General features: G+C 57.0%; 92 protein-coding genes and 1 pseudogene (2 of these 93 only partly in view). 47 read left to right on the forward strand and 46 right to left on the reverse strand.

The genetic code is table 11. From position 1 onward, the window contains the following. Positions 1-440, forward strand: partial view of a serine/threonine protein kinase gene (locus J2Y91_RS20670; RefSeq protein WP_048916247.1) — the 3' end only. It extends 985 nt beyond the left edge of the window; 440 of the gene's 1,425 nt are visible here — the last part of the coding sequence; the start codon falls outside the window, past its left edge; it ends in the stop codon at positions 438-440. Between the two features lie 243 nt (positions 441-683). Here the strand turns inward: J2Y91_RS20670 and J2Y91_RS20675 are convergent, their stop codons facing one another. After that, on the reverse strand, positions 684-1,361 hold the full coding sequence (locus J2Y91_RS20675; protein ID WP_048916248.1) for a gamma-glutamylcyclotransferase: 678 nt from the start codon (positions 1,359-1,361) through the stop codon (positions 684-686). Between the two features lie 292 nt (positions 1,362-1,653). Here J2Y91_RS20675 and cscK point away from each other — a divergent pair, with 292 nt between their 5' ends. The 6 genes from cscK to chaA all read left to right on the forward strand — a co-directional run bounded on the left by cscK (position 1,654) and on the right by chaA (position 9,561). Further along, positions 1,654-2,589 (forward strand): fructokinase, encoded by a 936-nt coding sequence (gene cscK / locus J2Y91_RS20680; protein ID WP_133623461.1) that lies wholly within the window; start codon positions 1,654-1,656, stop codon positions 2,587-2,589. A gap of 130 nt (positions 2,590-2,719) precedes the next feature. Beyond that, positions 2,720-4,264: a carbohydrate porin gene (locus tag J2Y91_RS20685; protein ID WP_133623460.1), complete on the forward strand. Its 1,545-nt coding sequence runs from the start codon at positions 2,720-2,722 to the stop codon at positions 4,262-4,264. A 34-nt stretch (positions 4,265-4,298) separates the two neighbouring features. Next, entirely contained in the window at positions 4,299-5,672 is a 1,374-nt protein-coding gene (locus J2Y91_RS20690) for a sucrose-specific PTS transporter subunit IIBC (RefSeq protein ID WP_133623459.1), read from the forward strand. Continuing rightward, positions 5,669-7,078 carry a sucrose-6-phosphate hydrolase gene (locus tag J2Y91_RS20695; RefSeq protein ID WP_133623458.1) on the forward strand — a complete coding sequence of 470 codons (1,410 nt, stop codon included), beginning with the start codon at positions 5,669-5,671 and terminating at the stop codon, positions 7,076-7,078. Before J2Y91_RS20690 ends, J2Y91_RS20695 begins: the two co-directional genes overlap by 4 nt. Before the next feature lie 28 nt (positions 7,079-7,106). Next, entirely contained in the window at positions 7,107-8,123 is a 1,017-nt protein-coding gene (locus tag J2Y91_RS20700) for a LacI family DNA-binding transcriptional regulator (protein ID WP_253539286.1), read from the forward strand. 346 nt (positions 8,124-8,469) lie between these two features. Continuing rightward, positions 8,470-9,561 carry a sodium-potassium/proton antiporter ChaA gene (chaA, locus tag J2Y91_RS20705; RefSeq protein ID WP_048916254.1) on the forward strand — a complete coding sequence of 364 codons (1,092 nt, stop codon included), beginning with the start codon at positions 8,470-8,472 and terminating at the stop codon, positions 9,559-9,561. 185 nt (positions 9,562-9,746) lie between these two features. Here the strand turns inward: chaA and J2Y91_RS20710 are convergent, their stop codons facing one another. The 7 genes from J2Y91_RS20710 to hemA form a co-directional block, all read right to left on the reverse strand. Beyond that, positions 9,747-10,160, reverse strand: a complete 414-nt coding sequence (locus J2Y91_RS20710; protein ID WP_133623456.1) for an META domain-containing protein — start codon at positions 10,158-10,160, stop codon at positions 9,747-9,749. A 112-nt stretch (positions 10,161-10,272) separates the two neighbouring features. Further along, positions 10,273-11,127 (reverse strand): 3-deoxy-8-phosphooctulonate synthase, encoded by an 855-nt coding sequence (kdsA, locus tag J2Y91_RS20715; protein WP_133623455.1) that lies wholly within the window; start codon positions 11,125-11,127, stop codon positions 10,273-10,275. A 28-nt stretch (positions 11,128-11,155) separates the two neighbouring features. Then, a complete protein-coding gene (gene sirB1, locus J2Y91_RS20720; RefSeq protein WP_133623454.1) occupies positions 11,156-11,965 on the reverse strand; it encodes an invasion regulator SirB1 in 810 nt (269 codons plus the stop codon). Then, a complete protein-coding gene (locus J2Y91_RS20725; protein ID WP_133623453.1) occupies positions 11,962-12,360 on the reverse strand; it encodes a SirB2 family protein in 399 nt (132 codons plus the stop codon). Before J2Y91_RS20725 ends, sirB1 begins: the two co-directional genes overlap by 4 nt. 9 nt (positions 12,361-12,369) lie before the next feature. Continuing rightward, entirely contained in the window at positions 12,370-13,206 is an 837-nt protein-coding gene (gene prmC, locus J2Y91_RS20730) for a peptide chain release factor N(5)-glutamine methyltransferase (RefSeq protein ID WP_133623452.1), read from the reverse strand. Then, on the reverse strand, positions 13,206-14,288 hold the full coding sequence (gene prfA / locus J2Y91_RS20735) for a peptide chain release factor 1 (RefSeq protein ID WP_048916260.1): 1,083 nt from the start codon (positions 14,286-14,288) through the stop codon (positions 13,206-13,208). The genes prmC and prfA overlap by 1 nt, the downstream gene beginning before the upstream one ends. A gap of 37 nt (positions 14,289-14,325) precedes the next feature. Then, complete coding sequence (gene hemA / locus J2Y91_RS20740; RefSeq protein ID WP_048916261.1) at positions 14,326-15,582, reverse strand: glutamyl-tRNA reductase; 1,257 nt, start codon at positions 15,580-15,582, stop codon at positions 14,326-14,328. Positions 15,583-15,808: 226 nt separating this feature from the next. Here hemA and lolB point away from each other — a divergent pair, with 226 nt between their 5' ends. From lolB to prs, 3 genes are all read left to right on the forward strand, one after another. Further along, the gene (lolB, locus tag J2Y91_RS20745; RefSeq protein ID WP_048916262.1) at positions 15,809-16,435 is read left to right on the forward strand and encodes a lipoprotein insertase outer membrane protein LolB; all 627 of its coding nucleotides are present in this window, start codon (positions 15,809-15,811) and stop codon (positions 16,433-16,435) included. Next, entirely contained in the window at positions 16,432-17,295 is an 864-nt protein-coding gene (gene ispE / locus J2Y91_RS20750) for a 4-(cytidine 5'-diphospho)-2-C-methyl-D-erythritol kinase (protein ID WP_133623451.1), read from the forward strand. Before lolB ends, ispE begins: the two co-directional genes overlap by 4 nt. Positions 17,296-17,553: 258 nt before the next feature. Continuing rightward, the gene (gene prs, locus J2Y91_RS20755) at positions 17,554-18,501 is read left to right on the forward strand and encodes a ribose-phosphate diphosphokinase (protein WP_013201847.1); all 948 of its coding nucleotides are present in this window, start codon (positions 17,554-17,556) and stop codon (positions 18,499-18,501) included. A 114-nt stretch (positions 18,502-18,615) separates the two neighbouring features. Here prs and J2Y91_RS20760 read toward each other — a convergent pair whose 3' ends face one another. After that, positions 18,616-19,506, reverse strand: coding sequence for a LysR family transcriptional regulator (locus J2Y91_RS20760; RefSeq protein ID WP_133625056.1), 891 nt, complete (start codon positions 19,504-19,506; stop codon positions 18,616-18,618). Positions 19,507-19,616: 110 nt separating this feature from the next. On the opposite strand from J2Y91_RS20760, the gene J2Y91_RS20765 reads away from it, so the two are divergent. Then, on the forward strand, positions 19,617-21,068 hold the full coding sequence (locus J2Y91_RS20765) for an MFS transporter (protein WP_133623450.1): 1,452 nt from the start codon (positions 19,617-19,619) through the stop codon (positions 21,066-21,068). 72 nt (positions 21,069-21,140) lie between these two features. Here J2Y91_RS20765 and ychH read toward each other — a convergent pair whose 3' ends face one another. Beyond that, complete coding sequence (gene ychH / locus J2Y91_RS20770; RefSeq protein ID WP_048916265.1) at positions 21,141-21,428, reverse strand: stress-induced protein YchH; 288 nt, start codon at positions 21,426-21,428, stop codon at positions 21,141-21,143. Between the two features lie 274 nt (positions 21,429-21,702). Here ychH and pth point away from each other — a divergent pair, with 274 nt between their 5' ends. Continuing rightward, the gene (pth, locus tag J2Y91_RS20775; RefSeq protein WP_133623449.1) at positions 21,703-22,290 is read left to right on the forward strand and encodes an aminoacyl-tRNA hydrolase; all 588 of its coding nucleotides are present in this window, start codon (positions 21,703-21,705) and stop codon (positions 22,288-22,290) included. Positions 22,291-22,469: 179 nt separating this feature from the next. On the opposite strand, the gene J2Y91_RS20780 is transcribed toward pth, so the two are convergent. Both J2Y91_RS20780 and J2Y91_RS20785 read right to left on the reverse strand, forming a co-directional pair. Further along, entirely contained in the window at positions 22,470-23,153 is a 684-nt protein-coding gene (locus J2Y91_RS20780; RefSeq protein WP_133623448.1) for an EAL domain-containing protein, read from the reverse strand. A 137-nt stretch (positions 23,154-23,290) separates the two neighbouring features. Then, positions 23,291-24,772: a SulP family inorganic anion transporter gene (locus tag J2Y91_RS20785; protein WP_133623447.1), complete on the reverse strand. Its 1,482-nt coding sequence runs from the start codon at positions 24,770-24,772 to the stop codon at positions 23,291-23,293. Between the two features lie 354 nt (positions 24,773-25,126). Between J2Y91_RS20785 and ychF the strand changes: the two genes are divergently transcribed. From ychF to J2Y91_RS20815, 5 genes and pseudogenes are all read left to right on the forward strand, one after another. Further along, the gene (gene ychF / locus J2Y91_RS20790) at positions 25,127-26,218 is read left to right on the forward strand and encodes a redox-regulated ATPase YchF (protein ID WP_133623446.1); all 1,092 of its coding nucleotides are present in this window, start codon (positions 25,127-25,129) and stop codon (positions 26,216-26,218) included. A gap of 145 nt (positions 26,219-26,363) precedes the next feature. Beyond that, positions 26,364-26,603, forward strand: a pseudogene (locus J2Y91_RS20795) (phage integrase central domain-containing protein); the annotation flags it as partial. A 298-nt stretch (positions 26,604-26,901) separates the two neighbouring features. Continuing rightward, entirely contained in the window at positions 26,902-29,109 is a 2,208-nt protein-coding gene (locus J2Y91_RS20805; RefSeq protein WP_133623445.1) for a DUF4401 domain-containing protein, read from the forward strand. Then, positions 29,102-29,632: a GDYXXLXY domain-containing protein gene (locus J2Y91_RS20810; RefSeq protein ID WP_133623444.1), complete on the forward strand. Its 531-nt coding sequence runs from the start codon at positions 29,102-29,104 to the stop codon at positions 29,630-29,632. The genes J2Y91_RS20805 and J2Y91_RS20810 overlap by 8 nt, the downstream gene beginning before the upstream one ends. Positions 29,633-29,822: 190 nt before the next feature. Next, on the forward strand, positions 29,823-30,236 hold the full coding sequence (locus J2Y91_RS20815; RefSeq protein ID WP_133623443.1) for a hypothetical protein: 414 nt from the start codon (positions 29,823-29,825) through the stop codon (positions 30,234-30,236). A gap of 182 nt (positions 30,237-30,418) precedes the next feature. On the opposite strand, the gene J2Y91_RS20820 is transcribed toward J2Y91_RS20815, so the two are convergent. The 7 genes from J2Y91_RS20820 to J2Y91_RS20850 all read right to left on the reverse strand — a co-directional run bounded on the left by J2Y91_RS20820 (position 30,419) and on the right by J2Y91_RS20850 (position 57,326). After that, positions 30,419-31,615, reverse strand: a complete 1,197-nt coding sequence (locus J2Y91_RS20820) for an HlyD family type I secretion periplasmic adaptor subunit (protein WP_208864880.1) — start codon at positions 31,613-31,615, stop codon at positions 30,419-30,421. Then, positions 31,612-33,849, reverse strand: a complete 2,238-nt coding sequence (locus tag J2Y91_RS20825) for a type I secretion system permease/ATPase (RefSeq protein ID WP_166643174.1) — start codon at positions 33,847-33,849, stop codon at positions 31,612-31,614. Before J2Y91_RS20825 ends, J2Y91_RS20820 begins: the two co-directional genes overlap by 4 nt. A 116-nt stretch (positions 33,850-33,965) precedes the next feature. Next, positions 33,966-51,953, reverse strand: coding sequence for an Ig-like domain-containing protein (locus J2Y91_RS20830; protein ID WP_253539288.1), 17,988 nt, complete (start codon positions 51,951-51,953; stop codon positions 33,966-33,968). A gap of 97 nt (positions 51,954-52,050) precedes the next feature. Next, positions 52,051-53,418, reverse strand: coding sequence for a TolC family outer membrane protein (locus J2Y91_RS20835; protein WP_413449754.1), 1,368 nt, complete (start codon positions 53,416-53,418; stop codon positions 52,051-52,053). Between the two features lie 727 nt (positions 53,419-54,145). After that, on the reverse strand, positions 54,146-54,652 hold the full coding sequence (locus J2Y91_RS20840; protein WP_133625052.1) for a P-loop nucleotide/nucleoside kinase family protein: 507 nt from the start codon (positions 54,650-54,652) through the stop codon (positions 54,146-54,148). 46 nt (positions 54,653-54,698) lie between these two features. Next, positions 54,699-55,892 carry an MFS transporter gene (locus tag J2Y91_RS20845; protein WP_253539290.1) on the reverse strand — a complete coding sequence of 398 codons (1,194 nt, stop codon included), beginning with the start codon at positions 55,890-55,892 and terminating at the stop codon, positions 54,699-54,701. 309 nt (positions 55,893-56,201) lie between these two features. Then, positions 56,202-57,326 (reverse strand): N-acetyltransferase, encoded by a 1,125-nt coding sequence (locus tag J2Y91_RS20850; RefSeq protein ID WP_253539293.1) that lies wholly within the window; start codon positions 57,324-57,326, stop codon positions 56,202-56,204. A 388-nt stretch (positions 57,327-57,714) separates the two neighbouring features. Between J2Y91_RS20850 and J2Y91_RS20855 the strand changes: the two genes are divergently transcribed. Genes J2Y91_RS20855 through spt form a run of 4 tightly spaced genes read left to right on the forward strand, consistent with a single transcriptional unit; the run spans position 57,715 to position 61,823 of the window. Beyond that, entirely contained in the window at positions 57,715-59,454 is a 1,740-nt protein-coding gene (locus tag J2Y91_RS20855; protein WP_253539295.1) for a fatty acyl-AMP ligase, read from the forward strand. Between the two features lie 17 nt (positions 59,455-59,471). Beyond that, entirely contained in the window at positions 59,472-60,374 is a 903-nt protein-coding gene (locus J2Y91_RS20860) for an NAD-dependent epimerase/dehydratase family protein (protein WP_253539296.1), read from the forward strand. A gap of 29 nt (positions 60,375-60,403) precedes the next feature. Next, positions 60,404-60,664 carry an acyl carrier protein gene (locus tag J2Y91_RS20865; protein WP_048918533.1) on the forward strand — a complete coding sequence of 87 codons (261 nt, stop codon included), beginning with the start codon at positions 60,404-60,406 and terminating at the stop codon, positions 60,662-60,664. Next, the gene (spt, locus tag J2Y91_RS20870) at positions 60,651-61,823 is read left to right on the forward strand and encodes a serine palmitoyltransferase (protein ID WP_133623439.1); all 1,173 of its coding nucleotides are present in this window, start codon (positions 60,651-60,653) and stop codon (positions 61,821-61,823) included. The genes J2Y91_RS20865 and spt overlap by 14 nt, the downstream gene beginning before the upstream one ends. Positions 61,824-61,865: 42 nt before the next feature. On the opposite strand, the gene lptG is transcribed toward spt, so the two are convergent. The 7 genes from lptG to J2Y91_RS20905 form a co-directional block, all read right to left on the reverse strand. Beyond that, positions 61,866-62,945, reverse strand: coding sequence for an LPS export ABC transporter permease LptG (gene lptG / locus J2Y91_RS20875; RefSeq protein ID WP_133623438.1), 1,080 nt, complete (start codon positions 62,943-62,945; stop codon positions 61,866-61,868). After that, complete coding sequence (gene lptF / locus J2Y91_RS20880) at positions 62,942-64,012, reverse strand: LPS export ABC transporter permease LptF (protein ID WP_133623437.1); 1,071 nt, start codon at positions 64,010-64,012, stop codon at positions 62,942-62,944. The genes lptG and lptF overlap by 4 nt, the downstream gene beginning before the upstream one ends. Before the next feature lie 12 nt (positions 64,013-64,024). Continuing rightward, entirely contained in the window at positions 64,025-64,618 is a 594-nt protein-coding gene (locus J2Y91_RS20885) for a YtfJ family protein (protein WP_133625049.1), read from the reverse strand. 37 nt (positions 64,619-64,655) lie between these two features. Further along, positions 64,656-65,492, reverse strand: a complete 837-nt coding sequence (locus J2Y91_RS20890) for a hypothetical protein (RefSeq protein WP_133623436.1) — start codon at positions 65,490-65,492, stop codon at positions 64,656-64,658. Beyond that, positions 65,492-66,826: a lipopolysaccharide biosynthesis protein gene (locus J2Y91_RS20895; RefSeq protein WP_133623435.1), complete on the reverse strand. Its 1,335-nt coding sequence runs from the start codon at positions 66,824-66,826 to the stop codon at positions 65,492-65,494. Before J2Y91_RS20895 ends, J2Y91_RS20890 begins: the two co-directional genes overlap by 1 nt. Positions 66,827-66,888: 62 nt before the next feature. Further along, positions 66,889-67,626 (reverse strand): nucleoside/nucleotide kinase family protein, encoded by a 738-nt coding sequence (locus tag J2Y91_RS20900; RefSeq protein WP_133623434.1) that lies wholly within the window; start codon positions 67,624-67,626, stop codon positions 66,889-66,891. Between the two features lie 9 nt (positions 67,627-67,635). After that, the gene (locus J2Y91_RS20905; RefSeq protein ID WP_133625048.1) at positions 67,636-68,379 is read right to left on the reverse strand and encodes a nucleoside/nucleotide kinase family protein; all 744 of its coding nucleotides are present in this window, start codon (positions 68,377-68,379) and stop codon (positions 67,636-67,638) included. A 174-nt stretch (positions 68,380-68,553) separates the two neighbouring features. Between J2Y91_RS20905 and J2Y91_RS20910 the strand changes: the two genes are divergently transcribed. Then, positions 68,554-69,285 (forward strand): dTMP kinase, encoded by a 732-nt coding sequence (locus J2Y91_RS20910; RefSeq protein ID WP_133623433.1) that lies wholly within the window; start codon positions 68,554-68,556, stop codon positions 69,283-69,285. Between the two features lie 130 nt (positions 69,286-69,415). After that, complete coding sequence (locus J2Y91_RS20915) at positions 69,416-70,276, forward strand: 5'-methylthioadenosine/S-adenosylhomocysteine nucleosidase (protein WP_133623432.1); 861 nt, start codon at positions 69,416-69,418, stop codon at positions 70,274-70,276. A 64-nt stretch (positions 70,277-70,340) separates the two neighbouring features. Here J2Y91_RS20915 and aphA read toward each other — a convergent pair whose 3' ends face one another. The 4 genes from aphA to J2Y91_RS20935 all read right to left on the reverse strand — a co-directional run bounded on the left by aphA (position 70,341) and on the right by J2Y91_RS20935 (position 74,457). Further along, the gene (gene aphA / locus J2Y91_RS20920) at positions 70,341-71,060 is read right to left on the reverse strand and encodes an acid phosphatase AphA (protein WP_133623431.1); all 720 of its coding nucleotides are present in this window, start codon (positions 71,058-71,060) and stop codon (positions 70,341-70,343) included. A 20-nt stretch (positions 71,061-71,080) separates the two neighbouring features. Continuing rightward, entirely contained in the window at positions 71,081-72,427 is a 1,347-nt protein-coding gene (locus tag J2Y91_RS20925; RefSeq protein WP_133623430.1) for an OprD family outer membrane porin, read from the reverse strand. 672 nt (positions 72,428-73,099) lie between these two features. Continuing rightward, complete coding sequence (locus J2Y91_RS20930; protein WP_133623429.1) at positions 73,100-73,570, reverse strand: DUF1198 family protein; 471 nt, start codon at positions 73,568-73,570, stop codon at positions 73,100-73,102. Positions 73,571-73,593: 23 nt separating this feature from the next. Beyond that, positions 73,594-74,457, reverse strand: a complete 864-nt coding sequence (locus J2Y91_RS20935; RefSeq protein WP_133623428.1) for a helix-turn-helix domain-containing protein — start codon at positions 74,455-74,457, stop codon at positions 73,594-73,596. 179 nt (positions 74,458-74,636) lie between these two features. Between J2Y91_RS20935 and J2Y91_RS20940 the strand changes: the two genes are divergently transcribed. Together J2Y91_RS20940 and J2Y91_RS20945 are read left to right on the forward strand one after the other, a co-directional pair. After that, entirely contained in the window at positions 74,637-75,539 is a 903-nt protein-coding gene (locus tag J2Y91_RS20940; protein WP_133623427.1) for a DMT family transporter, read from the forward strand. 220 nt (positions 75,540-75,759) lie between these two features. After that, positions 75,760-76,080, forward strand: coding sequence for a hypothetical protein (locus J2Y91_RS20945; protein WP_133623426.1), 321 nt, complete (start codon positions 75,760-75,762; stop codon positions 76,078-76,080). Positions 76,081-76,154: 74 nt separating this feature from the next. Here the strand turns inward: J2Y91_RS20945 and J2Y91_RS20950 are convergent, their stop codons facing one another. After that, the gene (locus J2Y91_RS20950; protein ID WP_133623425.1) at positions 76,155-76,358 is read right to left on the reverse strand and encodes a hypothetical protein; all 204 of its coding nucleotides are present in this window, start codon (positions 76,356-76,358) and stop codon (positions 76,155-76,157) included. Between the two features lie 369 nt (positions 76,359-76,727). Here J2Y91_RS20950 and cspE point away from each other — a divergent pair, with 369 nt between their 5' ends. The 7 genes from cspE (at position 76,728) to dcuR (ending at position 81,542) form a co-directional block, all read left to right on the forward strand. Continuing rightward, the gene (gene cspE, locus J2Y91_RS20955) at positions 76,728-76,940 is read left to right on the forward strand and encodes a transcription antiterminator/RNA stability regulator CspE (RefSeq protein ID WP_048917283.1); all 213 of its coding nucleotides are present in this window, start codon (positions 76,728-76,730) and stop codon (positions 76,938-76,940) included. Positions 76,941-77,574: 634 nt separating this feature from the next. Next, on the forward strand, positions 77,575-77,820 hold the full coding sequence (gene ycgZ, locus J2Y91_RS20960) for a regulatory protein YcgZ (RefSeq protein WP_048916274.1): 246 nt from the start codon (positions 77,575-77,577) through the stop codon (positions 77,818-77,820). Between the two features lie 187 nt (positions 77,821-78,007). Next, on the forward strand, positions 78,008-78,301 hold the full coding sequence (locus J2Y91_RS20965) for a hypothetical protein (protein ID WP_133623424.1): 294 nt from the start codon (positions 78,008-78,010) through the stop codon (positions 78,299-78,301). Positions 78,302-78,423: 122 nt separating this feature from the next. Beyond that, positions 78,424-78,672, forward strand: coding sequence for a biofilm/acid-resistance regulator YmgB/AriR (locus J2Y91_RS20970; protein ID WP_048916275.1), 249 nt, complete (start codon positions 78,424-78,426; stop codon positions 78,670-78,672). A 105-nt stretch (positions 78,673-78,777) separates the two neighbouring features. Next, on the forward strand, positions 78,778-79,011 hold the full coding sequence (locus tag J2Y91_RS20975) for a YgdI/YgdR family lipoprotein (RefSeq protein WP_048916276.1): 234 nt from the start codon (positions 78,778-78,780) through the stop codon (positions 79,009-79,011). A gap of 177 nt (positions 79,012-79,188) precedes the next feature. Further along, positions 79,189-80,826: a sensor histidine kinase gene (locus tag J2Y91_RS20980; protein ID WP_133623423.1), complete on the forward strand. Its 1,638-nt coding sequence runs from the start codon at positions 79,189-79,191 to the stop codon at positions 80,824-80,826. Further along, positions 80,823-81,542 carry a two-component system response regulator DcuR gene (gene dcuR / locus J2Y91_RS20985; protein ID WP_133623422.1) on the forward strand — a complete coding sequence of 240 codons (720 nt, stop codon included), beginning with the start codon at positions 80,823-80,825 and terminating at the stop codon, positions 81,540-81,542. The genes J2Y91_RS20980 and dcuR overlap by 4 nt, the downstream gene beginning before the upstream one ends. Here the strand turns inward: dcuR and J2Y91_RS20990 are convergent. Both J2Y91_RS20990 and J2Y91_RS20995 read right to left on the reverse strand, forming a co-directional pair. After that, a complete protein-coding gene (locus tag J2Y91_RS20990) occupies positions 81,523-82,518 on the reverse strand; it encodes an FAD:protein FMN transferase (protein ID WP_436232199.1) in 996 nt (331 codons plus the stop codon). The two genes, dcuR and J2Y91_RS20990, sit on opposite strands and share 20 nt — an antisense overlap. Positions 82,519-82,679: 161 nt before the next feature. Next, positions 82,680-85,457 (reverse strand): flavocytochrome c, encoded by a 2,778-nt coding sequence (locus tag J2Y91_RS20995; RefSeq protein ID WP_133623421.1) that lies wholly within the window; start codon positions 85,455-85,457, stop codon positions 82,680-82,682. A gap of 598 nt (positions 85,458-86,055) precedes the next feature. On the opposite strand from J2Y91_RS20995, the gene J2Y91_RS21000 reads away from it, so the two are divergent. From J2Y91_RS21000 to J2Y91_RS21015, 4 genes are all read left to right on the forward strand, one after another. Beyond that, on the forward strand, positions 86,056-87,564 hold the full coding sequence (locus tag J2Y91_RS21000) for a DASS family sodium-coupled anion symporter (RefSeq protein ID WP_133623420.1): 1,509 nt from the start codon (positions 86,056-86,058) through the stop codon (positions 87,562-87,564). Positions 87,565-87,734: 170 nt separating this feature from the next. Continuing rightward, positions 87,735-89,381: a class I fumarate hydratase FumA gene (gene fumA / locus J2Y91_RS21005; RefSeq protein WP_048916283.1), complete on the forward strand. Its 1,647-nt coding sequence runs from the start codon at positions 87,735-87,737 to the stop codon at positions 89,379-89,381. 193 nt (positions 89,382-89,574) lie between these two features. Next, positions 89,575-90,504, forward strand: coding sequence for an N-acetyl-gamma-glutamyl-phosphate reductase (argC, locus tag J2Y91_RS21010; RefSeq protein ID WP_133623419.1), 930 nt, complete (start codon positions 89,575-89,577; stop codon positions 90,502-90,504). A gap of 279 nt (positions 90,505-90,783) precedes the next feature. Then, the gene (locus tag J2Y91_RS21015; protein ID WP_133623418.1) at positions 90,784-91,257 is read left to right on the forward strand and encodes a transposase; all 474 of its coding nucleotides are present in this window, start codon (positions 90,784-90,786) and stop codon (positions 91,255-91,257) included. 704 nt (positions 91,258-91,961) lie between these two features. On the opposite strand, the gene J2Y91_RS21020 is transcribed toward J2Y91_RS21015, so the two are convergent. Together J2Y91_RS21020 and J2Y91_RS21025 are read right to left on the reverse strand one after the other, a co-directional pair. After that, positions 91,962-93,284 carry an MFS transporter gene (locus J2Y91_RS21020; protein WP_133623417.1) on the reverse strand — a complete coding sequence of 441 codons (1,323 nt, stop codon included), beginning with the start codon at positions 93,282-93,284 and terminating at the stop codon, positions 91,962-91,964. A 33-nt stretch (positions 93,285-93,317) separates the two neighbouring features. After that, complete coding sequence (locus J2Y91_RS21025; RefSeq protein WP_133623416.1) at positions 93,318-93,992, reverse strand: DUF2848 domain-containing protein; 675 nt, start codon at positions 93,990-93,992, stop codon at positions 93,318-93,320. A 117-nt stretch (positions 93,993-94,109) separates the two neighbouring features. Here J2Y91_RS21025 and J2Y91_RS21030 point away from each other — a divergent pair, with 117 nt between their 5' ends. From J2Y91_RS21030 to J2Y91_RS21040, 3 genes are all read left to right on the forward strand, one after another. After that, positions 94,110-94,784 carry an FCD domain-containing protein gene (locus J2Y91_RS21030; RefSeq protein ID WP_253539300.1) on the forward strand — a complete coding sequence of 225 codons (675 nt, stop codon included), beginning with the start codon at positions 94,110-94,112 and terminating at the stop codon, positions 94,782-94,784. Positions 94,785-94,946: 162 nt separating this feature from the next. Further along, on the forward strand, positions 94,947-96,629 hold the full coding sequence (gene treA, locus J2Y91_RS21035) for an alpha,alpha-trehalase TreA (RefSeq protein WP_133623415.1): 1,683 nt from the start codon (positions 94,947-94,949) through the stop codon (positions 96,627-96,629). Positions 96,630-96,875: 246 nt separating this feature from the next. Next, entirely contained in the window at positions 96,876-98,999 is a 2,124-nt protein-coding gene (locus J2Y91_RS21040; RefSeq protein ID WP_133623414.1) for a TonB-dependent siderophore receptor, read from the forward strand. A 57-nt stretch (positions 99,000-99,056) separates the two neighbouring features. Here the strand turns inward: J2Y91_RS21040 and J2Y91_RS21045 are convergent, their stop codons facing one another. Then, complete coding sequence (locus tag J2Y91_RS21045; protein ID WP_048916290.1) at positions 99,057-99,305, reverse strand: GlsB/YeaQ/YmgE family stress response membrane protein; 249 nt, start codon at positions 99,303-99,305, stop codon at positions 99,057-99,059. A 198-nt stretch (positions 99,306-99,503) separates the two neighbouring features. On the opposite strand from J2Y91_RS21045, the gene J2Y91_RS21050 reads away from it, so the two are divergent. Then, on the forward strand, positions 99,504-100,241 hold the full coding sequence (locus J2Y91_RS21050; protein WP_133623413.1) for a flagellar brake protein: 738 nt from the start codon (positions 99,504-99,506) through the stop codon (positions 100,239-100,241). Between the two features lie 3 nt (positions 100,242-100,244). Here the strand turns inward: J2Y91_RS21050 and emtA are convergent, their stop codons facing one another. Then, entirely contained in the window at positions 100,245-100,880 is a 636-nt protein-coding gene (gene emtA, locus J2Y91_RS21055; protein WP_133625045.1) for a membrane-bound lytic murein transglycosylase EmtA, read from the reverse strand. Positions 100,881-101,097: 217 nt separating this feature from the next. On the opposite strand from emtA, the gene ldcA reads away from it, so the two are divergent. Together ldcA and J2Y91_RS21065 are read left to right on the forward strand one after the other, a co-directional pair. Next, entirely contained in the window at positions 101,098-102,021 is a 924-nt protein-coding gene (gene ldcA / locus J2Y91_RS21060; protein ID WP_133623412.1) for a muramoyltetrapeptide carboxypeptidase, read from the forward strand. Between the two features lie 17 nt (positions 102,022-102,038). Beyond that, on the forward strand, positions 102,039-102,716 hold the full coding sequence (locus tag J2Y91_RS21065) for an MBL fold metallo-hydrolase (RefSeq protein WP_048916293.1): 678 nt from the start codon (positions 102,039-102,041) through the stop codon (positions 102,714-102,716). On the opposite strand, the gene J2Y91_RS21070 is transcribed toward J2Y91_RS21065, so the two are convergent. Then, on the reverse strand, positions 102,717-103,454 hold the full coding sequence (locus J2Y91_RS21070) for a class I SAM-dependent methyltransferase (protein ID WP_048916294.1): 738 nt from the start codon (positions 103,452-103,454) through the stop codon (positions 102,717-102,719). 145 nt (positions 103,455-103,599) lie between these two features. Here J2Y91_RS21070 and J2Y91_RS21075 point away from each other — a divergent pair, with 145 nt between their 5' ends. Further along, positions 103,600-103,845 carry a DinI-like family protein gene (locus tag J2Y91_RS21075; protein ID WP_048916295.1) on the forward strand — a complete coding sequence of 82 codons (246 nt, stop codon included), beginning with the start codon at positions 103,600-103,602 and terminating at the stop codon, positions 103,843-103,845. Positions 103,846-104,075: 230 nt separating this feature from the next. Here J2Y91_RS21075 and J2Y91_RS21080 read toward each other — a convergent pair whose 3' ends face one another. The 4 genes from J2Y91_RS21080 to J2Y91_RS21095 form a co-directional block, all read right to left on the reverse strand. Beyond that, on the reverse strand, positions 104,076-104,276 hold the full coding sequence (locus J2Y91_RS21080; protein WP_099754151.1) for a hypothetical protein: 201 nt from the start codon (positions 104,274-104,276) through the stop codon (positions 104,076-104,078). A gap of 300 nt (positions 104,277-104,576) precedes the next feature. After that, positions 104,577-106,328 (reverse strand): putative phage tail protein, encoded by a 1,752-nt coding sequence (locus J2Y91_RS21085; protein WP_133623411.1) that lies wholly within the window; start codon positions 106,326-106,328, stop codon positions 104,577-104,579. Positions 106,329-106,411: 83 nt separating this feature from the next. After that, positions 106,412-106,702 carry a phage holin family protein gene (locus tag J2Y91_RS21090; RefSeq protein ID WP_048916298.1) on the reverse strand — a complete coding sequence of 97 codons (291 nt, stop codon included), beginning with the start codon at positions 106,700-106,702 and terminating at the stop codon, positions 106,412-106,414. Then, positions 106,689-107,069, reverse strand: a complete 381-nt coding sequence (locus tag J2Y91_RS21095) for a putative holin (RefSeq protein WP_048916299.1) — start codon at positions 107,067-107,069, stop codon at positions 106,689-106,691. Before J2Y91_RS21095 ends, J2Y91_RS21090 begins: the two co-directional genes overlap by 14 nt. Before the next feature lie 303 nt (positions 107,070-107,372). On the opposite strand from J2Y91_RS21095, the gene J2Y91_RS21100 reads away from it, so the two are divergent. Then, the gene (locus J2Y91_RS21100) at positions 107,373-108,779 is read left to right on the forward strand and encodes a M24 family metallopeptidase (protein ID WP_133623410.1); all 1,407 of its coding nucleotides are present in this window, start codon (positions 107,373-107,375) and stop codon (positions 108,777-108,779) included. On the opposite strand, the gene J2Y91_RS21105 is transcribed toward J2Y91_RS21100, so the two are convergent. The 4 genes from J2Y91_RS21105 to J2Y91_RS21120 all read right to left on the reverse strand — a co-directional run bounded on the left by J2Y91_RS21105 (position 108,767) and on the right by J2Y91_RS21120 (position 112,264). After that, positions 108,767-109,396, reverse strand: a complete 630-nt coding sequence (locus tag J2Y91_RS21105) for an alanyl-tRNA editing protein (RefSeq protein ID WP_133623409.1) — start codon at positions 109,394-109,396, stop codon at positions 108,767-108,769. The two genes, J2Y91_RS21100 and J2Y91_RS21105, sit on opposite strands and share 13 nt — an antisense overlap. A gap of 18 nt (positions 109,397-109,414) precedes the next feature. Then, complete coding sequence (locus J2Y91_RS21110) at positions 109,415-110,326, reverse strand: pyridoxal-phosphate dependent enzyme (RefSeq protein WP_133623408.1); 912 nt, start codon at positions 110,324-110,326, stop codon at positions 109,415-109,417. Between the two features lie 32 nt (positions 110,327-110,358). After that, entirely contained in the window at positions 110,359-111,057 is a 699-nt protein-coding gene (locus J2Y91_RS21115; RefSeq protein ID WP_133623407.1) for a helix-turn-helix transcriptional regulator, read from the reverse strand. A 121-nt stretch (positions 111,058-111,178) separates the two neighbouring features. Continuing rightward, positions 111,179-112,264, reverse strand: coding sequence for a mechanosensitive ion channel family protein (locus J2Y91_RS21120; RefSeq protein ID WP_133623406.1), 1,086 nt, complete (start codon positions 112,262-112,264; stop codon positions 111,179-111,181). A gap of 383 nt (positions 112,265-112,647) precedes the next feature. Between J2Y91_RS21120 and J2Y91_RS21125 the strand changes: the two genes are divergently transcribed. From J2Y91_RS21125 to J2Y91_RS21135, 3 genes are all read left to right on the forward strand, one after another. After that, positions 112,648-113,313, forward strand: coding sequence for a hypothetical protein (locus J2Y91_RS21125; protein ID WP_133625044.1), 666 nt, complete (start codon positions 112,648-112,650; stop codon positions 113,311-113,313). Positions 113,314-113,777: 464 nt separating this feature from the next. Further along, positions 113,778-114,248: a GNAT family N-acetyltransferase gene (locus J2Y91_RS21130; RefSeq protein ID WP_133623405.1), complete on the forward strand. Its 471-nt coding sequence runs from the start codon at positions 113,778-113,780 to the stop codon at positions 114,246-114,248. Between the two features lie 1,083 nt (positions 114,249-115,331). Then, positions 115,332-115,343 carry the 5' portion of a hypothetical protein gene (locus tag J2Y91_RS21135; RefSeq protein WP_133623404.1) on the forward strand. The gene runs 432 nt beyond the window's last position, so the window shows 12 of its 444 coding nt (coding positions 1-12); its start codon is at positions 115,332-115,334; the stop codon falls past the right edge of the window.

Here is a 115,343-nt window from a genome sequence, read left to right on the forward strand (position 1 = left end):
TGAACCCCACTGCCGGAGCGGCGGTGCCGGTGATGACGCCACGCGTGGCAAAGCGGCTGTCGCGCCCGCTGATGCTGCTGAGTTTACTGGCCGTGGTGGCCGTGGCGGCGCTGGTCTGGGGCCTCAACGCTAACGATAGCACCCCGCAAAAGCAGCCGGCAGCGGCAGCCAGCAGCAGCCAGCCGCCCGTCAGCACGCCAGCCAACAACGCAGCGGCCAGCGCACCGGCGATGGCAACGGTGTATCTCAAGCTCAACGCCGGGGAGTCGCTACTGCTGAATGGTAATGTGATGGAAGTGAAGCCGAATAACAGCGGCTATGCCTCGCTCAACCTCGCCGCCGGGGATTATCATCTGGAAGTGCGCAGCGCCAGCAGCGTGCACAGCCAGCGGCTGAAGATTGACCGCGCGGGAACCTGGCTGATTAATCCCGGCCAGTAATGTCGTTTGCCGGGCGGACCGAAAAAGAGGGTCCGCCCCTACGCGATCACTCCGGCCTTTGTCGGGGTCGACCCGACATCCAGCCTTTGTAGGGGTCGACCGCGTTTCTGGTCGACCCGTCATGCCAATCCCGACCAGTAATGTCGTTTGCCGGGCGGACCGAAAAAGAGGGTCCGCCCCTACAAGACAGCTCCGGCCTTTAGCGGGGTCGACCGCTTTTCTGGTCGACCCGTCATGCGCTATTTATCCCACCATCCCGTTATGGCACTGCTGCAGCTCGCGCACGCGCTGCACCAGGTCGGTCAGACAATCGTCATACATCCCGCGCCGTTTCAGCTCCTGCTCAAGCGAGAACAGATACTGGGCATTGGTGCCGAGCGGTCCTTTGGCCTGCGCGATCAGCGGCGCGATAGTCTTCGGGCAGGAGTCGGCTTCGTACAGGGCGTGGCGCGGATCCATAACAAACACCAGCGCCGTCACGGTGCGGCCATCGTCCAGCGCCAGGTCACACCAGGTGGGCAGATAGCAGCCGGTGACCATCTCGCGCTTCCACAGCAGCTCGAGTTCCTCGTGCAGTTTGGCTTCGGGCAGGCAGAAAGCCAGCCCGGTGGTCTCGCCGCCCTCTTTCAGCGCCAGCATGCGTCCCGGCTGAACCGCTGTCCCGCGTCCGGCGGTCAGGCGCAGGCAGAACGCCCGGTGCCAGCCCTGCAGCGTGCCCGCAGCTACTTCATCCGCTTCAAACACCGGGTTCCACATGAGCGAGCCGTAGCCAAAAATCCACACCGGGCTGTGATCGGGACGACAGGCCAGCGTTGCCGCAAGGGACGCGGCACGCTGCTCACTGGTCCACAGCAGCGACTCCTCAATATCACCAAAGGCGGTTTTACAGTCTGCTTTTAATAAGAAATCTCTTGTTAACATTGCCACCTCCCACGCCACTGCCCTGAATCCGCGCTGTTATCACTGCTATCCCTGGAAAATGCGCGTTTTCAGCAAAAAAACTGAACGCTTTTAACGACCTTATGCATTTATGCGACTGCAATCAAGTTTGAACCTAATCACAAAAGAAAAAAAGTTTCACTTAAGCGATCGGCAGCAGGCCGGAAATATTTATGGTGAGCGGAAAAAAAGCGGCACGGGAAGTAAAAAGAACTTTTGATTTTTTTGCTAAACCAGTTTAGCTTTCAGTCGAAACCATTTAAGGATAATCAACATGCAAAAAAGAGTCTGGGTTCTGGGTGATGCGGTCATTGACCTGCTGCCGGAAGAGGAAGGACGGCTGCTGCAGTGCCCCGGCGGCGCACCGGCGAATGTTGCCGTCGGTATCGCCCGTCTGGGTGGCAACAGCGCATTCATTGGCTGCGTGGGAGACGACCCATTCGGCACGTTCCTGCAGCAGACGCTGCGCGCGGAGGGGGTGGATGCGCAATATATGTACCCCGCTGCCGGGCAGCGCACATCAACGGTACTGGTTTCACTGGATGCAGAGGGTGAGCGCCACTTCACCTTTATGGTGCGCCCCGCTGCCGATCTGTTCCTGACCCCCGACCGGCTTCCCGTCTTTCAGGCGCATGAAGGTCTTCACCTGTGCTCCATTGCGCTGAGCGCCGAACCGTCGCGCAGTGCCGCTTTACGGGCGATGCAGGCGGTGAAACAGGCCGGAGGCTGGGTCAGTTTTGACCCTAACCTGCGCAGCGATCTCTGGTCAGACGCCAATGAGATGAACGCCCTTCTGGCTCAGGCATTTGCTCTTGCGGATATCATCAAGCTGTCCGAGGATGAGTTATTTACGCTGACCGGCTGCCGCGAGATTGAGCCTGGCATTAAGCAGTTTACTGCCGATTACCAGCCCGCGCTGCTGCTGGTAACGCGCGGTAGCGAGGGAGTCACGGTCTGGCAATCGCAGCGCCAGCAGCACTATCCCGCGCCGCACGTCAGCGTGGTCGATACCACCGGCGCAGGCGATGCCTTTGTCGCCGGACTGCTGGCTGCGCTTGCGCGTGAAGCCAATCCGCTGGCCCCCCAGCAGCTGGAGAAGGCCATTCAGCAGGCCCAGCATAGCGGTGCCGCCGCCACCACGGCTAAAGGTGCCATGACCGCCCTGCCTTACGCAGACGAACTTCTCCGTTTCACCACCTTAGCAGGTTAAATTGCCAACCCGGTCACACTTCCTAAACCGGGTTAGCAAATCTGATTGAACAGCCTGATTCATTTCGCTTACGCTTCGCATCGAACCGGTTTAGCAAAATACAAAATAATCACTCTGGGATATCTTATTCATGATTAAACCTGGCACTCTGGCGATCGCTATTGGCATCGCCCTTTCCACTCCAACACTGGGCTACGCCGCACCGACCCTCGACAGCCTTGAAGCACGTCTGGTGGCCATGGAGCAGCGCCTGCAGCAGGCTGAAAGCCGCGCCGCCGATGCTGAAACACGCGCCACCGCTGCCGAACAGCAGGTTGCACATCTGCAAGCCCGTACTCAGGCACCGCTCGCCACTGCCCGACAGACGGACAGCGCTGCAGCGCCCACCCCGGCTGAACAACCCGCAACGAACGTGGCGGCCAGCGCCGCCGCGCTCAGTGAAGGTTTTGAGTTTCATGGCTACGCCCGCTCCGGCCTGATCATGAATGATTCAGCTGCGGGTACGCAGAGCGGCCCTTACCTGACGCCCGCCGGTGAGACGGGCGGCGCGGTCGGCCGTCTCGGCAACGAAAACAACACCTACGTCGAACTGAATCTTGAGCACAAGCAACAGTTGGCCAACGGCGCTACCACGCGATTTAAAGCGATGCTGGCCGACGGGCAGCGGGATTACAACGACTGGACCGGCAGCACCAGTGAACTGAACATCCGCCAGGCATTTGTTGAGCTGGGCAACCTACCGACCTTCAGCGGGGTGTTTGATAACAGTACCCTGTGGGCGGGAAAACGCTTTGACCGCGACAACTTTGATATCCACTGGCTCGATTCTGACGTGGTGTTCCTCGCGGGGACCGGCGGCGGGATCTATGACGTGCAGTGGAACGAGGGGCTAAAAAGTAACTTTTCACTCTACGGGCGTAACTTTGGTGATATTGAAACCATTGATAACACTATCCAAAACTACATTGTCACCAGCAACCATTTTGCCGGTCCGTTCCAGCTGATGGTCAGCGGCCTGCGCGCCAAAGATAACGACCAGCGGGTTAACCGCAGTCGCGATAACGATCGGGCAGGCGACAGCGGCATCCACGCGATGCTGGCTCTGCACAATGACAGTTTCTGGGGCCTGCGCAGCGGCAGCGCTAAAACTGCGCTGCTGTATGGTCATGGGCTGGGTGCGGAAGTGAAAGGGATTGGCTCCGATGGCAACCTGACGCAGCAGGCAGAAACCTGGCGCCTGGCCAGTTATGGCGTCACCCCGCTGAACAAAACATGGAGCTTTGCTCCGGCACTGCTGGCACAAACCAGCAGCGACCGCTATGCCGCCGGGGACCACTACCGCTGGGCGACGCTCAATGCCCGCCTGATCCAGGCGATAAACCAGAATTTCGCCCTGGCGTATGAGGGAAGTTATCAGTATATGGACCTCGATGCGCAGGGGTACAGAGATCGTCAGGCCGTTTCCGGCAGCTTCTGGAAGCTGACCGTCGCCCCGACCTTTAAAGTGGCGGATATCGGCGATTTCTTCACCCGGCCGGAGATCCGCTTCTTTGCCAGCTGGATGGACTGGAACAGCTCGCTCGATCGCTACGCCAGCGATGACACCTTCGGCAGCAGTGGCTTCAGCGCGGGCGGAGAGTGGAACTTCGGCGTTCAGATGGAAACCTGGTTCTGATACACATAAAAAACGATAAGCAAAAGGTGAAAGAATGGATATTGATAAAACAGCCAGGGCGCTCCTGCCGCTGCTTGGCGGACGGGAAAATATTGCCAGCGCAGCCCACTGCGCGACACGCCTGCGTCTGGTAATGGTCGATGACAATAAGGTACAGAAAGAGGACATTGAAGCCCTGGAAGGTGTCAAAGGCTGCTTCCGCAACGCCGGGCAGATGCAAATTATCTTCGGCAGCGGCCTGGTTAATAAAGTGCATGCCGCCTTCGTCCGTGAAGCAGGAATTAGCGAATCGAGCAAAAGCGAAGCGGCCGATATCGCCGCTAAAAAACTCAATCCGCTGCAGCGCATTGCACGGGTACTGTCGAATATCTTCGTGCCGATCATTCCGGCTATCGTCGCATCCGGCCTGCTGATGGGCCTGCTCGGCATGGTCAAGACCTACGGCTGGGTGAATCCCGACAGCGCGCTATTTATCATGCTGGATATGTGCAGCTCTGCCGCCTTTATTATTCTGCCGATCCTGATCGGCTTTACCGCCGCGCGTGAATTTGGTGGCAATCCTTACCTTGGCGCCACGCTGGGTGGCATTCTCACCCACCCGGCGCTGACCAATGCCTGGGGCGTCGCCAGCGGTTTCCACACCATGAATTTCTTCGGTCTGGAGATTGCGATGATCGGCTATCAGGGAACGGTGTTCCCGGTGCTGCTGGCGGTATGGTTTATGAGCCACTGCGAGAAACGCCTGCGGCGTGCGATCCCGGATGCGTTGGATATTATCCTCACCCCGTTCCTGACGGTGATTATTTCTGGCTTTGTCGCCCTGTTGATTATCGGCCCCGCCGGACGCGCGCTGGGTGATGGTATCTCGCTGGTGCTCAGCACGCTGATTGCCCACGCCGGCTGGCTGGCCGGACTGCTGTTTGGCGGATTGTATTCCGTGATTGTCATCACCGGCATCCATCACAGTTTCCACGCGGTTGAAGCCGGTCTGTTGGGCAACCCCGCAATTGGCGTTAACTTCCTGCTGCCAATCTGGTCGATGGCCAATATTGCTCAGGGCGGTGCCTGCCTGGCTGTCTGGTTTAAAACCCGGGATGTTAAGGTGCGCAGCGTGGTGCTGCCCTCGGCGTTTTCCGCCATGCTGGGGATCACCGAAGCCGCTCTGTTTGGCGTAAATCTGCGCTACATTAAACCCTTTATCGCCGGGCTGGTGGGCGGTGCAATCGGTGGCGCCTGGGTGGTGACGATGCACGTCAATATGACCGCCGTCGGCCTGACGGCCCTGCCAGGCCTGGCGATTGTGCAGGCCAGCTCGATGCTCAATTATCTTATTGGTATGGCTATCGCATTTGGCACTGCGTTTGTGCTCTCACTGCTGTTCAAAATTAAATTCGAGGCAAAAGCATGAGTGAAGCCCAGCGGGTAAAACAGGCCCTGCTGGCTGTCCTGCGCGGACAGCCTGGCGTCGCTGAAGACCCTCACCGCCCTGCCTGGCATCTTGCGCCACCGGTGGGGCTGATGAATGACCCCAACGGGTTTATTCAGTTCAACCAGCGCTATGTGCTCTGCTACCAGTGGAACCCACTCGCCTGCGCGCACGGGGCCAAGTTCTGGGGCCAGTGGAGCTCGGCTGACCTGGTCAACTGGCGCCATGAACCCCTGGCGCTGGCGCCGTCGGAAGAGTATGAAAGTCACGGCTGCTATTCTGGCAGCGCGGTGGACAATCAGGGCGAACTGACCCTGATCTATACCGGCAACGTAAAGTTTGACGACGGTCAACGTACGGCCTGGCAGTGTCTCGCTACCCGTAATGCAGCGGGTGACTATACCAAGCTGGGGCCGGTAGTTGCTTTGCCAGCCGGTTATACCGGCCACGTGCGCGACCCAAAAGTCTGGCAGCATGCTGAGCAGTGGTACATGGTTCTCGGCGCTCAGGACCTCAATCTACAGGGTAAGGTACTGCTGCTGCGCTCGCCGGACCTGCATCAGTGGACGCTGCTGGGTGAAATCGCCGGTAGCCAGCTCAACGGCCTTGGTGATTTTGGCTACATGTGGGAGTGCCCGGACCTGTTCACACTTGGTGAGCACAGCGTACTGCTGGTCTGCCCGCAGGGGCTGCCGGCGGCAGACGGGCGGTATCTGAATACCTTCCAGAGCGGCTATTTCTGCGGCACGCTCGATTATGACCATCATCAGTTCAGCCACGGTGAGTTTCATGAGCTGGACCTGGGCTTTGAGTTTTATGCCCCTCAAACCTGCCTGAGTGACGACGGACGCCGCCTGCTGATCGGCTGGATGGGCATACCCGACGAGGATGAGTTTTACCAGCCGACCAAAGCCTACGGCTGGATGCACACCATGACCTGCCCACGTGAACTGACGCTGCGATCTGAGCGCATTTACCAGCAGCCAGCGCGCGAGCTGCAGCAGCTTCGCCAGCAGCAGGTAACGCTAAACGCCCGCGCTGACGAACTTCCGCTGCTGGCGATCGACAGCGCAGAGCTGGAACTGACCTTTAACGGCAGCTTTAGGGCTAACTTCGCCGATACGCTGCAGCTGGTGGTTGAGCCAGGCGGCATCTGGCTGCACCGCAACAATCTGCGCAGCGGTGAAGCGGAGCAGCGGCAGTGGCTGGGCAGCGTCCACAGTCTGCGTATTCTTTGCGACCGCTCCAGCGTTGAGATCTTTATTAACCAAGGTGAAGCGGTGATGTCGGCTCGCTACTTTCCCGGCCCGCAGCCGCGGCTGCATTTTAGCGGCGGCGCGCAGATCGCCCTGCATCACTGGAGGTTACGGCAATGCGTGATAGAATAAGGCGATGAGCCATCACACCTAAGCCACTGTGAATAAAAACAAACGTATCACGATTAACGATATTGCCCGGCTGGCAGGCGTGTCCAAATCTACTGCCAGCCTGGTTCTTAATGGCCGGGGAAAGGAGCTGCGCGTCGCGGAAGGAACCCGCAGCCGGGTGATGGAGATCGCCCGCCAGCAGCATTACCAGCCAAGCATCCATGCCCGCGCATTAAACTCCAGCCGCAGCCATACCCTCGGGCTGGTGGTGCCAGAAATGACCAACCACGGCTTTGCCCGTTTCTCTCATGAACTGGAAATGCTGTGCCGCGATGCTGGCCTGCAGCTGCTTATCGCCTGCACCGCGGAAAATGCCAGCCAGGAGACGCTGGCGGTGAATAATTTGATCCAGCGCCAGGTTGACGGGCTGATTGTGGCTTCCAGCATGCTCAATGATGCTGAATATCAGAAGATTAATCAGCAGCTGCCCGTGGTGCTGTTTGACCGCCATCTTGGCGACTCCACCCTTCCTCTGGTGATCACCGATGCCACCGGCCCCACCGCCACGCTGGTCGAAGCCGTGGCGCGCGAAGGCTATGACGAACTCTATTTCTTTGGCGGACAGCCGCGAATTTCACCGACGCGCGATCGTCTGGCGGGCTACCGTCTCGGGCTGGAGCGTGCCGGGTTAACGCTAAATCCGCAGTGGATCATGCACGGTCACTATCACGCCAGCTCCGGCTATGAAATGTTTGCCGAGCTCTACGCGCGGCTTGGGCGGGTGCCGCAGGCGCTATTTTGCGCCGCCTGTGGCCTGCAGGAAGGTGTCCTGCGTTACCTCAGCCAGCACGGCCTGCTGAATACGCCGATGCACCTGTGCAGCTTTGACGACCACTATCTGTATGACGCGCTCTGCGTAAGCATTGATACCGTTGAGCAGGATGAACGCCTGCTGGCATGGAACTGCTTCGAGATGGTCACCCGACTTGTCGATGAGCAGATACCGGAAGAGACTCAGCGCTGGTTACCCGCACGGTTAATCTGGCGCCGTGCGACAGCCAAGTAGCCCTTGGGGATGGCTGTAAAATAGAGCCACTCCCCAGACTTTTTATCTGCAGCCTGCGTTTTTGCATCATAGCGCCATCATTTTCCGTCCATTATGGCTTAATTAATTACTTCCGGACAATAAAGACCCCAGTTTTTCATTAAGATAGCTACATAAGTGCAATAAATAGCTGTTATAGCCCGTTATTCATAAAACCCCGTAAAATAGCGTAAATTTCTGCCAAAAGCGGCGAAAAAAGGTTACACTTTCGCCACTTGTCTTTCATATTGTCAGACTATGTTTAATGGGCCTGCGGTGTGGTTTGCCGATTTCAGGCCAACAGGATAAGGTTAAGGAGCGTTTGCCTATGAGTGCGCACGAGAGCAGTAAAACCCGTCACACCGAGTATTCCCTCATCTTTCCCATCGCCGCACTGACCATTTTATGGTTTTGGGGCAACACCGCATCATTTCCTCTGGTCATTGGCATCAACCTGATTGCGCTGATCGCCATCCTCAGCAGCGCCTTCAGCGTGGTACGTCATGCCGACGTATTAGCCCACCGCCTGGGCGAGCCCTATGGTTCCCTGATCCTCAGCCTCTCCGTGGTGATCCTTGAAGTCAGCCTGATCTCCGCGCTGATGGCCACCGGCGACGCCGCGCCCGCGCTGATGCGCGACACGCTCTATTCGATCATTATGATTGTTACCTGCGGCCTGGTGGGCTTTGCGCTGCTGCTCGGCGGCAACAAGTTTGCCACCCAGTATGTCAATCTGGCGGGGGTTAAACAGTATCTGATTGCGATTTTCCCGCTGGGGATGATCGTGCTGGTACTGCCGAATGCCCTGCCCGGCGGCAACTTTACCATCGGTCAGGCGCTGCTGGTTTCGGCCATTTCTGCGGCGATGTACGGCGTGTTCCTGCTGATCCAGACCAAAACGCACCAGAGTCTGTTTGTCTATGAGCACGAAGATGACGGTGACGATCCGCACCACGGTAAGCCCTCGGCGCACTCCAGCCTCAGGCACACCCTATGGCTGATTGTGCATCTGGTGGCGGTGATTGCCGTGACCAAAATGAATGCCAATACGCTGGAGTCACTGCTGACCGAGCTCAACGCACCGGAGCAGTTTACCGGCTTCCTGGTGGCACTGTTGATCCTGTCTCCTGAAGGGTTGGGCGCGATTAAAGCGGTGCTGGCCAATCAGGTACAGCGCGCGATGAACCTGTTCTTCGGCTCCGTGCTGGCGACCATCTCACTGACGGTGCCGGCGGTGACGATTATCGCCACGCTGACCGGGCAGCAGCTGATCTTCGGGCTGGAGCCGCCGCAGATGGTGGTGATGATTTCCGCCCTGCTGCTGTGCCAGATATCGTTCTCTACCGGGCGCACCAACGTGCTAAACGGCGCGGCGCATCTGGCCTTGTTTATCGCTTATCTGATGACGGTGATGCTGTAAAATCGGCACCGGGCGACCGGAAAAAATGGCCTTCATTACGATGGGTGCTAATCATCGGCACGGGGCGACCGGAAAAAATGGCCTTCATCACGATTAGTGCTAATCATCGGCACGGGGCGACCGGAAAAAATGGTCGCCCCCTACAAGTAAAAGGGCTGACCATTTTTCGGGTCAGCCCTTTGATTTTATTGCGCCTGATACTGCAAAGTATGGCCGCTGCCGGTCAGCGTCAGCGACTGCTCATCCACCTTCACCTCAGCGCCATTCATCAACATCTGCGTCAGCGTCTGCTCCCACTTGTTCAGATCGGCATTGCTGCACAGCATGCGCGTGGAGGCCAGCTGCGGCACGCTCAGTCGTCCCTGCTCTACTTTGCCCTGACCGAAGAAACGGTTGCACATCACCCCGCTCACCTTCAGCCCTTCACTAAAACCGATCCCCGGCCGGATGCCCTCATGCGGCACGACAGCCTGGCCGTCCACCGCGCTGAGCACAAACTGACGATTCGCCAGCTGGCTGGCATCCGTCGGGCTGGTGTTGCTGTGGCTGCAGCCGCTCAGCGCGACAGCACCCAGTAACAGTAAAGTGACTTTTTTCATTATGACTCCTTAGATTGGCAATCCATGTTAACAACTGAGTAAGCAGGAAATAACGGCGCAGGGCGCGGATAAAGAGCGGGCCAGAATATCTGGCCCGCAGGAGAAAGGAAGTTTAGTTGCTGGTATCGAGTTCAGGGAAGCTTTTCACCAGGTCATCAATCGCTTTCATCTGCTTGAGGAACGGCTCCAGCTTGTCGAGCGGCAGCGCGGACGGGCCATCGCACTTGGCGTTCGCCGGGTCCGGGTGCGCTTCGATAAACAGGCCGGCAATGCCAACGGCCATGCCGGCGCGTGCCAGTTCAGAAACCTGACCGCGACGACCGCTGGACGCGGCACCCATCGGGTCACGGCACTGCAGCGCATGCGTCACGTCGAAGATCACCGGGCTGTTGTTCGATACCTGCTTCATCACGTTGAAGCCCAGCATGTCGACCACCAGGTTGTCATAACCGAAGTTGGCACCGCGATCGCACAGGATCACTTTATCGTTGCCGCCTTCAGCAAACTTATCCACGATGTTACCCATCTGGCCAGGGCTGACAAACTGCGGCTTCTTGACGTTGATTACCGCGCCGGTTTTCGCCATCGCTTCCACCAGATCGGTCTGGCGGGCAAGGAAGGCGGGCAGCTGGATCACGTCAACCACGTCGGCCACGGTCTGTGCCTGGCTGGCTTCGTGCACGTCGGTGATGATTTTCACGCCGAACGCCTGCTTAATTTCCTGGAAGATTTTCATCCCCTCTTCGAGGCCCGGGCCACGGTAAGAGTGGATGGATGAGCGGTTGGCTTTATCAAACGAGGCTTTGAACACGTAGGGAATACCCAGCTTCTGGGTTACGGTGACGTAATGCTCACAGATACGCATCGCCAGGTCGCGCGATTCCAGCACGTTCATCCCGCCAAACAGCACGAACGGCAGGTCGTTTGCGACGTTAATGTCGCCAATGCTTACCACTTTCTGATTCATGTCTTCGCCTTTATAGAGTTCACTGCGTTTAGTGAAGGGTAATCTGTTTTTGCTCGATAGAGTGGATCTGCACCTTAATCATTTCGCTGACCGGATCTTCCGGGCACTGCTCAACAAAGTAGGTCAAATCGTTCAACGCCACGTGTCCACACTCCAGCTGGGCGAAAATCAGCCCGCGGTCGCGGATCTCATACGGGTCCTCCGGATCCATCTGCACCAGCACCTGGCTGACGTGCAGCGCCATTTCCATCTGCTTCTCATCCATCAGGGAGGATTTCAGCGTGTCGAGCATTTTGCGCAGGACCGCCAGCGGCTCGGCTTCCTGTAAATCGTCATCATACAGTTCGGCAATCGGCCCGATGTTGCCCTTCAGCCACACTTCCAGCTGGTGCTCATCCAGGGTTTCGCCATCAAACGGGTTGATCAGCCACATATCCTGATCGATCCACTCGGCGCGCAGGATCAGCTGCGTCGGGAAGATCACCGGGAACAGCGGCAGATCGAGCTTGCCTGCAATATGCAGAAAAATCACCCCCAGCGACACCGCGGTGCCCTGGCGGGTACGTAAAACATTATCCAGCCACAGCGTATCCGACAGGCGATAAACGCCGCTTGCGCCACCAAAACCCCAGCGGCCCCAGAACAGCGCGATCAGCTGCTCAACCTGTAAGTCGGCGGCCAGTTCGGGCGCGATCTCTGCGCGTGCTTCGGCAACCAGTGCCGACAACTGCTTTCTGACGTCTTCAGCCGGAAAGTCGCTGCGTATCGCCAGCGACGCAGCGATCACCGCCTCACTCAGCGGCGCGGCGGTAAAATCAAAATCAGCGATGGACGTCATACAAACCCCAGCAATGGCATTTTAGTGGTGGCTAACTGAACGATGGCCACAAGGGCGATTAACGCCACAATGAACGCTATCCAGCGTACTTTTTGCGCGCGCGGACGTCGTCCCAGGGCAATAGCGCCCAGCGCGATATAGATGATAACGCCAAACAGCTTCTCAGTCAGCCAGTTGCCCTGCGGTGTAAACGGGTAAAAGTGGGTAATAGTGACCAGCAGCACGCCAGAGAGCAGCAAAAGCGTGTCGTTGAGATGCGGCACAATACGCACCCAGCGGCGCTGCAGCATGGCTGAACCGGTCTGCAACCAGTAAAAGCGCAGCAGAAACAGCGCGGCGGTGATGGCGACGGTCAACAGATGAAAATTTTTAAGTGGAAGGTACCATGCGGCCATAAAAGCTCCTTAATTACGCGTTATCTGCCCGAGCGTTACGCGGTCGTTGCCGCCATAATCCTGACAGGTTTCCACCTGACAGAAGCTGTTCTCACGCAGGATTTGCCGCACCGCTTCACCCTGCTGCCAGCCATGTTCCAGCAGCAGCCAGCCGTTATCCGCCAGATACTTCCCGGCGCAGCAGGCAATAATTTTGATATCGGCCAGGCCCTGATCGTCAGCCACCAGCGCGCTGGCGGGCTCAAAGCGCACATCGCCCTGCGACAGATGGTGGTCGGCGGCATCGATATAGGGGGGGTTACTGACGATCAGCTGGAAACGCTGAGCGTCCAGCGCTGAAAACCAGTCGCTTTGCAGGAAGCGGGCGTTAGGCAGATTGAGTTTCGTGCCATTGTGCTTTGCCAGCGCCACTGCCGCCGCAATGCGGTCAACGCCGGTCACCTGGCAGTCAGCGCGTTCACTGGCCAGCGCCAGCGCAATCGCGCCGGTACCGGTGCCGAGGTCAAGAATGGCGCACGGGTCTGCAGGCAGGCGGCTTAGCGCCTGCTCAACCAGCACTTCGCTGTCCGGGCGCGGGATCAGGGTGTCGGGCGACACGCTGAGCGGCAGCGACCAGAATTCACGTTCACCGATAAGGTACGCCACCGGCTCCCCGGCGGCGCGGCGCGCCAGCAGCATCTCCAGCGCGGCCAGCTGGCTGTCATCCAACTGCGCATCGTCAAAAGCGATCAGCCAGGCGCGGGATTTACCGCTCACCCATGCCAGCAGGATCTCCGCGTCGCGTTTCGGGCTTTCGCTGCTGCTGAGACGGGCTATCGCCGCTCGCAGCCAGACACGGATTTGCACTACTCGTTCCCGGCAAGCGCAGCCAGCTGATCGGCCTGGTATTCCTGCACAATCGGCTCAATCAGCGCGTCCAGCTTGCCTTCCATCGCTTCATCCAGACGGTAAATCGTCAGGTTGATACGGTGATCGGTGACGCGGCCCTGCGGGAAGTTATAGGTGCGGTTACGGTCCGAACGGTCGCCGCTGCCGAGCAGGTTGCGACGGGTCGAGGACTCTTGCTCCTGCCGGCGCGCCATTTCGGCGGCGCGAATACGGGACCCGAGCACGCCGAGCGCTTTGGCTTTGTTTTTATGCTGGGAACGTTCGTCCTGGCACTCCACCACGATGCCGGTTGGCAGGTGGGTAATACGGATCGCCGAGTCGGTGGTGTTAACGTGCTGGCCACCCGCGCCCGATGAACGGAAGGTATCAATTTTCAGGTCGGACGGATTAATCTCCGGCAGCTCCGCTTCCGGTACTTCCGGCAGCACCGCCACGGTACAGGCTGAGGTGTGGATACGCCCCTGAGATTCGGTTTCCGGCACGCGCTGCACGCGGTGACCGCCGGATTCAAACTTCAGGCGCCCGTAGGCACCCTCGCCAATCACTTTGGCAATCACCTCTTTGTAGCCGCCGTGCTCGCCTTCGTTGGCGCTCATCACTTCGACACGCCAGCGGCGCGATTCAGCGTAGCGGCTGTACATGCGGAACAGATCGCCGGCAAAGATCGCCGCTTCGTCACCGCCGGTTCCGGCACGAATTTCCAGATAACAGTTACGCTCATCATCCGGATCTTTCGGCAGCAGCAGCACCTGCAGCTGCTGCTCCAGCGCTTCGCTGGCGGCACGCGCCTCTTTTAGCTCTTCCTGTGCCATCTCACGCATTTCGGCGTCATCCAGCATCATTTCGGCGGTTTCAATGTCTTCCTGGGTTTGCTGCCACTGACGGAAGCACTGACTGACGTCGGTCAGCTGGGCGTATTCGCGGGATAAAGCGCGGAAACGCTCCTGATCGGCAATCACACCAGCATCGCCCAGCATCGCCTCAACTTCTTCGTGGCGCTCCTGCAAGGCTTCCAGCTTGGCAACAATAGAAGGCTTCATTCGTGTAGTTTTACCTTGTAAAATAGAGGTTTAAACGCTATTCCAGCCCGAGGCTGTCGCGTAAAATTTGCAGGCGTTCGCCATCGCCATCGCGGGCGGCCTGCTGAAGAGATTTGGTTGGAGCGTGGATCAGACGGTTGGTCAGTTTGTGGGCCAGGTCACGCATCACCGCTTCGGGGTCTGCACCCTGCTGCAGTGCGGCAAGCGCCCGCGCCTGCAACTCTTCCCTGACCTGCTCTGCCTGCGAACGGTAGTCGCGGATGGTTTCAACGGCGCTCTGCGCGCGCAGCCAGGACATAAACTCGCTGCTTTCCTGTACCACGATGGTTTCAGCCTGCACCGCAGCCGCCTGGCGCTGAGCCATATTGCTTTCAATAATCGCCTGCAGGTCATCCACGCTGTACAGATAGGCGTTCGGCAGCTTGCCCACTTCCGGCTCCACGTCACGCGGTACGGCAATATCCACCAGCAGCATCGGCTGGTTGCGGCGCTGCTTCAGCGCACGCTCCACCATCCCTTTGCCGATGATCGGCAGCGGGCTGGCGGTTGAACTGATGATAATGTCGGCTTCTGCCAGCCGTGAATCGATCTCCGCCAGGCCTATCACCTCAGCCCCGACTTCATCCGCCAGCACCTGCGCACGCTCGCGGGTACGGTTAGCGATGATCAACTTCTTCACCTTGTGCTGATGCAGATGGCGCGCGGCCAGCTCGATAGTCTCGCCCGCCCCGACCATCAGCACGGTGACGGTCGACAGCGATTCGAAGATCTGGCGCGCCAGGGTACAGGCGGCAAACGCGACCGATACCGCACTGGCACCGATTTCAGTTTCGGTGCGCACGCGTTTGGCGACGGAGAAGGTTTTCTGGAACATGCGCTCCAGTTCGCTGGAGAGCGAATGGCCGCGCTGGGAGTCGGCAAAGGCTTTTTTCACCTGGCCTAAAATCTGCGGTTCACCGAGCACCAGCGAATCCAGGCCACTGGCAACGCGCATCAGATGACTGACCGCTTCGTCACCCTGGTGCCAGTAGAGGCTTTTACGCACCTCTTCAACGCTCAGATGATGGTAATCACACAGCCACGACACCAGCTGCTCCTGCAGATTTTCCTGCTGCTCAACGCTCAGGTACAACTCGGTACGGTTACAGGTAGACAGCACAACGCCGCCCTGAACCAGCGGCTGTGCCAGCAGGCTGTTAAGCGCCTGATCCAGCGTGTCCGGCGAGAACGTAACGCGTTCGCGCAGAGCCACAGGTGCCGTTTTGTGATTGATGCCGAGTGCCAGTAACGTCATGGTGCGAGGTTGGGTTAATCCCACAGTTGTCAGGGTTTTGTGAGGCGCATTCTACAAGATGAGCGAGATCAATAAAAGTGATGGTTCACCTATCCCTGTAACAAGTTATACCGACAACAGGTCAAATGAGACAATTTGAGCATTGACGCGGCCCGGTTAGCTGGTTAGCGTGAGCGGTTGATTGCGGCAAGTATGCCCGAACCCCGTCTGAGGAGCTGACCTGATTATGCTATCGCCAAACCGCCGCCTGCTGCGGCTTATCCCCCTTGCCAGCCTGCTGTTAACCGCCTGCGTTACGCCCACCAAGCCACAGGGGCCGGGCAAGAGCGCCGATACGCCGCAGTGGCGTGAGCATCAGCAGTCGGTGGAAAAGATCACCCAGTATCAGACTCGTGGCGCGTTCGCCTACCTCTCCGATCGGCAAAAAGTGTATGCGCGCTTTAACTGGCAGCAGACCGCACCAGACCGCTATCGCCTGCTGTTAACCAATCCGCTCGGCAGCACCGAGCTGCAGCTGGACCAGCAGGGCCAGACCGCACAAATTGTTGATAATAAGGGCAAGCGCTACGTCAGTAACGATGCCGCGAAGATGATCTCCCAGCTGACCGGTATGAGCATTCCGCTGGATAACCTGCGTCAGTGGATGGTCGGCCTGCCGGGCGACGCCACCGATTATCAGCTTGACGACCAGTACCGCCTGCGCGAACTGAACTACAGCCAGGACGGCAAGCAGTGGCACGTGACCTACCAGGGTTATGACAGCAAGCTCAACCCACAGCTGCCATCCAATCTCGAACTGCGTGAAGGCAGCCAGCGCATCAAACTGAAGATGGACAGCTGGACGGTAAAATGATCACAACCTGGCCTGCCCCGGCAAAGCTGAATTTATTTCTCTACATCACTGGCCGCCGCGCCGACGGCTACCATAATCTGCAAACGCTGTTTCAGTTTCTCGACTACGGCGACACGCTGACCATTGAAGTGGACGACAGCGGCGAGATTACGCTGCTGACGCCGGTGGCGGGCGTGCCGGATGCGCAGAACCTGATTGTGCGCGCCGCTGCGCTGCTGCGCGAGCGGGCGGCCGCTCTCGGCTCCCTGCCCGGTGCTGCCGGGGCGAAAATTGCCATTGAGAAGCGCTTACCGATGGGTGGCGGTTTGGGCGGCGGTTCCTCAAACGCCGCCACGGTGCTGGTGGCGCTTAACCACCTGTGGCAAACCGGGCTGAGCCTGGGGCAGCTGGCAGAGCTTGGCCTTCAGCTTGGCGCCGACGTGCCGGTGTTTGTTCACGGCTTCGCTGCCTTTGCCGAAGGTGTGGGTGAGCAGCTGACCCCGGTTAATCCGGCGGAGAAGTGGTATCTGGTGATGCACCCTGGGGTGAGCATTGCCACCCCGCTCGTTTTCAACGATCCGGAGCTGACCCGCGACACGCCAGCAAGGGAAATCAGCCAGTTATTAAGCACCGAATTCCATAATGATTGTGAACCTGTCGTAAGAAATCGTTTTCGCGAGGTTGAACAGCTTGTTTCCTGGCTGCTAGAATACGCGCCGTCGCGCCTGACTGGAACGGGTGCTTGTGTGTTTGCAGAATTCGACACCGAGTCCGCCGCCCGCCAGGTGCTTGAGCTGGCCCCGAAAAATCTGCAGGGGTTTGTTGCGCGAGGTGTTAATATCTCGCCGCTACACCGCAGACTTTCAGGGCAATTGAGTTGATGTGACAGTGTCACTCTGTTCCAGACGCTGCACGACTGCTCTTATTTAACCCAAATAATTGGCGTTGTAGCAAGGCGGCAAGTGTTTGAGTTCCCGGGAGCTTACCCAGGTAAGTGACCGGGGCGATGACGCGCAGCCAACGCCGCTACGGCGTCAAGAATGTAGGGTTAAAACACCCGTATGAAAGCATAAGTCGTATACCGCCCAGTGCGGCTTATGGTATTTCATTCTCTGGACGCAAAGCCTGAGGTTCTTCTCGTGCCTGATATGAAGCTTTTTGCTGGTAACGCCACCCCGGAACTAGCACAACGTATTGCCAACCGCCTTTACACCAGCCTGGGCGACGCCGCCGTCGGTCGTTTCAGTGATGGTGAAGTGAGCGTACAAATTAACGAAAATGTACGCGGTGGTGATATTTTCATCATCCAGTCCACCTGTGCCCCAACCAACGACAACCTGATGGAACTGGTTGTGATGGTTGACGCCCTGCGTCGTGCTTCCGCTGGTCGTATTACCGCGGTGATCCCTTACTTTGGTTATGCACGTCAGGACCGCCGCGTGCGTTCCGCTCGTGTGCCAATTACTGCCAAAGTTGTTGCCGATTTCCTCTCCAGCGTTGGCGTTGACCGCGTTCTGACTGTGGATCTGCATGCTGAACAGATTCAGGGCTTCTTTGACGTCCCGGTTGATAACGTATTTGGTAGCCCGATCCTGCTTGAAGATATGCTGCAGATTGGCCTGGAAAACCCAATTGTGGTTTCCCCGGACATCGGCGGCGTGGTTCGTGCCCGTGCGATTGCCAAACTGCTGAACGACACCGATATGGCCATCATCGATAAACGTCGCCCACGCGCCAACGTCTCACAGGTGATGCATATCATCGGTGATGTGGCTGGCCGTGACTGCGTGCTGGTCGATGATATGATCGATACCGGTGGCACCCTGTGTAAAGCAGCGGAAGCGCTGAAAGAGCGCGGTGCGAAGCGCGTGTTCGCCTACGCAACCCACCCTATCTTCTCCGGTAACGCGGTCGAAAACCTGCGTAACTCGGTGATTGATGAAGTGGTTGTGTGCGACACCATTCCACTGCCGGAAGAGATTAAAGCGCTGCCAAACGTCCGTACCCTGACCCTGTCAGGCATGCTGGCCGAGGCAATCCGCCGTATCAGCAACGAAGAGTCTATCTCTGCGATGTTTGAGCATTAATTCCGGCGTGCTACGGATGGGCCGACCAGAAAAGCGGTCGGCCCCTACTGTAGGGGTTGACCTTCTTTTGCGGTCAACCCGAACAAAAAGGGACAGAGGCTCATCTGTCCCTTTTTATTTGCGCAACGCAATGTGTTCCGCCAGGTAGTCAATCAATACTCGCAGCTTGGGCAGCAGGTGGCGATTGCCCGGCCACAAAAGAGAAAACTGCCCGCCATGGCCGATCTCCCCCTCCAGCACGCTCTGCAGCTCACCGCTCTCCAGATACTCCTGCACCGCAAAATCCGGGACGTAAATCAGCCCTAAACCGCGGCGCGTGGCGGAGATCTGCGCTTCCAGATTGTTAAACACCAGCGGGCCATGAAGCGACAGCGCCTGGGGATCGACGCCGTTAAACTGCCACGGCTGCAGCTGACCGCTGCCGGAGAAACGGTACAGCAGGCAGGCGTGCTGGCTGAGATCCGCCACCGTCTGCGGCGTGCCGTGCTGCTGAAAATAGCCCGCCGAGCCAACCAGACGAAACTGAAAGCCGCCCAGCCGCCGCGCCTTGAGGCGCGAGTCGGCAAACTCGCCGCTGCGCAGCACCGCGTCATAGCCCTCACCAATCACGTCCACCAGGCGGTCATTGAAATCGAGGTCCAGTTCAATTTCGGGATAGCGGGCGGTGAACCCCGGCAGCAGCGGCAGCAGCAGGCGGTAGCCAATGGCCGGAAAGCTCAGGCGCAGCCGCCCGCGCGGGGCCGCCATCAGGCGGGAAAGCTCCTGCTGCGCCTCTTCCAGCTCCATCACTATGCGCTGGCTGCGTTCAAAGAACAGCGCGCCCTCTTCAGTCAGGCTCAGGCTGCGCGTGCTGCGGTTAAACAGGCTGACGCCGAGGCTGGCTTCCAGCCGCGCCACGCTTTTGCCGATAGCAGAGGCCGAAACCCCCAGCCTTTCGGCGGCGGCGACAAAGCTTCCCAGCTGCGCGGCTTTCACAAACGCGCTCAGCCCGCTTAAACTCTCCACGCTGCTCATTCGCGACTTTTTGTCCTTTATCTGCGGCCTTATGGCCTGTTTATCGTGGCATGACGCCAATTTATCCTGCTTTCTTTCCTGTTGAAAGCGGAGAGTCCACAATGAGTTCCCTGATCCTCACGGCACCAGGCAGCCGCTGGAGTGTTTTTGCCGTCTGCAGCGCCGCCCTGATGTTACCGCTCAGCTTCTCCGCCGGGGTGATTGCCACCCCGGCGATTGCCCAGCATCCCGGAGGGTCTGCCCTGGCCCTGAGCTGGATTACCAATGCCTTCCTGCTCAGTTTCGGCAGCCTGCTGATGGCCGCAGGCACGCTGGCGGACCGTTTTGGCCGCAAGCGGCTGTTTATCAGCGGCGTCAGCGCCTTTACCCTGCTGTCATTGCTCACCGCCTGGGTGCCTTCGGTGGTGTGGCTGGACGTGGTGCGCGCCCTTCAGGGTGCCGCCGCCGCCGCGGCACTGGCCGGGGGCGCCGCCGCGCTGGCCAATGCCTTTGAGGGACAACGGCGCGCCCGCGCCTTCAGCCTGCTCGGCACCAGCTTTGGCGTTGGCCTTGCCGCCGGACCGGTGATCGCCGGGATGCTGATGCAGATTGCCGGCTGGCACAGCGTTTTTCTCTGCTGCGCCCTGTTTGGCGTCGTGGCGCTGGTGACCGGCGGGCTGACGCTGCCGGAGTCGCGCAACCCGGATGTCGGCACGCTCGACTGGCCGGGGATTATCAGCTTCAGCACCACCCTGACGCTGTTTACCTGGGGCATGCTGCAGCTGGCCGACAGCGGCGGCGACCGCCTGTCGGCCGGGCTGCTGCTGGCCTCCGTGCTGGCGGGCGCGCTGTTTGTCGGGATTGAACGGCGCAGCGCGCGGCCGATGCTCGATCTGAGCCTGTTTCGCTACGGCCGTTTTGTCGGGGTGCAGCTGCTGCCGGTGGCCACCTGCTACTGCTTTGTAGTGCTGCTGGTGCTGCTGCCGCTGCGTTTTATGGGATTCTACGGCTACAGCGCGCTGACCACCGGGCTGCTGATGCTGGCGCTGTCGCTGCCGATGCTGATTGTGCCTTCTCTGGCGGTGGCGCTGACGCGCCGTTTCCATCCCGGCGCCGTCAGCGCGGCGGGCCTGCTGCTGGCCGCCGCAGGTATCGGCCTGCTGAGCCAGGTTTCTCCCACCGCTTCCCTGCCCGTCACGCTGCTGGCGATGGCGATGATTGGCTGCGGCACCGGGCTGCCCTGGGGGCTGATGGATAATCTGTCGGTCAGCGTGGTACCGCCGCAGCGTGCCGGAATGGCGACCGGCATCTTCAGCACCGTGCGCGTGGCGGGAGAAAGTGTCGCGCTGGCAAGCGTTGCCAGCCTGTTCAGCCAGCTGCTCGGCTGGCAGCTCACGGCGCATAACCAGCCGGCAGCGCTCGCCGGGCAGCTGGCGAGTTATCATCTGGCAGATCCACGACTGTTGGGGCTGGCGGAGCGGGCTTTTCAGCAGTTATTGCTGGTCCTGATGGCGATCACGCTGCTGTGCGCGGCAGCCATCTGGCGCTGCCTGGTGACGCCGGACAGGAAGTGAGGGAGCGGGCAAAAGGTAACGCCCGACTGGCGGGCGTTGATTGCGCTAAGAGGGTAACAGCAGCGCGGAAATTTAAGACTGGCTATTGTGCTGGCTGCTGCCGTGGCGGCAGCGCTTGTCGCCGCAGTGGCGCACCCAGTAATAGCGGTCGGCGATTTTTTCCCGCCCGCTCACTCTGGCCCCCACCAGCCACAGCAACGCACCGATAAAGATGCTGAAAATCGCCCCATGCACCATATACTCAGGCAGATTAAGCTGAGGCAGCTGGTTAAGGACTGAGTAACCCACGCCGCCGACCATCACCACTAAACCGAGTACCATCAGGGCATTACCCATCACATGTGAATGTTTACGTTTCATTGCGCACCTCCGGACAGTATTGAAAAGGCAAATTCCATTGCCAGATGCGCTTAGTGTAGGCAATCAACAGCTGCTCTGATGAGTTGGCGATCACATTTATTGCTTGTGCTTTGACAAAACTTTACGTCTAACAAGCTGTTTTTATATAGAAAATGTATTATCACGCCTCTCAACTATCGTGACATGGCTCACCTTTTTGCGCAGATCTTTGTGTTCTCGCAACGGCTTGCGTAAACTAGCCGCTTTCCCCCGTACGCTTCAGGAAACACCACACGTGAGTAGCATCAAACTGATTGTTGGCCTGGCCAATCCCGGCGCTGAATACGCCGCCACGCGCCATAATGCCGGAGCCTGGTACGTTGATTTGCTGGCTGAACGCCACAATCAGTCATTAAAGGAAGAGAGCAAGTTCTACGGCTACACTGCCCGGTTAAACATCGGGGGTGAGGATGTACGCTTGCTGGTGCCGACCACCTTTATGAATCTCAGCGGCAAAGCCGTGGCGGCGATGGCGACGTTCTACCGCATTGCCCCGGAAGAGATCCTGGTTGCCCATGACGAGCTGGACCTGCCGCCCGGCGTGGCAAAGTTTAAGCAGGGCGGCGGCCACGGCGGACATAACGGCCTGAAAGATATTATCAGCAAGCTGGGTAACAACCTGAACTTCCACCGCCTGCGCATCGGCATTGGTCACCCGGGCGATCGCAACAAGGTGGTCGGTTTTGTACTGGGCAAGCCGCAGTCGGCAGAGCAGAAGTTGATTGATGATGCGGTCGATGAAGCGGCGCGCTGCACGGAAGTGTGGCTGAAGGAAGACCGCCTAAAAGCGATGAATCGCCTGCACAGCTTTAAGGCGGGCTAGGCCTGCGCATCCGCTGTGGCCGCAGCCGCAGCGGGGATTACCCCTGAGGTATCCCCAGAAATCACTTCCATCGCTAAACGTCCGCAAACCGGTCTGAGCTCAGCCCTCCCTCCTGAAACCGGGCACCTGTCTTCCCGCCACAATATTCAAATCAATTTTTGTGGGGATACCTCAGGGGATTACCCCTTCTCGCACCGCTTCCCGTCGTCGCTACACTCCAGGCTATCCAGCGTCAGCTGCTGTGCAAAATAGCCCTGCACGCCCCAGATTTTACTGTTGCGCAGCGTCTCCAGCTGGCCGTCTCCGGCCACCCCTTCCACGATCACCCGGTTGGTATACTGGCGGATATGGTTGATCAGCACCGAAAAGAACGGCTTATTGACGTTTTCCAGATAGAACTGGCGGTCAAGCTTCACCGCTTCAAACATATTTGACTGCAGCGCATGCAGATTGGCATCGCCGGCGCCCAGATCGTCGAGCCATAAGATATTCAGCTGTTCTATCAGGCTACGCAGCAGCGGGTTGTCCATACCGTCGTGCAGATTGGGAAAATCTTCCGACAGCTTCAGGCGCACAAAGGGCAGATGGCTGAGGATTTGCTGGATAAAAGACGACTCGGTCACGGCACGCGCCAGCTGAAAGTCGATGGCCACGCTGCACAGCAGGCCGTGCTGGCGAAAGTAATCGGCGTACTCTTCGACGATCAGCAGCTGATGCAGTAGCCGATCCTCAGGCGATGCCAGCTGCCGCACAGCATCCACCGGGCCACCGACCGCAGCAGCATGCGGAAGGTAGCTCAGGTCGATGGCGATCATCTCACCGCTCAGGGTATGTACAGGAGTACAAAAAAAATCGTTTTTCATGCCGCCGGGCCAGTTAACGGGCATCCTGCCAGTGAAATAAATCGTCGTACAGTTAAACTATAGAAGTAAATACTGTAATCGCCGGGGTGAAACGGCGATTTTTAGATTATCGGCAGGTCCAGCAGTAGCTTTATGGTTTATGCGTCATTGCTAGCAACTTTATAATCCGGATCATCCAGTTCATGGCTGCAGAATGGCCCTGCCTGACGCAACAGGCTGATGCAATCCTCGCTCAGATGGCGCAGGCGCAGACTTTTACCGGCTTCCAGATAGCGCGCCGTCAGCTTATCGATCGCCTCCACGCCGCTGGAGTCCATCACCCGGGTGCGGGCGAAGTCGATCACCACACTCTCGGCATCCTGCTGCGGATTAAACAGCTCCTGAAAACTCGCGGTGGAGCCAAAGAACAGCGGCCCTTCCAGACGGTATGTTTTCTCCCCCTCTTTCTCGCTCTGCTCAATAATGGTGATGCGGGCATGCTGCCAGGCGAAGACCAGCGCCGAGATAATCACGCCGCAGATCACCGCCATCGCCAGGTCGGTGAAAATCGTGACCAGCGTCACCGCAATCATAATCACCGCATCGGCTTTCGGCATGCGCTTCAGGCGCCTGATGGAACTCCACTCAAAGGTGTTGATGCACACCACAAACATAATGCCCGCCAGCGCCGCCACCGGCAGCAGCGCGATGTAATCCGACAGGCTAATCACGAACAGGATCAGCAGTAGCGCCCCGACCAGGTTGGAGATGCGACCGCGACCGCCGGAGGTGAAGTTGATAATTGACTGGCCGATCATCGCACAACCGGCAAAGCTGCCGAAGAAGCCGCAAATCGTGTTACCGATACCCTGCGCCACGCACTCCTGATTGCCCGCCCCTTTTTTACTGCCCATCTCATCCAGTACCGCCAGCGTCAGCAGCGACTCAATCAGCCCGACCAGCGCAATCACCACCGCATACGGCAGCACGATCTTCAGTGTTTCCCAGCTTAACGGCGCGGTCGGCAGATGGAACGACGGCAGCGTGCCGGAGATATCCGCCAGGTCGCCAACGCGTTTGGTATCCAGGCCAAAACCAATGGCAATCGCACTGATGGCGAGCAGCGCCGCCAGCGAACCGGGGATCGCTTTGGTCAGCTTCGGGAACAGCCAGACGATCAGCATCGCCAGCGCCACCAGCGCATACATCACCGGCCCCTGCCCTTTAATCATCGGGAACTGCGCCAGCATAATCACAATCGCCAGCCCGTTAACGAAGCCGTAAATCGCCGGTTGCGGCACCAGGCGGATAAACTTACCGAGCCGCAGCACGCCAATCGCCAGCTGAATCAGCCCCGCGAGGATGGTCGCCAGCAGCACGTACTCGTAGCCGTGCTGGGTAATCAGGCTAATCAGCACCACAATAATCGACCCGGCCGCGCCGGAGATCATCCCCGGCTTGCCGCCGAAGAAGGCGGTGACCAGCCCGAGAATAAAGGCGGTGTGCAGACCAATGGTCGGCGACAGCCCGGCCAGCAGAGAAAAAGCCGTCGCTTCCGGGATCAGCGCAACGGACACCACGGCACCGGCCAGCACGTCATTTTTGACGTCACTCGCCCTGAAATTGCTCAGGTTAAACATAAAATTTCCAGTTAATTTAAACGTGTTGGTTCTTCCGTGCCGCATTAATCGGGCACAGCTGGCTCGTCAGAGTGACGAGTGGCGGCAACGGGCGTTGCGCAGGCGGGAGGGTCTTAAGGTGGCGTAAGCAGCAAGCGATGCATCTGCGGAGTTCTCCAGGTTCTGTAAAGACACGTCAGTATGGGAAAATGTGAGCACGATCTCAAGAGATAACTTAACCTCCGCCTCAGAAATCAACCGCCTCCAGGCTAAAATTACGTGTATAATGCGCGGAAACTTTTAAGACAACCGTCTGTGACACTATCAGGGCATGTAAAAGTGCGTTGATTATCAAGAAATTAAGGTGATTCAAACATGGGATTCAAATGCGGTATTGTGGGCCTGCCAAACGTCGGGAAATCCACCCTGTTCAATGCGTTAACCAAAGCGGGCATCGAAGCAGCTAACTTCCCGTTCTGTACCATTGAGCCGAATACTGGCGTGGTGCCAATGCCTGATTCACGTCTTGATCAGCTGGCTGCCATCGTTAAGCCGCAGCGCATTCTGCCGACCACCATGGAATTCGTTGATATCGCTGGCCTGGTAAAAGGCGCCTCGAAAGGTGAAGGCCTGGGCAACCAGTTCCTGACCAATATCCGTGAAACCGAGGCTATCGGCCACGTGGTGCGCTGCTTTGAGAACGACAACATTATCCACGTGAATAATAAAGTTGACCCGGCTGACGATATTGAAACGATCAATACCGAGCTGGCGCTTTCTGACCTGGATACCTGTGAACGTGCCCTGCAGCGCGTGCAGAAGAAAGCCAAGGGCGGCGACAAAGACGCCAAAGCTGAACAGGCGGCGCTGGAAAAATGCCTGCCGCATCTGGAAAAAGCCGGCATGCTGCGCGCGCTGGATCTGACGGATGAAGATAAAGCGGCAATCCGCTACCTGAGCTTCCTGACGCTGAAGCCAACCATGTATATCGCCAACGTTAACGAAGACGGTTTTGAAAATAACCCGTACCTCGATATCGTACGTGCGATTGCCGAGAAAGAGGGTTCCGTTGTGGTGCCGGTGTGCGCTGCCGTTGAGTCTGATATTGCCGAGCTGGAAGATGGCGACCGCGAAGAGTTTATGGCCGAGCTGGGCATTGAAGAGCCGGGCCTGAACCGCGTCATCCGCGCCGGTTACGCCCTGCTCAACCTGCAGACCTACTTCACCGCTGGCGTGAAGGAAGTGCGTGCATGGACTATCCCGGTTGGTGCGACCGCACCACAGGCCGCAGGTAAGATCCACACCGACTTCGAGAAAGGCTTTATCCGCGCTCAGACCATTGCTTTCGATGACTACATTGCCTGCAAGGGTGAACAAGGCGCGAAAGAAGCCGGTAAGATGCGTTCAGAAGGGAAAGACTACATCGTGAAAGATGGCGATGTAATGAACTTCCTGTTCAACGTCTAAACCCTTCCGTCGTCTTATGAGGTTTGATTGAATCTCCTAAGATTCGAAACGCGATAAATCCACGCAGTTGCGTGGATTTTTTTTTAGCTCGCCAGTTAGAAAAACCCGCAAGGCCAGTGTCACTTCTCAAACCTTTAAGCCCGTCGCCACACGGTGGTTGCAGATGAAAGACTGGGCCGACATCACCAAAAAGCGGCGACTGGATATGCCTGAGCGTGTGGTTTTCCCCGCCATCAGCAAACTTCCTATCAGGGAAATCACACCGCACCACATTCTTAAAATTTTTCAGTAAACGGCTAAACGCGGCGCACCGACTGTTGCCGCTGACGCCCGCCGTACCATTTCATCGGTTTTCGAGTTGGCAGTCGCGACGCTTAGAGCTGATATGGCTGGCATGGTGAAAAGTAACGCAGTAAGCCCAGACTCTGGCATCAGTAACGCAGGTGCTCCAGGTCACCGATGGCACTGAGAAAACCATGTTCATCAGAATGCGTATGATCGCGCAGAATGCGTTAATCGCCTTTGTTTTTCGCTGTTATTTCCGCGAAATGATGATTAAATTCGTTCAGGAACATTATTCGCAGAGTCTGAGGCTCATCAGAGCGTGACTCGGATTGATCGCAGGTAAGTACAGTCTTTAACTTCATCATCAAAGTCATACCGCAAACAGAGGCAGGGAAAGAATGAGGGAGCTTGTACCCGATGGCATCACCGGGATGCCGTCACGGACGGCAGAGTATCTTTGTCGCCAGATCGCACGCCTGCTGAAAGGAGGAAGCCTGACCCCTGAGACCTGCGAGCGTATCTTTGCTTTCTGTGGAATCAGACCGTCAGATGCTCAGTGGCGTCAGTTTCTTATCCCGGTTCTTTCCTGTCTGGGATTACTGTCACTGGTTGCCGGAGCGGTGTTCTTTATTGCCTGGAACTGGGCCTGGCTGCCGAAAATGGCGAAATTTGCCCTGGCCGAGCTGTTTATCGTCGCGCTGGCGGTGATTGTCTGGTGGCGCTGGTACAGCACGCTGGCACGCAAGGCATTACTGGCGACAGGGTTAAGCTTCGGTGCCCTGTTTGCGCTGTATGGACAGATTTATCAGACTGGTGCTGACAGCTGGGAGCTATTCCGGGCCTGGTTATATGTTCTTCTGCCGCTGGCGCTGATTGCCCGGCAAAACAGCCTGTGGTTTTGCAGCTGGCTGGTCGCTAACCTGGCGTTCCAGCTCTATTTCAACACCCTGCCGTCGTCACTGCTGGATCTGGCCGCGTCTGACAGTTTAACCAGGCTCCCGACCACTGTGCTCTACGGATATCTGGCGTTGCTGGCAGCCTGCCTGATTGTCAGGGAAGCACTGGCCTGGCGCGCGATAACGCATCATCCCGAGAGCTGGCTGGCAAGCCGCTGGTTCTCGCGAGTCATGGCTGGATTTTTACTGCTTCAGCTAACCGCCATTGTGGCCGGGAACCTCTCTGACTGGGGCGGCGGTGACCACCTTCCTTATATCACGGGCGGTTGGGTGATCACCCTGCTGGCAGGTTATTACCTGTACCGTTACCGCTATCAGGATCTCTGCATGCTGACACTGGGCATCGCCAGCCTGACCGTTGTCGGCTGTGCGCTTATCATGCAGTTATTTCTTTTAGGCTATGATACGGGTGATCTGTTTTTGACCGGCGCCCTGATGGCATTCTGGGTAGCGGTAAATGGTGCAATTCTGCTGAAGTGGCAACGCAAACTGGTTGAAAAGGGGCCAATCGATCTGGTTCCGGCCAGGCTGACGTTACTGACAGACACTTTGCGTCAGCAGGGTTTGCTGAGCGCCTCGCAGGTTGAGGAAATTAAGCAACGCGGTCACGCATCCGACCTGCCCTGGTATCTGAGGCTGGCGCTAAGCGTCGGAGGCTGGGTGGCGGCGATCATCATTCTGTTACTGATGATACTGGTGCTTTATGCCACTGAACTGCTCGAAGATCCGAATGCTGCCACCCTTATTATTCCTTCGCTGCTGCTTGCCGCCATTGCGCGTGGCCTGTTACGCAGTCAGCGTGACGGTAAACATCACCTCGGCCTGGCATGGGCGATTGCGGCAACGTGCGGACTGATAATCGGCGTTCTGCTGCAAATCCAGAGCAATGACGCCAGTTTTCTTATGCTGAGTTCACTGACTGCCTTGCCGATCCTGGCCGCGATGGCGGTGGCTATGCCCGACCGCACTTATCGGTTTATGGCCATCACTGCCCTGACCTTTTTCCTGGTGCTGGCGGGCCATTCTATGGCCCGGCTTTACCTGTCTCCGATGGCTGCACGCCTTGCTGTGTCCGTACTGGTGGCGGCGGTCATATGTTTGTGGATGTGGACAGTCAGTCATCAGTTGAGGTTACAGACTGGGCAGTGTGCTGAAGCGGTACATCCCCTGTTGTATGGCATACCTTGTGGTCTGGTGTTGCTGAGTTTCCTTGGGATTAACGCGGCTTATCTCACGGATTTCATCTGGTCAGCATCGCAATTTTCCACGCTTCAGTCTGCGACAGGCCCAGGGATCGCGGCTGGCTTAGTGCTGAGTGCGCTCAGTCAGAAAAGGCACAGCCAGCCGCTGTTTTCGAGCATTACGCTGCCCGCTGCGCTTATCTGTGGCGCTGCCGCCCTCTGTGCGCCGGGTATAGGGCTGGGATTGTGGTTAATTCTGATGGCACGTTATCAGGGAAGTCTGGGGTTACTGGTGGTCAGTGGCGGTTTCATGGTGCTGTATGTCACTGGCTGGTATTACTTTTTGGAGGTAATTTTGCTGCAGAAATCCCTGCTGCTGCTGGTCAGCGGACTGGTTTTACTGGGGCTGGCATGGGCAGTCAAAAAAGTATTACCCGTACAAATCGGAGGTGCCAGTGAAAATGTATAAACCGTGCCGATGGCTGGCTGGCGCGGTGATAGCGCTGGCGTTGATAGCCGTTAATGTCAGCATCTGGCAAAAAGAGCAGTTGCTGAAGCAAGGCGCGGTGATGATTTTACCCCTTGCCCCGGTTGACCCGCGATCCCTGATGCAGGGTGATTACATGGCGCTGAACTATGCCCTCACCCGTCCTCTGGAACTGACGTTGTATCAACAGGCTGAGTCCTGCGGCGCGACCCTATCAGCGCCATGCCTGCCCACCAGCGGAACCCTGATTGTTGACCTCGATGCGCAGCGTCACGCGACTCAGGCCCGCTTTGATCAGGGTGAACCTCTGCAGCCGAATCAGCTACGGGTGAAGTACCATCAACATTACGGTTCGCTGACCGTAGGCACTAACGCCTGGTTCTTTCAGGAAGGTCATGCCGACAGATTCGCGCAGGCACGTTACGGGGCATTTCGGGTGGGAAGCGATGGCACGGCTCTCCTGACGGATCTGCTTAATGAGCAGGGTAAAGCGATTCAGCCTTGAGGATGCGAGACGCTCACTGGCCTGGCGCTAAATACCCTGACAGGCGGCCTTAATGTCCTTACTGCCCGGATGCCCGTCACAGGTCGACAAAAGGTTGCTGTGCCGGAAGCCTGTTTTGCGATTAAGCCTCGCGCCGAAAATTTAAGCGGGTACGCTGCATCAATCTAGCTATTCAGACATTGAGAAAATTATGCCGAACATGATTAACGACAAATGGATTAGGGCATCTGTGCTATCAGCAATATTTAGTAGTTTAGTGGGTTCATTACTGGTTTTAACCTATCTTTCCTGGGGAAAAAGCATTACACCCGTAGTGGGTTTCATATTTAATTATTTTTTCATCGTTATGGTGAGTATTATTGGCACTACGATGGGATCAATGATAATCGGCATGCCATTAGCGATGATTTCAAAGAGATTTTATCCTGACGCTGCCCTGAAGGGGTGCTTTTTTATCGTGTGCTCTGCACTCTTCATGTGGCTGGTTGTACTGGCATGGCCTGTTATCAGGATATGTGAAACGCCTTATTCGGATATTTTGCTTTTAAGCCCCTATGCTTTCTGTTCAGCTGCCGCACTTGCTTATCTGGTTTACTGGGATTGATGAGTATTATATCAATCAGGATCGGGGCAGAAGGACCGTTAATAAATCCACGCAGTTGCGTGGATTTTTTGTTTTAAAGTGTCTCACCCCATCTCATCTAAGTGCAGCCATCAATTTACTTTCACTACTGCACACTCATAACCGCGGTTACGGGAGTGAAGTTTTCACCCTACTTCTATTATTCAACGCTCACGCAATGCTTCGTTCATTTTATTCAGCGGCTTAAGCAGGTAATCGAGGATGCTTTTATTTCCGGTTTTGATGTCTACCGTGGCGATCATGCCGGGGAAAATATAAAACTTCTCGTGGTGCTTATTTTCCAGGTAATTTGCACTGGTTTTGATCTTTACGCGGTAGTAGTAGACGTCGCGGCGCACATCATCCTGAATGGTGTCCGGTGAAATCGTCGTCACTTCGCCGTCTAAACTGCCGTAGATGGAGTAGTCGTAGGCGGTGATTTTGACTTTTGCTTTCTGTCCCGGATGAATAAACGCCACGTCGCGCGGGGAAATTTGCGCTTCCACCAGCATCTGGTCGTCAATCGGCACCAGCGTCATCAGCTTGCCGTTAGGCGGGATCACGCCACCGACGGTGTTGACCTCGATATTCTTGACAATGCCTTTCACCGGCGAGAAGAAGTCCAGTCGGTTGAGGGAATCCTTGCGGCCTAAAATCACCGAACGCTGAGTCTCGACCTCCGCATTGGCTTTCGCCAGCTCCTCGCCCGCGCGGACGTGATACTGCGTTTCCAGATCGGTCGCCTTGCTTTCCATTTCGTTGATCTGCCGTTGCAGCCGCAGCACTTCGACATCGCTCGCCGCGCCCTGTTTGACCAGCGGTTTGGTCATCGCAAGCTCGCGCCGGATCAGTGCTACCCCCTGTTTCAGGCCAGAAAGCTGCTTCTCAAGGCTGTTGCGGCTGGAGTTGTACAGCTCAGTTTCCGATTTCACCAGATCCGGCTCGTTGTCGAGCTCAGGTGGAAACACCAGCGGCGTATTGTTGATTTGAGCGGTCAGACGCGCCGCCGTCGCCAGCGCCGCGTGCAGACGGGACAGACTCTCCTGCACGCCGGACTCGGTTTTGGTGCGGTCCAGCTGCGCCAGACGCTGGCCGCGCTCCACCACTTCGCCTTCCTGCACGTCGATGCTGTGGACAATCCCGCCCTCCAGCGACTGCACGATTTGTTCGTGCGAAGAGGGAATGACTTTGCCAGTGCCGGTGGTCACTTCGTCCAGCGTATAAAAGTTCGCCCACAGCACAAAACTCAGCAACATCAGCGCCAGGCTCCAGACCAGAATGGTCGAGCGCGGCAGGGATTTTTCCGCAAGTGGCCGGTGATGTTGTTTTTGTCCGTTTATCGGTTTTTTGCGTCCGATCATGATGCCATGTCCCTATTCGCTGGTTTAACGGCCTGAGCGGGCTGTCCTTTTGGCCTGAAATGTTTATTCAGGATCTCATCTTTGCTGCCATCGAGCGTGATACGGCCGTTATCCATCACGACGATGCGATCGACCAGCTGCAACAGCGCCAGACGGTGCGTGGCGATCACCAGCGTTTTCTTTTTTCCCCATGCCGACAGGTGATGTATCAGGTTCGCCTCGGAGATCTCATCCAGCCAGGCGGTGGGTTCATCCAGCAGCAATACCTGCGGCTGCATGATGATATGCCGCGCCAGCAGCAGTGCCTGGCGCTGGCCGCCGGAAAGCCCGACGCCGCCTTCGTGGATAAGGAAGTTCAGACCGTTCTCTTTTTGCTGCACAAAGGGCAGCGCGCCGCTGATGATCAGCGCCTGATGGATCTCTTCATCGGTAGCCTGCGGGCGGCCCATGGTAATGTTGTCACGCACCGAGCCAAAGAACAGCCGGGCGTGCTGGTTATGCAGCGCCACGTCGCGGCGTAAATCTGCCGGATCGATCTGTTTGATGTTGACGTTATCCAGCACCACCTGCCCTTGCTGAACCTGCTGCATCCCGGCCAGCACCTGCAACAGCGTGGATTTCCCCGCGCCGTTTTTGCCCAGTACGGCAATCTTCTCGCCCGGCGCGATTTTCAGGCGGGCGATGGCCAGATTGGCGACTTTCTCTTCTTCGTCGTAATAGAACACCGCGTCATTGAGCTGATACTCACCGGCGATTTGTGCCTTGTGGACCATTTTCTGGCCATCTTCCCGATCGATAGGCCGTTGCATCAGTTCATCCAGCCCTTTACGGGCAACTTTGGCCTGCTGCCAGCGGGAAAGCACGCCGGAGATCTGCGCCAGCGGCGCGATAGTGCGCGAGGCCAGAATGGTGGTTCCGACCAGCGCACCGGTGGTCATGTCGCCGTTCATCACCAGATAACACCCCACCAGCAGCACGATGGCATACACAATCGACTGCACTTCCTGCGTCCAGGTCATTAGCAGGCTGGTGAGAAAACGCTGACGCATACTGATATCGGCGGAGACTTCGTTGCAGTGGTTCCACTGGTTCTGGAAACGCTGTTCGGCGCGCATCAGTTTGATGTCTTCAAGGGATTCCACCGCTTCCACCAGCGAGGCGTTTCGCACCGCGGATTCGCGCATCCCTTCGCTGGCAAGCTTCGCCAGGGGTTTTTGGATAAGCAGACCGGGGATCAGCAACAGCGGAATGGCCAGCAGCACCACAAACACCAGCGGACCGCCAATCATCCACAGAATGACCGTGAACAGCAGGAAAAACGGCAGATCGGAAATCACGCTGATGGTGGTGGAGGTGATTAACTCGCGCACCGATTCCAGTTCACGGATTTGCGAAATAAAGGAGCCGGTGGACTTGGAACGGGCGCTGTTTTTAATGCGCAGCGCGCGGCCAAACACCCGGTCGGATATGCGCAGATCGGCGCGTTTCCCTACCACATCAGAAATATGGACGCGGACCATGCGCATCACGAATTCGAAAACAATGGCGATCATCACACCGCCAAATAGCACCCACAGCGTGGGGATGGACTGCGACGGCACCACGCGGTCGTAAACCTGCATGGAGAACAACATGCCCGCGAGCGCCAGCACGTTGGCGATCATCGCTGCCACCATGATGTCGCTGTAGCGGCGCCAGTCTTTCAGCGCCAGCTCCCAGAACCAGTTTCTTTTGTAGGGCTTGATGTAGTTATCAACGCGCGCATCGGGAATGGTTTGCAGCGGTCGCAGCAGCGTGATGCTCTGCACCCGCGCCAACAGTTGTTCAGCCGTCAGCGGCGTTTCCAGCCCCTGATCTTCGGTAAATTGCACGGCGCATTGGCCGCTGGCGTCCAGATGCGTCACCACGCCCAGTCGGCCATTATCCAGCGCAACGATAAACGGCACCGACATCGGGTCGAGATCCGCCGGATGAAAATCGCGGGTCACGCGTGCCAGTCCGAGCTTTTGCGCCATCTCATCGAGCACGCTCTCCTGCGGTGCGCCCATTTCCCAGGCGAGGGTGGCTTTCACATGCTCTTCTGAGTAATCCAGACGATAGTGCCGGGCAACATCCAGCATGGCGCTCAGCCACGCCGCATACCCCTTTTGTTTCTCCGCCTGCGCGGCGCGACCGTCGACGACCGCTGCGTCGGGTGCGGTACTGCTTTTATCTGACATGGTCTCTTTATTCATCTGCATTGTTCCCTAATTCACTGTTCCTTCACGTTCATTCCAGAACATGATTATGGAGCGGGAGCAGCGGAGCAGAGACTGTGCCCTCTGCCCCGCCGCCTTCCATTTGCCGTTAATTAGCCAACCACTAATTGATGGTTTGCCAGCAGCGTCGCCAGATCGGTGTGGACGTTGGTCAGCGTCGCGATGGTCGTCATCGACTGCGCCGTGCCGCTGCCATCCAGATCAACCTTAATCACCGTGTTGTTACCTTCGGTGGTCACGCTCAGGTAATTCGCCAGATTGCCAACGCCTGAACCCAGCGTCGCGACGCCGTTAACGTAGCTGGCGTCCGCCGTACCGCTGTACCCGCTCGACTGCAACAGGTCACTCAGATCAAGACGGTCGGTATTCGCCGTCCCTTCCCAGGTCCCAACCTTGAAGCCGTTGATGGTGTCGACACCGTTGCCGCCGGTGGCATCGCTGCTGTCCAGCAACTTGTACAGCAGCGTGTCGTGCCCACCTTTACCCAGGTTGAAGGTGTCATTACCACCGCGTCCTTCGAACACGTTATTACCTGCACTGCCGGTGATAACATCGTCGTAATTCGACCCGGCAATCCCCTCGATATCCTTGAAGGTCGCCGTGTTGAATCCGGTGTTCTGTGCGCTGCTGCTGCTGAGATCTACCGTGACCCCGCTGGTGGCGTTTTTAAAATCGACGATATCCTGACCGCCGGTGGCGCTCCATGTCGCATGGTCTGACGAGCTGCTCCAGCCGCCGCCACCGTTGTAAACGTAGGTGCCGCTTTCAGCGATAAACGTGTCGTTATAGCCGGTGCCGGTGAGGGTGCCGCTGGTCCCGCCGTTCGCCGCGTCTGCGGTGAGCGAATAGCTGCTGGTGCCGTCGCCTGCGCTCAGGTCTGTCCAGGTGGCATTGGTGGACACGCCGTTGATGTTGCGCACCAGCACCGCCGAATACGTTTCATTCGGATCCAGACCGTAGAAGTTCACCAGCGCTGAGGAGTCGTTGACGCCTACGCCCGACTGGGCGTTGATGATCTGCGACGCCACCAGTTCACCGGCGGAGTTGTAGAGCTGCACGGTATTGCCGTAGAACACGTTCATGCCTTCGCCGTCGAGAATGCGCAGGTGGAGAGCCGTGCCGTCCGCAATGCTGGCATTGTTGGCGATGTACACCACTTTGCCGTTTGCCTGCGACACCAGCAGATCCTGCGTACCGTTCCAGTCGTAATCGAGGGTCGCAATCCCCGTTACGTTGACCAGTGAGGAAGCAAGCGTACTGCTGCTCCAGCCTTTGCCGGTACCGTCGTTAACATACAGTTGGGCGGTCTGGCTGGCCGAATAGGTGCTGAACTTGATGATGTCCATGTCACCGTCGCCGTCCCAGTCCACGGCAGCTGACAGATAACCGGCGGACGCGGCATTGGTGGTCGATGTTTCGACAGCGGTTGGCGTGGTCAACAACGTTCCCTGCCCGCTGTTGTAGTAAATCGCACCGCCATAGTTGTAGCTGCCGTTAGGGTTCAGACCGGAAGAAATGTACAAATCCATCAGGCCGTCGCCGTTGAAATCCGCCCAGGTCATTGAGACGGCCGTGGTGGTGTTCGCGGCATTCGGCACAAAGACGTTGGCGATGTTCTGCGTTTCCGTCAGCGCACCTGTGCCACTGTTGTTGATCACCGTCAGCGCATAGGCACCGCTGCGGTTGGTATGCTGCACAATGTCGACCGTACCGTCATTGTTAATGTCCACGCCGGAAATTTCCCGGTAGGTGACCCCGGCAAGACCGGCCGCTCCGTATGTACCATCTGGCGACAGCACCCCGTTGTTATTGACCAGATAGCTGCGGGAGTCGCCGCCTGCATCGCCGTATGCCATGTCCAGCCAGCCATCACCGGTTTTGTCATAAGCCATGATCCCGCCGTACCAGATGGTTGTGCCGATAGCCTGCTGACCGTAGGTATAAGTGCCATCCGTGTTCGCCGTCCATTTGCCCTGGATACTGCCGCCGTAGTTGGTTTCCGTCGCATAAATGTCTGAGGTGCCATTACGGTCGGTATCCGCCAGCGTATAACTCACCACGATGTTGCCGCGGGAGTTGGTCAGCGTGGTGCCGCTATAGCTGTTCAGACCCGAGCTGGTGTAATCAGAGATACCGGTGACCACGTTCCACAAGCCACTGCTGTTCAGGCTGAATGCCATCGCATTGGTGGTGGTGGCCCCAGCGGTGCTCGCCCAGCTGGTGTCCACCGCCGTTTCGGCATAAACCACCAGAGAACCGTGGCTGATCCCCGCCTCGTTACCGTTGCCCGCGCTGCTTCTGACCTGTGCAGTCACATCATACGTCGCCAGTGCCAGTGAACCCGGCAGCTGCAAATACCAGGTGTTGTTGATCGGATCGACCACCACCGCACCGCCGGATTCCGAGGTATAGGTGACGCCGTTCACCACTACCTGTACATACATCCCCTCACCCAACGCTTCAGATAGCGTACCGCTGATGATCGGCGTCGTATCCTGGGTCGATTCACCGGTCACGGTGGCAATCGTGGTCGGAATCGAGGTATCGACCGTCAGGGTGAAGTCTGACGACGACGTGACGTTGCCCGCCAGATCCTGCGAGGTCGCGACGTAAATATAGGTCCCGTCAGCCAGCGCGGAATCCGAGAAGGTCCACGCCAGGCCCACCACCGTCGCGACGCCAACGTACACCCCGTTGCGGTAGATCTTCAGCACTTCGCCGTCGGCCAGCGCTTTGCTCAGCGTGCCGCTCAGCGTCGGCGCGGTTTCGTCGGTGTGGGTGCCGGAACCGAACGATCCCTGACGGTCCCCCTTATTGTCGGAATAGCTGGCGATAGTCGCCTGCGCTTCCGGGTTCAGCGTATCAACCGTCACCCGCTGAGAACCGACCGCCCCGGTGTTACCCGCCAGATCGATCACCCGCACCTGCACGTTGTAAACGCCATCGCCGAGTACGGTACCGGTAGCGTCATAGCTCCAGGTGCGTCCGCGGGTGACGACGTCAATCCATGTCTGACCGCCATCGAGGCTGATCTGCGCCCATTCATCGCTCGCAAGCGTTGCACTCAGGTTGCCGGAGAACGTCAGCGTGGTATCGCTGGTGATGAAATCATGGCTGTTATCACCGGTATCGGTGCTGATCGCGCCAATGGTGATGGCTTGCGATGGCGCAGTGGTGTCAATCGTCACCACCTGCTGCGCGGTTTGGCCGACGTTACCGGCCTGATCGACCACGCGTACCTGATACAGCGTTTGCCCGTCGGTCAGCGTGCGACCATCGCTATAGCTCCACTTCAGGCCGGAGAGCGCAACGGTCGTCCAGCTCGCGCCGTTATCAATACTGATCTGCACCACTTCGCCCGCGCCCAGCGCCTGTCCGATAGAACCGGTCACGGTCAGCGAGGTATCACTGGTGATGAAATCGCTGGCAGACACACCGGTGTCGGTGGCGATGCTGTCGATGGTCACAGTTTTGCTGCTGTCCGGCGCCACGGTATCCACGGTGACAACCTGACTGGAGATGCTGCCCACGTTACCGGCGGCATCTACCACGCGAACATAGTAGGTGTAATCCCCGTCGGTCAGCGTGCGGTCATCAACGTACCTCCAGCGCGTGCCGATGGTGGTCGTATTGAGCCACGTCACCCCCCCATCAAGGCTGATCTGCGCATATTCATCCGCCGCCAGCGTCGCGCCGAGCGTGCCGCTCACGGTCAGCGAAGTGTCGCTGGTGACGAAATCGCTGCTGCTCAGACCGGTGTCGTTGCTGACAGCATCAATGCTGATGGTTTTACTGCTGTCCGGGGCGACGGTGTCGATGGTCACCACCTGACTGGCGGTTGCGCCGACGTTACCGGCCAGATCTACCACGCGCATCTGATAGTTGTAGTCGCCATCGGCCAGCGTACGGCTGTCGATGTAGGTCCACGTCAGGCCACTGATATTGACATCTTTCCAGGTGGTGCCGCCGTCGATGCTGATCTGCGCATATTCATCCGCATTCAGCGCCGCGCCCAGCGTGCCGCGCAGGTTGATGGTGTTATCGCTGGTGATGAAATCAGTACTGCTCAGGCCGGTATCCTGCGAAACCGCATCGATAGTGATCGACTGGCTGGCCGTTGGCGCTACGGTGTCAATAACCACCGTTTTCGTCGCCGTCGAACCAACGTTCCCCGCCGCATCAATCACCCGGACGTTATAGGTGTATGACCCGTCCGCCAGCGCGCTGCCCGGGGCATAACTCCACGTGGTGCCCACCACGGTGAGCGTCTGCCAGCTGATGCCGCCGTCGAGGCTGATTTGCGCCGACTCGGCATTGCCCAGCGCCGCACTCAGCCCGCCTTTCAGCGTGATGGTGTTATCGCTGGTGACAAAGTCCGTATTGCTGCGCCCGGTATCTTCACTCAGCGAATCAATGGTGATGGTCATCGACGGCGCCGTGGTATCCACGGAAATCTCGTGGATGTCGCTGCCGGTGTTGCCGATGCTGTTGGTGACGGAAGCGGTGATTGCGTAGTTATTGCCATCCGCCAGCGCTGACACCGCGTTGGCGCTGAGGTTGAGCGTCCAGCTCAGATCCGCCGCGACCGAAGTGGTGTACGTCTGCCCGTTGAGCGTCACGGTGACGAGGCTGTTCGCCGGTGCGGTGGTGGTGCCGCTGATAGCGAGCGAAGTGCCGTGCTCGGCGGCGTTCACCACGTCGTCCTGCGCGAAGGTGTTGATGCTTATGGTTGGCATCTCACCGCTCAGGGTAACGGACGATGCTGCCGACACCGGGTTGCCCGCCACATCACTGACGGATGCGCTGACGGTATAGCTGCCGTCCGCCGCGCCGAGGAAATCCGCCGCCGGAACGGTCACACTCCAGGTGCCGTCAGAGGCCACCGTGGCGTGATACTCACGGTGATTAAATGTGACGGTCACCGTCTGACCGGCTTCTGCGCTGGTTGTCCCGCCGATCGCCTGACCGGCATGCTGCTCGGCGGAGTTGATGATGTCATCACCGGCAATGGTGTTGATGGTCAGGGTCGGCGCGAGGGTATCGACAATCACCGACGCATTCGCCGACGCCGGGTTCCCGGCCACGTCGCTGGTGCTGGCGGTGACCGTCAGCGTGCCGTCCTGCAGGGCCGCAACGTCATTTTGCGGAACCTGCACCGACCATAGGCCGTCGGCGCTCACCTGCGTGGTATAAGTGACGCCGTTCAGCGTCACGTGCACCGTTTGCCCCGCCTGCGCCGTCGTGGTGCCGCTCAGGGTTAACGCCTGGCCCAGCTCCGCTGCATTCAGGATCCCGTCCGCGGCGATCGGATTGATCAGCAGCGCCGGTGCGGTGGTATCAACCGTCACGTCATGCGTGGCGCTGACCGGGTTGCCTGCAGTATCGCTGGCGCTGGCTGTTACGGTGTAATTACCGTCAGTCAGTTTCGCCACATCGGTCGCCGGTATGCTTAGCGTCCAGTCACCTTTGACATCCACCTGCACAGTGTAGGTTTTGCCGTTCAGCACGACGGCCACCTCTGTTCCGGACACCAGTTTTTCGCTGCTGCCGGACAGCGTCAGGCTGTTACCCTGTTCCGCCGCATTGATAATGTCGTCCTGCGCAATGGTATCGATGCTCAGGCTGAGGGCATCAGTAATGACGGTGATCAGATGGTCAGTGCTGCCGGTGTTGCCCGCGTTATCGGTAATGCTGACCGTAAATGTCGTATCACCGGAAGCCAATGCGCTAATGGCGTTGGCCGGAACGCCGATGCTCCAGTTACCGCGGGCGTCAACCACGGTGGTGTAGGTATGGCCGTCGATCACCAGCGTCACCAGATTGCCTGCCTGCGTGCCGGTGCTGCCACCGGTGATCACCTGCGCCTGCGCATGTTCGGCGGTATTCAGCACATCGTCACCGGCGACGGTGTTGATGGTTACCACCGGCGCGGTCACGTCAACCAGCAATGAGCCGGTGGCGCGGCTGCTGTTACCGGCGATATCGCTGACGCTGGCGCTCACGGTGTAAGTCCCGTCAGCCAGCGCGCCTGCACTGGCCGCCGGTAGCGTGGTGCTCCACGTCCCGTCTGCCGCCACGTTCGCCGTGTAGGTCTGGCCGTTAAGCGTCAGGGTGACCTGCTGGCCGGCTTCGGCGGTGGAGGTTCCGCCGATCGCCACGTCCGCCCCCGCTTCCGCGCCGTTGAGCACGTTATCACCGGCGATGGTGTTGATGGTCAGGGTTGGCGCTGTCGCATCCACCTGCGCCGTATTTGCCGCCGTGGCGCCGTTGCCCGCCGCGTTGCTCACGCTCACGGACACCGTTGCGTCACCGTCTTTCAGTGCCTTCATGTCCGCTGCCGCCACGGTGATGCTCCAGCTGCCGTCGGCCTGCACGCGGGTGGTGTACTGATGACCGGCAAAGTTTACGCTGACATCGCGACCGGCTTCGACGTTCTGCGTGGTGCCGCTCAGGGTCAGATCCGCCGCTTTCTCCGCCGCGTTAATGATGCCGTCGCTGGCAATGGTATCGACGCCGATCGCCACGCTGCTCAGATCAACGGTGATGTTTTGCGTGATGGTCACCGGGTTACCGGAGGCATCCGCGCCGCTGACGACGATCGCCAGCTGACCCGCAGGCCACTTCGCCACGTCTGCCGCCGGAACCGCCGCCGACCAGCTGCCGTTCGCGCCGACCGTGGCAGCATAATCAGTGCCGTTGACGGTCACGGTGACGCTGCTGCCCGCGGCGATATCAGAGCTGGTGCCGCTGATGATCTGGTTTTGATTAATCTCGATGCTGTTGACGATATCGTCACCGGCAACCGTATTGATGCGCAGGCCCGGCAATCCGGCGTCGATGCCGATCTGGCGATCGCCGCTGCCGGTATTGCCGTGTTGGTTGGTGACGCTCGCGCTGACGGTCAGGTCGCCGTCGCCCAGCGCCTGCAAATCGGCCGCCGGAACGCTGACGCTCCAGCTCAGATCCGCCTGCACTTCGGCCTGGTAGGTGTGACCGCCGAGCGTAACGGTGACGGTGTCACCGGCCGCCGCGTTGCTCACGCGCCCGCTCAGGGTCTGGTCTGCCGCCGCTTCGGCGGCGTTGATGATGTTATCACCCGCCACAGCATTAATGATGACGGAAGGCAGCGAGGTATCAACCAGCAGGTTAGCGCTTTCGGTGATGGCGTTGCCGACATCGCTGTTGGCGCTGGCTGTTACGCTGTAGTTGGCTTCCCCAAGCGCTGCCAGTGCGCTGGCCGGAACGGTCAGGCTCCAGACGCCCGCGGCAATTTGCGCGCTGTAAGTGACGCCGTTCAGCGTGACGCTGACCTGAGTGCCGTCACTCAGGTTGCTGCCGGTGCCGGAAATCGTTAGATCTGCACCTTTTTCAACGGCGTTGAGTACGTTGTCCTGCGCGATAGCGTCAATGCTGATGCCCGGCAGGCCGGTATCTACGGTCACATTGTGCGTCTGCGAACCGGTATTACCGGCGCTGTCAGTGATGCTGACGCTCACGGTGTAAGTGCCGTCAGAGATCCCGCCGATCGCGCTGGCCGGTACGCCGACGCTCCAGTTGCCGCTGGCATCCACCACGGTGTTATAGGTATGGCCGTCGATCACCACGCTCACGCTGTTACCGCTGACCGTACCCGTACTGCTGCCGCTGATCACCTGCGCCTGCGCGTGTTCGGTGCGGTTAATGACGTCGTCACCGGCGATGGTGTTGATGGTCACCACCGGCGCGGTCGCGTCAACCAGCAACGCGCTGGTCACCCCGGTGCGGTTACCGGCGATATCGCTGACGCTGGCGCTCACGGTATAGGTTCCGTCAGCCAGCGCGCCTGCACTCGCCGCCGGTAGCGTGGTGCTCCACGTCCCGTCTGCCGCCACGCTCGCCGTGAAGGTCTGACCGTTAAGCGTCAGGGTGACCTGCTGACCAGCTTCGGCGGTGGAGGTTCCGCCGATCGCCACGTCCGCCCCCGCTTCCGCGCCGTTGAGCACGTTATCACCGGCGATGGTGTTGATGGTCAGCGTTGGCGCAGCGGTATCCACTTGCGCCGTATTTGCCGCCGTGGCGCCGTTGCCCGCCGCGTTGCTCACGCTCACGGACACCGTTGCGTCGCCCTCTTTCAGCGCCGCCATGTCCGCTGCCGGGACGGTAACGCTCCAGCTGCCGTCGGCCTGCACGCGGGTGGTGTACTGATGACCGGCAAAGTTAACGCTCACATCGCGACCGGCTCCGACATTCAGCGTGGTGCCGCTCAGGGTCAGATCCGCCGCTTTCTCCGCCGCGTTAATGATGCCGTCGCTGGCGATGGTATCGACGCTGATTGCCACACTGGCGAGATCGACGTTGATATCGTTTGAAATCGTGACGCTGTTTCCGGCTGAACTGGTGCCGGTAACGGATACCGTCAGCGCGCCCGCAGGCCAGCTGGCAACGTCCGCTGCCGGAACCGCCGCTGACCAGCTGCCGTTGGCGGTCACGCTCGCGTGGTACTCAACGCCGTTAACCGTGACGGTGACGCTGCTGCCCGCGGTCAGGCCGGTGCTGGTGCCGCTGATGATCTGATTTTGATTAATCTCGATGCTGTTGACGATGTCGTCACCGGCAACGGTATTGATGCGCAGGCCCGGCAAACCGGCGTCGATGACGATCTGGCGATCGCCGCTGCCGGTATTGCCGTGCTGGTTGGTGACGCTCGCGCTGACGGTCAGGTCGCCGTCGCCCAGCGCCTGCAAATCGGCCGCCGGAACGCTGACGCTCCAGCTCAGATCCGCCTGCACTTTGGCTTCGTAAGTGTGGCCGCCGAGCGTAACGGTGACGGTGTCCCCGGCCGCCGCGTTGCTCACGCGCCCGCTCAGGGTCTGATCGGCCACCACTTCGGCTGCGTTGATGATGTCATCGCCCGCAATCATGCTGAGGGTCACCGACGGCAGCGCGCTGTCGACCAGTACGCCGTGCGTCGTGCTGCCGGTGTTGCCTGCGGCATCGACGGTGGAGGCGGTCAGGCTGTAATTCGCCTCGCCGAGCTGAGCCACATCCGCCGCCGGAACGTTCAGCGTCCACGCGCCGCCGCTGACGCTGGCAGAGTAGTCCTTGCCGTTCAGGTTCAGCGTCACGGTGGAACCGTCCGCGCCGCTGCTGGTGCCGCTCACCGTCAGGGCTTCGCCTTTCTCGATGGCGTTGATCACGTCGTCAGCCGCCACGGTACTGATGGTCAGCACCGGCGCGGCGGTGTCTACGGTCACCACGTGCGAGGCTGAGCCCGGATTGCCCGCCGCATCGGCGACAGTGGCGGTAATGGTGTAGCTTTTGTCAGCCAGACCGCTGACCACGGCGGCAGGCACGCCGACGCTCCAGTTGCCGCTGGCATCCACCGCAGCGGTGTAGCGGCTGCCGTCGATGACCACGGTGACCAGGCCGCCCGCCGGAACGCCGGTAGATGAACCGCTGATGATAAGGTTCTGCTGGTGTTCATGGGCGTTGACAATGTCGTCTGCAGAAACGGTGTTGATGGCAAGCGTTGGCGCGGTCACGTCCACCAGTAACGCGCTGGTCACGCCGGTGCGGTTACCGGCGATATCGCTGACGCTGGCGCTCACGGTGTAAGTCCCGTCAGCCAGCCCTGCCGCATCTGCCGCCGGAACCGCCGTGCTCCAGGTGCCGTCCGCCGCCACGCTCGCCGTGTAGGTCTGGCCGTTAAGCGTCAGGGTGACCTGCTGACCGGCTTCGGCGGTGGAGGTTCCGCCGATCGCCACGTCCGCCCCCGCTTCCGCGCCGTTAAGCACGTTATCACCGGCGATGGTGTTGATGGTCAGGGTTGGCGCAGCGGTATCCACTTCCACGGTATTCGCTGCCGTGGCGCCGTTGCCCGCCGCGTTAGTCACGCTCACGGACACCGTTGCGTCGCCGTCTTTCAGCGCCGCCATGTCCGCTGCCGGAACGGTGACGCTCCAGCTGCCGTCCGTTTCTACCTGCGCGGTATAGCTATGACCGGCGAAAATCACCGTGACCTTCTGACCGGCTTCGACATTCAGCGTGGTGCCGCTCAGGGTCAGGTCCGCCGCTTTCTCCGCCGCGTTAATGATGTCATCGGCCGCGACAGTGTCGATAGCAATCGCCACACTGGTGAGATCCACGGTGATATCGTTTGAAATCGTGACGCTGTTACCGGCTGAACTGGTGCCGGTAACGGATACCGTCAGCGCGCCCGCAGGCCAGCTGGCAACGTCCGCTGCCGGAACCGCCGCTGACCAGCTGCCGTTGGCGGTCACGGTCGCGTGGTACTCAACGCTGTTAACCGTGACGGTGACGCTGCTGCCTGCGGTCAGGCCGGTGCTAGTGCCGCTGATGATCTGATTCTGATTGATCTCGATGCTGTTGACGATGTCGTCACCGGCAACGGTATTGATGCGCAGGCCGGGGATCGCGGCGTCAATAGCAATGTCGCGCTCACCGGATCCGGTGTTGCCGCTGATATTGGTCACCGTTGCGGAGACTTTCAGCGCGCCGTCGCCCATGGCAGCGAGATCGGCGGCAGGGATCGTCAGGCTCCACGTAAAATCATCTTCGACGGTGGCGTAATACGTTTTTCCACCCACGGTGACGGTCACCTGCTGTCCCGCTTCCGCATGGATAACGGTGCCGCCGATCGCCTGATCGGCCTTCACTTCGGTGGCGTTGATGATGTCATCACCGGCCACCACGTTGATGGTCACCGCCGGGCTGTCGGAGGAAGTTTGCAGCCCTTTGCTCACTGACCCGCTGTTGCCGACATCATCGGTGCCGCGCACGCTAACCTGATACAACGCCTGGCCCAGATTCGCCAGATCGCTGGCCGGAATGTCCGCGCTCCATGCGCCGTCGGCCACGGTGCCCTGATACTCCAGACCGTTAAGGGTAACGATAACCGTCACGCCATCCATCAGACCGGTCACAGTGCCGGTGATGGTCAGCGTTGAAAGCGCTTCGGTGGCGTTAAGAATGTTGTCGCCGCCTGCCATGTCGTTGATGGTAAAGACCGGCGCGGCAGTATTGACCACCACGTTTTGCCCGGCCGAACCGACGTTACCGGCGGTGTCTGCCGCGCTGGCGGTGACCTTATAGCTGCCGTCCGCGAGGCCGCTGATGATGCTGGCCGGTACGCCGACGCTCCAGTTGCCGCTGGCATCCACCACGGTGTTATAGCTATGGCCGTCGATCACCACGTTCACGATGTTACCGCTCACCGTACCCGTGCTGCTGCCGCTGATCACCAGCGCCTGCGCGTGTTCGGTACTGTTAATGACGTCGTCACCGGCGATGGTGTTGATGGTCACTTCCGGCGCGGTCGCGTCAACCTGCAATGAGCCGCTGGCGCGGCTGCTGTTACCGGCGATATCGCTGACGCTGGCGCTCACGGTGTAAGTCCCGTCAGCCAGCCCTGCCGCATCTGCCGCCGGTAGCGTGGTGCTCCACGTCCCGTCCGCCGCCACGCTCGCCGTGTAGGTCTGGCCGTTAAGCGTCAGGGTGACCTGCTGACCGGCTTCGGCGGTGGACGTTCCGCCGATCGCCACGTCCGCCCCCGCTTCCGCGCCGTTAAGCACGTTGTCACCGGCGATGGTGTTGATGGTCAGCGTTGGCGCTGTCGCATCCACCAGCGCCGTATTTGCCGCCGTGGCGCCGTTGCCCGCCGCGTTGCTCACGCTCACGGACACCGTTGCGTCGCCCTCTTTCAGCGCCGCCATGTCCGCTGCCGGGACGGTAACGCTCCAGCTGCCGTCGGCCTGCACGCGGGTGGTGTACTGATGACCGGCAAAGTTAACGCTCACATCGCGACCGGCTCCGACATTCAGCGTGGTGCCGCTCAGGGTCAGATCCGCCGCTTTCTCCGCCGCGTTAATGATGCCGTCGCTGGCGATGGTATCGACGCTGATTGCCACACTGGCGAGATCGACGTTGATATCGTTTGAAATCGTGACGCTGTTTCCGGCTGAACTGGTGCCGGTAACGGATACCGTCAGCGCGCCCGCAGGCCAGCTGGCAACGTCCGCTGCCGGAACCGCCGCTGACCAGCTGCCGTTGGCGGTCACGCTCGCGTGGTACTCAACGCCGTTAACCGTGACGGTGACGCTGCTGCCCGCGGTCAGGCCGGTGCTGGTGCCGCTGATGATCTGATTTTGATTAATCTCGATGCTGTTGACGATGTCGTCACCGGCAACGGTATTGATGCGCAGGCCCGGCAAACCGGCGTCGATGACGATCTGGCGATCGCCGCTGCCGGTATTGCCGTGCTGGTTGGTGACGCTCGCGCTGACGGTCAGGTCGCCGTCGCCCAGCGCCTGCAAATCGGCCGCCGGAACGCTGACGCTCCAGCTCAGATCCGCCTGCACTTTGGCTTCGTAAGTGTGGCCGCCGAGCGTAACGGTGACGGTGTCCCCGGCCGCCGCGTTGCTCACGCGCCCGCTCAGGGTCTGATCGGCCACCACTTCGGCTGCGTTGATGATGTCATCGCCCGCAATCATGCTGAGGGTCACCGACGGCAGCGCGCTGTCGACCAGTACGCCGTGCGTCGTGCTGCCGGTGTTGCCTGCGGCATCGACGGTGGAGGCGGTCAGGCTGTAATTCGCCTCGCCGAGCTGAGCCACATCCGCCGCCGGAACGTTCAGCGTCCACGCGCCGCCGCTGACGCTGGCAGAGTAGTCCTTGCCGTTCAGGTTCAGCGTCACGGTGGAACCGTCCGCGCCGCTGCTGGTGCCGCTCACCGTCAGGGCTTCGCCTTTCTCGATGGCGTTGATCACGTCGTCAGCCGCCACGGTACTGATGGTCAGCACCGGCGCGGCGGTGTCTACGGTCACCACGTGCGAGGCTGAGCCCGGATTGCCCGCCGCATCGGCGACAGTGGCGGTAATGGTGTAGCTTTTGTCAGCCAGACCGCTGACCACGGCGGCAGGCACGCCGACGCTCCAGTTGCCGCTGGCATCCACCGCAGCGGTGTAGCGGCTGCCGTCGATGACCACGGTGACCAGGCCGCCCGCCGGAACGCCGGTAGATGAACCGCTGATGATAAGGTTCTGCTGGTGTTCATGGGCGTTGACAATGTCGTCTGCAGAAACGGTGTTGATGGCAAGCGTTGGCGCGGTCACGTCCACCAGTAACGCGCTGGTCACGCCGGTGCGGTTACCGGCGATATCGCTGACGCTGGCGCTCAGGGTATAGGTTCCGTCGGTCAGCCCTGCCGCATCTGCCGCCGGAACCGCCGTGCTCCAGGTGCCGTCCGCCGCCACGCTCGCCGTGTAGGTCTGGCCGTTAAGCGTCAGGGTGACCTGCTGACCGGCTTCGGCGGTGGAGGTTCCGCCGATCGCCACGTCCGCCCCCGCTTCCGCGCCGTTAAGCACGTTATCACCGGCGATGGTATTGATGGTCAGCGTTGGCGCAGCGGTATCCACTTGCGCCGTGTTTGCCGCCGTGGCGCCGTTGCCCGCCGCGTTGCTCACGCTCACGGACACCGTTGCGTCGCCCTCTTTCAGCGCCGCCATGTCCGCTGCCGGAACGGTGACGCTCCAGCTGCCGTCGGCCTGCACGCGGGTGGTGTACTGATGACCGGCAAAGTTTACGCTCACATCGCGACCGGCTTCGACATTCAGCGTGGTGCCGCTCAGGGTCAGATCCGCCGCTTTCTCCGCCGCGTTAATGATGTCGTCGCTGGCAATGCTATCGACGCTGACCGCTACGCTGCTCAGATCGACGGTGATGTTTTGCGTGATGGTCACCGGGTTACCGGAGGCATCCGCGCCGCTGACGACGATCGCCAGCTGACCCGCAGGCCACTTCGCCACGTCTGCCGCCGGAACCGCCGCCGACCAGCTGCCGTTGGCGCCGACCGTGGCAGCATAATCGGTGCTGTTAACGGTCACGGTGACGCTGCTGCCCGCGGCGATATCAGTGCTGGTGCCGCTGATGATCTGGTTTTGATTAATCTCGATGCTGTTGACGATATCGTCACCGGCAACCGTATTGATGCGCAGGCCCGGTAAACCGGCGTCGATGACGATCTGGCGATCGCCGCTGCCGGTATTGCCGTGCTGGTTGGTGACGCTCGCGCTGACGGTTAAATCGCCGTCGCCCAGCGCCTGCAAATCGGCCGCCGGAACGTTGACGCTCCAGCTCAGATCCGCCTGTACTTTAGCCTGGTAGGTGTGGCCGCCGAGCGTAACGGTGACGGTGTCCCCGGCCGCCGCGTTGCTCACGCGCCCGCTCAGGGTCTGATCGGCCGCCACTTCGGCTGCGTTGATGATGTCATCGCCCGCGACCATGCTGATGTACACCGAGGGCAGCGCGCTGTCGACCAGTACGCCGTGCGTCGTGCTGCCGGTGTTGCCTGCGGCATCAACGGTGGAGGCGGTCAGGCTGTAATTCGCTTCGCCGAGCTGAGCCACATCCGCCGCCGGAACGTTCAGCGTCCACGCGCCGCCGCTGACGCTGGCAGAGTAGTCTTTGCCGTTCAGGTTTAGCGTCACGGTGGAACCGTCCGCGCCGCTGCTGGTGCCGCTCACCGTCAGGGCTTCGCCTTTCTCGATGGCGTTGATCACGTCGTCAGCCGCCACGGTACTGATGGTCAGCACCGGCGCGGCGGTCTCTACGGTCACCACGTGCGAGGCTGACCCCGGATTGCCCGCCGCATCGGCGCCAGTGGCGGTAATGGTGTAGCTTTTGTCAGCCAGACCGCTGACCACGGCGGCAGGCACGCCGACGCCCCAGTTGCCGCTGGCATCCACCGCAGCGGTGTAGCGGCTGCCGTCGATGACCACGGTGACCAGGCCGCCCGCCGGAACGCCAATAGATGAACCGCTGATGATGAGGTTCTGCTGGTGTTCATGCGCGTTAATAATGTCGTCGGCAGAAACGGTGTTGATGACCAGCGTTGGCGCAGTAAAGTCCACCAGTAACGCGCTGGTCACGCCGGTGCGGTTACCGGCGATATCGCTGACGCTGGCGCTGACGGTATAGATGCCGTCGCTCAGCCCTGCCGCATCTGCCGCCGGAACCGCCGTGCTCCAGGTGCCGTCCGCCGCCACGCTCGCCGTGTAGGTCTGGCCGTTAAGCGTCAGGGTGACCCGCTGGCCGGCTTCGGCGGTGGAGGTTCCGCCGATCGCCACGTCCGCCCCCGCTTCCGCGCCGTTGAGCACGTTATCACCGGCGATAGTGTTGATGGTCAGCGTTGGCGCAGCGGTATCCACGGTGACATCCTGCACGGCGCTGGCGTTGTTGCCCGCCACGTTGGTCACGCTGACACTCACCGTGGTGTCGCCGTCTTTCAGATTGCGGATATCTGCCGCCGGAACGATGACGCTCCAGCTGCCGTCGGCCTGCACGCTGGCGTGATAAGTGCCATTCGCGAAATTAATCGTCACGCTCTGGCCAGCCTCCACGCCCTGCGTGGTACCGCTAAGTGTGACATCCGCCGCTTTTTCAGCCGCATTTAGCACGTTATCCAGCGCAACGCTATCAATGGCAATCGCCACGCTGCTCAGATCCACGTTAATAATATTGGCAATGCTGACGCTGTTGCCCGACGTGTCGGAGCCGGTGACGCTAACGCTTAGCGCGCCCGCAGGCCAGCTGGCGACGTCCGATGCCGGAATCGCCGCAGACCAGCTGCCGTTCGCGCCGACCGTAGCATGATAATCGATGCCGTTTACGTTGACGGTGACGCTGCTGCCTGCGGCGATATCAGAGCTGGTGCCGCTGATGATCTGGTTCTGACTGATTTCGATGCTGTTGACAATGTCGTCGCCCGCAATGGTATCGATGCGCAGGCCCGGCAAACCGGCGTCGATGATAATCTCGCGATCGCCGCGACCGGTGTTGCCGTGCTGATTGGTGACGCTCGCGCTGACGGTTAAATCGCCGTCGCCTAGCGCCTGCAAATCAGCCGCCGGAACGCTGACGCTCCAGCTCAGGTCGTCCTGCACGGTGGCCTGGTAGGTGTTGCCACCCAGCGTCACGATCACGGTATCGCCCGCCGCCGCATGGGTCACTCTGCCGCTCAGAGCCTGGTCAGCGGTGATTTCAGTGGCATTGATGATGTCATCGCCTGCGGTCACGTTAACCGTGACGACAGGCAGCACGGAATCCACCTGCACCTGATGCGTCGCAGTGCCGGTATTGCCCTCGGCGTCTGTGCTGACTGCCGTCAGGGTGTAATGGGCTTCGCCGAGCTTTGCGACGTCGCTGGCCGGAATGCTGACCGACCAGTTGCCGCCGCCGACGACGGTGGTGGTGTACTCCACGCCGTTAAGGGTCAGAGCGATCTGCGTACCCTCAGCACTGTTGCTGGTCCCGGTCACCTCCAGCGCCTGGCCTTTGGCTTCGGCGTTAACCACGTTCTCAAAGGCGACGGTATCAATCGTCAGTTGCGGCAGTTCGGACGACAGCACCACGGTCGCGTTCTGACTGCCGGTGTTACCCGCTTTATCAGTGATGCTGACGTTCACATCATAGCTGCCGTCGGCCAGCGCGCTGAAAACGGATGCCGGTAAACCGATGCTCCATGTGCCGTCGGCGGCAAGCGTCGTGGTGTAAGTCTGGCCGTTGATGCTCAGCGTGACAGTATCGCCCGCTTCGCCGCCGGTGCTGCTTCCGCTGACCATCTGCGCCTGAGCCTGTTCGAGGCTGTTAAGGATGTTGTCACCGGCGATGGTGTCGATGGTCACGACCGGCACGGTGGTGTCAACGCGCAGATCGTGCGTGATAGATGTGCGGTTCCCCGCCGCATCGCTGACGGAGGCGCTCAGCGTGACAGTGCCGTCTGCCAGCGCGCCCGCCTGTGCAGCCGGAACGTTCACTGACCAGTTACCGTTTGCCTCAACGCTTGCGGTATAGGTCACTCCGTTGAGCACCAGCGTCACTACCTGCCCGGCTTCGGCATTTGAGGTGCCGCTGACGGTCAGATCGTGCCCCGCTTCGGCGGCATTCAGAATATCGTCGCCCGCCAGCGTGGCAATAGTCAGCGTAGGTGCCTGCGTATCCACTGACAGCGTAGATGCGGAGGTGATGGTGTTGCCAGCGCTGTCTACACCGCTGACCTGAACGGTGTGGACACCGTCCGCCAGCGTCTGCGCGTCTGCGGCAGGCACAGTGATTGTCCAGCTGCCATCCGCCGCAACGGTGGTCTGCCAGGCCTTACCGTTAAGGGAAACGGTGACGGTGGTACCCGCCGCCAGATTGGCGCTCTGGCCGGAAATGGCAACGTCCGCGCCGGCTTCGGCCGCGTTCAGCACGTTGTCCCCCGCCACGGTGTCGAGGGTAAGGGAAGCCTGCGCGGTAACAATGTTCAGAGTGATCGACCCGGCGCTGGTGGTCGAGCCGTTGCTCTCCTGCACCACGACCCAGGTGTGCGCACCGGCGCTCTGCGCGGCGAGCTGCGCTGTCCACTGGCCGTTGGTGCCGACGATGGCTGTGGCAATTACATGGCCGCTGGTATCGACAATCGAAATCTCCGCGCCCGGATAGCCGGTACCGCTGAAGGTGGGTCGGGTATCGTCAGTCACGGCCTGATTAGCAAGAATACCCTGACTGTCGCCCTGAGTGTCGGTCACGAGGAAAGTCGGTTTTGCGACCTCCACCGCCTGAGTGTTATCAATGACTTCGGTTTTTCCGTCACTGCCGCCGCCGTGGCCGAGCAGGGCTCCGGCCGCGCCTGCGCCCAGCACACCGGCCAGCAGATACGGCCACTCCACGGTGACTTCGGCGGTGCTGAGCAGCAGCGGATCAATGCCCGGCAGTGGGGTTTCCACCGCCGTCAGCGCAAACGCCGGGGTATCATGAGGCGCAGTGGCGTCGGTGAAATTCACCTCCGTCATCTGCTGGTTTTCATCCTGAAAGACCAGTTTATTCTCGTCTTTCTCACCAATATTCTCGAAATATCCTACGCAGCGAATGACCGATCCATCCTGCATATGAATAATCAGATCGTTGCCACTGCGCTCGTAGCTGGCGACATTCTTCACTGCGTCGTGAATAACGACAATGCCGGATTCATTCATCGCAACAGCGGTATTACCTTCTGCAGTGAAAGTATTTTTAAGCGACGTTTTACGAGAGATAATATCCATGGTTCTGCTCATGATATCGTGTCCATTCCTTGTATATCTGACTGGTGTTATAACAATACCGGCAAAAAGGGTATTGAATTTGCGTGCATAACTGACTTTATTTCAAATCAGGCAGTGTCTGATTCACACTCTGATCAACACCAAGCTGAGTTAATAAGTCATTAACAGCCGTGGCGTAACTTATCACTGAATACCAGCTGTCATATTTCGCACTGATTTGCGAAAACTGCGCCTGAAATACCTCCTGCTCGACGCTAAGCAGATCGTTCAGCGTGCGCTGATTGAGCTTATATTCGCTCTTGTACACATCGCGCGAGCGGACAGAATCCTGTAGCTGTTCAGCACTGGCCTGCGCCTGCCCTTCAGCGCCAGCCCAGTTGGCATAAGCCACTGAAGCTTTTTGCATCACATCGAGCTTGGCCTGATCGACCAGAGTGGCGGCAATATTTTTATGCCCTTCAGCCTGACTGACGCGAGCCGACACCGCACCGCCCTGATAAAGCGGCGCATTCACGTGTAACTGAATCTGATTATTCCAGTACGGATTGTTCGTGGTTTCGTAACGCGTTCGACTCGCCTGTAAACTCAGGGTAGGCAAATAATCCGCCTTCGCCTTATTGACTTCAAATGACGCCGATTCCTGTTGCGCCTGCGCGTACAGTACCGAGGGCACTTTGGAATAATCGATATTATCCGGCAGCACTGGAGTATCGAGATTCACCGCGGCAATGGACTGATAATGGCTGGCTCGCACACCCGTCAGCGAGGCGAGTTGCGCTTTCGCCGCTGACAGGCTGGCCTGATATTGTTTAAGCGTCGAGCGCATTCCGGAAATACGCGACTGCGCCTGCAGCACATCTGAGCGAGTGCTTAATCCGGCATCGGCGCGTAATGACGACATGCGGCGGACATCTTCCAGCGCCGTAATGTTATCCTCCACCGCTTTGGTCAGATCCTGATATTTCAGCACATCCAGGTAAGCCGTCGCCGTTTGCTCAGCGACGTCAGACAGTGTCGCCAGCAATTTGTAGCGATAACTTTCCTGCGCAGATTTCTGCTGGTTAATGCTGGCGTTGGTTTTACCGAAGTCGTAGACAAGCTGCGACAGCGTCAGGCCGTAGGCAGCGGCATTATTCATATTGTTGAAGGTATCCTGCTGGGTCGAATTGCCGGTATTGGCGGTCAGACCGACCTGCGGAAACCACGCACTTTGCGCTTCGCGGATCTGCGCCTGGCCGATCCCCATTTGGTACGCCTGTTGCGTAACCGACGGACTGCGTGAAAACGCCTGCAAAATAGCGGTTTTCAGATCCACCGACGCCATACTTTTCATCGATGGCGGATTGGCCCACCGATCTGCGTGCCCTGACACCACGGCATTGGCGATAAACGGGAACGTCAAGAAAACAATTAAAATACAGATTTTTTGTAAGCTGTTATTAAATAATTTTACAATCCATATCATTGAATAAAGAGATCCATCTTATTAATTTACAGGGTCGGGTGTTCTTTATCCTACCCCACTTAAGACAAATCTTAAACTCTTTTTTTTGGGGACAAAAAAGGGCACAAGAATATTGTTTTAGTTTCATAACGTTATTACTGATGGAAATACTTTATGCCTTGCCAATCATCAGGCTGTAAATTCGATTAGGAAGAAATAAAAAAAAGCATGGCGTTTATTATTATCCCTGTGAGTCTAGTACATGATATCGCCTAACGCCACTCTGTTTATGTTAAACACCATGACGCTATAGTTAAATAATTGTTGGCTACTTGTAATAACTCCTTGCCCTGTCTGAATCAGAAAATTATTCCCAGCCGCACCTTTAATATCTCAATATATCAGGCACTCCGGAATGATAAGGTCTTCTCGATATTATTTTTACGCGTTGAGTTTTAAGGAAAGTTGTTGCGGCAGACTAAATTTGACCATCTTAATAGTGATGCATCATCGGTTATTAATTTAAAACAGCTGCTATATGACCGGGCGTAGTTCAGCGTTAACATCGCTGAAAAAACCTATCACAACGATTGCGCAAAGCGATGGTGACTCTCATTCGCATATTTCATTACTTTCCTTTTATCGGCGTAATCAACCCAATTCGCCTTGCCATGACCGGTCCAAGTATTGAACACAACGCCCAGTGGGTCATAGCCGATCCTGGCCCGCAACCCTGATGTAATTGTGTTTAGCCGTACTCAATAACAGTAAACCCTTCGTCATCTGTTGGTGCGGAGAAATAGCGCGTTATGATTTCGAATTGTTGATCGGTCGCGCTAAAGTCGTGTACACCCTCTGCGTTTCGGGCATGCAATCGGGCTTTACAGACCTCATCAGAGACTTTCAGATAGTGCAGACGATGACTGGCACCTGACTCCTTAACGATACTCATCATCCATTCACGATTTGTAGGTGTGTTGGCCGGAAAATCCAGAACGACGGATAAACCCGCTCTGAGTAACGATACGAGGTGGGGCTTGATGGCGCTGCGGAGCTTCGAGGAACACTGCAAATAATCGGCTACTGAATGGATTTCATTGGCATAGAGCACCGCCAGCCACCGATCCTCACTGACGAGCACGGTGGCTGGCGAGGCAGCTAATTTCACGGATAGCGTGGATTTACCTGATGCAATTTTTCCACACAGCAGGTGCAGCGTGGGTTTTCCTGCTGTGGTGACCGTATTGCTATCCATCATTTACCTCACTAACAATTAATAGTAAGGCCCTCCTTACTGTCGCTTAACACTCACTGCATGGCTGCACGCTTCCCGCCTGCCAGACGGTACAGGCATACACCACCAGTCCGGTAACGCCCAGAATCACGCCCACATAGGCGGTCGCGATCCAGCCGTAGCCTAAAGAAACCGCCATGCCGCCCAGATAGGCGCCCATCGCGTTGGCAATATTCAGCGCGGAGTGATTCATTGCGGCAGCTAACGTCTGTGACTCTTTCGCCACGTCCATCAGGCGTATCTGCAGTGACGGCAGTAAAACCGACGAGGTGCCAATCAGGAAAGTCGCCAGCATCCCACCCGCGACCTGCGTTGCCAGCAGCGGGAAGACGATCATAATGCAAATATTCCACAGCAGCGTCCAGCCTATCACCTTCAGCACGGTTTTATCCGCCAGCCGGCCACCCACCAGATTCCCGACAATCATCCCCAGGCCAAACGCGGCCATGGCCCACGGAATAAGCCGGGTGGACATGCCCGCCACGTGCATCAGGGTGGGTGCAATGTAGCTGAACACCGCAAACATCCCGCCAAAGCCGATCGCCCCCACCAGTAGGGTCAGCAGCACCTGGCTGTTTTTCAGCGCGCCCAGTTCACGCAACGGATGAGCATCGCTGTCTGCCGGTGTGGCAGGTACAAAGCGCAATATCAGCATGCAGGTGACTAAGCCAATCACCCCGACAAACCCGAATACCACATGCCAGTTAAAGACTTGCCCTACCCACGATCCCAGCGGGACGCCAATCAGCGTGGCGATGGTTAACCCCAGCATCAGGGCACTGAGCGCCCTGCCGCGCTTTCCTGCCGGAACCAGAGAAGCGGCCACCAGCGACGCTACGCCAAAATAGGCACCGTGCGGTAAGCCCGTCAGGAAGCGGGCGATAATCAGGCCGTGATAGCTTCCCACCAGCGCACTGCCAACGTTGCCAATAAAAAACAGCGCCATTAATGCCAGCAGCAGGTGTTTTCTCACCATCCGCGCCGCAATCACCGCAATAACCGGTGCGCCCACCACCACCCCAAGCGCATAGCTGGCAATCGCATTACCGGCCTGCGGTTCAGTGATGTGAAAAGAGCTGGCGACGCCCGGTAATAATCCCATGATGATAAATTCGCCGGTGCCAATACCGAACCCACCCAACGCCAGCGCGAAGATAGCCCAGCGCGCCGCTGCGGCACTCAAAACATTCTGGTTTTGCAAAACTCCCCCTTACAGGTTTCAAATTTCAGTGGCTTAAAACCCTTGCAGGCAAAACCTGACAAGATTCTAAACTAATTTGAGCCACATCACAGTTTTACAAAACTCAGGTTGATTTAAAACTAATCGATTGCTCTCCAATACAGTATTGTCATCGATGATTTTCCTGCGCTGCAGGGGTTCCGCTGAGAAGCAGTTTGCCTTGACGCATAAAGCGGGATTTAGCGTCATGTTGAAATAGTAGAGGCCGCGAGGTGATCCCCCGCCTGTGTCCGGAGAACACCTGCATGCCCGCCTCCGGCGGCCTCGTTATCACAGCTGCTTCGCATACAACCGATAGCGCTTATAGGCAACCGCGCCGATACGCTCGAGGATATGGCGCATCCCGCTGTTGGACTCGAGGATCCACGACATCTCCAGCGCGTCGATCTTGCGTCTGGCAAAGGGATCGCGCAACGCTTCAATCAGCAGCAGAGCAATAATCGGCCCGGTGCGGCTGGATTGATACTCCTGCACCACCCCCATTAACGGCACGCGTGCGGTGCGCACCCCGCTCACTTTCAGGCGCCATAACAGTTTCGCCCAGCCAAAAGGCAGTAAGCGGCCGTTGAGATCGCGTATGGCCTCATTGAGGTTCGGTAAGCCGACAATAAATGCGCAGGGTTTTGCGTCTATTTCAGCAATATAGATCATATCGTCTGGCACCAGATGCTTTAGCTGCTCTCCCATCACGGCAAATTCATGCTCGGTGAACGGCACAAACCCCCAGTTATTCTGCCAGCCTGAGTTGAAAATCTGCCGCATTATCTGCATCTCTTCAGCAAAGCGCTGGCGATTAATGCAGCGAACGGTCACCTTTTTCCGCACTCTGTCCATCAGCTTCAGTAAAGGAGGGGGAAAATGAAGATCGCTGCGCTGCATCCAGTAGGCGAGCAGGTCAATGCCTTTACCATATCCCTGCTGCTCCAGCGCGCGGGCATAATAGGTTTTACCATGCGTCATCATGGCCGAAGGTGGTGTATTAAAGCCGTTAATCAACAAGCCACTCTCCTGATTGATATTGAGCCCAAAGGGGCCGGTTATTTTTCTGGCACCTTTGGATTTCAGCCAGCTTTCCGCTGCGCTAAACAGCGCGCTAAATACCTCCTGATCTTTAATCGCGTCAATCATGCCAAAATGGCCGGTATCCTCACCATAAAGTTCACGATGAAGCGTGTCTATTTGTGCCGTTATCCGGCCAACAATAACATTGTTTTTCCTGGCCACCCATGCCTGCCATTCGATATGCTCATTGCCTGGATTTTTCTCAGAAAGATGCTCCATGCGCTCCATATATAATGGCGCTATCCAGCCTGGATCGTCGTGATATAGCGTGGAGGGAAACGCAATGAAATTTTTAAGGCCCTGCTTATTAATGACTTTCTCGATGCGGATCATAACCACCCTGACTTATTTCAATTGATGAAAGCACAGCAAGTATTTAAGAATTAACTTATCTGGCGCTGTATTAGCACCTACCCTCTGAGCCAGTGATGACGGAAATTAGCGGAATGAATCTGTTCATCTTTACCACTAGATGCGTTTAACACCCGCAATGTGGAATAAACCATACACTTTTTAAAAATGGCGCGTCATACTAACTCCCGCTATGTTTTTCATCGGGCATGAGGTTTTTATGCTAATCGTTTATCAAAATAAAACTGAACCATTTTTCACCCAACACCCTTACCGATATTTTTTCGCGTGACGTTTAACAAAAAACAACCTCTACCCTGCGTATTTCTCGGAGTTATCTGGCGGTTTTTAATCAATGGCTTTATTGCAAATGTCTGAAACGAGTTCAATCCATTCTCTTCCTATGCGCTATGCTGATTTCCCCACCTTAGCGGAAGCATTAAATTATGCTGCCAGCGGAAGCACGGGAATGAATTTCTACGATCGGCACAATCAGCTCACTGCCGTGCTGGAGTACCGCACGTTGAAACAGCGTGCCCTGGCAATGGCTCAGCGGTTATTAGCGCTTAAGCTAAAAAAAGGTGACCGTGTCGCCCTGCTCGCTGAAACCTGCCCGGAGTTTGTCGAGGCATTCTTCGCCTGCCAGTATGCGGGGTTAGTGGCAGTACCGCTCGCTATCCCAATGGGGATCGGTCAGCGCGATGCTTATATCTCCAGGCTGCAGGGCTTAATGACAAATTGCCAGCCTGCGGTCATCGTGGGGAGTGAGGAGTGGTTACCCATCATCCGCTCCGCCAGCGTTAATAATCCGGGTATGCACATCCTTAGCCATCAGGCTTTGCACGCCTTACCCGCCGGGACAGCTGACATGCCCGCTTTATCGCCTGACGATATTGCCTATCTGCAGTACACCTCGGGCAGCACGCGTTTTCCGCGCGGTGTGATCATTACCCACCGCGCGGTGATGGCCAATCTGCAGGCCATCAGTCACGACGGGATAAAACTGCGCGCCGGCGATCGCTGCGTTTCCTGGCTGCCGTTTTATCACGATATGGGGCTGGTTGGCTTTCTCCTGACGCCGTTAGCCACCCAGCTATCGGTGGATTACCTGCGCACGCAGGACTTCGCCATGCGCCCGATGCAGTGGCTGAAGCTGATTAGCAAAAACCGCTGCAGCGTCTCGGTTGCTCCGCCGTTCGGTTACGATCTCTGCCTGCGCCGCTGTAACGATCACGCGCTGGCTGACATCGATCTCTCCAGCTGGCGCGTGGCGGGCGTTGGCGCAGAAAGCATTTCTGCCGAACAGCTGGCGCATTTTGCGCAGCACTTTAGCCAGGCCAATTTCGATAGCAACGCCTTTATGCCCTGCTACGGTTTGGCGGAAAACACCCTTGCCGTCTGCTTCTCACCAGCGGCCTCAGGGACGTTGACCGATTGTGTCGACCGTGCAATTCTCGAATATCACAGCCAGGCCGTCGCGCCTACGCGCAGCACCAAAGCCACCTCGACCTTTGTTAACTGCGGCAAGGCGTTGCCGGGTCACCGTATTGAAGTGCGTAGCGAGGACGGCACGCCACTGCCTGAACGTCAGGTGGGGCATATCTGTATATCCGGTCCCAGCCTGATGAGCGGTTATTTTCAGGATGCCGCTTCGCAGCAGAAAATCCAGGCGAGCGGATGGATGGATACCGGTGACCTGGGCTATTTACACCTGGGTGACCTGTTTGTCACCGGGCGTAAAAAAGACCTGATCATCATTCGCGGCCGCAATATCTGGCCACAGGATATTGAGTATGTCGCTGAGCAGGAACCTGAGATTCATTCAGGTGATGCGATAGCCTTTGTCACCTCAGCCGGGCAGGATAAAGGAGCTCGCATTATCTTACAGATCCAGTGCAAAGTGAGATCGCAAGAGCGCCGGCAGCAGATCGTGCATTCACTGATGGCCCATATTCAAAGCGAGTTCGGCGTGACTGTGGATATCGAACTGCTGCCACCGCACAGTATCCCGCGCACCTCTTCAGGCAAACCCGCCCGTGCCGAAGCGAAGAAGCGTTACCTTAACGCCCTTGGCGTAGCGGTCCCTCCTCAAACCGAGCTGGCAGGTTAGTGAACAGGAGCACAGTCGTGGCCATAACCGGCGCAACCGGTTTTATCGGCCGGCATATTGCCGTCAATTTGCTGGCGCGCGGCTTTTCCCTCAGAGCACTGACGCGCCTCGCATCACGCCAGTCGATGAAAAATCTCCATTGGGTTGAGGGAGACTTGCAGCAGCCCGAATCTCTGGCAGAACTGGTGAGCGGCGCAGACTGTGTCGTTCACTGTGCGGGCCAGGTGCGCGGACACAATGAAGCGGTTTTCACCCACTGCAATGTTGGCGGCAGCCTGAATCTGCTGCAGGCGGCAAAGGAGAGCGGCCGCTGCCAGCGCTTCTTATTTATCTCCTCTCTGGCCGCACGCCATCCCGACCTATCCTGGTATGCGAAGTCAAAATTTGTCGCGGAACAGCAGTTAAGCGCCCAGGCGTCACCTGTTGCGCTGGGAATTTTTCGCCCCACGGCAGTGTACGGGCCGGGTGATAAAGAGTTAAAGCCAGTGCTTAGCTGGCTGCTACGCGGCGTACTGCCGCGCACGGGCGCGCCTGACGCCAGACTGTCGTTTCTTCACGTCAGTGATTTGGCTGAAGCGGTTGGCCAATGGCTCTGCGCCACAAACCCCTTACCTCAACCCTATGAACTCTGTGACGGGTTAAGTACGGGATATAGCTGGGAGAGCCTGCGCCTGATTGGCGCGCAGGTGCGACGCGGCCCGGTGCGCTTAATCGCTGTCCCGTTACCGCTACTGAAATGGCTTGCGGATATTAACGTGTTTGCCTGCCGTATTGCAGGTAAAGAACCGATGCTGACCCGGAGCAAAATCCAGGAGCTCAGCCATCACGACTGGTCGGCAAGCAACAAAAATTTATCTGAAGATATTGATTGGTTTCCAAAAATCACTTTGCAGCATGCACTGCGTGAAGACTTGTTTTAAACATCTGATAAAGGGAAGTGACGAGCGCTATGATAAATCGAGAAGCGGTGATGGATTACATCCTCGCGTGTTTAGGCGGGATGGTCGCCAGTGAGGTAGAAATAAAGCCGGAAAGCGATCTGATTGATGAACTGGGCCTCGAGTCCATCAAGGTAATGGATCTGTTGATGATGCTGGAAGAGCGGTTTGATATCTCTATCCCGATAAATATCTTGCTGGATATCAGGACGCCAGCAGAGTTACGCGATGCACTGTTGCCACAGCTGGAGAAGAGTTATGGGCCTCTATGATAAGTTCGCTCGCCTCGCTCGCCAGCGCGAACAGTTCCATCATTCGGGACTGACCCCATTCGGCACCTGTATTGATGAAATCTACTCCGCCACCGAGGGGCGAATTGGCAATAATAAGGTGCTTTTGGCAGGCACCAACAACTACCTTGGCCTGACGTTTAATCAGCAGGCAATAGCGGCGAGCCAGGCGGCAGTCGCCGCTCAGGGGACCGGCACCACCGGTTCACGCATGGCGAACGGCAGCTATGGCGCGCACCTTGCCCTGGAGCAGGAGCTGGCGCTATTTTTTGACCGCCCCAGCGCCATCGTATTCTCCACTGGCTATACCGCCAATCTGGGCATCATCAGCACGCTGGCCACCCCGGACGCCGTGGTGCTGCTGGATGCCGATAGCCATGCCAGTATCTATGATGCTTGTGCCATGGGTGGCGCCACGATTATCCGCTTTCGCCATAACGATGCCAGCGATCTGGAGCGCCGCATGCTACGCCTTGGCGAGCGCGCGCGTGAAGCCATTATTATTGTTGAAGGTATTTATAGCATGCTGGGTGATGTTGCCCCGCTGGCAGAAATTGTCGACATCAAGCGGCGCCTTGGCGGCTACTTAATGGTGGATGAAGCGCACTCTTTCGGCGTGATGGGCGCCACCGGCCGCGGCCTGGCGGAACAGCTCGGCGTGGAACGGGATGTGGATATCATCGTAGGGACATTCAGTAAAAGCCTGGCATCCATCGGGGGATTTGCCGTCGGCGGCGCAGCCATGGAGGTTCTGCGCTATAGCAGCCGCCCATACATTTTCACCGCCTCGCCCTCCCCCTCCAGTATTGCCTCGGTGCGCTCCTCATTACGCACTATTGCGCAAAAACCCGAGCTGCGCCAAACGCTGTGGAGTAACGCCCACCGCCTTTATCACGGTCTTGCCGGGCTGGGGTATGAAATGGGGCCGCACATCAGCCCGGTGGTGCCGGTAATGATTGGTTCGAAAGAGGACGGTTTACGCTTCTGGCGCGGGCTGATTGCACGCGGTGTCTATGTCAACCTGGTGTTACCGCCTGCCGCCCCCGCAGATATCACCCTGCTGCGCTGCAGCGTGAATGCAGCCCACAGCGACCAACAGATTGATACCATCATTCAGGCCTTTGCCGAGCTGAAGCGCTAATTTTCCCGTCAAAGTGAGAGCAGATAAGCTGTTTGATCGCAGTCAGTGGCCTTTATCAAAGCGAGAAATCAGCAGCAAAGCACCCAGCATCAGCAGCCCTGGTACTGCCAGCGTGGTGAGCGGGGCATTCAGCGCCAGCAGCAGCCCGAGGTTAACGATTATCTGATAGCTGATGTAGGTGAGCAGCCCGACTATTACCCCCGAGGCTAATCGGCTGCCCAGCCCGGGCGAACGCGGCGCGCTAAACGTAAAGGGAACGGCGAGTAAAATCATGGCGAGGGTTAACAGCGGGCGCCCCAGCTTTTGCCAGAGCGCCATGCGGTACTCTGCCGAGGGCTGACCGCTATCATGCAGGTAGTGAATATACTGGCGCAGCTGGTGGATGGAAAAGCTACCGCCCGGCAGCGTGAGTTCGGCCAGGCTCATCCTGCTAAAGATCGAGCGCCAGCGCAGACTTTCTGTCGATGACAGGGTCTCTTTGCCGTTCTGCCAGCTCTTTAGCCTCACGCCGTGCAGGATCCAGCTGCCGTCTTTTAGTACCGTGGCTTTCGCGGCGAAAATATAGCTCGCCAGCGACAGGTCAGGAAGATAGTAAAATATCTCCACGCCCACGGGTTGCTGCCGGGCATCGAGGGTTTTCACTGTGGCAAATTCATTATCTTTCCTCGCCCACAGCGCGTTTCTCACCGCTGCGCTGTCAGGATCTTCAGCCACGGCCGCCGCTTTCAGCTGCAAAGCACGCTGCTGTAGCGGTGAAGCCACCCACTCATCAAGCGCGGCCAAAGCCACCGTCAGCAGGATGCCAGCGGCCAGCGCGGCGAGAGAAATTTTGAAAATTGACCAACCCGCCACCCGCATCGCGGTGAGCTCCAGACTTTTTGATAATTGCCCCAGCCCGACAATGCCACCGATCAGCGCGATAAACGGTCCTAAATCAATCAGGCTTCTCGGCGATGTCATCAACACCACCAGCAGCGCCTGGGTCCAGCGGTAGCCACCCGGGCTGACGTCATCAAGCTCGTTAATCAGGTTAAACGTGGTGAACAACGGCATTAACATGCCTGCGGCGGCGGCGAATCCGATAAAGATATGGCGAATTAAATAGCGGGTTAACAGCGTCATGGCCGGTATCTCTGCCAGAGCGAAAAGTCGCGCGCCATCAGCAGCACCAGCCCGAGAAACATCATAACGGAGAGGATCCAGACGCCGGGTATCAGGGCAAACGTACCGTTGGCAACCAGCGTGCGGCTGAGATTACCGCCGTAGAAGATCAGGGTGAAGAGCACCGTTAACGGCAGCAGCGTGGCAAAACGCCCCTGTCGCGGCTTAATGCGGCTGAGTGGAATAGCCAGCAGCGCCATCATTAGCGTGTTAATGCCACGACTTTCGCGCCACTGCAGCTCGGCCCGGTCGGCAGGATCGCGGGAGCCTGACAGCGTCAGGCTCGGGGCGGATTTACGCTTCAGGCCGGGGTTTTGCCGCAGCGGCTTAAGCTGCAGCTTCATATGACGGTAAATCATCTGGTTATCCCCCGCCCCCTGGTGCTCCAACACGTCAGAGGTGCCCGCGTGCAGCATCACGGAAGGTGCGTTCGGTGACGGGTTCAGCACCCTCACCGTGTGGGCCCGATAGACGCGGCTGCTATTAGCGGACGGGGTGTAAATCAGCACATCGGCGAGCGTGCTGTTAGCCGAGTCGACCTCTCCTGCCAGGATCATCCGGCCATCATCATTGACGTTAAATTTATTGGCAATAAGGTGGTTAACATCCAGCTGCGATTGTGACTGCTGCTCCAGCTGATAGATCTGCCCGTAAGCCCAGGGTCTGACAAACAGGGAGAGCAGCATCACCAGCATTGCCAGCGGAATGGCAAAAATCATCACGGCTTTGTAGAGGCGCAGTGGACTGGCCCCTGCGGCAAAAATCGCCGTGATTTCCGAGTCATTCCACAGCTGACCTAGCGTGACGCCAACGGCAACATATAGCGCAACCGGCAGCAGCATTTCCAGCGCAATCAGAACCTTATAGCAGATGATATCGAACACCACTTTCAGCGCCAGGGTGCCGCTCGCCGCGTCGGTCAGGTAGCGTTGCGCGGAGTAGCTGGCAAAAATAAAGATCAGAAAACCTGCCAGAGTCAGCACTAAGCGCTGGGTCAAACTTACGATATAGCGTTCTATTAGCAGCATGGTTTACGCGCCTCAAGGAGTAGCGGGCAGCGGCGCCGGTTGAGCACGACCTGGGTTCAGCAGGTCATGCACGCTGCGCAACAGCTGGCAGACCTCCTGCTCAGTCAGCGCGCCATCTTTTGCCCACTGGATATGCCCGTCTTTATCCAGCAGCAGAATCGTGGAGCTTGCTGGCTTAAGTTGCCAGGTTTTTCGCCCCAGCCCCTGGCTGTCGATAATAAATTGTGCCCAGGGGTACTTTCTTTTATTTTTCTCGACTTTTCTGCCGACAAAAAAACCCGAGCCGGGAATTTCATCGTCGGTATTGACGATGGTTGTCGGTTGAAACTGTTTATGTGGAAATTGTGCGCGCTTAATCGCTTTAATCAGTAACGCATTTTTGTCCTTGGCGGAGGTGCGCCCAGCAATATACTGTAACACGCGTACTTTGCCCGCCAGCTGCTGACTCGACCAGGGGCGATAGCGGATATTATCATTATCGAACATCAGCTCGCCCCGCTCGCTTATGGTCAGCGGCGCCATCTGCTCACCGACAATAAAATTGTGCGCGCAGGCCATCAGTGGGCATAACAACAGCGATGAGAGTAGCAATCTGCTTAACGTCATCACGCTGCGCTTATCGCTAAAATCCGCGCACTCATCTTCACCATGGATAACGTTCAAGCCATAATGCCAGGCGCTGGCGAATATCGTTATCTAATCGTGTCGGTGAATCGTAGGCATTGCGCCCGATCAGACTATCCCTCACCATCTCATCATGTCGGTCTCCCATTAGCCCATTAATGGCGGCTAAATAACGGGAAACCTGGCGGACGTGCAGGTTTTGCGGGTTAATGGTTCTGAGCGTGTCAAACCAGGAGACCTGCTGACTGATAATCTTACGTACCGCATGAAACTCCTTTCCGGTTAGCAGAGGTTTGCTGATAAATGCTTTTAATGCGTGCATCTCACCCTGGCAATAAACAATAAACTCCTGCTCTGTGTCTAATCGTATCTGGCGCAGCGAATGATTGACCATCTTCCACACCGGGGGGCTGAGATAAAATCGCAGGATGCGGGCGTAAAAATTAAGGTTCTTCTTGTCATCATGGCGAAAGGCATCCTGTAATTTACCCAAAAAAACCGTCGTTTTACTGAACCACATACTGGAGGCATGATGTTGACAATAAAGGCGCTGGGCAAAACGCAAATGCTTATAGCGCGCACGGATCAATTTATATTTTAAGCGCTCAGCTTCAGATAAGTGACCTTCATTCAGAAGCTTATTAATAAGGTCGAGTAGCTCCTCACGCGTAAAGCCCTCTTCCCAGTACTGCAGGCACAAGGCGTAATTATCCTGAATATTTTGCTGCGAGACGTGTAAATCGATAACATCGGGCAGGCTGATATTTTCATCAACCAAATCATCCTCATCCACTGCCGCCAGCAGCTGCTGCAGCGTCTCCCGCGGAAATTTCCGCCACTTAATGTTACCGCTCATTAATGACTCTCTTTAGGCTTGGTGAAGGGTAATAAATGGCGAGAGTGCCAGGCCCGCAGAGTAGGAATGAACGACAGCAGCACGTCTAAACACTGCCCTGCAAGATAGGCGTAAGCCGCACCTGACACGCCAAAAAAATGGGACAAAACAATTAACAACGCAATGTAACTGGCTGAAGAGAGCGTTTGTGCCATGAGGAAAACGCGTTGTTTACCCGCCATAAACAGCAGCGACTCCTGTGGAAAACCCAGCATAGAGACAACGATCGCGCCGAGCATGATCTCAATTAAGTGATAGGCCTGCAGATATTGCTCGCCAAAAACGGAGGAGATAACGGGTTTACCGACCACCATCACCAGCAGCGCCACCAACATGCCAATGCCGCCGGCTAAGCAGGCAGATTTCAGCCCCAGTAGCCAGGGCTGGCTGCCACGCGGATCCAGGCGCATCACTTCAGGGTAGAAGCTCTTTTCCATTAGCTTAGCCGGGGAGCCTGTCGCGTCAAAAAAGGTCGTGGCAATTTTAAACAATCCGGCCGCTGCGGGCCCTAACACCATCCCCACTAACACCGTACTGCAGGAGTTGCGCGCTGACCAAATTGAGTGGGCGAAGTTGGTGGTCCAGACAAAATTCCAGGCCCCTGCCAACCTGCTGGCAGGGGCAAATAAGCGAGGGCGCAGTGCGTGATGAATGTTTCTGCGCCGCAGTTCGCGCGCGGCAAACCACCAGTAGAGCACTCCCCCGATCAGATTAGAGGCATACCAGGTGATAATGAAACCGGCGAAGCCCAAATCCCCCAGGTAAGAGATGACGCTGCCAGCAGCGCGCAATAGCGGCCTGACAGCCTGCTGGATCGCAATCAAATCAAAGCGGTCAACGGCGCGCAAAATTCCCGTGGGCGTCGATGCCGCCAGCGAAGGGATCAGCGTGCAGTAAAGTATTGCCAGCCACAAGCTCTGCCTGTCAAGCCCTAGCGAGTGTGCCAGCAGCGGCAACAGCAGCATGCCAGCCACGACGGCAATGGCCCCACTGGCGATATCAAGGCCAAAGGAGAAAGAGATAACATCGCGAAACTGCTGAATATTTTTATTAGCGACTGCGGGGGAGCCATATTTAACCACCAGCTGCCATGTCTGGAACTTAATAAAATCGCTAATGCCTTTCGCATAGGCCTGAATAACCACCAGCACGCCAAACATCTGCGTCGACATGCCTTTGCCCGCGCAGGAGAGTGCAACCAGGCCCAGTAAAGCGCTCAGCGCATTACTGGAAGCCAGATAAGCCGCATTGCGAAGAATGGTACGAAAAACACCATCAGAGAACCAATGTTTCATGGAATGAGACCAACCATTGAAAACCATTCAGCCGGATTGTGAAGTCAGCCGCTGGGCGACTTTTAAATTTGAGTCTGTTGAGCGACAGAAGAGACCAACTTAAGCGCTTCGCTAAGCACGCTGTTATAGGGGGCACGGGCGTCAATCGCAAAAACCCTGGCGTGATTGTAATGAATCTTGTTCATCACCGAGATTTTATCCCGTAGCTCTTCATAATCATGGTCTGGCTTGCGGGAAGACGCCGTCTCGATATCAATATCAAGGCGAATAACCAGCTCAGGACGGTAGTTCGCCATTTTCTGGTATAGGCGGCGTTCGCGCTCGGCAAGATGTGTCATCCACCAGCTGCTCACCCTTTCAATACCAATCCCTGGCCCGTCATAGTAAAACCCTGAAACTTCCGCCTGCGGATAGCGATCGCTAATCACCAACACCCCACGCTTTGTCAGGCGCTGTACTTTGCGTAAATTCACCATGCGGCGCAGTGAAAAAGCATACATAATCAGCGCGGCCCACAAGGGAGGAGCCTTGCTGCTCATACGTTGAGTTTCTGAGGATTTTTTTGCCAGCCGACGCTCCAGCCAGACACCAATCATCGGCAGGCGCTTAATTTTATCGCCATCCTCACCGGACAGCACACCTAAATAACGGCGTTCGCTCATCCCACGGGCTTGCATATTTTTGACTAAATCGGCCGTTAGCGTTGATTTACCGGTGCCATCACACCCCACCACGGCAATTAACCCGGCGATATAGCTGGCAGAGGCGTCTTTATTGACGGTGGATCTATTTATCGCCATCGGTTTCTCTCAGAGATCGTCAAAAGGTGGAATGTCGGGCGAAGCCAGGGACGCGTTAATCACGCGCAGTGATTTAGCTAAGATCTTGTCCGCTGCCTCAAGGCCATTTAAGTCGCAAATCGTCGCGCCGTTGAAAGTCAGATGCGGAATAACCGCGCTCTTCTCGCGCAGTGAAGAGAGCGCGTGATCGGGCTTGCGCGCATGCGCAGTCCCGGCATCCACATTCAAACGGATCAGCAGCAAAGGGGGATAGGAGGCCATCCACTGATAGATCTTTTTCTCGCGCTTTCTCAGTGCGCTCACCCACCAACTTCCGCCCGCTGTTTTGTCCAGCTGCGGACCGTCAAAACGAAACCCCGCCACTTCAGCCTGGGGATAACGATCGGTAACCAATAAACAGCCATTTTTACAGCGTGAAAGCATGCGCAGAAATTTGTAAGCCCGCCAGCAGGAGAGTAAAAAAATCACCAATGCCGTGACTGCATCCGGTGGCTGAGCACGGCGATGGTGAACCTGGCTGGCTTTTATTTGCAGATAATGCCTCAATGACGCGCCAATAATAGGAATTCGACTAATCCATTCGCTAATACGCCCGGAGGATTGCCCAAGATATAATAATCCTGTTGGTTCCTGTAACGAGAGATGACTCACCAGGCTTGCAGCTAGCGTTGATTTTCCTGCACCATCACAGCCCGTAATGGCAATAACCCTTACAGGAGCATGGCGGCTGAAATGAGGCGTCTGACGATTCACATAAAAACCAATATCCAAAAAATTTGCCCAATGCTAAGTGATCTTTTCACCCATCGATTTGCGTATAAGTGCGGTAGCAGAACTATTTATTTTTATCGCTATTTACACCGCGCTCGCTTGAAGCGAAAGCAATTAGCGCGTATTTTTTCCAGGTGCAATTTAAGGAATAAATTTATGCAATCCAAAATGCCCCCGCTTATCGCGGTTATTGGCAGTGATGGTTCAGGGAAGTCCACCGTGTGCGAACATCTGATTAAGCATTTAAATAAATACGGGCCATCGGTCAGAATTCATCTCGGCAAGCAGGCCGGCAATGTGGAGCGTGCCGTGATTAAACTTCCCCTTTTAGGAAAAATGCTGGCCACAACCATCCGTCGTAATAAAGTCAAAACCGCCAAAGTGCTGCCAGGAACATTGCCAGCGGCAGTGATTATGTTTTTTGTGTTACGGCGGCTATGGCGCTTCAGGCATATGCTGGCCTGTCGCCGCCGCGGATTGATCGTGGTCACCGACCGTTTTCCGCAGGTACAGCTGCCAAACACCTATGACGGCACTGTTTTCCCCGCCGCGGCGTCGGGTAGCTGCGCTGTTAACTGGCTGGCACGGCAGGAGCGCCGCGCATTTCACTGGATGGCACAGCAAAAACCGGATCTGGTGATTAAACTCCATGTTGACCTCGAAGTGGCCTGCGCGCGTAAGCCCGACCATCAGCCAGAGTCGCTCGCGAAGAAAATAGCTGCCACGCCGCTGCTCACATTTCAAGGGGCACAGATTGTCGACATTGATGCGAATCAGCCGCTAAAAAAAGTGCTTGAAGCGGCAGTAAAAGCCGTCGCGGATTTTATGACGGCTCGCTCAATAGCCCTGGCCTGTGAACACCCGTCGGATAAAAATTCGAGCACCTGAACCTTGTTGCGAACAAGCCTGGCCAGCAGCTCAGAAGAATCCCAGCCTGCGGCTAAAACCCTCAGTAAGCAGAGTCAAATGCGTATAATGCCAGCCAGGAATCGTTCTCTAACAACGGGTGGATCTTTTCATGTCAACACGATTATTTACTGTTTCTGCGGCAATCCTTGCTGGATGTGCCCTGTTAACCCCGCTGCTCACCTTCGCCGCTGATGACATTGCGCCAGCACCGATTGTGATTCAGGGAGCAATGCCCATTGAAGCCGAGCATTTTGCGGCGAGGCTCGACAACGCCAGGCTACAGCAAATCGGCGAGTGGCGCTTCTGGAAAGGCACCGTTGAGGGTTACCCGGTTATCGTTTCCGAAACCCTAAAAGGCATGTCGAATGCTGCTGCTGCCACCGCACTGGCGGCCGTGGAGTTCAAGCCCGTCGCGATTATCAATCAGGGTACTGCAGGCGGCCACGACCCTGCGCTCAACGTTTACGATATTGTGGTCGGCAAATACTCGGTCAACCTGGGCGCGTTCAAAACCCCAGCCCAGGCAGCAGGCCAGGGCAGCCATGCCCTTGACTGGAAGCCAATGGATTTGCTGGCGTCAAAAGGCAGCGCGGGCGAGGATAAGAATGCGCACAGCATCCGTCAGTTTGCCGCCGACCCGCTGCTGCTGAAAGCCGCAGAACAGGCTATGCCAGAGTATAAAAACGGGAAAGTCGTCGAAGGTGTTATCGGTTCTGCCGACGTCTGGAACAGTGAACTGGACCGCATTCGCTTCTTCCATGAGCATTACCAGACGTCGGTTGAAGAGATGGAAACGGCCTCCGCCGCGCAGATCGCCTCCCTGTTCAATATTCCGTTTATCGGCATCCGGGTGCTGTCAAACAACATCACCAATAATGGCAAATACGATGCGAAAACCGGCCTGGTCTGCCAGGACTATGTTTACGAGGTGTTGAAAGCCTGGATCAAAGATAGTCACGCCCAGCAGTAACCCTTCACCAGCACCAGTCGGGGACCAGCCCGCCTGGTGATGGTGGCCACGAGCGAAATCTTAATTAATAATCAGAGTTAATCAGCACTCTTTCGCCATATGCACCGTTCCGCGGCAGCGGCAGGTTGGAGGAGTTCAACGCTCTGAGCACCCGGATCCCTTCTGCCCCAGCGGCGCGGGCATCGGTAATGTCGCTATCCGCATCACCGTAATAAATTTGAATATGGTGGCTGCGAATATCATTCACCTTCGCGCCTTTGCCTGGCGCGGTGAAAATCACCGGGTTCATCTTATCGGCTGCAATCCCAAAGTCTTTGGCAATCTGCGAGCTGATCGTTTCATGGCCGCTCTTCGGCTTGGGTCGCCCGGTGATAAACCAGATGCGATCGCCGCGCTCAAGATGCAGTTTTATTAACGCTTGCGCAGATTTTTTTGGCACCGAAAACGCATCCCACCCGTTGCTTACCTGCTCCCAAAACTCATCATTTTTGAGAAAGTCATTGCTGCCGGGAGAAAACATCTGCTGGCCGTGATAGAAGGCAGGTGTTGAGTAGAACACCGTATCATCAATATCAAAGCCAACATCAATCGGCGCTTTACCCTGCAGCCCTTCGGCGATCTGAGCGGTGGTGATCCAATGAATCGCATACTGCTGATTGAGCTGTTGTAGCGTGGCACCCGCCTCTTTCACCTCTGGCACCTCTGCAGCGCTCCAGGCCGGGGCAGTTGAGAAGAGTGAAGCCAGCAGCAGCAAGGCCGGTTTATGACGTAAAAACAGGGACATCTCTCATCCTTATTGTGGCGTTAGAACAGGTTAAAAGCGTAGTCGATTTGGAAATCAATCGAATGATTTATCGCGTGTTTAGGTTTCCCTTCTGCGCTGAGAATCGGGCGATTTTTTTGATTCTGATAATTCCAAGATGGCCCACCAGAGAGCTGGAAACTGAGTTTTTTCACCGCCGACGGCTGCCATTTTGAGAAGAGAATAGTTTCGCCGCGCCGGATAGCATGATCCCGATACTTAATGCCCCAGCCGAAGGCGCTCTGCAGCCCCAGCTTGATTTCCGGCGTCACGAGATATTCGGTGGTCCAGGCCACCATTTTCTCATTGTTGACGACATAGTCATTGCCCCAGGCATCGGCCATCGAAGAGAACCGCCCACGGCTGTTTTTCGCCATATGGCGCTCAAAATAGCCAAGGCGATCGCTGGATTTCGCTTTGGTATAAGAAGCGCCAACCTTATGTTTCCAGCTTTTCTCGCGCCACTCAACATAGACGGACGGATGCCAGGCATCATTGTTGAACGGCCGATAATCTGCACTCATCGCTTTCCAGTTTTTCAACGCATGATTGTAATACAGCATACCTAATACATTGACCTGATTGCCGGACAGCGCCGCAGGATGCCAGCCCAGTTCAAGCCCATGGCGTTGCAGGTACTGCTGGCTTTCGCCAAAGAAGTAGAGCGCACTGTACCCCGGCTGTTTGTACAGCAGCTCGCCGGTAGAGAGGTGGCCGATCTCTGTTTTGCGGTCCGCCGTGGCGAAGTGGATCTGCTGCGGCGCGCCTCTGTCGCTGTAGCGCGTTAGCCAGGCGCCGCGCAGTACCCACGGCCCCGCGCCGCTGTCCATGCGCCAGCCCTGATAGGTGCTGGGAATAGTGCGGCTGGAGTTAGTTATCGCCCCCCACTGATGGACGATTTGCCAGCCGGAATAGAGTTTTAAATAGCTGTCGTCGCCTTCCAGCTTCGCTTTAGCCAATAGCTGGCCCAACTTATGGAACCCCCTGGCGTGGCCGTTATGGTTATACAGCACACTGCGCCCGGCGAAGTCATCGCTGGCCGCCAGTTTGAACACCTGATAATAAGAGGCATCAAGCCCGATAATATCGGCAAAATAGCCGGAGGTATAATCCAGCGATATTCCCTGCCCCCAGGCTGTCTGCACCGAGCTATCTCCAGAATCTGAAGTATTCAGATTCTTAAATTGATTCCTGAAGGAGATTTCCGCGTGACTGTCGGTGATAAAACGACTTAATGAGTCAGTTAACTGCAGGGAGGAAGTTTCGAAGGCGCAGAGTGGCAGCGGCGCCAGCGTGAATAGCGCAGCAGAAAACAGGAACGTAGGTTTACCGGATAGCGTCAATAACATGCGTGAAATCCTTTTCTTGTTGATTAATGGCTGAACTCCTGTCAGCGGGCGGTGCAATAATATCAAAACGTTCCGCAGGTAAAGTGATAAACCTCACAATTAACCATTATTACTGGAAAGATTCAGCACCATTCAACAACTATTGAAGCTATTATTATCGCTTGTCATTACTTGTTACGGCATGCTTGCGATATTTCTGGCGTAATAAATTGCGGGCGGACCGAAATAAAAGGTCCGTCCATTCGTTGTAGAGGTCGACCACTGAGGGATCCCCAGAAATGACTTCCATCGCTAAACGTCCGCAAACCGGTCTGAGCTCAGCCTGAGCACGCCGGAACGGCAAAAGACGCTCCCTGCGGGCCTCGGCACGCGGCATCCCTGCCGCGTGACGTCCGGCTTACCTCAGGCCAAGCTCATCCCCCACTCGCATCGTGCTCGCTGTAGGTTTTAAACCGCGGCGCTGAGGCTTTGGGTGCAAGGAGGGAGGGCTGATTGCAGCAGGCCCACGGCCAGGGATGGCCGTGAGCCAGGCTACAGGGATGTATTCATGCCGGTGCGGTAAGCAGCCCTCCCTCCTGAAACCGGGCACCTGTCATCCCGCAACACTATTCAAATCAATTTTTATGGAGATACCTCAGGGATCGACCCTCTGTTCCGGTCGACCCGTCAGCCTCAGTGCAGCGTCGGGAACAGCGGTACGACATTGTTACCGTCAGTCGCGGGAAACCTGGCGTTATAGCGCAGGCGAAAGTCATGCATCTCCTGCGCATCCGGTTCAATCTCGCGCAAGAAATTCAGCGCCAGCCGCACATGCTCGGCAGCGATCTCGGTCGGCAGATAGGCTTTGCGCAGCACCCCGCGCCAGAAGGCGATGCTCTCATCCGACTCATCAACAATAAACACCTGGTAGATAAACAGCACGCTGGCGGCATTGGCGAGGTGGCTCTCATTTTCCACCATCAGATAGTCAACGAACTCCTCGCCTGCGCTTTTCCCCATCAGGCTCATCAGCGACTCGACGTACACCGGATCGAGATTGAGCCGCCGGGTTAACGCCTTCGCCGCACGGCGCGGGCGCGAATTCAGCACGCGAAAACCAATAATAAACACCACTACCAGAGTTAAAAGCATCAGCCAGATCATGCACTATCCTGTTGAAAATTGAATCAGCCGCGCAGGGCGGAAGGCGTCATGCCGTATACGCTTTTAAAGCGATTGCTGAAATGACTTGAAGAGTTAAAGCCGCAGCGCAGCGCGATCTCGGTCAGCGGCAGCGCGCTGTGGCGCACCAGCTGTTCGGCCTGCGCCATACGCCGCTGCATCACATACTGGTGCGGGGCCAGCCGGGTTGACTGTTTGAACATGCGCGCAAAGTGAAACTCGCTCAGATCCGCGACCGCAGCCAGCTCCCCCAGCGTCAGGGCATTGCCCAGATTGGCATCAATAAACGCCAGCACGTTACGCAGCACAATGGGTGCCAGCCCGCCGCGCACCGTTGGCAGCTGCCACTGTACTTCGCTGTAGTGCTGTAACAGGTGGGTCATCAGCAGCGTTGAGGCGGAGCTGAGCGTAAGCTGGTTGGCGTTCTGCCGCCAGTCGCTGCTCAGCAGGAAGTGGCGATAGAGCTGGGTAATGCGCTCATCCTGCTGGAACACTTTTTCATCCAGCGCGATGCTGGCCGGGCTGCGGTCCCAGATCTGCAGCGCCAGATTTTTCAGGTGCTGGTCGGTGCAGTAAAGGTGGACAAAAGAGAACTCGCCGCGAATATCCCACGTTGACTCGCTGTCCTGCGGCATCAGGCAGAAGCGATCCGGCGCGCCGCCGTTCTGCCAGCCGGAGCGGGTTTTATGCCAGGTGTCAAAACCCGCCTCAACGTACAGGCTCAGCGTATGGTGGTCGCTCTTTTGCGTCACGCAGTCGAAATCATTGCGCCAGGCCGCCAGCTGGATCCCGCAGCCAAGCTGCACGTGGCCCTGCAGGCGCGCGCGATGCTGACTGAGATTTTCAAAGGCCTGATAGACGTTTTTCATGGCAACCGATCGCAAATTGACAGGCGTTCAGTTTAAGGAGCCTGACCGCCGGATACCAGATGTTAGCGATTCGCCGGCAAAAAAAAGCGCAAGATTTTGCAAGTCACCACAGCCTGCTGCAAGTCAGCGGTGGGCAATCGGGCCACACTACGCGTAAATCCCAGGATATTGAGGTAGCCATGAACGCGTTATTGTATTTTTTAGTGGTGGTGATTTGGGGAACAACCTGGATTGCGATAGTGATGCAGCAGGGGGTGGTGTCAATCACCGTGTCGATTTTCTGGCGCTTTCTGCTGGCCGCCGCGGCAATGATGCTGGTGCTGGGCGTGCTGGGCCGCCTGCGCAAACTCTCCCTGCGCGACCACGCATTCTGCCTGTTACAGGGCTGCTGCGTGTTCGGCTTTAACTTTGTCTGCTTCTATCATGCCGCTTCCTATATCAGCAGCGGGCTGGAGTCGGTGATTTTCTCGATGGCTGTGCTGTATAACGCCGTTAACAGCTGGATCTTCTTCCGCCAGCGCCCGCACCCTAACCTGCTGCCCGCCGCCCTGCTCGGCATGACCGGTATCGTCGCGCTGTTCTGGAACGATCTGGTTAGCACGCAGATGGCACCGCAGCTGCTGCTCGGCGTTGGCCTGAGCGCGCTGGGGACGTTCGGTTTTTCGCTCGGCAATATGATCAGCACCCGCCACCAGCGGCGCGGGCTGGAGACGCTCTCTACCAATAGTTACGCGATGTTTTACGGCGCCATGGTGATGGCGGGCATCAGCCTGTTTCACGGCGACCGCTTTATGCCGGAGCTGTCGGCGCGCTACCTCGGCTCGCTGTTTTATCTGGCGATATTTGGCTCCGTGATCGCCTTCGGTGCCTATTTTACTCTGGTGGGGCGCATTGGGGCCAGCCAGGCTGCCTACAGCACACTGCTGTTCCCGCTGGTCGCCCTGACCCTCTCAACGCTGTATGAGGGCTACATCTGGCACCTGAATGCAGCGATCGGGCTGGTGTTGATTCTGCTGGGTAACCTGGTGATGTTTGCCAGGCCGGGGCTGTGGCGATTTGCTCAGCGCGCCGCCTCTTCCTGACAACGTCATGGTTAGTATGAGAAATAAAATAATCACCGATGAAATGAATATCGGGATAAATTAGACAGTACTGTTAACCATTATTGTTGAAAAATTTTATTAATCGTTTCACATTATTAATACCATAATCTTTCGCCCGGTTAGCCGGGCGACAGATATCGGCACAGCACCTATACTTCCTTTGGTAGTAAATATATGTAACCAACCAAGTGGAGGTCTTTTGACTATTTCTGATGAAGATGAACTGCACCACGTCATGATCGGCGAAGCCGCAATGAACCTAATCTTCAGCAGGGAAGAAGTGAGTACCGGTTCGCTCATCAACCAGCTACAGCACATGGCGCGACTGGAGGAAGATGATGACAGACTACTCAAGATTTGGGCGGCGCGGAAATGGCTGTTGCAACACAAACAGGGCAGCACAGACGCTTATAAAAAGCCGCACTGGCTCACCGCCGGGACGGAGCATGCAGACCCCGGCAACCGCGAGGCTGATATCCGCCTGCATCGTTTTTCCGATAGTGAAAATATAGAATCGTAACCGGCTGACCCGCCGGACACTTTCAACCTTAACGTCAGGGATGACGTTAACAGAGAACATCGGGCACGCTTCAGTTAGTGAAAGCTCTCCAGCAGATAGCGGAACGCCTGCAGATAGATATCTTTAAGGCGTGATTCTGAGGCTTGCTCACTGTGAGCGTGCAGCGTCAGCAGGACGCTCTTTTTGTCCAGCGCTTTACCGCTGGCGATTAACTCGGATACTGCGCGTCCTATTACTGCATAAATTTCCGCTGGATAGTGGTGATCTTTGCCGTGCACGTGTACCCCTTGTGTGACTGGATGTACAGACAGTATAGCATTTGACAAAACCGCTGCGCTCTCAGCACCACCAATCCGTACAACACGCGGATTTATGACCCTGTTTTCGGAGTAATCCGGATTTGGTGAATCAAAACGCCTCAAAAAAATTTAAATAATTAAACCTTGCTAATGAAGACCAGCCATGTTTTTATAGCGTCATCGGTTTGGAATACAGACCTTATGAAGCAGTTTTAGTAAAGCAGTCCTCAGTTCAAGTGTTATCCATAGATATCCTTTCTCATGAGCCTCCTCCTAAGTGCCCAATAAGTAAAACTCTGAAAACAGGCCTTCTGCCACACTGCGTGGCTCAAAATTAAGGAAATATTTATGTCTAACAAAATGACTGGTTTAGTAAAATGGTTCAACGCTGATAAAGGCTTCGGCTTTATTTCTCCAGAAGACGGCAGCAAAGATGTGTTCGTACACTTCTCTGCAATCCAGGGTACTGATTACAAAACCCTCGATGAAGGCCAGAAAGTTGAATTCACCATCGAGAATGGTGCTAAAGGTCCATCAGCCGCTAACGTAGTCGGTCTGTAAACCTTTCATTATTCCCGGCTCACAATCGCGATGACGGCAGCAGCCTGAGCAGATGAGCAGGTAATATGAGAAACGGGGAGTGCCTTGCGGCACTCCCCGTTTTCGTTTACGCGCCCCGCCCTCACTAATCCTCTGTTTACTCTGCCTTATTTTTTCCAAGACCCGGCTTGTATTCTTAATCCTCTCGCGTCGTCACAATGCCTGCAGATAGAGAGTGCTGCGGCGTAGCCATACCACTGCCGCTAAAATCTTTCTTTGCACTGTTGCAGCGGTCGGAGAAGGAGCATTGCGCCCTGATGATTGGATACGCGGCGGCATAATTTACACTCACTAAGACCAGAATTTTCCGATAGTTTAAACGCCGCTTGCTTATTCCTTCACAAGACTGGTCTTGGAATAGTTTTTGTTTACAATAATCCCCGCCGCATTACCGATAGTTTCCGGACGCTGTACAGCTATCCTGTACACCCAGAGCATCAACATAACCCTATGATAATTATCACTTAGCACTTTTTGCACAAAAATGAAAAGCATAAATATTCACTATTCCTGTACAACGCGTCAAAAGATGTATAACTTTGCATTCAGAAATATTTGACCATAATTTGAACTTTACGACTGAGGGGCATTTAACATGCGTCAGGACAACTCCAACCCGAAGATTGAAAATGACATCAGCCGTTACTTTAATGAAGCCATCCTGCCCTCCCAGCAGGAAACTCTTGGCCAGATAGTGGTTGAGATTTTACGCTCAGGACGTAACCTTAACCGCAAAGCCATCTGTTCAAAGCTGCTAACGCGCCTTGAACTGGCGACCGGGCACGAGCAGGAACGCCACTATCAGGAACTGATTGGGCTACTGTTTGGTCGCGGGGACTGAGTTTTAAGCACTATGTTTGCTGAATTACCACTTTTTAGTGTGCGTTACGTTACAGCTCAGTCCGACAATCTGACCGGCCCGGACGCCTGACTTGAGCAGGCGTTTTATGACCGGCATGCAGGTACCTGGATAACAGGTTTCTGTGGGCATCTTCGATGTCCCGCTTCACTGATTCAGAGACGTTGGTATGTATAAAAACGAAGAAGAGAAATTAGCCGATATTGTGATGGGCGAGGCTGTCATGGTCCTGCTCTCAAACGATGCTGCCATCAGTAAAACTGCACTTATCAGACAGTTACAGGACATGGCGGCAGCAGAAAAAGAAGGGCTGCGTCAGCGCGCCTGTCGGCGTGCTATCGCCGAAGTCAGACAATCTCAGGCCCAGGAGCAGAACCGCCAGACGCATGAGATCCGCGACCGCGATAATGTCACCCATCTTTTTACCAGTGAAGGCCCGGTTAACGGTGCAAAGAAACATTAAGACTTTTCTGTGAGTTAACTACACTTGGTTAAGTTTTTTACCTGCTGACGCCCGCGAACCCAGCCGTTCTCGTCAGTGCGTTTTCATCTCGGAGAATTTCTCCTATTAAGAAGGCTACCTCTATGCAGCAGCAATCAACAGAATCCGAAATCGTCGCCTGGTTTCAAGGGGGAGGAGAAAAGTACGCCCAGGAATCTCAGGCGCTCGGCGGCGTGATCAGGGATCTGATCGCTACGGGTCAACTGGTTAATAACAAGGCGATCATTCTGAAGCTGATTGAGAAGCTGGAAACCACTTCTGACGTGGTTGAGCTAGACGTTTACCGCCAGGTGCTGGAAGTGGTGGTTGGCCTGACCCCGGACGACGCGTAACTCTCAGGGTTAACAAGGCCGTTTTTATTCCGGCGGCCTGCAAAATTTCAGTTTTCATCTACACTTACAGGTTGTTGACTTTATTCACCTATAAGGAAATTAACGATGAAACAGAACATCTTTAAAACCACTGTGATTGCCGCACTCTCCGTATTTGTGCTGGCGGGTTGCTCCTCTAACCAGACGCTTAATACCACCGATGGCAGAACCATTGTCACCGACGGTAAGCCGCAGATTGATAATGATACCGGTCTGGTCTCTTATAAAAATGCGCAGACGGGTAAAACCGAACAGATTAACCGCGATCAGGTTAAGAACATGAGTGAACTGGATAACTAACTCGCTTAAAGCCCCGCCAGGGGCTTTTTTGATCTCCTCAGGGCACTTACCGCCCCCTTGCTCTCACCACCCCTGCCCTTTACATTACTGGCTGCGCTTTGCAAAACTCTGCTGAAGAGGATGTCTGATGTCTCGCTACCCACTCGCGCTGTGCGCCCTGCTCTTTTCGGAGTGCCCATGAACGCCCCACAGCAAGCGAAAGCGCTGCGCAAGCGCCCGATGAAACTCAGTACCTCCGTCAGCCTGATGGTCAGTGCGGTGATCGCCACGGTGCTGCTGATCGTCCATCTGTTCTATTTTTTTCAGATCAGCGACGTAACGCGCGATGCGGTGAAAGATAAAGCGCTGGCGGTGGCGCGCACGCTGGCGGATTCGCCCGATATCCGGCTTGGGCTGACACAGTCGCCAGACAGCGACATTATCCAGCCGCTGGCCATGGCGGCGCAGCGCAGCAATGACCTGCTGTTTGTGGTGGTGACCAATATGGACGGCGTGCGCTTCTCGCATCCTAAGAAAGAGCTGATCGGTCAGCATTTTATCGGCAACGACCTCATCCCTGCCCTGTCCGGCCGCGAGAATATCGCCATTAACCACGGCAAGCTGGCGGAAGCGCTGCGCGTCTTTACGCCGGTGTATGACAGCCAGCATAAGCAGATTGGCGTGGTGGCGATAGGTATCTCGCTGAGCGAAGTGGTACAGCAGGTGAATAAGAGCCGCTGGAATATCCTGTGGACCGCCCTGTTCGGCATGCTGGCCGGCGCGCTGGGCACCTTCCTGCTGGTGCGGGCGGCCAAGAGCATTCTGTTCGGGCTGGAGCCTTATGAAATCTCCACCCTGTTTGAGCAGCGGCAGTCGATGCTGCAGTCAATGAAAGAGGGGGTGATTGCCATTGACGATTGCTCGCAGGTGACGCTGATCAACCACGCAGCGCATCTGCTGTTTCGCGAGACCGGCGCGCAGGCCGCAGAGCGCGATATCAGTGCGGTGGTGGCCGACTCCGGCCCGCTGATCGCCAACCTGCATGAGGTACTGCAAACCGGCAGGCCGAAGCGCGATGCCGAGATTGATTTCAAGGGTCACCCGCTGCTGTGCAACACCATGCCGGTACGCAGCAATGGCGCCATTATTGGGGCGATCTGCACCTTCAGGGACAAAACCGAGGTCAGCCAGCTGATGCAGCGCATGGACGGCCTGGTCAACTATGTCGATGCCCTGCGCGAGCGCTCGCACGAATTTATGAATAAGCTGCACGTGATCCTCGGCCTGCTGCACTTAAAAAGTTATGGCAAGATGGAGGATTATATTCTGAAAACCGCCAATAATTACCAGACGGAGATTGGCTCCCTGCTGGGGAAAATTAAGTCTCCGGTGATTGCCGGATTCCTGTTAAGCAAGATGGGCCGCGCCTCCGATACCGGCAACCAGCTGATTATCAGCGATGAGAGCCTGCTGGCCGACAGCGGCAATGAACAGCAGGTGGCGGCCCTGATCACCGTACTCGGCAACCTGATTGAGAACGCGCTGGATGCGGCGGGCGATCAGGGTGAAGGCGAAATCAGCGTGCTGCTGCACAGCCAGAACGGCTGGCTGACCTGCGTGGTCAGCGACGACGGCCCGGGCATTGCAGAGGAGCAGCTGGAGGCGATTTTCGCGCGCGGCGTGTCGTCAAAAGGTGAACAGCGCGGCGTCGGGCTGTTCCTTGCCCGGCAACAAACCGAGAGCCTTGGCGGCAAAATTATTGTAGAGTCCGAACCTGGCGTTTATACGCAATTTTTTGTACAACTGCCCTGGGATATAGAGAGTAAAAGCGCATGATCAATGTTTTAGTCGTCGATGATGATGCGATGGTGGCAGAGCTGAACCGCTGCTATGTCGCACAATTACCCGGTTTTCACTGCTGTGATGTGGCCTCAACCCTGCAACACGCGCGGGACCGGGTGCTGGATCCGGAATTCGCCATCGATCTGATTTTGCTGGATGTGTATATGCAGCAGGATAACGGGCTGGACCTGCTGCCGGTACTACGCGAAGCGGGCCGCGCCATCGATGTGATTGTTATCTCCTCCGCCGCCGATGCCGCCACCATCAAGCAGTCGCTGCACTACGGCGTGGTTGATTATCTGATTAAGCCTTTCCAGTTTGCCCGTTTCGAAGAGGCGCTGACCGGCTGGAAGCAGAAGAAGACGCTGATGGATAATCATCAGTTCTACGAGCAGGCCGACGTTGATCAGTTGATCCACGGCAATCCTGCCGCCGCGGAGGATCCCAAGCGCCTGCCGAAAGGGTTAACGCCGCAGACGTTACGCACCCTGTGCCAGTGGATTGATGCGCACCCCACGGAGGAGTTTTCCACTGACGATCTGGCAGCGGCGGTGAATATTTCTCGCGTCTCCTGCCGTAAATATCTGATCTGGCTGGCGCAGGTCAATATTCTGTTTACCAGCATTCACTACGGCGCCACCGGCCGCCCGGTGTACCGCTATCGCCTGCAGGCGGAACACAGCGCGCTGCTTAAGCAGTATTGTCAGTAAGACGGTAGCGGGCGTCTGACAGCGTAAAGCGGAACTGGCGCTGCGATGAGCAGATCACCTGCCGATCGCGGGTAACGAAGATGGCCTCAATGTGCGGATAGTCGCCAAGGTAGGCGAGGCCTTTTTCGACGCCCATGCCGTACATCAGGGTGGTCCAGATATCACCGTCAATCGAGTTTTCAGAAACAATCGTGACGCTCAGCAGCTCGTTATCCAGCGGGTAGCCGCTCTGCGGGTCGAGAATGTGATGGTATAAGCGCCCGTCGAGCTCGAAGTAGCGCTCGTAGATCCCCGATGTCACCACCGATTTTCCCGTGACGTTTATCACACCGATCAGCTCATCATCGCGGCCAAACGGCTGTTTCAGACCAATGCCCCACGCCTGCCCGCCACTGTCACCCAGCGTCTGCACATTGCCGCCGAGATTAATCAGCGCGTGCGCCACCTGCTGCTGGCGCAGATAGTCACGCACCACGTCGGCAATGTAGCCTTTGGCAATCGCGCCGAGGTCAATTTCCATACCGGCCTGCTGCAGAAACACCGAACGCGCCCCGGCATCAAGGATCACCTGCTGCGGATCGGTGAGCGCCAGCAGGCCACGCAGCTCGCCGGCGGGCGGCACGCTGCTGCCCTGAAAGCCAATTTTCCAGCGCTTAACCAGCGGGCCAATGGTGAAGTTAAAACTGCTGCCCGGCAGAACGCTGACCGCTCTGGCGCGGGCAATGAGGTCAAACACCGGCTGGCTGACCACCACCGCATGCTGACCGGCGGCGTGGTTAATCGCCATCACTTCCGACGCATTGCGGTTAACGGTTAAGCTGTTTTCCTGCTGCTTGATCAGCCGGAAGACGTTGCGCGCCAGGGTTTCATCGTGGTCGAACAGCTTGAGCAGGATGGGCGAGCCCATCATCACGGCGGAATAGGTGTAAGAACCTGCAGGCATGGTGCCATCCTCCTGGCAAAACGGGCGAGGCATGCCTCGCCCCTACGGATTGTTGCGCGTTAAACCTCAGGGGTCGGGCATGCCTCGCCCCTACGGATTGTTGCGCGTTGAACCGCAGGGGTCGGGCATGCCTCGCCCCTACGGATGGTTGCGCGTTGAACCGTAGGGGTCGGGCATGCCCGACCCGCCGTTGATTACTGTTTTGCGTAATTCGCCGCGTTACGCCCGGCCAGGATCCCGAAGATAATGATATCCGCGACCGCGTTACCGCCGATGCGGTTAGCACCGTGGATGCCGCCAACCACCTCACCCGCCGCCCACGCGCCGTGGATCACCTGCTTCTGCGCATCAAGCACCGCGGTATCGGTGTTGATGGTGACGCCGCCCATCGTGTGGTGGACCCCCGGGGCGATGCGGATAGCATAATAGGGCCCCTTGTTCAGCGGGTGACGCAGCGCGGTGGTGCGCCCGAAATCCTCATCCTTCTGCTGCGCAACAAATTCATTGTAGCGCCCCAGCGTGGTTTGCAGCGCTTCCTGGTCCATATTCAGCTTCACCGCCAGTTCGTGCGGGGTCGGGGCGCTAATCACAAACCCTTTGGCGATATATTCGTCGGCGGCTTTGTTAGCCGCACGCACCTGGTCGTCAAAGATAATCCAGGCGCTTTTTTCCGGCAGCGCGATGATCTCCGCCGACACTTTGTCGCGCGTCTCCATCTCGTTATAGAAGCGCTGACCGGCCTGGCTGACCAGAATCGCCCCGCCGCCGCGAATCGCTTCGGAGACCAGGTAAGAAGTGGTCTGCTCAACGGTAGGGTGGATCTGAATCTCGCCCATATCGACGGTATCAGCGCCAATCTGTTGCAACAGTGCGATGCCGCTGCCGGTGGCGCCTTTATGGTTGGTGGTCACAAAGCCGTCCAGCTCAGGGCGGTATTTCACCACCATTTCGCGGTTGGCGCTGAAGCCGCCGGTGGCGACGATCACGCTTTTAGCGTTGAGAATGCGGCTGTCGTTGTACTCATCCACCACCTTCACGCCGCTCACCGCGCCGTTTTCAACCAGGATTTCGGCCACCGAGGTTTCCAGCAGCACTTCAATTTCACGCTGATTGACGTTTTTCACCAGGCCGCTAATCAGGAAGCCGCCGACCGCTGAACGGTCCGCCGGACGGTGGGTACGATCGATGCTCATGCCGCCGGTAATGGTGATGTCGTTGAGTTCAATGCCGTGGTTTGCCAGCCAGTCGATGGCTTCCGGGGCCAGGTCGACAAACTCGCGCAGCAGTGCAGGATTGTTTTTAAACTTGCCGCCTTTCAGCGTCTCTTCGTAGAACAGCTCTTTGCTGTCCTCAATGCCTTTCAGCTTCTGGAAACGGGTTTCCGCCGCGTTCATCCCGACCGAGGCTTTGATGGTGTTGCCGCCGATGGTGGGCATCTTCTCGATAATCACCACGTGCGCCCCGGCTTCCGAAGCCTGAATCGCCGCCGCCAGGCCTGCACCGCCGCTGCCGACCACCACCACATCGTAGTTCTGCGGTGCCTGCGGGTTGCCGCCCTCTTCAATCACATGCTCCTTGCTGGAGGTGGTCAGTGCGCGGGAGACCGCTTTTTTCAACGCCTCACTCTGGGTCGTCGCCCCGGTGATCGCATCCACGTGCGGGCTGTTAGCCACCAGCATGCGGCTACGCAGGCTTTCAAAGGTGGTGGTGAAGTCGACGTCCAGCGTGTCGTCCGGCACCAGGGTGATATCGGTGATACGGTCGGTGTCGAGCACCACGTTGATGCGCAGCTTAAGCGCTTCGGCTTCCACTTTTTCCTGATAAACCCCGGCCTTGTATTTACGGCCGCCGGTGCTGACGTCGCGGATCATTGCATCGACCAGCGAGAAGCGCCACAGCGGTTCCGGGATGTTAAGGGCTTCACGCTGGGTGCTGTCGATAAACAGCTCCAGGTGATCATTTTTGATAATGCGGTCGGCCCAGTCCGGGTAAGCAATACAGGCTTTACCCACGGCAACCAGATCGAAGCCGTGCTCCAGCGCGCTTTCCGCATCGGCTTTATTCACCACGCCGCCGACGCCAATCACCGGCACTTTGGCCAGGGTTTCAGAGCGCTGCGCGAGGTATTTAGTGATTAACGGCGTTGGGTCTTCGCGGTCGACAATCGACGGGCGCAGCAGCTGGCCAACGGAGAAGTGGACATAGTCGAGACCGCGCGCCGCCAGTTTTTCTAACAGGTACAGCGTGTCATCCCAGCGGATGCCCGGGACTTCCAGCTCTTCCGGCGAGAAGCGATAGCCGATAATAAAGGACGGCGCGGCAAAGCGTTGCGCCATTTTATGGGTGATCTCCAGCACTTCCAGCGGGAAGCGCGCGCGGTTATCGCGGCTACCGCCCCACTTGTCATCACGCTGGTTGGAGTTAGGTGAGTAGAACTGCTGGATAAGATAGGTGTTGGCACCGTGGATCTCAACGCCGTCAAAGCCCGCTTTAATTGCGCGGTTCACCGCATCACCGAACTTGGTGATCATCACCTCCACTTCTTCTGCCGTCAGCGCCTGCGGGGTGGTGGCGCCTTCACGCGGCGCGGCAATGGCGCTGGGTGCCACGGGGGTTCTGCCGCCAATCAGCTCAGGCTCCACCATGCGGCCGCCGTGGTAAATCTGCAGAATCGCTTTCGAACCTTTTGACTTGATCGCGTCCGCAATTTTGCTTAAACCGGAAATTTTGTTGTCGCTGTCAATGGCAATGGCACCCGGGAACGCCGGGCCTTTCGGGTCGATAAAGCAGCATTCCACAATCACAGTACCAATGCTGCCCGCGCGATCGCGATAGTACTCAACCAGCTCGCTGGTTACCGTACCATCATAAAATCCGGTACAGGTAGTCATCGGCGCCATGAGTAAACGGTTTTTAAGTACGGCGCCATTTGGCAGTGTCAGCGGGTTAAGGATCGGGGTGATGGTATTCATTTAGTGAACTCCGAAATTTAAAAGTTTTGAATTCTTTGTTGACCGATTTCTTATAATTATTCTGTGGTCCGATGTCATGGGATTAATATACCAATTAATTTAGCTACAATAGTTATTTATTTAGTTTTTTAACTTTTAAATAAATCCAGCCAATAATTCACGTAATGATGAGAGTAATTGTCATTCTAATTGTTAACCAATAGTTTCCAAAAATCAACCTTTCGTTCACATCATAATAAATACCATTAAATTCAAATTCTTATGCAAATGATACTGGCATTTTATTGTACCTGGCTTTAGGTTATGCCACCCTAATCGACGCAATCCCCAAACCTGCCATCGTCTAATTAACGGCGATTGTTAAAAAATAAAATCACAAATTTATTTTTATTGATCTCGATCAAAGTCTATATTTAGAGAAGTATCATTATATTCCTATCCACCCAGTAAATAAGCTCAGAAATTATCGGGGCCAGCAAAAATTATTTTTGGACGTTTCGGTCAAACAACGATATAAACAGAAAAGTAAGTAAAAAAATCATCAATGAGATACCGGGACATCTTCTACCGCATTCTTCTTAACTTGCAGATAAAAACTATGAAACCAACAGTGATGAGTGAACCCGCGAAGGCTGCTCCAGCCTCTTCGGGGCAAAAAAAACACCTGATCATGCTCTTCCTGCCTGTGCTGGTCGCGGTGCTGCTGTTACTGGTGCCGGTTCCGCAAGGACTGGAACCTTACGCCTGGCACTTCTTCGCCATCTTCGTCGGCGTGATTGTCGGTTTGATCTTCGAACCGCTGCCGGGGGCCGTTATCGGGCTGACCGGCGTGGTGGTGATCGCGCTGTTCAGTCAGTGGCTACTGTTCAGCCCGGCTGAGCTGGCCGATCCGAAATTTAAAACGGCAACGCAGGCGTTTAAGTGGGCGGTTAGCGGATTTGGTAACTCCACCGTCTGGCTGATCTTTGGTGCCTTTATGTTCGCCGCTGGCTATGACAAAACGCAGTTTGGGCGCCGTCTGGCGCTGATTCTGGTGAAGTATCTTGGCCGCCGCAGCCTGACGCTCGGCTACGCCATCACTTTCGCGGACCTGCTGCTGGCCCCGTTCACCCCGTCCAATACCGCGCGCAGCGGCGGCACTATCTACCCGATTATTGCTAACCTGCCGCCGCTGTACGGTTCAAAACCGAATGACCCAAGCGCGCGTAAAATCGGTTCTTACCTGATGTGGGTCGCCATCACCGCCGCCTGTATCACCAGCTCAATGTTCCTGTCGGCGTTGGCGCCTAACCTGCTGGCGCTGGCGCTGGTGAAAAGCATTATCGGGTTTGATATCTCCTGGGGCATGTGGTTCCTCGCCTTCCTGCCGCTGGGCCTGCTGCTGCTGCTGACCATGCCGCTGCTGGCATACTGGTTCTACCCGCCGGAAGTGAAGTTCAACGATGAAGTGCCGCGCTGGGCGATCGGCGAACTGGAAAAACTCGGTAAGCTGACCCGTAACGAAATCCTGCTGCTGGTGTTCGTGGTCTCTGCCCTGCTGATGTGGATTTTCGCTACCGCCTGGATTGAGCCGGCGATGGCCGCCCTGCTGGTGGTGGTGCTGATGCTGTGGACTGGCGTGCTGAACTGGAACGACATCACCAGCAACAAACCGGCGTGGAATACCTTTGCCTGGTTCGCTACCCTGGTGGCGCTGGCGGACGGCCTGGCACGCGTTGGCTTTATCGCCTGGCTGGGTAAAGAGGGTGGCCAGCTGCTGCAGGGTTACGACCCGCAGGTTTCTGCGGTGGCGCTGATGATTGCCTTCTTCCTGCTGCACTACCTGTTTGCCAGTACCACGGCGCATACCACCGCACTGTTACCGGCCATGCTGACCATCGCGGCCTCTATCCCGGGCATCAACATGCCGGTGTTCTGCCTGATGATGTGTACCTCACTGGGTTTAATGGGCATTATCACCCCTTACGGCACCGGCCCAAGCCCGATTTACTATGGTAGCGGTTACCTGCCAACCAAAGACTACTGGCGCCTTGGCACCATCTTCGGCGCCATCTTCCTTTGCGCACTGATGCTGATTGGCTATCCGTGGATGGTGATGATGTTCTGATGATTTTCATCACAGAGCCACGATGAACCATGCAGATGTTGCAACAATGTAATACCATTCCCCTACCCGCCGGTCTCGCTCCTGAGACCGGCAGGATAAAAACAACGCATTATCGCCAGTGATGTTGTGCGCCAGAGCCCGGCGGCAACCGGTCATTAAGTGAGAAAACAATGTCGAATAAACCTTTCTACTACCAAAATCCCTTCCCTCTTGCCAAAGAGGATACCGAATACTATCTGCTGACCGACCAGCACGTCTCCGTGGCGGAGTTTGACGGCCAGCAGATCCTGAAAGTGGAACCGCAGGCGCTGACGCTGCTGGCGCAGCAGGCGTTCCACGACGCCTCCTTTATGCTGCGCCCGGCGCACCAGCGCCAGGTGGCGGCAATTCTGGCCGACCCGGAAGCCAGCGAGAACGACAGATACGTGGCGCTGCAGTTCCTGCGTAACTCCGAGATTGCGGCCAAAGGCATTCTGCCGACCTGCCAGGATACCGGCACCGCGATCATCACCGGTAAAAAAGGCCAGCGCGTCTGGACCGGCGGCGGCGATGAAGCGGCGCTGTCGCAGGGCGTGTACAACACCTACATCGAAGATAACCTGCGCTATTCACAGAATGCGGCGCTGGATATGTATAAAGAGGTCAATACCGGCACCAACCTGCCTGCGCAGATCGACCTGTACAGCGTTGACGGTGACGAATATAAGTTCCTGTGCATCGCCAAAGGCGGCGGCTCGGCGAACAAAACCTATCTCTACCAGGAGACCAAGGCGCTGCTCTCCCCGGGTAAGCTGAAAGATTACCTGACCGACAAGATGCGCACCCTCGGCACGGCAGCCTGCCCGCCTTACCATATCGCCTTTGTGATTGGCGGCACGTCGGCCGAAAGCACGCTGAAAACCGTTAAGCTGGCGTCGACCCACTATTACGACGGCCTGCCAACCGAAGGTAACGAGCACGGTCAGGCGTTCCGCGACGTGGCGCTGGAGCAGGAGCTGCTGCGTGCCGCGCAGGATCTCGGCCTGGGGGCGCAGTTCGGCGGTAAATACTTTGCCCACGATATCCGCGTGATCCGCCTGCCGCGCCACGGCGCCTCCTGCCCGGTAGGCATGGGGGTTTCCTGTTCGGCTGACCGAAACGTGAAGGCGAAAATCAACCGCGACGGTATCTGGATTGAGAAACTGGAACACAATCCGGGCCAGTATATTCCGGCCGAGCTGCGCCAGCAGGGTGAAGGCGAAGTGGTCCACGTTGACCTCAACCGTCCGATGAAAGAGATCCTCGCCCAGCTGTCGCAGTACCCGGTTTCGACCCGTCTGTCGCTGAGCGGCACCATCATCGTGGCGCGTGATATTGCCCACGCCAAGCTGCAGGAGCGTATTGCCAGCGGCGAAGGCCTGCCGCAGTACGTGAAGGATCACCCGATCTACTACGCAGGACCGGCCAAAACGCCGGAAGGCTACGCGTCAGGCTCACTTGGCCCAACCACCGCAGGGCGTATGGACTCCTATGTCGATCAGCTGCAGGCCAACGGCGGCAGCATGATCATGCTGGCGAAAGGCAACCGCAGCCAGCAGGTGACCGATGCCTGCCATAAGCACGGCGGCTTCTACCTCGGCAGCATCGGCGGCCCGGCGGCCGTACTGGCGCAGCAGAGCATCAAGAGCCTGGAGTGCGTGGAGTACCCGGAACTGGGTATGGAAGCGATCTGGAAAATCGAAGTTGAAAACTTCCCGGCCTTTATTCTGGTCGATGATAAGGGCAACGATTTCTTCCAGAAGATCCACGACACCCAGTGTGCAAAATGCGTAAAGTGAAAGTCTGAATCGTTGTTTTATGCCTTTCCCACGGGCGGCCCCTCTCTCAGGGGCCGCCCTTTTTATTGCATTCAGCCCGGTAATTTATGATTTTTTATGCAAAATTATCAATTATTCAGTCATTTCACATTGTCGCGTCGCGACAAATCTTTCATAATCTGGCGACATCCTAATTTTTAAGGCGAAGATGGTAATGAGTCAGAGATATCGCGTGTTTATTGACGGTCAGGCGGGCACCACCGGATTGCAGATTCAGCAGCGCCTGGTGAACCATCCGCAGATTGACATGCTCAACATTGATGAGGCGCAGCGTAAAGATGCCCGCGCCCGCCAGGCACTGATGAAACAGGCCGATGTCACCATCCTTTGCCTGCCCGATGCCGCCGCGCGTGAAGCGGTAGCGCTGGCAGATGACGTCGGCGCGCGCGTGCTGGATGCCAGCTCCGCGCACCGCGTGGCAGACGGTTGGGTTTACGGCCTGGCGGAACTGGCTGCCGATCAGCGTGAGAAAATTCGTGCTGCCAGCCACGTCTCAAATCCTGGCTGCTATGCCACCGGCGCTATCGCCCTGCTGGCCCCGCTGACCCAGGCCGGTGTGCTGCAGGCCGATCGGCCGCTGGCGATCAATGCGGTTTCCGGCTACAGCGGCGGCGGCAAGCAGATGATTGAAAAGTACCAGCAGGCGGGAACCGGCTACGCGGCTTACGGGCTGGGCTTTGACCATAAGCATCTGAAAGAGATTCAGGCATGGAGCGGGCTGAACAGCCGCCCGATCTTCCAGCCTGCGGTAGGTGATTATGCCCAGGGGATGCTGGTGTTTATCCCGCTGAACGACGTTGACGGTGAACCGCTGCAGCAGGCGCTGGCGCAGTGCTATGCCGCTCAGCCATTTATCAAGGTGCATGAGCTGAACCAGCTGGATGCCGACAGTGCGCCGTATCTGCTGCCGGAAGCGCTGAACAATACCAATAATATGGAGCTGTTCGTTTTCAGCCATGCAGAGCAGCGCCAGAGCATTCTGGTGGCCCGCCTCGATAACCTCGGTAAAGGAGCCTCCGGTGCCGCGGTGCAGAACCTGAATATTATGCTGGGCCTGAACGAAGAGACCTGCGTGAATCTGTAATGGGTGGTGATTTTTTATTCAACCACGACGCGTACTGCATACCTGTAGGGGTTGACCTTCTTTTTCGGTCAACCCGTTTCGGCCACGACGCGTACCACATACCCGTAGGGGTTGACCCTCTTTTTCGGTCAACCCGTTTTTGTCCGACCCAAAAAGCGATCGTCCACGACGAAAACCTGTCAACGCGTGACGTTTCGCGTAATGCCTCTGAAAACAACCGCACAACGCTTTACCCCAACGACCTGCCGCGTCTACTGTGCCGTTTGAGGAGGATTAATCATGCTAAAACGGAAATCGATGCGTCTGCCCCACTATCCCTATCACCACCCCGGCGCCTATTTCGTCACTCTGGTGACCCACTGCAGGCAGCATCTCTTCGGTGAAATGCAGAATGAGAACTTGCTGGCGAATCACCTGTCTGACGCCGTTAACCGCCACTGGCAGGCATTGGCGCCGCGCTTTCCCGGCATTCAGCTGGATGAATTCATCATCATGCCCAACCACCTGCATGGCATTATCTGGCTGACTCAGAGTCAATCCTGTTCGCTGAGCACCCTGATGGCGCTTTTTAAAGGCAGCGTCAGTAAAGAAGCCAACCGCCTGCATCCCATCTGGCAACGGGGGTTTTACGACCGGGTTATTCGTAATCAAGATGAGTTAGATAACATCCGCACCTATATCAGAAATAATCCCCGGCAGTGGCATCTTGACCGTCTCAACCACGACGAATATCGCCTACCCCGTAGGGGTTGACCCTCTTTTTCGGTCAGCCCGTCTCTGCACCCGCCGCCGCTGGCCGACCAGAAAAGCGGTCGGCCACTACGCATACCGCATACCCCGTAGGAAAGCGGTCGGCCACGACGCGTACCGCATACCCGTAGGGGTTGACCATCCTTTTCGGTCAACCCGTTTCTGACCAAGCCACCGCTGGCCGACCAGAAAAGCGGTCGGCCACTACAGGTACCGTATACCCGCAGGGGTTGACCCGCTTTTTCGGGCAACCCGTTTCGGCCACGACGCGTACCGCATACCCGTAGGGGTTGACCATCCTTTTCGGTCAACCCGTTTCTGCCCCAGCCACCGCTGGCCGACCAGAAACGCGGTCGGCCACTACGCGTGCCGCATTCCCCGTAGGGGTTGACCCTCTTTTCGGTCAACCCGTTTCTGACACAGACACCGCTGGCCGACCAGAAAAGCGGTCGGCCAATACGCGTACCCGTAGGGGTTGACCCGCTTTTCCGGTCAACCCGTTTCTCACCCAGCCGCCGCTGGCCGACCAGAAAAGCGGTCGGCCACTACAGGTACCGCATACCCGTAGGGGTTGACCCGCTTTTTCGGTCAACCCGTTTCGGCCACGACGCGTACCGCATATCCGTAGGGGTTGACCCGCTTTTTCGCTCAGCCCGTCTCTGCACCAGCCGCCGCTGGCCGACCAGAAAAGCGGTCGGCCACTGCCGTTATAACGGTTTATGCGCGGTCTCTTTGGCTAACCATACTGATACCCCGGTTATCAGCAGCGCTGCGCAGACGTACAGCGACACCGCCAGCGTGCTGCCCATCTCTTTATACAGCGAAGTGATGATCAGCGGCGCAAAGCCTCCGCCGACAATGCCCGCCAGCGTATAGGCCAGTGATGAACCGGCGTAGCGTACCCGCGTCGGGAACTGCTCGGTGACAAATGCCGCCTGCGGGCCATACATCATGGCGTGGATCAGCAGGCCGCCAATCACCGCGAGGCAAATTAACAGCGGTTGGCTGCTGTCGAGCAGGGTAAAGAAGACAAAGGCCCAGACCATCGCCAGCAGCGCACCCATCAGATACACCGGGCGGCGGCCAAGGCGATCGGAAAGCGCGCCAAACAGCGGTACGGTCACTGCATTGCCCAACGCACCGAGCATGGTCGCCATTAGCGCCAGCGGACGCGGCAGGTTAAGCACCGTCGTGACATAGGTCAGCGTGAACACCACCACCAGCGCATACAGCACGTCAGAGCCAATGCGCGAGCCACCGGCGATCAGCAGCGCGCGCGGATGCTGGGTAAATACCTCTTTCAGCGGAGTCTGGGTAGTGTTATGCGCTTTCTCCAGCTGTAAAAACGCCGGAGTTTCACCCACGCTGCGGCGCACCCACAGGCCAAACAGCACCAGCAGCAGGCTCAGCAGGAACGGAATACGCCAGCCCCACTCCTGAAATGCCTCGGCGGGCAGCAGCAGGGTCACCAGAGTGATAAAGCCAGTGCCAATCAGCGTGCCGCAAGAGGGACCAACCTGTGCAAACGAGGCGTTGCGCCCGCGCTGGTGCGGCTGACCGTGCTCCATCGACAGCAGTACCGCCCCGGCCCACTCACCGCCGAGCGCAATGCCCTGAATAAAGCGCAGCGCCACCAGCAGCACCGGGCTCCAGATCCCCCAGCTGGCATAGCCGGGCAGCAGCCCCATCATCGCCGTGGTGACGCCCATGATCACCAGCGTGGTGACCAGCACAAAGCGCCGGCCAAGCACGTCACCCAGATGCCCGAAGACCATGCCGCCAATCGGGCGCGAAACGTAGCCTACCGCATAGGTTGAAAACGCCAGAATGGTGCCGACCAGCGGGTCGAACGACGGGAAGAACACATGGTTGAATATCAGCGCCGCCATAATGTTGTAGACCGTGAAGTCATACCACTCCAGCGCGGTGCCGACTGAACTGGCCGCCGCGAGACGGGCGGTGTGCGGGGTGTTCTTGCCAGCGGCCTGTTCACGCTGATGCAGGGTTACTTCAGTTTCCGAAATGGTCATGGTCAGTCTCCGGGTTCAGTCAGATACGGCCGCTTATGCCACCACCGGCAGAGCGTGCGTGTGGTATTGGTGAGTAATCGTGCGCCCACCCTCTTCATCAACCAGCGCCATGCGGAACTCTGCCGCCGGGCGAATACCGCCAATGGCCGCCAGCGTCCCGCAGGTCATCGCCATGCCGTCGCGAAATGCCGTGCCGTAGCGGTCCATCAGATCCTGCGGCGTGCGCATGGCGGCCAGCGTGCCCTGCTGGTAAAGCTGCCACTCCCCCTGCTCTTTGATCCAGGAGCGCAGGATCAGGGAATCCCAGCGGGCAATCACGCTGTCGAGTGGCCAGGCCGTGTGCGCCACCGGTTTGATACACAGCTGCTTTGACATCGCCACGCTGACCGCCTCGAACTCACGGTCAGTATGGTCAGAGGCCAGCGACAGCCACAGCTTGCCCTGATGGGCAAAGATCAGCGGTTCGGCCTCCCCTGACGTCGCCTCGCCCACCACTTCCAGCTGGGCATGCTGGCTAAGCTGGTTCGCCGTAACGCGGTAAAACAGCGGCACTGCACCAGGACGGGGCACACCCAGCGCCTCGAGCTCATGGATATGGTGCAGTACAGCGGCTTCATCCCTGCCGGTCCACCCTGCTATAATTAGATGATTTACAACAACATTAATTTCATTTTCTGTTTCTGATGCGCGATTAAAGGTGAGATTCATGGTTCGCTGGCTCCAGTTGAAATTACTGTGAAATTTCACTCTACTTTAAACAAAGCGATTTTCGTGCCATGTTTTTGTGTAGAATGCAAAGCAGGTCAACATTTGTTGGAGAAAAGCGTGTCGGCTGAAGAACTCTATCCCCTGAATTCCCTCCCCAAAGCCCGCGTCCTGTCGCTGAATGAGCTGGCCTATCTGCGTTTCAAGCAGGCGCTCATCACCCTGCGCTACCGCCCAGGCGAATACCTCAACACCGCGCAGGTCATGGCCGATCTGGAGATGGGGCGCACCCCGGTGAACCAGGCGGTGCACCGTCTGGCAGCAGAGGGGCTGCTGCAGGTCATCCCGCGTAAGGGGGTGATGGTGGCGCCGCTGTCGATTGACGATGCGCAGGAGCTGATCGAAGTGCGTCTGGCGAATGAAGGTTTATGCGTGCGCCTTGCCGCTCAGCATATAACGGAAGCCGCGCTCAGCACGCTGCGTAACCTGAATCAGCAGATCGCCGCCGCCTGCGACACGCGTGACCGCGCGGCAATGATGATGCTCGATCAGCAGTTTCACCAGACGCTGGCCGCGATTGCCGCGAATGGCCGTCTGGCGGATATCCTCAGCGTAATCCACGCGCAGGCGCAGCGCTTCTGGGCCACCACCCTGTCGCGGGAGAGCCATATGTACGAAGTGGTGGCGGAGCATGAAGCGATTATCAACGCATTAGCCGCCCGCGACAGTGAAGCGGCTATCGCGGCGACGCGCGCGCATATTCTCTCTTTCCAACGCGCGCTGCTCGGCCAGTAGACGCTTTATCCGCCGCCTCACCACGGGCGGCGCTAGCCAAAAATCCCTTCTGACTCACATTTTGCCGCATCAATTCCTGAATATTTGCCAATTGTCGTCTAAAGTTTTTCGTATGCTCAATAACTTACAGATCGCCTACGATCTGGACATGGAGAATTGCTGATGAGAAGAGCCGAAAAACGTCAACGGAATATGCCCCTGTTCACCCCACTACTGCTGGCCGGTGCCCTTGCCGTCAGCTTCTCGCTTCAGGCAGAAGATAATCAGCGAATGTTAAACAGCACGCCGCAGCCGCCGGATGTGCGCCTTGGGCCGCTGTTCCACGCGGTGCAGGCCGCCAAGCTCTACCCCGACCAGAAAACCTTCGCCGATGCGGTACCAAAAAACGATCCCACATCGATCCTCAGCGACTGGCAGATGCAGAAAAGCCAGCGCAACTTCGACCTCAAGCGCTTTGTCGCCACCAACTTTACCCTGCCGGCGGAAGGAGATAAGTACGTGCCGCCAGCCGGCCAGAGCCTGCGTGAGCATATCAACGGCCTGTGGCCGGTGCTGACGCGCTCCACCACCCAGGCAAGCCAGTGGGACTCCCTGCTGCCGCTGCCGAAGCCTTACGTGGTGCCGGGCGGGCGCTTCCGCGAAGTTTATTACTGGGACAGCTACTTCACCATGCTGGGGCTGGCGGAGAGCGGCCACTGGGATCGCGTGCAGGACATGGTCGATAACTTCGCCACCGAGCTGGACAAATATGGTCACATCCCGAACGGTAACCGCAGCTACTACCTCAGCCGCTCGCAGCCGCCGTTCTTTAGCATGATGGTCGACCTGCTGGCGAAACACGACGGCGACGCGGTCTACAGCAAATACCTGCCGCAGCTGCAAAAAGAGTACAACTACTGGATGGCGGACGCCGACAGCGACGCGCTGAAAGCGGGCCACGCCAGCAAGCGCGTGGTGAAGCTGAAAGATGGCACCCTGCTCAATCGCTACTGGGATGCACGCGACGTGCCGCGAACCGAATCTTATATGGATGATATCGCCACCGCGCAGAAGGCCAGCGGCCGCGACGAGCCGGAGCTGTACCGCGATCTGCGCGCCGGAGCCGCTTCCGGCTGGGACTTCAGCTCGCGCTGGTTTGATAAGCCCGGCGATCTGTCGACCATCCACACCACGCAGATTGTACCGGTGGATCTGAACGCCCTGATGTTCCACCTTGAGCAGACGCTGGCAAAAGCCAGTAAAGTCGCCAAACAGGATGAGGCCAGCCAGCGCTTCGCCGCGTTGGCGCAAAAGCGTCAGCAGGCAATCAACCAGTATCTGTGGGATGACAAGCAGGGCTGGTACGCCGACTACAACTGGAAGAAAAACAGCGTGCGCCCGCAGCTGACCGCTGCCGCCCTGTTCCCGCTCTATCTGCAGGCGGCCACCGATGAGCACGCCAGCCGTACCGCCGCGGCGGTGAAGGCGCAACTGCTAAAAGAGGGCGGGCTGGTGACCACCACCGTTAATAATGGCCAGCAGTGGGACGCGCCGAACGGCTGGGCGCCGCTGCAGTGGGCAGCCGTCGAAGGGCTGAATCACTACGGCCAGCAGGATCTGGCAAAAGAGATCGGCATGCGCTTCCTGCAAAACGTGCAGACCACCTACGACAAGGAACACAAGCTGGTGGAGAAATACGTGGTGGAAGGGAAAGGGCTGGGCGGCGGCGGCGGCGGTGAATACCCGCTGCAGGACGGCTTCGGCTGGACCAACGGCGTCACGCTTAAGCTGATGGATCTCTACTGCCCGCAAGGGGTGACCTGTAATAACGTTGGCGATATCAGCGCAGCGAAACCCGCCAACTAATCTGACGCGCTATTCACCAGGGCGATCGACCGATCGCCCTGACTTAATCCTCACCCGATCTCTTCCCTTCAGACTGATATTGCCCCTTTACCTACAAAATTTAGGGTTGAAATTTCTTTACTAAAAACTAACAATTCTCATTGTCATTCTCATATCGTTTTGTGTTTAGCCGAGAGTGGCGCTTTTCGCTGGCCCCATTACTCTTCCCGGGGCGCCGCCTGTACCTCACAATGGACTATTAAAACAATGACTTACAACCTGAAGCGTTCCGTCTTGTTGTGCGCTATCGCCATGACCGCTCCCGGTATTACCCTGGCCGCCAATGAAACTCTGGTGGTCACTGCCGCTCCGCCGCAAACCGCCGATAGCCCGACGCAGGGCTACACCGCGACCACCTCTACCGGGGCGACCAAAACCGATGAACCCTTGATCACCACCGGGCAGTCAATCTCGGTGGTGACGCGCCAGCAGTTTGTTGACCAGGGGGCTAACACGGTCAGCCAGGCGCTGAACTATACCCCGGGGGTATTCTCCAACTTCGGCGGTGGCGCCACGCGTTTTGATACCATCGCCCTGCGCGGCTTCCACGGCGGCGACGTCGATAACCTGTTCCTTGACGGCATGCGTCTGATGAGCGACGGCGGCAGCCATAACATCATGCAGATCGACCCGTGGTTCATTGAGCGGCTGGATATCATTAAAGGCCCGTCATCCTCCCTCTACGGCCAGACGGTGCCGGGCGGGCTGGTGAATATCACCATGAAGCGCCCGCAGTTTGCCCCCGAGGGCCACTTCCGCTTGACGGGTGGATCGCAGAACACCAGGGGTGCGGCATTTGACTACACCAATGCGATTAACGACCAGTGGGCATTTCGCCTGACGGGGATGACGCAGACCAGCGATACCCAGTACGACAACTCGCGCGAAGAGCGTTACGCTATCGCCCCTGCTCTGCTGTGGCAGCCGAGCGAAGATACCTCGCTGCTGCTGCGCGCCTATCTGCAAAAAGATCCGGCCGGCGGCTACCACGGCTCCACGCCGCTCTCCGGCACGCTGACCCAGCACAATGGCCAGTGGCTGAAGGATGGCTTCAACGAAGGTGAAAGCTCCGTCCAGCAGTACAAGCGCCGCGAGCAGATCTACAGCTACGAATTCTCACACCGCTTTAATGAAATCTGGTCGGTGCGCTCCAACGCCAGCTATACCCACAGCAGCGTGGCGCTGGATCAGGTGTATCAGACCGGCTGGATCGGCAACAGTAACCAACTGGCGCGCGGCTACAGCGGCTCCCGCGGCTCGCTTGACGGCTGGTCGACCGATAACCAGCTGGAAGCGGATTTCGCTACCGGCGAGCTGCAGCACAAAGTGGTGGTGGGTGCGGAGTATCATCGCTTTACCAATGACGTCTGGACTGGCGCCGGGACTGCCAGCCCGCTCGATCCGTTCACCGGTGCCACCGCATCGCACGGCGTGGCGGTAACTTATCAGGATAACACCACGCGCCATTACTATCAGAGCGGGCTGTACCTGCAGGATGAGATGCAGTGGGATAAGTGGCACGCCAACGTCTCCGGCCGCTACGACCGCATTGTTTCGCAGCAGGACAACCACAGCACCGACATCAGCAAACGCCGCCAGGACGATCACATCAGCGGGCGCGCTTCCCTGCTGTATGCCTTTGACAGCGGGATCTCCCCTTACGTCAGTTACGCGCAGGCCATCACGCCTGCCAGCCTGAATGACAAGGACGGCAATGCGCTGAAGCCGTCGACTTCTGAGCAGTATGAAGCCGGGGTGAAATTCCAGCCGCCGGGCACCAACGACATGTATACCGCCGCGCTGTATGACCTGACGCAGAAAGATGTCGCCACGCGTGATGCCAATGACATTGGCAGCGCCAGCTATGTGCCGGCCGGTAAAGTGCATTCGCAGGGGATTGAGCTGGAAGCGCGTAATCAGCTGACGCCGCGCCTCAGCACCATCGCCGGATACACCCTGAACCGCCTGCGCTATAAAGAGTCGCTGGACGGCAATTCGGGCCACACCCCGCTGCTGACGCCAAACCAGATGGCTTCCGCCTGGGCGCATTACCAGTTTGATTACGGCATCAGTGCCGGGGCCGGGGTGCGTTACATCGGTAAGCAGTGGGCCAACGACGAGAACACCGCGCGCGTGCCGTCGGTGACGCTGGTCGATGCATCGGTGCGTGCCGATCTTGGCGGCTGGAACAGCCAGTTGAAGGGTGCGTATGTGCAGGTTAACGCCAACAACCTGTTTAACCGCGATTACATCGCCGCCTGCTACAGCACCACCAACTGTTACCTCGGTGCCGAGCGCAGCGTGATCGCTACCGTCGGTTACGATTTCTAAACCGCAGGCAGCAAAAAGGGAGGCATCAGCCTCCCTTTTTTTAATTCATGCTGCCGGTCAACTGCGGACTTTGCGGTAGATCCACAGCACGACAATCGCACCGATCACCGCGACAACAAAGCTGCCGAAGTTGAAGCCGTCAACTTTGCCGAAGCCAAAGAAGGTGCTGATCCAGCCACCTACCACTGCACCCACCACACCCAGTACGATGGTAATAATGAAACCACCACCATCTTTACCCGGCATGATCCACTTGGCGATAATACCGGCAATCAGACCAAAAATGATCCATGAAAGAATACCCATTGATAACTCCTTAATATCTTGTGATTTAACCGTCACTGTTTAACACGCCCTTAGTATAGGCGAAGATTATAAGTCTGTGATTTAAATCCAGAGTTTCAGAGAAACTTTTGTAAAAAATCCGTAAAGCCCGACGCAGGCTTGCCGATAACCGTAACAGAGTGGCTAACCGCATGATTTGCACCTGGACTGGAGCTGGATGTGAAAGAGGACGATAAAGAGCAGTATCTTAAACGCGGGCCGCTGGCGGTCCTCGCCGTATTGCGCGATCTGCTGGAACATCAGACGCCGGTGATGGTTTCACACCCGCGCGGTCAGTTCATCACCCGCCTGCTGTATGCCGACAAAGAGAGCCTGGTGCTGGATTACGGCAGCAACGACTACGATAACCAGCTGGCTAAAGAAGCCCGGGAGCTGCACGTCACCGCCGAAATGCGCGGCGCTAAGGTTGAATTTGCCCTGCCCGCGCTCAGCCTGAGCGAGCATGAAGGCCTACCCGCGTTTAGCGCCGCTCTGCCAGAACTGTTATGGATGATCCAGCGCCGCGAGTTTTTCCGCGTCAATGCCCCGCTCAGTCCGGTGTTCTACTGCTATATTCCGTGGCCGGATGGCTCCGGTGAGGGTCGCCTGCGCTTGCAGGATCTGTCGCTGGGTGGCATTGGCGTGCTGGCCGACGATGCGCTGCCTGAAGGGTTAGCGCCCGGCGTCAGTATCAAAAAGCTGCGCGTGGAGATGGGAGAGTATGGGCGATTTGAGGTGGATGCTCAGCTGATAACTATAGGTAAACGCAGCGTGGTCGGCAGCAAAAGCGAAACCATCGTCACGCCGCGCCTCAGCTTACGCTTCCTGTCGCTCAATGCCGGGCAGGAGCGCGTGCTGCAGCAGGTGATCTTCTCGCTGGAGCGGCTGGCGCGTGATAAGGCCAACCGCTTCCAGTAAGCGTCAGATGGTGCGGTAAGCGGTGGTCACTTTCCACAGATAGCGCGGAGCCTGTGCCGCCGGATGTTTTTCCTGCACGTGGTGGTAAAACTCTTCCGGGCTCATGGCGTTGATCATCGCAATCGCGCGGTCACGGTCGCGAGAGAAGGTGCGCAGCAGCGCACCGGCGCCGTTGGCGTAGGAGACGATAGTGGCGTAACGCAGGGTTTTCGGATCGCGGATACCCGCCAGCTGCTGCTCCTGCAAAATACGCAGGTAGGCGGCACCGATATCAATATTTTTGACCGGGTCGCGCAGTTCCGATTTGCTCGGCTGACCGCGCAAACCCGCAGCGCGATACACTTCCCGCCCTGCCGTTGAGGCTTTAATCTGCATCAATCCAATGGCATTCGACTTGCTGACTACCGTTGGATTGCCGCCCGATTCAACCGTGATGATCGCTTCAATCAGCTTCTGGTCGATGCCGTTACGCTGCGCCGCCTGTTCGGTCATCATTGACCATGCACTCGCCACTTTGGAAGGCGGTGCCTGCGTCAGCGGGGTATCCGGCTGATGAGCCACTTTTCTCTCGGGTTGGCTGGAGCACCCTGCCAGCATTAAGGCCGCGGCTATCGCGACCGTTTTCACGCTTTTCTGCACGCTTTTTCTCACGCTTATTTTATCCTTTGCGCCTTTAGTCTGGCGTTATCATACGGGTTACCGCAGGTCTGAGAATTGCCGTAACTCCTAATTTGTGCGCGCTACCAGTGACTTCGCCGCTGCGATTCGTCATCATCTGGGCCATACGGAGAAATTGGACCGCCGCCGGAGGAAATAAATCCACGACGGCGCATAAAAAACCAGCAAAGTGACGATTATGGCGATAACCCCACGCAACATTCATCTGATTGCCCCTTCCGGCTTCTGCCATAATCCGGCAGCCGCCGAGCGCGGCGTTGCCCACCTGCGGGCCGAGGGCCATCGCGTAGACAACGGTGACGTGATTACCCGGCGCGAGCAGCGTTTTGCCGGCAGCGATAGCCAGCGACTCGCCGATATCAACGATTTGGCGCGGCTGGAAACGCTGCCGGACATCGTGCTGGCGGTGCGTGGCGGCTACGGAGCCAGCCGCCTGCTGCCCGACATCCACTATTCAGCGCTGGCCGAGCGCCTGAACAATGCCCCGCTGGCGCTGTGCGGGCACAGTGACTTCACGGCGATTCAGCTGGCGCTGCTGGCGAAAAGTGGCGTTGTCAGCTTTAGCGCGCCGATGCTGGCCGGGAATTTCGGCGCTGAGACTTTATCTGAATTCACCCTCGACCACTTCTGGCGCGCCCTGACTTCGCCTAAATTAACACTGGAATGGCAGACAGCCTCTCCCGCCGTTACTGCATCAGGCACGGTTTGGGGCGGCAATCTGGCCATGATCGCCTCGCTGATTGGCACCCCCTGGCTGCCAGAGTTCGACGGCGGCATTTTGGTGATCGAAGACGTGAACGAACACCCTTTCCGCATTGAACGCATGCTGTTGCAACTGCACTACAGCGGGATCCTTGCCCGCCAGAGTGCCATTGTCACCGGCAGCTTTAGCGGAACCACTTTGACCGACTACGACAACGGCTATGATTTTGCCAGCGTCTGGAACCTGATCCGCGACCTGACCGGTGTTCCGGTGGTCAGCGGTCTGGCCTTTGGCCACAGTGCCGACACCGTCACGCTGCCCCTGGGATCGCACGGGCAGCTGAACGTCAGCGGTACCACCGGCTCACTGACGCTGACAGGTTACCCGACGCTGCGCTGATCGTTAGGAGCGCAGACATGAAGCAGCTGTATGAAGATCTCTGGATATCCACGCCTGAGTTTCCTGCAGGCGAAGAGGAACCAGAATTGATGATGCACGGCTTTTTGTTGCAGCATCTGCGCGGTAATTTGCTGATTTCACGGGTCGAGAACCCGGAAGATCACCAGGTCATTGCCGATCGGGGCGGGATTATCCGCCACTACTTAACCCACTGGCACGAGGCTGGCCCGGGCGTGCGGCTGTTACAGCAGCGTTTTAACTCGGCCCTCTACTGCCACTCGCGGGCGCTGGGCCAGGTGAGCCGCTTTGCGGAAGCCGATGCCACCTTTAATGCTGCGGAAGTTCACTGCGGCAGCTTCCACGTCGTGCCCACCCCGGGACACACGCCGGGCAGCACCAGCTATCTGTATGCCTCACCGCACGGTAAAACCTATCTGTTTGTCGGTGACACTGTCACATTATCCCGCGATCGCTGGGTAACGGTGCTGGTCGAGGAGAGTAATGAAGCAGACCTGCGCCAGACGCTTGAATTTTACCGCGCGCTGCGCCCGGATGTGGTGCTGATGGGCACCACCGCCGGGCATCTGGCGTGGCAGGAGGTGGACGTGCGCCAGTGGCTGTCGCTGCTTGATGAGGCGGAGAATAATCCGCTGGATCTGCGCCACCACGAGCACCTTCTGCCCGGCCATCACTGATTAGGCTGGCGGCTTATGTACAGCCATAATAAACATCATTGGCCGCTCGCGCTCTTCTGCCAGCGCCGGCTGTAGAGCGACCTGCTCTGCGGTTGGCCCCCACTCATCCAGCGCGCTGATAACAAACCCTGCGGCAATCAGCATATTAATCCAGCTCGCCAGCGTGCGATGCTGTTTGATCACGCCATCAGCAAACCAGTTAGTGACGCGCTGGCCTTCCTGCTGATAGCCGCTGACCGGCCAGGATTTCTGCTGGTTGTCATCAATATGCCAGCCCTGCCGGGCTGGCGCGGTATAGATAGGGTGTTCGGCCGTGAAGATAAACTGGCCGCCGGGCTTCAGTGCCGCAAACACCACCGCCAGCATCGCCGGTAGTGCTTCGACATAGTGCAGCGCCAGCGCGCTGAAGGCGACATCAAAGGTCTGTGCGGGCAGCTGCAGGGTTTCGAGATCCGCTCGCTGCCAGGCAATTGCCGGGTTATCGCCCAGGCTGATGGCTTTCTCCAGCATCTTTTCGGAGACATCCAGCGCCAGCACGGAGTGCGCGCCCTGCTGGCAGGCATAGCGGCTAAACCAGCCATAGCCGCACCCGAGATCAACCACCTCTTTTCCGGCAAGCTCCGGTAGCAACGCCTGCACGCTCGGCCACTCCGGTGCGCCATCCAGCCCCTTAACCGAACGATCTAATGTGGCATAACCGGCAAAAAAAGCCGGATCGTCATAAATATTTTGCGCCATGGTCTTTTCCTTTTATCAGCCTGGGCAATTTTAATGCTGATATGCGCCTGATGAAAACCCCTGCAGAAGGGTGCAGATAAATAGTCATTGAACCTTGTCGTGGTTACCTGTATTTTTATACAGCAAAAAATAACAAGGAGCAGAGATGTTTGTTGAACTGATTTATGACAAGCGCAACGTTGCGGGTCTGCCGAATGCCGAACAGCTGATCCTGGCCGAGCTGGAAAAGCGCGTGCAGCGTGTGTTTCCCGATGCGCTGGTCAAGGTAAAACCGATGCAGGCCAACGGCGTGAAAAGTGACGCCAGTAAAAGCGATAAGTCCACGCTGTTACGCATTATTGAAGAGATGTTTGAGGAAGCCGATCAGTGGATGGTGTCTGAAGAATTTTGATGATGTAACTGCGAGGTCAGCCAAAAAAATTGATTTTAATTAAGATTGAAGGTGCTTTTCATTTGCATTAATTGAGAATCATCCTATCATGCTAATTAATAGATTTCCCTGGTGTTGGCCCGCATTAAAGCTCTTCGCGGGCTTTTTTTTGCCTGAAAGATAAGGCAGCTTAACCAGTTAGTCACTTTTCCCGCATCCCCTGCCGGTAGCGCACCCCGCCGCAGGAAGCTTCAGCGCCTGTTGCGTTCGGCCAGCTCTTCACTCAATAAATCACACACTTTTGCCGCAAAAGCCGAGCTGTCACGCAGCATCTGAATGGCCTCCTCAAGAGTCTGTGGCGGCATCTGCCCCACAATACGCCAGCCAAGCGCGATGTTTTTGGCATCGATAAGCCGTTCGGAACCCTTTTCACTTGCCGCACTTTCAGACACGTTTCTCTCCTGCTGTAAATTTTGGACCTATTTTACGGAGCCAGGCGGCATTATCACAACCCCACATCCTGATGGAAATCGGCTAACGGTTAATTTTTACACTACATTTGCTTAAAATTTGCATTTTCCGCGCTTATTTCGGACTAATGCCAGATAAAAGACAGACAATTCTTAACGGTAAACCCCCTTTTATCCCCTATGCGCGTGCGCATTCTCAACCCTATACCCTGATTCAGTCCCTTCCCCTCGACAAATAAAAAAATCGCCCGATTAAGGGCGATTTTGGCTTAAGGCGGCAAACTAACTGAAATAGGGCATCTTGCGGTCAATACCATTAATATTGAGCGTGACATAGCCGGCCGGCACCGTGCTGGCCGGGGCTGCGGCCACCGCGGTGGCCAGCGTCACCACGCCATTTTCGTTCGCGCCAAGACCTGCCAGCCCGTTATGCATGCTGAGGCGTGCGTTGGGGGTAACGGTGCCAATCTGCGTCTCATCCGTGACTTCGTTCAGGTCCGGGGTATACAAGGAACACTCCCCCGACTCAAAACGCGTTGGTCCGGTAGAGCGCAGATTAAACATGGTGTCACCGCTGCCTGCCTTCAGCTTCACCCAGACCTCGACAATATTTTCATAGCTGCGCTTGTATTTGACATCCAGCACCGCAGGCTGCCCGCGGTGGTACATATCACCCCATACTGCGCTGGCGCAGCGCTGAAAATTGAGCCAGGTGGCGCCGGAGGCCACCGTCTGCGTCGGGCTGCCCGCCACTCCGGAGGGATTAGCAGTGGACATCTTGCCGATAAGCTCAATCGTCCACTGCTGATTCACCCTGGGGAAGACAAACTTGCCCACCTTGAACCATTTATCGCTGTCAGCCGTGTTGGTCAGCTTGTAGCCGCTGTACCAGCCTGCCTTCATCGACCCGGTCATGGTGGTGCCGAAATTCTCATCCCGGCGCCAGCCGCCTTCGTATCCTGACAGCCAGCGCCCGCTGGCGTTGTCCAGGCTGACTTTCGCCCCCGCCTGTAAATTAAGCTGGCGGAACAGCGCGCGGCTGTTGTTCATACTCAGCGGGTTATCGCAGTCCTCCACGCTGAGGGCGTCAACAATCCACTGCCCGTTGGTCAGGTCACCCGGGAAGCGCGTATGTTCAATCCACACGTTGCGAATAATCCCCTGAGTCATACGCGGCATCATCAGCGTGGCGTCAGCGAAGCCATACTGGAAATTGGCATTGGTCAGCTCGACGGCCGTAGCATGATCCCACACGCCGTTAGGGGAGTTAGACCAGCCCACCTCAAATACCCGCGCGTAGGTGTACTGGGAGTAGATTTGGTCAAAGCGGGTATCGAGCGTGTCGAGCAGTTTGATCGCCGTGCCGCCATTGTACTGCACGCGGAAGCAGCGGATATTCACAAACTCCCCTTCGATAGTGATGTTTTCGAAAAACGGCTGCACGTTGGAGAGCATATCCGGGGTAATCGCGCCCGTTGTTGCGCTGGTGTCCGCCGTTGCCTGCCCGTTCCAGCTGATGCCGCGGATCACCGTACGGCGCGCGTTCACTTTGAACACGGTGCTGGGCGATTTATCAGAGACAATCACCGTGCGCGGCGTAGCGCCATAAGGGCTGTCATCACCGTACAGGGCAAAGCACGGAATTTCGCTGGCGGTAAGGTCAATCGGGTTGATCAGGAACTTGCCGGCGGGAAAACGTACGCCAAGATTTTTGGCATTGCTATCGTAGCTTTGTGACCAGCTGAACATGCGTTTGAAGGCATCACTGTCGTCGGTAATCCCGTCACCGCGCGCGCCAAAGTGATAGAGATTGACCTGTTCAGTGTCATTGATGATGCGCTTCCAGAAAAAGCCGCTGCCTTTGGCTACGGTGCCGCCGTCATCACTCAGGGGGGTGGTGCCGGAGAAGCCGACAAAGTCGCCGCCGCCGTGGAAGGTGGAGTCTTTATCGTAGTAACGTTTGAGCATGGCGATATCACCGGCCTTAGCAGGTGCAGTGGTACGCAAATCGGCAAAGCAGTTAACTTCAATCATAAATACCTCCGGGATGAGACAGGCGAAACCTGTCGGGGATGCCCTGACGGGCGATGTGAAGGGGTTTTCAATGGAATCAGGCTTTAACGGTCGCCAGGCCGCAGTACCGCAAATATCGTGGCGACATTGCCTTTGGCACGATAAACCGCCGCGCAGAAGATCAGATTGATCACCACCGCCGCCCAGTGCGTATGCACGTAAACATCAAAAAGAAAGCGGAACGGTACCGAGGCATAGGCGAGGATGATCAGGTATGCCAGCCAGGAAGCCCACCACTGGTGTTTAGCCCCGGGCTTATAGAAAAACATCAGCCTCAGCACGATAGCCGAACACACCACCACATTGGTGATAACGATTGGATCACTTGTTGCCATGATGACCTCCTCTCCAGCGTGTCAGCCAGGTTGCTGGATCCTGCTGGCTGAAAAACGTCAGCGTTTTAATCGCCAGTGCGGAGAGCAGCACCGCGCCCAGGCCGTCCAGCGGTTTATCGCTATAGCCGAGGATCTGCGCCAGCTTCGCCCCAACCAGACCTGCGCCGTACACGCCCACAATCCAGGAAACCACAAAGTAGGCAGCGCGGCGGATAACCTGAATATCTGCCGCTGTGGCAACGTAAAACACCGCACCGGCAAAGGCGCCAAAGAGTACCCCATAGTCGGTGGTGCCTGGCATGCCGAACAGGCCAGCGCCCGTCGTCACCGCAGCGCCCAGACTGACTGCTAATATTGATGCTGCCATATTGCCTCCGTTGCTCTGCCCTCAGAATTCAGAGATAAAAAAAGCCCCAACGTAATGTCGGGGCTGCTTAGCGTTCACCGTGCTGGCGGGGAAGCGCATTTTTATAAAGTTAACCTGCTTTTTGCGTACGCGTGAGCCGGAAAGAGAAATTTTCAGCAATTTTTAGTACCGCAGATTTATTGACGCGCTCGAGGCACCTGCAGTGAGCACCGCGCCAGTTCGCCTGAGCGTTCATTGCGCCCTGGCTGAAAACAGCTCATATTGCAGCTGGAGTGACAGTAAAGTGTCCAAACGCGAGGTCATATGAATTGTAACAATATCCACCTGCAGAGCATTGCGCCGCCTGCGGTTTTCTCCGGTATCCCACCCGTTGCGTTAAGCGATGCCACTATTCTTGAGCGCAAAAACAAACTGCTGGCGCGGATGAGTGACGCGGGCTATGACGCCCTGGTGATTTATGCGGATAAGGAGCACGGTGCAAATTTTGAATATCTCACCGGTTTTATTCCGCGCTTTGAAGAGGGGCTGCTGATCCTCAACCGCAGTGGACAAGCCAGCCTGATCCTCGGCAATGAAAACCTGAAAATGGCTAACCACTGCCGCATCCCGGCTGCGCTGCACCACTGCGCGTTTTTCTCGCTGCCGAATCAACCGATGGCGCAGGAACAGCCGCTTGAGGCCCTGTTCAGCGCGGCAGAGCTTGGCGATAAAACTAAGATTGGCGTGGTGGGCTGGAAGATGTTTACCTCCTCCACGGCGGATAACCGCAAGATCTTCGATCTGCCGTGGTTTATCGTCGAGGCGCTAAAAAACAGCCTGGCGGATAATGCCGTGCTGGAGAACGCCGCAGATCTTTTTATCAGCGGCGAGAACGGCGCCAGAACCACGAATAATGCCAACGAGATCGCGCATTATGAGTACGGCGCTAACCTCGCGTCCTGCTGCATCCTCGCGGCGATGAACGCGGTTGAACCGGGCCTGCGTGAGAGCGAACTGGGTGCGCTGCTGGCCGCCGAAGGCCAGTACCATACGGTGGTGACCATTGCCGCTGCCGGGCAGCGCTTCGAGAAAGCCAACCTCTACCCCAGCTATAAGCAAATCGAAGCGGGACAGCCACTCTCGATGACCACCGCCTTTAAGGGCGGGCTTTCCAGCCGCAGCGGCTTTGTCATTAGCGATGAAAGCCAACTGCCGCAACATCAGCATGACTATTTAGACCGCGTGGTGAAACCCTACTTCGCAACGGTCGCCAGCTGGCTGGAAGCGATTCGCATCGGCATGCCCGGCGGCGAGCTTTATCACCTTGTTGAAACGGTGCTGGAGCAGAAAAAATATGGCTGGCACCTGAACCCGGGCCACCTCGGCGCTGATGAGGAGTGGATGTCATCCCCCGTGTATGCCAACTCGGCGGAAACCCTGAAAAGCGGCATGATCGTGCAGATTGATATTATCCCCTCCGTACCCGGCTACAGCGGCACCAGCTGCGAGGAGTGCATCGCGCTGGCGGACGGGGCGCTTCAGGCGCAGATCCAACGCGACTATCCCGATCTCTGGCAGCGCATCAGCGCCCGGCGCCACTACACCATTAACACGCTGGGTATCGATCTCAGCGATGAGGTCATCCCGCTATCGAATACCGTGGCATACCTGCGCCCGTTCCTGCTCAACAAGCAGTTGGCGCTGGTCTGCCGTAAGCCTCACGCCAGCTGATACTGCACCGAGAGCTGCCCTTTCTTCTCTTTCACCTTGAGGATGCGGACCTCGCCGACCTGCGCAGTGGAATCCACATGGGTGCCACCGCAGGCATAGGCGGGCAGTTCACCCCAGGTGACCTTGCGCCGCCCGGCTTCTTCACTCAGCTGGCGGCGTAGCCCCTGCGCCACCAGCGCCGCGACGCCCGAGGTGAAATCCTCAGCGCTGACGGCGCTGAGCGGCTCGCGCGGCTCGAATACCACGCGCCCTTCCCCCGGCCGATGGTCGCCCTTATTGCCGTACCAGCCAAACTTCTCGCCCACCGCCGCTATCAGATGCCCGGCGGAGTGATAGCGGGTATGCAGCTGGCGCAGCGCAGCGTCGACGCGCAGATCCACCGCCCCCAGCGCTACCGGCCCATCGGTATAGTGAGCGACTTCGTCCCCTTCCTGCACCGCATGCAGCATGTTGACCGCGCCCAGCGTGCCCCGATCCGAGGGCTGCCCGCCGCCCTTCGGATGAAACAGGGTGGACGAGAGGATCACGCGGTAGCGCCCATCCTCCTGCGCGCTGCAGCCGATGACGCTGCTGGTCCCTTCCAGTGCATCGCTGTAATAGTAGAGTCTTTCAGTCATCGTATATTTCCTTATCTGCTAGCCTGCAAAATTCTTCAGCGCATCGACGGTGGTGGTGGAGCCGCCGCAGACAATCACCAGCACATTGTTCAGCCCGGCGGCGGGGATTTTTTTGCCGTACAGCAGGGCCAGCGCCGCGCCGCAGGCCGGCTCCACCAGCGTGCGGTGATCGTCAAGAAATGCCAGGCAGGCATCAACGGCTTCACGATCGCTGACGCGCAGCGGGATGACCGGCCTCTCTGCCGCCACGTCGAAAGCACGCTGGCACACCTGACGCGCCCCTAGCGAGGTCGCTATTCCGGACAGTTGCGCAAGCTCGGTCAGGCATCCCGCCTGCAGGGATGCAAAATAAGAAGCCATGCCCTGGGTTTCGGCAGCATATATCGGCACATCGTGCAGCCCGTTACGCCGCAGCCCTTCATCCACCCCGGCGAGCAGCCCGCCGCCACCTACCGCGACGACAACCGCATCCGGGCGCACACCTTCGGCCATCACCTCATCGATCATCGAGGCATGGCCCTGCCACAGTAGCGGGTCATCAAACGGATGGATAAACACATCGTCATTCCCCCGCAGCGATTGCGCCCGTTCGTTGGCTTCTGACCACATGCTGCCATGCACTATGACCTCGGCACCCTCTATGGAGAGCAGATGTTTAGCGCGCTCGGTGGTGGTTTCCGGTACCACCACCACCGTCGGCACGCCAAGCCTGCGCCCGGCATAAGCCACAGCCAGGCCGGCATTACCGCCGGATGAGGTGATGAAACGCTTTGCACCATTGGCATAGTGCTGCTCACAAACATAGCCAATACCGCGCATCTTGAACGATCCGCTGGGCTGTGAGGCTTCCATCTTCAGCCATATGCGCGTGTTTGCCAGCTGGCTGAGGGGCAGAGATTCAATCAGGGGGGTAACGATATTCAGGGACATAACCACGACTCCAGAAAGGGATAACCGGACGATCAGCTGCCCGATTTTTTAAGTTCATCCAGATAGTTATAGATGGTGTAACGCGTAATACCGAGCGCTGCGGCGGCTTTCTCGACGCCGCCTTTCATCAGGAAGATCCCCTTCTCCTGCATCTGCCTGACCGCCAGCAGCCTGGCCTTTTTGCTGTCGGCCCTGCTGCTGCCCGGGCTGAGTTCCGTGGCGCTGGTGATGATGTCGCGCATCAGATCTTCGATATTTTCATGCGCGGCCTCAATGGTATTTTGTCGCGGCGCCGCATCATCCTGCGGGGGAATGGTGCGCGTAAGGCTTTGCAAAATAGTCAGCGCATCGCTAATGCTCTGGTTATCGACGTTAATGCAGAGCGCGGCAAAAGGCGCTTTCCCCGGGGTGCGATAAAAGGCGGTGCTGCTGCGCAGTGGCGCACCGCTACTGCTGTAGGTGGGGTAATCCAGCATCAGGGTGACCGGCTCAGCGCTCGCATCCATCGCGCTGATAAAGGCTTTGTCACTGCGCAACCCCGTCAGCACCGAGTCCCCTCTGCGCCGCCCGGTCACGTGCGGATTGGCGATTTCGGCAATGGAGAACTCCGGCGAGCGCAGATCGTGCAGCACCACTTCGGTATTGGCAGCAATCACGCTGCCGATAACGCGCACCGCGGCGGCCAGCATCAGCAGGAGATCGTCCTGGTAGCGAGAGTCAGCGAGGTTCATAGCAGATCTCTGTTAAACATTATGTTGACGATAATAGCGATAAACGCGTTTAGATCAACATAATGTTGATCTAAACGCGGATCTCTCTGCTTCCGGCCAGGCCGCTGGGAGGATTTGATGATTAACTGGCGGAGCGCGTGTCCCCTGACACAGAGTCGGTGAGTGTCGCCCTCACATGAGGCAGGCTCTGAGGATAGTTTTGCTGAACGAACTCAATCATTCTTTCGCGCACGTAGCAGCGCAAATCAAAGGCCGTTGGCGAGTTCTGCGCCGTCATCAATAACCTGATGGTCATGGTTTTTTCATTCGTATCGGTCACCTGCAGTACCTGAGTCTGCTTATCCCACAATTTGGTTTCGCTGAGGATCTGTTCAAAATGCTTACGCAGAGGCTCTAACGGCATGGAATAATCGAGGTAGAGAAACACAGAGCCTAAAATTTGTGCGTTATTACGCGTCCAGTTCTGGAAGGGATTTTCGGTAAAGTAGGTAATGGGAAGCACCAGCCGACGCAGATCCCAGATACGCACCACCACATAGGTCAGGTTGATCTCTTCAATCCAGCCCCACTCATTTTCGACCACCACGGCATCATCAATTTTTATCGGCTGCGTAAACGCTATCTGAATGCCGGCAAACAGGTTAACAAGCGACTTCTGCAGGGCAAAGCCGATGATGATCCCAGCCACGCCAGCACCGGCCAGAATCGTCGTGCCAAATTTACGCACGCTGGGAAAACTGAGGAGGATCAGCGTCAGGCAGAATGACACCAGCAGCACAATAGCCACTTTCTTGACATACATTATCTGAGTGCGAATTTTACGCGCGCGGAGATTATTCGACAGATTAATGTCATAGCGTATAAAAAGCATATCTTGCGCAACATTGGTCAGGCGAATGAGAATAGAGCAAAATGATAGAATAATAAATATATTAAGCGTGGTGGTAATAAAGCCCAGAGAGCCTGGCTGAATATCAATATAATGAATGCCGACGTTGATTATCATCAGCGGGATGAAAAGAAACAGCGATCCGCGAAGATGTTTTTCCAGCGACTTAAACAGCTTACGGTCACGACTCTGCCAGTAGCGGATGAACCTGAGCAGGATAAACCGGGCGAGGAATCCCAGGACGAGTGAGAGCGTGACGAGCAATACAGCAGGGACCCAGGTTGGCGCACCAGATAACTCACCAAATATCATTTGCATCCTTTACCCTTATAGCCAACTAACAACCTCAGGCTGTCAGATAAGTAACAAAATAAGTAACCGTTGTCTTGCCGGTTATCTGCGAAGTGATGATTGGCACAGATGAAACCTTCAAATCCGCTTCGCGACTGTTTGAAAATCTCGAAATGCGCCAACAGCTTAAGGTTAGCACAGATGCACCCCCCTGAAATTCTGGGGGCGACGACCGAATCAGCGTCAGTGAGCAGGCGCGGTTGCCAGCTGGCCGGATGCTTCGTAAGCAACTTTCTTATCCTAACCAGAGGCCTGCGGCTCAAGTAGAGATATGGCCTGAACGCTGTTTTCGAACAGCGACAATTCAGGCAGTATGGACACCCGGTAAAACATCAATGAAAAGGGATTTTATGTCGCCAAGATCGCCACTGCTAACGTTACCTCTGCTGACAACCTCGCTATTGCTGCTAACGGGCTGCCCGCCTGCACCAGACCTCACTCAGTGGCAGCGCCCAGATACCGATATCGACGGCGTGCGCGTTGCGATGGGTCAATGCGGCGTGCCCCTCCCCGGCCCCGATATCCCGAAAACCGACAATGAGTCAGTTCTCTATTATCAGTGCATGGAGAAAATGGGTTTTACCCGCAAGGACGGTTTCAAAATTTGCAGCGTTCGCGTCTATCATGATACGCCTGCCTGCCGCAGTCAGGAGCAGGGGCACCCCTTGAGTCAAAGCCAGCTCGAGGCGCTGCCTTTTGTCGCAGACAGAGGGTTTCATCCGATAAAGCCGGAGTCCGGCGTGGACACGTCTTCGCTGATTAGCTGGCGTCAGGCCGGGGCATCGCGGCATTTTTCTCACGAAATTGAAAATGACCGGCAGGCGCTGACGGTGATGTATCAGTGCGGCTATCCACAGCCTTTAGGCTCGGTGCCTTACGTGCCGACGCTACGCAAAGCCGCTGAAGTTCAGCGTTGCATGCTGGATAAAGGCTTTGAGCCGAAAAACACGCTCAGCCTGGTCTGCCGCAATTACCCGCAGGTCACCGGCTGCCCTGAGCCGCTTGCCAGGGATTAACCACTCAATGGCGGGAATATCGCTTTCTGGCACCTTGCAGGGGGTCAGCTTACCAATAGTTGTGGTTAAGAGCGGGTTCAGATACCCCTTCAATAGCACCGGCGTTGACGCGTTTAAAAGCGTCGATTCGCCGCCAGCCATTACTGAACTTTCAATATCTCCTGCGCGCACCGCTGCCGTCACCTATTCCGTGACTGGCGCGCTGCGCAGTAAGAACAATAGTGGAATGCTAAATAATCAGCATCGAAATGAACAACCTGTCTCTTTGGCCAATTAATCAAGCTGTCGACAAATAAAACCCCTACCCAGCCTGGTCGAATATAGTTAATGAACATTTTCTGAATAAGTTTTACCGTATACTCAAAAATTACTCGTCAAAACAGTGATGCGCGATCACTATGAAATCGAGTATGATAGTTAAGTCGCATCTGCGTCACATAACAGGTAATGGCATTCAGGAATAGATGAAAATGACTACAGGATATTTGCGCCCTATCAATGAAAGAGAGCTTCAGCAATGGCAGGCTTTGTCTCATGACGATTATGTTATCGATTTAATGAAAAGTTTCGACTACCCAAGGAATAAAGCAGAGCAAGAAGCTGCTGAGGCAATACAGAAAGCATTACCTCTAGGGCTCAATACTCCACTGCAGCATATTCGCATTTATGAGCACGAACATCATGCTGTAGGCTACCTTTGGTACAGCCTTGAGGAGCGCTCAGCGTTTTTACTGGATCTGATGCTCCTGCCGTCTCACCAGGGAAAGGGGATTGGAAAGAACATGATGCAGGCGTTGATTAATGAACTGCGTGATGCAGGCGCCAATGAACTTGAACTTCGCGTCGCGCCGCATAATCAGCGGGCTATATCCCTGTATGAACAAGCTGGTTTTCGTCTGACGGGCCTGGATATGCATCTAACCCTTACTCGATAAATAACAAACCAGGTATATTCCCAGCCCCGACCATCTGACCATTTAACCCGGACAACTTTATACTGGGGTGGCTTGGAAACCGTCATAGAGCCGGAGCAAAGCTTAATGAGAAGCTTATCGAATACTAAGAGGTAAGCCTCTCATTTAAACCATTTATCTGATTGTCTCTTGTGACGGGTTAAATGTCCCCACTATTTTTAATGGACATTATCGCGTGAAATGCCGCTGTAGTGGTCGACTGCTGAAGTATCCCCAGAAATGACTTCTATCGCTAAACGTCCGCAAACCGGTCTGAGCTCAGCCTGAGCACGCCGGAACCGCAAAAGACGCTCCCTGCTGGCCTCGGCACGCGGCATCCCTGCCGCGTGACGTCCGGCTTACCTCTGGCCGAGCTCATCCCCGCACTATCATCGTGCTCGCTGTGGGTTTTCAAACCGCGACGCTGAGGCTTTGGGTGCAAGGAGGGAGGGCTGATTGCAGCAGGCCCACGGCCAGGGATGGCCGTGAGCCAGGCTACAGGGATGTATTCATGCCGGTGCGGAAAGCAGCCCTCCTTCCTGAAACCGGGCACCTGTCATCCCGCGATAAAATTCAGAACAATATTTTGTGGGGATACCTCAGGGGTCGACTGGCTTTGTCGCATTCGTTTAGGCGGGTTAATAACCGTTGCGCATGGTCGCAACGACCGCCGGCTATGTACTTCGCTTACTTGCAGGACCGTAAGGTCGTGCGTACTCAACATCACCTCACCAGGTAGCGCGGTATTTTGCAGGCAGATGCCTGGAGTGAACGCGCCAGTTGAAGCTCAACCGGCTCATCGAGGTAACAACCATTGCGTTTAATTTTGTTCAGTGATCTGACCAACCAATGGGTAATGGAATGCTTCTTCCGGAGCCAGAAGACAAAATGGATACCGGCGAAGGGCCAGGACATACAGGAAAGCTGGCATTTTATAATTTCATTTACTTTTCATTTAGATAACCAGAGTATTATGTAACTCGCATGATACTATCCTCTCTTTAGCTGAAAGTATTTGAAAACTTTCTCTTCGATAAGATGTTAATATTTTATAGAGGTATATTAATGATATTCTGG

The sequence above is a fragment of the Erwinia aphidicola genome (genome assembly GCF_024169515.1).
In the GTDB taxonomy this organism is placed as follows: Bacteria; Pseudomonadota; Gammaproteobacteria; order Enterobacterales; family Enterobacteriaceae; genus Erwinia; species Erwinia aphidicola.

Excerpts from the sequence above, each read along its gene's own strand:
- aphA (WP_133623431.1), bottom strand. The coding sequence starts at position 71,060 with ATGTCCCTGTTTTTACGTCATAAACCGGCCTTGCTGCTGCTGGCTTCA.
- J2Y91_RS21120 (WP_133623406.1), bottom strand. The coding sequence starts at position 112,264 with ATGCAAATGATATTTGGTGAGTTATCTGGTGCGCCAACCTGGGTCCCT.
- ychF (WP_133623446.1), top strand. The coding sequence starts at position 25,127 with ATGGGATTCAAATGCGGTATTGTGGGCCTGCCAAACGTCGGGAAATCC.
- J2Y91_RS20885 (WP_133625049.1), bottom strand. The coding sequence starts at position 64,618 with ATGACGTTAAGCAGATTGCTACTCTCATCGCTGTTGTTATGCCCACTG.
- ychH (WP_048916265.1), bottom strand. The coding sequence starts at position 21,428 with ATGAAACGTAAACATTCACATGTGATGGGTAATGCCCTGATGGTACTC.
- J2Y91_RS20940 (WP_133623427.1), top strand. The coding sequence starts at position 74,637 with ATGAACGCGTTATTGTATTTTTTAGTGGTGGTGATTTGGGGAACAACC.
- argC (WP_133623419.1), top strand. The coding sequence starts at position 89,575 with ATGAGTCAGAGATATCGCGTGTTTATTGACGGTCAGGCGGGCACCACC.
- J2Y91_RS20935 (WP_133623428.1), bottom strand. The coding sequence starts at position 74,457 with ATGAAAAACGTCTATCAGGCCTTTGAAAATCTCAGTCAGCATCGCGCG.
- J2Y91_RS21020 (WP_133623417.1), bottom strand. The coding sequence starts at position 93,284 with ATGACCATTTCGGAAACTGAAGTAACCCTGCATCAGCGTGAACAGGCC.
- J2Y91_RS20780 (WP_133623448.1), bottom strand. The coding sequence starts at position 23,153 with ATGAAAAACGATTTTTTTTGTACTCCTGTACATACCCTGAGCGGTGAG.
- ldcA (WP_133623412.1), top strand. The coding sequence starts at position 101,098 with ATGGCGATAACCCCACGCAACATTCATCTGATTGCCCCTTCCGGCTTC.
- J2Y91_RS20965 (WP_133623424.1), top strand. The coding sequence starts at position 78,008 with ATGTATAAAAACGAAGAAGAGAAATTAGCCGATATTGTGATGGGCGAG.
- spt (WP_133623439.1), top strand. The coding sequence starts at position 60,651 with ATGGGCCTCTATGATAAGTTCGCTCGCCTCGCTCGCCAGCGCGAACAG.
- J2Y91_RS20810 (WP_133623444.1), top strand. The coding sequence starts at position 29,102 with ATGTATAAACCGTGCCGATGGCTGGCTGGCGCGGTGATAGCGCTGGCG.
- dcuR (WP_133623422.1), top strand. The coding sequence starts at position 80,823 with ATGATCAATGTTTTAGTCGTCGATGATGATGCGATGGTGGCAGAGCTG.
- kdsA (WP_133623455.1), bottom strand. The coding sequence starts at position 11,127 with ATGAATCAGAAAGTGGTAAGCATTGGCGACATTAACGTCGCAAACGAC.
- J2Y91_RS20840 (WP_133625052.1), bottom strand. The coding sequence starts at position 54,652 with ATGGATAGCAATACGGTCACCACAGCAGGAAAACCCACGCTGCACCTG.
- J2Y91_RS20765 (WP_133623450.1), top strand. The coding sequence starts at position 19,617 with ATGAGTTCCCTGATCCTCACGGCACCAGGCAGCCGCTGGAGTGTTTTT.
- hemA (WP_048916261.1), bottom strand. The coding sequence starts at position 15,582 with ATGACGTTACTGGCACTCGGCATCAATCACAAAACGGCACCTGTGGCT.
- cspE (WP_048917283.1), top strand. The coding sequence starts at position 76,728 with ATGTCTAACAAAATGACTGGTTTAGTAAAATGGTTCAACGCTGATAAA.
- J2Y91_RS21090 (WP_048916298.1), bottom strand. The coding sequence starts at position 106,702 with ATGGCAACAAGTGATCCAATCGTTATCACCAATGTGGTGGTGTGTTCG.
- J2Y91_RS21000 (WP_133623420.1), top strand. The coding sequence starts at position 86,056 with ATGAAACCAACAGTGATGAGTGAACCCGCGAAGGCTGCTCCAGCCTCT.
- ycgZ (WP_048916274.1), top strand. The coding sequence starts at position 77,575 with ATGCGTCAGGACAACTCCAACCCGAAGATTGAAAATGACATCAGCCGT.
- J2Y91_RS20865 (WP_048918533.1), top strand. The coding sequence starts at position 60,404 with ATGATAAATCGAGAAGCGGTGATGGATTACATCCTCGCGTGTTTAGGC.
- J2Y91_RS20675 (WP_048916248.1), bottom strand. The coding sequence starts at position 1,361 with ATGTTAACAAGAGATTTCTTATTAAAAGCAGACTGTAAAACCGCCTTT.
- J2Y91_RS20685 (WP_133623460.1), top strand. The coding sequence starts at position 2,720 with ATGATTAAACCTGGCACTCTGGCGATCGCTATTGGCATCGCCCTTTCC.
- lolB (WP_048916262.1), top strand. The coding sequence starts at position 15,809 with ATGCTATCGCCAAACCGCCGCCTGCTGCGGCTTATCCCCCTTGCCAGC.
- J2Y91_RS20915 (WP_133623432.1), top strand. The coding sequence starts at position 69,416 with ATGTCAACACGATTATTTACTGTTTCTGCGGCAATCCTTGCTGGATGT.
- cscK (WP_133623461.1), top strand. The coding sequence starts at position 1,654 with ATGCAAAAAAGAGTCTGGGTTCTGGGTGATGCGGTCATTGACCTGCTG.
- J2Y91_RS20900 (WP_133623434.1), bottom strand. The coding sequence starts at position 67,626 with ATGGCGATAAATAGATCCACCGTCAATAAAGACGCCTCTGCCAGCTAT.
- J2Y91_RS21025 (WP_133623416.1), bottom strand. The coding sequence starts at position 93,992 with ATGAATCTCACCTTTAATCGCGCATCAGAAACAGAAAATGAAATTAAT.
- J2Y91_RS20890 (WP_133623436.1), bottom strand. The coding sequence starts at position 65,492 with ATGAGCGGTAACATTAAGTGGCGGAAATTTCCGCGGGAGACGCTGCAG.
- J2Y91_RS20850 (WP_253539293.1), bottom strand. The coding sequence starts at position 57,326 with ATGATCCGCATCGAGAAAGTCATTAATAAGCAGGGCCTTAAAAATTTC.
- J2Y91_RS21110 (WP_133623408.1), bottom strand. The coding sequence starts at position 110,326 with ATGTCCCTGAATATCGTTACCCCCCTGATTGAATCTCTGCCCCTCAGC.
- lptF (WP_133623437.1), bottom strand. The coding sequence starts at position 64,012 with ATGCTGCTAATAGAACGCTATATCGTAAGTTTGACCCAGCGCTTAGTG.
- J2Y91_RS21075 (WP_048916295.1), top strand. The coding sequence starts at position 103,600 with ATGTTTGTTGAACTGATTTATGACAAGCGCAACGTTGCGGGTCTGCCG.
- J2Y91_RS20895 (WP_133623435.1), bottom strand. The coding sequence starts at position 66,826 with ATGAAACATTGGTTCTCTGATGGTGTTTTTCGTACCATTCTTCGCAAT.
- J2Y91_RS20695 (WP_133623458.1), top strand. The coding sequence starts at position 5,669 with ATGAGTGAAGCCCAGCGGGTAAAACAGGCCCTGCTGGCTGTCCTGCGC.
- J2Y91_RS20825 (WP_166643174.1), bottom strand. The coding sequence starts at position 33,849 with ATGAATAAAGAGACCATGTCAGATAAAAGCAGTACCGCACCCGACGCA.
- J2Y91_RS20930 (WP_133623429.1), bottom strand. The coding sequence starts at position 73,570 with ATGATCTGGCTGATGCTTTTAACTCTGGTAGTGGTGTTTATTATTGGT.
- J2Y91_RS21045 (WP_048916290.1), bottom strand. The coding sequence starts at position 99,305 with ATGGGTATTCTTTCATGGATCATTTTTGGTCTGATTGCCGGTATTATC.
- J2Y91_RS21065 (WP_048916293.1), top strand. The coding sequence starts at position 102,039 with ATGAAGCAGCTGTATGAAGATCTCTGGATATCCACGCCTGAGTTTCCT.
- J2Y91_RS20785 (WP_133623447.1), bottom strand. The coding sequence starts at position 24,772 with ATGTTTAACCTGAGCAATTTCAGGGCGAGTGACGTCAAAAATGACGTG.
- fumA (WP_048916283.1), top strand. The coding sequence starts at position 87,735 with ATGTCGAATAAACCTTTCTACTACCAAAATCCCTTCCCTCTTGCCAAA.
- J2Y91_RS20815 (WP_133623443.1), top strand. The coding sequence starts at position 29,823 with ATGCCGAACATGATTAACGACAAATGGATTAGGGCATCTGTGCTATCA.
- prfA (WP_048916260.1), bottom strand. The coding sequence starts at position 14,288 with ATGAAGCCTTCTATTGTTGCCAAGCTGGAAGCCTTGCAGGAGCGCCAC.
- J2Y91_RS20725 (WP_133623453.1), bottom strand. The coding sequence starts at position 12,360 with ATGGCCGCATGGTACCTTCCACTTAAAAATTTTCATCTGTTGACCGTC.
- J2Y91_RS20975 (WP_048916276.1), top strand. The coding sequence starts at position 78,778 with ATGAAACAGAACATCTTTAAAACCACTGTGATTGCCGCACTCTCCGTA.
- J2Y91_RS20805 (WP_133623445.1), top strand. The coding sequence starts at position 26,902 with ATGAGGGAGCTTGTACCCGATGGCATCACCGGGATGCCGTCACGGACG.
- lptG (WP_133623438.1), bottom strand. The coding sequence starts at position 62,945 with ATGACGCTGTTAACCCGCTATTTAATTCGCCATATCTTTATCGGATTC.
- J2Y91_RS21130 (WP_133623405.1), top strand. The coding sequence starts at position 113,778 with ATGAAAATGACTACAGGATATTTGCGCCCTATCAATGAAAGAGAGCTT.
- J2Y91_RS20980 (WP_133623423.1), top strand. The coding sequence starts at position 79,189 with ATGAACGCCCCACAGCAAGCGAAAGCGCTGCGCAAGCGCCCGATGAAA.
- J2Y91_RS20820 (WP_208864880.1), bottom strand. The coding sequence starts at position 31,615 with ATGATCGGACGCAAAAAACCGATAAACGGACAAAAACAACATCACCGG.
- J2Y91_RS21015 (WP_133623418.1), top strand. The coding sequence starts at position 90,784 with ATGCTAAAACGGAAATCGATGCGTCTGCCCCACTATCCCTATCACCAC.
- J2Y91_RS21100 (WP_133623410.1), top strand. The coding sequence starts at position 107,373 with ATGAATTGTAACAATATCCACCTGCAGAGCATTGCGCCGCCTGCGGTT.
- J2Y91_RS20830 (WP_253539288.1), bottom strand. The coding sequence starts at position 51,953 with ATGGATATTATCTCTCGTAAAACGTCGCTTAAAAATACTTTCACTGCA.
- J2Y91_RS21125 (WP_133625044.1), top strand. The coding sequence starts at position 112,648 with ATGTCGCCAAGATCGCCACTGCTAACGTTACCTCTGCTGACAACCTCG.
- J2Y91_RS20925 (WP_133623430.1), bottom strand. The coding sequence starts at position 72,427 with ATGTTATTGACGCTATCCGGTAAACCTACGTTCCTGTTTTCTGCTGCG.
- J2Y91_RS20910 (WP_133623433.1), top strand. The coding sequence starts at position 68,554 with ATGCAATCCAAAATGCCCCCGCTTATCGCGGTTATTGGCAGTGATGGT.
- ispE (WP_133623451.1), top strand. The coding sequence starts at position 16,432 with ATGATCACAACCTGGCCTGCCCCGGCAAAGCTGAATTTATTTCTCTAC.
- treA (WP_133623415.1), top strand. The coding sequence starts at position 94,947 with ATGAGAAGAGCCGAAAAACGTCAACGGAATATGCCCCTGTTCACCCCA.
- J2Y91_RS20710 (WP_133623456.1), bottom strand. The coding sequence starts at position 10,160 with ATGAAAAAAGTCACTTTACTGTTACTGGGTGCTGTCGCGCTGAGCGGC.
- chaA (WP_048916254.1), top strand. The coding sequence starts at position 8,470 with ATGAGTGCGCACGAGAGCAGTAAAACCCGTCACACCGAGTATTCCCTC.
- J2Y91_RS21095 (WP_048916299.1), bottom strand. The coding sequence starts at position 107,069 with ATGGCAGCATCAATATTAGCAGTCAGTCTGGGCGCTGCGGTGACGACG.
- J2Y91_RS20835 (WP_413449754.1), bottom strand. The coding sequence starts at position 53,418 with ATGATATGGATTGTAAAATTATTTAATAACAGCTTACAAAAAATCTGT.
- J2Y91_RS21115 (WP_133623407.1), bottom strand. The coding sequence starts at position 111,057 with ATGAACCTCGCTGACTCTCGCTACCAGGACGATCTCCTGCTGATGCTG.
- J2Y91_RS21085 (WP_133623411.1), bottom strand. The coding sequence starts at position 106,328 with ATGATTGAAGTTAACTGCTTTGCCGATTTGCGTACCACTGCACCTGCT.
- J2Y91_RS20690 (WP_133623459.1), top strand. The coding sequence starts at position 4,299 with ATGGATATTGATAAAACAGCCAGGGCGCTCCTGCCGCTGCTTGGCGGA.
- J2Y91_RS21040 (WP_133623414.1), top strand. The coding sequence starts at position 96,876 with ATGACTTACAACCTGAAGCGTTCCGTCTTGTTGTGCGCTATCGCCATG.
- J2Y91_RS21070 (WP_048916294.1), bottom strand. The coding sequence starts at position 103,454 with ATGGCGCAAAATATTTATGACGATCCGGCTTTTTTTGCCGGTTATGCC.
- J2Y91_RS20970 (WP_048916275.1), top strand. The coding sequence starts at position 78,424 with ATGCAGCAGCAATCAACAGAATCCGAAATCGTCGCCTGGTTTCAAGGG.
- J2Y91_RS21105 (WP_133623409.1), bottom strand. The coding sequence starts at position 109,396 with ATGACTGAAAGACTCTACTATTACAGCGATGCACTGGAAGGGACCAGC.
- J2Y91_RS20995 (WP_133623421.1), bottom strand. The coding sequence starts at position 85,457 with ATGAATACCATCACCCCGATCCTTAACCCGCTGACACTGCCAAATGGC.
- sirB1 (WP_133623454.1), bottom strand. The coding sequence starts at position 11,965 with ATGACGTCCATCGCTGATTTTGATTTTACCGCCGCGCCGCTGAGTGAG.
- J2Y91_RS20990 (WP_436232199.1), bottom strand. The coding sequence starts at position 82,518 with ATGCCTCGCCCGTTTTGCCAGGAGGATGGCACCATGCCTGCAGGTTCT.
- J2Y91_RS20855 (WP_253539295.1), top strand. The coding sequence starts at position 57,715 with ATGTCTGAAACGAGTTCAATCCATTCTCTTCCTATGCGCTATGCTGAT.